Origin of the sequence: Massilia sp. LXY-6, from assembly GCF_051233485.1 — a bacterium.
Lineage (GTDB): Bacteria > Pseudomonadota > Gammaproteobacteria > Burkholderiales > Burkholderiaceae_D > Telluria.
This window is the reverse complement of the sequence record NZ_JBKFGF010000009.1, coordinates 55,804-169,975: the sequence shown is the minus strand read 5'-3', so window position 1 is coordinate 169,975 and position 114,172 is coordinate 55,804. Positions and strand designations below refer to the sequence as shown.

102 protein-coding genes, 2 tRNA genes and 3 pseudogenes (2 of these 107 running past the window's edge) are annotated in these 114,172 nt (G+C 63.3%); 50 read left to right on the top strand and 57 right to left on the bottom strand.

The genetic code is table 11. The features are described 5' to 3' along the window. The 4 genes in view from fliQ to ACI48D_RS05125 are tightly spaced (at most 12 nt apart) and all read left to right on the top strand, a layout consistent with a single transcriptional unit that may run on beyond the window. Positions 1-8, top strand: partial view of a flagellar biosynthesis protein FliQ gene (gene fliQ, locus ACI48D_RS05140; protein WP_435570135.1) — the 3' end only. The gene continues 262 nt to the left of window position 1, outside the view; 8 of the gene's 270 nt are visible here — the last part of the coding sequence; the start codon falls outside the window, past its left edge; the stop codon is at positions 6-8. A 12-nt stretch (positions 9-20) separates the two neighbouring features. Next, a complete protein-coding gene (gene fliR, locus ACI48D_RS05135) occupies positions 21-800 on the top strand; it encodes a flagellar biosynthetic protein FliR (protein ID WP_435570134.1) in 780 nt (259 codons plus the stop codon). After that, entirely contained in the window at positions 793-1,935 is a 1,143-nt protein-coding gene (locus tag ACI48D_RS05130) for an EscU/YscU/HrcU family type III secretion system export apparatus switch protein (RefSeq protein WP_435570133.1), read from the top strand. Before fliR ends, ACI48D_RS05130 begins: the two co-directional genes overlap by 8 nt. A gap of 2 nt (positions 1,936-1,937) precedes the next feature. Further along, positions 1,938-4,040, top strand: a complete 2,103-nt coding sequence (locus ACI48D_RS05125) for a flagellar biosynthesis protein FlhA (RefSeq protein ID WP_435570132.1) — start codon at positions 1,938-1,940, stop codon at positions 4,038-4,040. Between the two features lies 1 nt (position 4,041). Here ACI48D_RS05125 and ACI48D_RS05120 read toward each other — a convergent pair whose 3' ends face one another. Then, positions 4,042-4,860: a hypothetical protein gene (locus tag ACI48D_RS05120; protein ID WP_435570241.1), complete on the bottom strand. Its 819-nt coding sequence runs from the start codon at positions 4,858-4,860 to the stop codon at positions 4,042-4,044. Positions 4,861-4,977: 117 nt separating this feature from the next. Beyond that, positions 4,978-5,847, bottom strand: a complete 870-nt coding sequence (locus ACI48D_RS05115) for a flagellin (protein WP_435570131.1) — start codon at positions 5,845-5,847, stop codon at positions 4,978-4,980. A 309-nt stretch (positions 5,848-6,156) separates the two neighbouring features. Here ACI48D_RS05115 and ACI48D_RS05110 point away from each other — a divergent pair, with 309 nt between their 5' ends. Together ACI48D_RS05110 and ACI48D_RS05105 are read left to right on the top strand one after the other, a co-directional pair. Then, complete coding sequence (locus ACI48D_RS05110) at positions 6,157-8,370, top strand: tetratricopeptide repeat protein (protein WP_435570130.1); 2,214 nt, start codon at positions 6,157-6,159, stop codon at positions 8,368-8,370. A gap of 155 nt (positions 8,371-8,525) precedes the next feature. Next, complete coding sequence (locus tag ACI48D_RS05105) at positions 8,526-9,452, top strand: tetratricopeptide repeat protein (protein WP_435570128.1); 927 nt, start codon at positions 8,526-8,528, stop codon at positions 9,450-9,452. Positions 9,453-9,678: 226 nt separating this feature from the next. Here the strand turns inward: ACI48D_RS05105 and ACI48D_RS05100 are convergent, their stop codons facing one another. The 12 genes from ACI48D_RS05100 to ACI48D_RS05045 all read right to left on the bottom strand — a co-directional run bounded on the left by ACI48D_RS05100 (position 9,679) and on the right by ACI48D_RS05045 (position 19,718). Then, positions 9,679-10,821, bottom strand: a complete 1,143-nt coding sequence (locus tag ACI48D_RS05100; RefSeq protein ID WP_435570127.1) for a class I SAM-dependent methyltransferase — start codon at positions 10,819-10,821, stop codon at positions 9,679-9,681. 16 nt (positions 10,822-10,837) lie between these two features. Next, the gene (locus tag ACI48D_RS05095; protein ID WP_435570126.1) at positions 10,838-11,974 is read right to left on the bottom strand and encodes a glycosyltransferase; all 1,137 of its coding nucleotides are present in this window, start codon (positions 11,972-11,974) and stop codon (positions 10,838-10,840) included. 20 nt (positions 11,975-11,994) lie between these two features. Then, complete coding sequence (gene gmhB / locus ACI48D_RS05090; protein ID WP_435570125.1) at positions 11,995-12,576, bottom strand: D-glycero-beta-D-manno-heptose 1,7-bisphosphate 7-phosphatase; 582 nt, start codon at positions 12,574-12,576, stop codon at positions 11,995-11,997. Next, positions 12,569-13,507: an NAD-dependent epimerase/dehydratase family protein gene (locus ACI48D_RS05085; RefSeq protein ID WP_435570123.1), complete on the bottom strand. Its 939-nt coding sequence runs from the start codon at positions 13,505-13,507 to the stop codon at positions 12,569-12,571. The genes gmhB and ACI48D_RS05085 overlap by 8 nt, the downstream gene beginning before the upstream one ends. A gap of 22 nt (positions 13,508-13,529) precedes the next feature. Beyond that, on the bottom strand, positions 13,530-14,117 hold the full coding sequence (locus ACI48D_RS05080; protein WP_435570122.1) for a D-sedoheptulose-7-phosphate isomerase: 588 nt from the start codon (positions 14,115-14,117) through the stop codon (positions 13,530-13,532). Then, positions 14,114-14,854: a sugar phosphate nucleotidyltransferase gene (locus tag ACI48D_RS05075; RefSeq protein ID WP_435570121.1), complete on the bottom strand. Its 741-nt coding sequence runs from the start codon at positions 14,852-14,854 to the stop codon at positions 14,114-14,116. The genes ACI48D_RS05080 and ACI48D_RS05075 overlap by 4 nt, the downstream gene beginning before the upstream one ends. Before the next feature lie 3 nt (positions 14,855-14,857). After that, entirely contained in the window at positions 14,858-16,090 is a 1,233-nt protein-coding gene (locus ACI48D_RS05070; protein ID WP_435570120.1) for a DegT/DnrJ/EryC1/StrS family aminotransferase, read from the bottom strand. After that, complete coding sequence (locus ACI48D_RS05065; RefSeq protein ID WP_435570119.1) at positions 16,087-16,623, bottom strand: hypothetical protein; 537 nt, start codon at positions 16,621-16,623, stop codon at positions 16,087-16,089. The genes ACI48D_RS05070 and ACI48D_RS05065 overlap by 4 nt, the downstream gene beginning before the upstream one ends. 9 nt (positions 16,624-16,632) lie before the next feature. Next, a complete protein-coding gene (locus ACI48D_RS05060) occupies positions 16,633-17,235 on the bottom strand; it encodes a thiamine pyrophosphate-dependent enzyme (protein ID WP_435570118.1) in 603 nt (200 codons plus the stop codon). A gap of 34 nt (positions 17,236-17,269) precedes the next feature. Beyond that, on the bottom strand, positions 17,270-18,274 hold the full coding sequence (locus ACI48D_RS05055) for a GDP-L-fucose synthase family protein (RefSeq protein WP_435570117.1): 1,005 nt from the start codon (positions 18,272-18,274) through the stop codon (positions 17,270-17,272). Then, positions 18,274-19,272 carry a GHMP family kinase ATP-binding protein gene (locus ACI48D_RS05050; RefSeq protein ID WP_435570116.1) on the bottom strand — a complete coding sequence of 333 codons (999 nt, stop codon included), beginning with the start codon at positions 19,270-19,272 and terminating at the stop codon, positions 18,274-18,276. The genes ACI48D_RS05055 and ACI48D_RS05050 overlap by 1 nt, the downstream gene beginning before the upstream one ends. A 137-nt stretch (positions 19,273-19,409) precedes the next feature. Continuing rightward, positions 19,410-19,718, bottom strand: coding sequence for a hypothetical protein (locus ACI48D_RS05045; RefSeq protein ID WP_435570115.1), 309 nt, complete (start codon positions 19,716-19,718; stop codon positions 19,410-19,412). Between the two features lie 380 nt (positions 19,719-20,098). Between ACI48D_RS05045 and ACI48D_RS05040 the strand changes: the two are divergent. The 5 genes and pseudogenes from ACI48D_RS05040 to ACI48D_RS05020 form a co-directional block, all read left to right on the top strand. Further along, positions 20,099-20,271 (top strand): annotated as a pseudogene (locus tag ACI48D_RS05040) (transposase); the annotation flags it as partial. Between the two features lie 292 nt (positions 20,272-20,563). After that, positions 20,564-21,379 carry a glycosyltransferase family 25 protein gene (locus ACI48D_RS05035; protein ID WP_435570114.1) on the top strand — a complete coding sequence of 272 codons (816 nt, stop codon included), beginning with the start codon at positions 20,564-20,566 and terminating at the stop codon, positions 21,377-21,379. Positions 21,380-22,225: 846 nt separating this feature from the next. After that, positions 22,226-23,233, top strand: coding sequence for a tRNA dihydrouridine(20/20a) synthase DusA (gene dusA / locus ACI48D_RS05030; protein WP_435570113.1), 1,008 nt, complete (start codon positions 22,226-22,228; stop codon positions 23,231-23,233). Between the two features lie 344 nt (positions 23,234-23,577). Beyond that, positions 23,578-25,380 carry a methyl-accepting chemotaxis protein gene (locus ACI48D_RS05025; RefSeq protein WP_435570112.1) on the top strand — a complete coding sequence of 601 codons (1,803 nt, stop codon included), beginning with the start codon at positions 23,578-23,580 and terminating at the stop codon, positions 25,378-25,380. A 76-nt stretch (positions 25,381-25,456) separates the two neighbouring features. After that, positions 25,457-25,798, top strand: a complete 342-nt coding sequence (locus ACI48D_RS05020; RefSeq protein ID WP_435570111.1) for an energy transducer TonB — start codon at positions 25,457-25,459, stop codon at positions 25,796-25,798. 81 nt (positions 25,799-25,879) lie between these two features. On the opposite strand, the gene ACI48D_RS05015 is transcribed toward ACI48D_RS05020, so the two are convergent. Further along, positions 25,880-26,020 carry a hypothetical protein gene (locus ACI48D_RS05015; RefSeq protein ID WP_435570110.1) on the bottom strand — a complete coding sequence of 47 codons (141 nt, stop codon included), beginning with the start codon at positions 26,018-26,020 and terminating at the stop codon, positions 25,880-25,882. A 237-nt stretch (positions 26,021-26,257) separates the two neighbouring features. Between ACI48D_RS05015 and ACI48D_RS05010 the strand changes: the two genes are divergently transcribed. Together ACI48D_RS05010 and ACI48D_RS05005 are read left to right on the top strand one after the other, a co-directional pair. Beyond that, positions 26,258-26,632 carry a YXWGXW repeat-containing protein gene (locus ACI48D_RS05010; protein WP_435570109.1) on the top strand — a complete coding sequence of 125 codons (375 nt, stop codon included), beginning with the start codon at positions 26,258-26,260 and terminating at the stop codon, positions 26,630-26,632. Between the two features lie 125 nt (positions 26,633-26,757). Next, positions 26,758-27,180: a hypothetical protein gene (locus ACI48D_RS05005; RefSeq protein WP_435570108.1), complete on the top strand. Its 423-nt coding sequence runs from the start codon at positions 26,758-26,760 to the stop codon at positions 27,178-27,180. A 72-nt stretch (positions 27,181-27,252) separates the two neighbouring features. Here ACI48D_RS05005 and ACI48D_RS05000 read toward each other — a convergent pair whose 3' ends face one another. The 8 genes from ACI48D_RS05000 to ACI48D_RS04965 all read right to left on the bottom strand — a co-directional run bounded on the left by ACI48D_RS05000 (position 27,253) and on the right by ACI48D_RS04965 (position 35,476). Then, positions 27,253-28,662, bottom strand: coding sequence for a hypothetical protein (locus ACI48D_RS05000; RefSeq protein ID WP_435570107.1), 1,410 nt, complete (start codon positions 28,660-28,662; stop codon positions 27,253-27,255). A 622-nt stretch (positions 28,663-29,284) separates the two neighbouring features. Beyond that, positions 29,285-29,761, bottom strand: coding sequence for an MFS transporter (locus ACI48D_RS04995; protein WP_435570106.1), 477 nt, complete (start codon positions 29,759-29,761; stop codon positions 29,285-29,287). Then, a complete protein-coding gene (locus tag ACI48D_RS04990; RefSeq protein WP_435570105.1) occupies positions 29,682-30,539 on the bottom strand; it encodes an MFS transporter in 858 nt (285 codons plus the stop codon). The genes ACI48D_RS04995 and ACI48D_RS04990 overlap by 80 nt, the downstream gene beginning before the upstream one ends. A gap of 14 nt (positions 30,540-30,553) precedes the next feature. Next, a complete protein-coding gene (locus ACI48D_RS04985) occupies positions 30,554-31,585 on the bottom strand; it encodes a YncE family protein (RefSeq protein WP_435570104.1) in 1,032 nt (343 codons plus the stop codon). A gap of 22 nt (positions 31,586-31,607) precedes the next feature. Continuing rightward, complete coding sequence (locus tag ACI48D_RS04980; RefSeq protein WP_435570103.1) at positions 31,608-32,339, bottom strand: hypothetical protein; 732 nt, start codon at positions 32,337-32,339, stop codon at positions 31,608-31,610. 33 nt (positions 32,340-32,372) lie between these two features. Beyond that, the gene (locus ACI48D_RS04975; protein ID WP_435570102.1) at positions 32,373-33,299 is read right to left on the bottom strand and encodes a DUF1259 domain-containing protein; all 927 of its coding nucleotides are present in this window, start codon (positions 33,297-33,299) and stop codon (positions 32,373-32,375) included. A 9-nt stretch (positions 33,300-33,308) separates the two neighbouring features. After that, entirely contained in the window at positions 33,309-34,490 is a 1,182-nt protein-coding gene (locus tag ACI48D_RS04970; RefSeq protein WP_435570101.1) for a chromate transporter, read from the bottom strand. Further along, positions 34,487-35,476: a chromate resistance protein ChrB domain-containing protein gene (locus ACI48D_RS04965; protein ID WP_435570100.1), complete on the bottom strand. Its 990-nt coding sequence runs from the start codon at positions 35,474-35,476 to the stop codon at positions 34,487-34,489. Before ACI48D_RS04965 ends, ACI48D_RS04970 begins: the two co-directional genes overlap by 4 nt. Positions 35,477-35,978: 502 nt before the next feature. On the opposite strand from ACI48D_RS04965, the gene ACI48D_RS04960 reads away from it, so the two are divergent. From ACI48D_RS04960 to ACI48D_RS04950, 3 genes are all read left to right on the top strand, one after another. Beyond that, positions 35,979-36,179, top strand: a complete 201-nt coding sequence (locus ACI48D_RS04960) for a hypothetical protein (protein ID WP_435570099.1) — start codon at positions 35,979-35,981, stop codon at positions 36,177-36,179. Positions 36,180-36,242: 63 nt separating this feature from the next. After that, positions 36,243-36,641: a Rap1a/Tai family immunity protein gene (locus ACI48D_RS04955; RefSeq protein ID WP_435570098.1), complete on the top strand. Its 399-nt coding sequence runs from the start codon at positions 36,243-36,245 to the stop codon at positions 36,639-36,641. Next, entirely contained in the window at positions 36,634-37,128 is a 495-nt protein-coding gene (locus ACI48D_RS04950; RefSeq protein WP_435570097.1) for a T6SS effector amidase Tae4 family protein, read from the top strand. Before ACI48D_RS04955 ends, ACI48D_RS04950 begins: the two co-directional genes overlap by 8 nt. Positions 37,129-37,391: 263 nt before the next feature. Here ACI48D_RS04950 and ACI48D_RS04945 read toward each other — a convergent pair. The 4 genes from ACI48D_RS04945 to ACI48D_RS04930 all read right to left on the bottom strand — a co-directional run bounded on the left by ACI48D_RS04945 (position 37,392) and on the right by ACI48D_RS04930 (position 40,639). Then, positions 37,392-37,467, bottom strand: a tRNA-His gene (locus ACI48D_RS04945). A gap of 74 nt (positions 37,468-37,541) precedes the next feature. Continuing rightward, entirely contained in the window at positions 37,542-38,405 is an 864-nt protein-coding gene (murI, locus tag ACI48D_RS04940; protein ID WP_435570096.1) for a glutamate racemase, read from the bottom strand. A gap of 133 nt (positions 38,406-38,538) precedes the next feature. Further along, a complete protein-coding gene (locus ACI48D_RS04935; protein ID WP_435570095.1) occupies positions 38,539-40,071 on the bottom strand; it encodes a fumarate hydratase in 1,533 nt (510 codons plus the stop codon). A 16-nt stretch (positions 40,072-40,087) separates the two neighbouring features. After that, complete coding sequence (locus ACI48D_RS04930; protein WP_435570240.1) at positions 40,088-40,639, bottom strand: YqhA family protein; 552 nt, start codon at positions 40,637-40,639, stop codon at positions 40,088-40,090. 295 nt (positions 40,640-40,934) lie between these two features. Here ACI48D_RS04930 and acs point away from each other — a divergent pair, with 295 nt between their 5' ends. Continuing rightward, positions 40,935-42,938 carry an acetate--CoA ligase gene (gene acs, locus ACI48D_RS04925; protein WP_435570094.1) on the top strand — a complete coding sequence of 668 codons (2,004 nt, stop codon included), beginning with the start codon at positions 40,935-40,937 and terminating at the stop codon, positions 42,936-42,938. 120 nt (positions 42,939-43,058) lie between these two features. Here acs and ACI48D_RS04920 read toward each other — a convergent pair whose 3' ends face one another. The 3 genes from ACI48D_RS04920 to ACI48D_RS04910 all read right to left on the bottom strand — a co-directional run bounded on the left by ACI48D_RS04920 (position 43,059) and on the right by ACI48D_RS04910 (position 46,650). After that, positions 43,059-43,325 carry a KTSC domain-containing protein gene (locus ACI48D_RS04920; RefSeq protein WP_435570093.1) on the bottom strand — a complete coding sequence of 89 codons (267 nt, stop codon included), beginning with the start codon at positions 43,323-43,325 and terminating at the stop codon, positions 43,059-43,061. A gap of 41 nt (positions 43,326-43,366) precedes the next feature. After that, positions 43,367-46,099, bottom strand: coding sequence for a polysaccharide deacetylase family protein (locus tag ACI48D_RS04915; protein WP_435570092.1), 2,733 nt, complete (start codon positions 46,097-46,099; stop codon positions 43,367-43,369). A 185-nt stretch (positions 46,100-46,284) separates the two neighbouring features. Next, entirely contained in the window at positions 46,285-46,650 is a 366-nt protein-coding gene (locus tag ACI48D_RS04910; RefSeq protein WP_435570091.1) for a VOC family protein, read from the bottom strand. A gap of 84 nt (positions 46,651-46,734) precedes the next feature. Here ACI48D_RS04910 and ACI48D_RS04905 point away from each other — a divergent pair, with 84 nt between their 5' ends. From ACI48D_RS04905 to ACI48D_RS04895, 3 genes are all read left to right on the top strand, one after another. After that, positions 46,735-47,055 carry a helix-turn-helix domain-containing protein gene (locus ACI48D_RS04905; protein WP_435570090.1) on the top strand — a complete coding sequence of 107 codons (321 nt, stop codon included), beginning with the start codon at positions 46,735-46,737 and terminating at the stop codon, positions 47,053-47,055. A gap of 76 nt (positions 47,056-47,131) precedes the next feature. Continuing rightward, positions 47,132-47,222 (top strand) — tRNA-Ser (locus tag ACI48D_RS04900). 250 nt (positions 47,223-47,472) lie between these two features. Then, entirely contained in the window at positions 47,473-48,048 is a 576-nt protein-coding gene (locus ACI48D_RS04895; protein WP_435570089.1) for an arsenate reductase ArsC, read from the top strand. 83 nt (positions 48,049-48,131) lie between these two features. Here ACI48D_RS04895 and ACI48D_RS04890 read toward each other — a convergent pair whose 3' ends face one another. The 8 genes from ACI48D_RS04890 to ACI48D_RS04855 all read right to left on the bottom strand — a co-directional run bounded on the left by ACI48D_RS04890 (position 48,132) and on the right by ACI48D_RS04855 (position 53,663). Continuing rightward, positions 48,132-48,878, bottom strand: a complete 747-nt coding sequence (locus ACI48D_RS04890; protein WP_435570088.1) for a hypothetical protein — start codon at positions 48,876-48,878, stop codon at positions 48,132-48,134. Positions 48,879-49,008: 130 nt separating this feature from the next. Further along, positions 49,009-49,152, bottom strand: coding sequence for a hypothetical protein (locus ACI48D_RS04885; RefSeq protein ID WP_435570087.1), 144 nt, complete (start codon positions 49,150-49,152; stop codon positions 49,009-49,011). A gap of 585 nt (positions 49,153-49,737) precedes the next feature. Next, entirely contained in the window at positions 49,738-50,022 is a 285-nt protein-coding gene (locus ACI48D_RS04880; RefSeq protein ID WP_435570086.1) for a hypothetical protein, read from the bottom strand. A 394-nt stretch (positions 50,023-50,416) separates the two neighbouring features. After that, positions 50,417-51,175 (bottom strand): plasmid recombination protein, encoded by a 759-nt coding sequence (locus ACI48D_RS04875; protein WP_435570085.1) that lies wholly within the window; start codon positions 51,173-51,175, stop codon positions 50,417-50,419. A gap of 3 nt (positions 51,176-51,178) precedes the next feature. Beyond that, a complete protein-coding gene (locus tag ACI48D_RS04870) occupies positions 51,179-51,424 on the bottom strand; it encodes a helix-turn-helix domain-containing protein (protein ID WP_435570084.1) in 246 nt (81 codons plus the stop codon). Between the two features lies 1 nt (position 51,425). After that, positions 51,426-51,614 (bottom strand): helix-turn-helix transcriptional regulator, encoded by a 189-nt coding sequence (locus tag ACI48D_RS04865; protein WP_435570083.1) that lies wholly within the window; start codon positions 51,612-51,614, stop codon positions 51,426-51,428. A 104-nt stretch (positions 51,615-51,718) separates the two neighbouring features. Then, on the bottom strand, positions 51,719-52,417 hold the full coding sequence (locus tag ACI48D_RS04860; RefSeq protein WP_435570082.1) for a hypothetical protein: 699 nt from the start codon (positions 52,415-52,417) through the stop codon (positions 51,719-51,721). A gap of 40 nt (positions 52,418-52,457) precedes the next feature. Continuing rightward, the gene (locus tag ACI48D_RS04855; protein WP_435570081.1) at positions 52,458-53,663 is read right to left on the bottom strand and encodes a tyrosine-type recombinase/integrase; all 1,206 of its coding nucleotides are present in this window, start codon (positions 53,661-53,663) and stop codon (positions 52,458-52,460) included. 270 nt (positions 53,664-53,933) lie between these two features. Between ACI48D_RS04855 and ACI48D_RS04850 the strand changes: the two genes are divergently transcribed. Next, a complete protein-coding gene (locus ACI48D_RS04850; protein WP_435570080.1) occupies positions 53,934-55,211 on the top strand; it encodes a phage integrase in 1,278 nt (425 codons plus the stop codon). A 99-nt stretch (positions 55,212-55,310) separates the two neighbouring features. Here the strand turns inward: ACI48D_RS04850 and ACI48D_RS04845 are convergent, their stop codons facing one another. Beyond that, a complete protein-coding gene (locus tag ACI48D_RS04845; RefSeq protein ID WP_435570079.1) occupies positions 55,311-56,666 on the bottom strand; it encodes a hypothetical protein in 1,356 nt (451 codons plus the stop codon). A gap of 289 nt (positions 56,667-56,955) precedes the next feature. Here ACI48D_RS04845 and ACI48D_RS04840 point away from each other — a divergent pair, with 289 nt between their 5' ends. Beyond that, complete coding sequence (locus ACI48D_RS04840) at positions 56,956-57,513, top strand: hypothetical protein (RefSeq protein ID WP_435570078.1); 558 nt, start codon at positions 56,956-56,958, stop codon at positions 57,511-57,513. Between the two features lie 543 nt (positions 57,514-58,056). Here ACI48D_RS04840 and ACI48D_RS04835 read toward each other — a convergent pair. Beyond that, positions 58,057-58,393: pseudogene (locus ACI48D_RS04835) on the bottom strand (arsenical resistance protein ArsH); the annotation flags it as partial. A gap of 142 nt (positions 58,394-58,535) precedes the next feature. Between ACI48D_RS04835 and ACI48D_RS04830 the strand changes: the two are divergent. Then, positions 58,536-58,957 (top strand): annotated as a pseudogene (locus tag ACI48D_RS04830) (DoxX family protein). 3 nt (positions 58,958-58,960) lie between these two features. Here the strand turns inward: ACI48D_RS04830 and ACI48D_RS04825 are convergent. Next, positions 58,961-61,096 carry a TonB-dependent receptor gene (locus ACI48D_RS04825; RefSeq protein ID WP_435570077.1) on the bottom strand — a complete coding sequence of 712 codons (2,136 nt, stop codon included), beginning with the start codon at positions 61,094-61,096 and terminating at the stop codon, positions 58,961-58,963. 347 nt (positions 61,097-61,443) lie between these two features. Between ACI48D_RS04825 and ACI48D_RS04820 the strand changes: the two genes are divergently transcribed. The 9 genes from ACI48D_RS04820 (at position 61,444) to ACI48D_RS04780 (ending at position 71,776) form a co-directional block, all read left to right on the top strand. Then, on the top strand, positions 61,444-62,763 hold the full coding sequence (locus ACI48D_RS04820; RefSeq protein WP_435570076.1) for a hypothetical protein: 1,320 nt from the start codon (positions 61,444-61,446) through the stop codon (positions 62,761-62,763). A gap of 19 nt (positions 62,764-62,782) precedes the next feature. Beyond that, positions 62,783-63,319, top strand: coding sequence for an FMN-binding protein (locus ACI48D_RS04815; RefSeq protein WP_435570075.1), 537 nt, complete (start codon positions 62,783-62,785; stop codon positions 63,317-63,319). Next, positions 63,316-64,143 (top strand): FAD:protein FMN transferase, encoded by an 828-nt coding sequence (locus tag ACI48D_RS04810; RefSeq protein WP_435570074.1) that lies wholly within the window; start codon positions 63,316-63,318, stop codon positions 64,141-64,143. Before ACI48D_RS04815 ends, ACI48D_RS04810 begins: the two co-directional genes overlap by 4 nt. A 4-nt stretch (positions 64,144-64,147) precedes the next feature. Continuing rightward, positions 64,148-64,591, top strand: a complete 444-nt coding sequence (locus tag ACI48D_RS04805) for a DUF4405 domain-containing protein (RefSeq protein WP_435570073.1) — start codon at positions 64,148-64,150, stop codon at positions 64,589-64,591. A gap of 222 nt (positions 64,592-64,813) precedes the next feature. Continuing rightward, the gene (locus ACI48D_RS04800) at positions 64,814-65,221 is read left to right on the top strand and encodes a hypothetical protein (RefSeq protein WP_435570072.1); all 408 of its coding nucleotides are present in this window, start codon (positions 64,814-64,816) and stop codon (positions 65,219-65,221) included. Positions 65,222-65,314: 93 nt separating this feature from the next. Beyond that, on the top strand, positions 65,315-66,658 hold the full coding sequence (locus tag ACI48D_RS04795; RefSeq protein WP_435570239.1) for a TolC family protein: 1,344 nt from the start codon (positions 65,315-65,317) through the stop codon (positions 66,656-66,658). Further along, positions 66,655-68,214 carry an efflux RND transporter periplasmic adaptor subunit gene (locus tag ACI48D_RS04790; RefSeq protein WP_435570071.1) on the top strand — a complete coding sequence of 520 codons (1,560 nt, stop codon included), beginning with the start codon at positions 66,655-66,657 and terminating at the stop codon, positions 68,212-68,214. The genes ACI48D_RS04795 and ACI48D_RS04790 overlap by 4 nt, the downstream gene beginning before the upstream one ends. Continuing rightward, a complete protein-coding gene (locus ACI48D_RS04785; protein ID WP_435570070.1) occupies positions 68,211-71,387 on the top strand; it encodes an efflux RND transporter permease subunit in 3,177 nt (1,058 codons plus the stop codon). Before ACI48D_RS04790 ends, ACI48D_RS04785 begins: the two co-directional genes overlap by 4 nt. 50 nt (positions 71,388-71,437) lie before the next feature. After that, on the top strand, positions 71,438-71,776 hold the full coding sequence (locus tag ACI48D_RS04780) for a copper-binding protein (RefSeq protein WP_435570069.1): 339 nt from the start codon (positions 71,438-71,440) through the stop codon (positions 71,774-71,776). Here ACI48D_RS04780 and ACI48D_RS04775 read toward each other — a convergent pair. The 3 genes from ACI48D_RS04775 to ACI48D_RS04765 form a co-directional block, all read right to left on the bottom strand. Continuing rightward, positions 71,752-71,910, bottom strand: a complete 159-nt coding sequence (locus tag ACI48D_RS04775; RefSeq protein WP_435570068.1) for a hypothetical protein — start codon at positions 71,908-71,910, stop codon at positions 71,752-71,754. The genes ACI48D_RS04780 and ACI48D_RS04775 overlap by 25 nt on opposite strands. A gap of 239 nt (positions 71,911-72,149) precedes the next feature. Beyond that, positions 72,150-72,512, bottom strand: a complete 363-nt coding sequence (locus tag ACI48D_RS04770) for a YciI family protein (RefSeq protein ID WP_435570067.1) — start codon at positions 72,510-72,512, stop codon at positions 72,150-72,152. A gap of 320 nt (positions 72,513-72,832) precedes the next feature. Further along, entirely contained in the window at positions 72,833-73,267 is a 435-nt protein-coding gene (locus ACI48D_RS04765; RefSeq protein ID WP_435570066.1) for a response regulator, read from the bottom strand. Between the two features lie 154 nt (positions 73,268-73,421). Here ACI48D_RS04765 and ACI48D_RS04760 point away from each other — a divergent pair, with 154 nt between their 5' ends. From ACI48D_RS04760 to ACI48D_RS04740, 5 genes are all read left to right on the top strand, one after another. After that, on the top strand, positions 73,422-75,485 hold the full coding sequence (locus ACI48D_RS04760) for an ATP-binding protein (RefSeq protein WP_435570065.1): 2,064 nt from the start codon (positions 73,422-73,424) through the stop codon (positions 75,483-75,485). 195 nt (positions 75,486-75,680) lie between these two features. Then, positions 75,681-76,511, top strand: coding sequence for a PEP-CTERM sorting domain-containing protein (locus ACI48D_RS04755; RefSeq protein ID WP_435570064.1), 831 nt, complete (start codon positions 75,681-75,683; stop codon positions 76,509-76,511). Between the two features lie 305 nt (positions 76,512-76,816). Next, positions 76,817-78,721 (top strand): diguanylate cyclase domain-containing protein, encoded by a 1,905-nt coding sequence (locus tag ACI48D_RS04750; protein ID WP_435570063.1) that lies wholly within the window; start codon positions 76,817-76,819, stop codon positions 78,719-78,721. Positions 78,722-78,737: 16 nt separating this feature from the next. After that, a complete protein-coding gene (locus tag ACI48D_RS04745; protein WP_435570062.1) occupies positions 78,738-80,297 on the top strand; it encodes a sensor domain-containing diguanylate cyclase in 1,560 nt (519 codons plus the stop codon). A gap of 22 nt (positions 80,298-80,319) precedes the next feature. Beyond that, the gene (locus tag ACI48D_RS04740) at positions 80,320-80,763 is read left to right on the top strand and encodes a MarR family winged helix-turn-helix transcriptional regulator (RefSeq protein WP_435570061.1); all 444 of its coding nucleotides are present in this window, start codon (positions 80,320-80,322) and stop codon (positions 80,761-80,763) included. A 70-nt stretch (positions 80,764-80,833) separates the two neighbouring features. Here the strand turns inward: ACI48D_RS04740 and ACI48D_RS04735 are convergent, their stop codons facing one another. Continuing rightward, the gene (locus ACI48D_RS04735) at positions 80,834-83,308 is read right to left on the bottom strand and encodes a TonB-dependent receptor (protein ID WP_435570060.1); all 2,475 of its coding nucleotides are present in this window, start codon (positions 83,306-83,308) and stop codon (positions 80,834-80,836) included. Between the two features lie 287 nt (positions 83,309-83,595). On the opposite strand from ACI48D_RS04735, the gene ACI48D_RS04730 reads away from it, so the two are divergent. The 4 genes from ACI48D_RS04730 to ACI48D_RS04715 all read left to right on the top strand — a co-directional run bounded on the left by ACI48D_RS04730 (position 83,596) and on the right by ACI48D_RS04715 (position 88,934). Further along, positions 83,596-84,558 (top strand): LacI family DNA-binding transcriptional regulator, encoded by a 963-nt coding sequence (locus tag ACI48D_RS04730; protein ID WP_435570059.1) that lies wholly within the window; start codon positions 83,596-83,598, stop codon positions 84,556-84,558. A 59-nt stretch (positions 84,559-84,617) separates the two neighbouring features. Then, positions 84,618-86,957: a glycoside hydrolase family 65 protein gene (locus tag ACI48D_RS04725; RefSeq protein ID WP_435570058.1), complete on the top strand. Its 2,340-nt coding sequence runs from the start codon at positions 84,618-84,620 to the stop codon at positions 86,955-86,957. After that, entirely contained in the window at positions 86,954-87,604 is a 651-nt protein-coding gene (pgmB, locus tag ACI48D_RS04720; protein ID WP_435570057.1) for a beta-phosphoglucomutase, read from the top strand. The genes ACI48D_RS04725 and pgmB overlap by 4 nt, the downstream gene beginning before the upstream one ends. Before the next feature lie 64 nt (positions 87,605-87,668). Further along, on the top strand, positions 87,669-88,934 hold the full coding sequence (locus tag ACI48D_RS04715; RefSeq protein WP_435570056.1) for an MFS transporter: 1,266 nt from the start codon (positions 87,669-87,671) through the stop codon (positions 88,932-88,934). A gap of 38 nt (positions 88,935-88,972) precedes the next feature. Here the strand turns inward: ACI48D_RS04715 and ACI48D_RS04710 are convergent, their stop codons facing one another. From ACI48D_RS04710 to ACI48D_RS04700, 3 genes are all read right to left on the bottom strand, one after another. Further along, a complete protein-coding gene (locus ACI48D_RS04710) occupies positions 88,973-91,048 on the bottom strand; it encodes an EAL domain-containing protein (RefSeq protein WP_435570055.1) in 2,076 nt (691 codons plus the stop codon). A gap of 76 nt (positions 91,049-91,124) precedes the next feature. Then, positions 91,125-91,922 (bottom strand): hypothetical protein, encoded by a 798-nt coding sequence (locus ACI48D_RS04705; protein ID WP_435570054.1) that lies wholly within the window; start codon positions 91,920-91,922, stop codon positions 91,125-91,127. A gap of 74 nt (positions 91,923-91,996) precedes the next feature. Next, positions 91,997-94,081 (bottom strand): CARDB domain-containing protein, encoded by a 2,085-nt coding sequence (locus tag ACI48D_RS04700; protein WP_435570053.1) that lies wholly within the window; start codon positions 94,079-94,081, stop codon positions 91,997-91,999. 207 nt (positions 94,082-94,288) lie between these two features. Here ACI48D_RS04700 and ACI48D_RS04695 point away from each other — a divergent pair, with 207 nt between their 5' ends. The 4 genes from ACI48D_RS04695 to ACI48D_RS04680 all read left to right on the top strand — a co-directional run bounded on the left by ACI48D_RS04695 (position 94,289) and on the right by ACI48D_RS04680 (position 98,933). After that, positions 94,289-95,368 carry an aldose epimerase family protein gene (locus tag ACI48D_RS04695; protein ID WP_435570052.1) on the top strand — a complete coding sequence of 360 codons (1,080 nt, stop codon included), beginning with the start codon at positions 94,289-94,291 and terminating at the stop codon, positions 95,366-95,368. Positions 95,369-95,523: 155 nt separating this feature from the next. Next, entirely contained in the window at positions 95,524-97,185 is a 1,662-nt protein-coding gene (locus ACI48D_RS04690; RefSeq protein ID WP_435570051.1) for a methyl-accepting chemotaxis protein, read from the top strand. Between the two features lie 123 nt (positions 97,186-97,308). Next, positions 97,309-98,004: a fumarylacetoacetate hydrolase family protein gene (locus ACI48D_RS04685; protein ID WP_435570050.1), complete on the top strand. Its 696-nt coding sequence runs from the start codon at positions 97,309-97,311 to the stop codon at positions 98,002-98,004. Continuing rightward, complete coding sequence (locus ACI48D_RS04680) at positions 98,001-98,933, top strand: 2-hydroxyacid dehydrogenase (RefSeq protein ID WP_435570049.1); 933 nt, start codon at positions 98,001-98,003, stop codon at positions 98,931-98,933. The genes ACI48D_RS04685 and ACI48D_RS04680 overlap by 4 nt, the downstream gene beginning before the upstream one ends. Positions 98,934-98,965: 32 nt before the next feature. Here ACI48D_RS04680 and ACI48D_RS04675 read toward each other — a convergent pair whose 3' ends face one another. The 4 genes from ACI48D_RS04675 to ACI48D_RS04660 are packed head-to-tail and all read right to left on the bottom strand — an operon-like array spanning position 98,966 to position 103,630. Beyond that, complete coding sequence (locus ACI48D_RS04675; RefSeq protein ID WP_435570048.1) at positions 98,966-100,123, bottom strand: HlyD family efflux transporter periplasmic adaptor subunit; 1,158 nt, start codon at positions 100,121-100,123, stop codon at positions 98,966-98,968. Positions 100,124-100,139: 16 nt separating this feature from the next. After that, the gene (locus ACI48D_RS04670; protein ID WP_435570047.1) at positions 100,140-101,606 is read right to left on the bottom strand and encodes an efflux transporter outer membrane subunit; all 1,467 of its coding nucleotides are present in this window, start codon (positions 101,604-101,606) and stop codon (positions 100,140-100,142) included. 18 nt (positions 101,607-101,624) lie between these two features. After that, positions 101,625-103,127, bottom strand: a complete 1,503-nt coding sequence (locus ACI48D_RS04665; protein WP_435570238.1) for an MDR family MFS transporter — start codon at positions 103,125-103,127, stop codon at positions 101,625-101,627. A gap of 53 nt (positions 103,128-103,180) precedes the next feature. Then, on the bottom strand, positions 103,181-103,630 hold the full coding sequence (locus ACI48D_RS04660; RefSeq protein WP_435570046.1) for a MarR family winged helix-turn-helix transcriptional regulator: 450 nt from the start codon (positions 103,628-103,630) through the stop codon (positions 103,181-103,183). Between the two features lie 119 nt (positions 103,631-103,749). Between ACI48D_RS04660 and ACI48D_RS04655 the strand changes: the two genes are divergently transcribed. Next, complete coding sequence (locus tag ACI48D_RS04655; protein WP_435570045.1) at positions 103,750-103,884, top strand: hypothetical protein; 135 nt, start codon at positions 103,750-103,752, stop codon at positions 103,882-103,884. A gap of 97 nt (positions 103,885-103,981) precedes the next feature. On the opposite strand, the gene ACI48D_RS04650 is transcribed toward ACI48D_RS04655, so the two are convergent. Beyond that, positions 103,982-104,884 carry a LysR family transcriptional regulator gene (locus ACI48D_RS04650; protein ID WP_435570044.1) on the bottom strand — a complete coding sequence of 301 codons (903 nt, stop codon included), beginning with the start codon at positions 104,882-104,884 and terminating at the stop codon, positions 103,982-103,984. Positions 104,885-104,986: 102 nt separating this feature from the next. Between ACI48D_RS04650 and metE the strand changes: the two genes are divergently transcribed. Both metE and fdhD read left to right on the top strand, forming a co-directional pair. Beyond that, complete coding sequence (metE, locus tag ACI48D_RS04645; RefSeq protein WP_435570043.1) at positions 104,987-107,263, top strand: 5-methyltetrahydropteroyltriglutamate--homocysteine S-methyltransferase; 2,277 nt, start codon at positions 104,987-104,989, stop codon at positions 107,261-107,263. A 236-nt stretch (positions 107,264-107,499) separates the two neighbouring features. Then, positions 107,500-108,327: a formate dehydrogenase accessory sulfurtransferase FdhD gene (gene fdhD / locus ACI48D_RS04640; RefSeq protein WP_435570042.1), complete on the top strand. Its 828-nt coding sequence runs from the start codon at positions 107,500-107,502 to the stop codon at positions 108,325-108,327. A 78-nt stretch (positions 108,328-108,405) separates the two neighbouring features. On the opposite strand, the gene ACI48D_RS04635 is transcribed toward fdhD, so the two are convergent. Continuing rightward, positions 108,406-110,706 (bottom strand): FdhF/YdeP family oxidoreductase, encoded by a 2,301-nt coding sequence (locus ACI48D_RS04635; RefSeq protein WP_435570041.1) that lies wholly within the window; start codon positions 110,704-110,706, stop codon positions 108,406-108,408. Between the two features lie 188 nt (positions 110,707-110,894). On the opposite strand from ACI48D_RS04635, the gene ACI48D_RS04630 reads away from it, so the two are divergent. Then, positions 110,895-112,325, top strand: coding sequence for a PLP-dependent aminotransferase family protein (locus tag ACI48D_RS04630; RefSeq protein WP_435570040.1), 1,431 nt, complete (start codon positions 110,895-110,897; stop codon positions 112,323-112,325). A 4-nt stretch (positions 112,326-112,329) separates the two neighbouring features. Here the strand turns inward: ACI48D_RS04630 and ACI48D_RS04625 are convergent, their stop codons facing one another. Further along, positions 112,330-113,142, bottom strand: coding sequence for a formate/nitrite transporter family protein (locus ACI48D_RS04625; protein ID WP_435570039.1), 813 nt, complete (start codon positions 113,140-113,142; stop codon positions 112,330-112,332). 154 nt (positions 113,143-113,296) lie between these two features. Here ACI48D_RS04625 and ACI48D_RS04620 point away from each other — a divergent pair, with 154 nt between their 5' ends. Further along, positions 113,297-113,566: an ArsR family transcriptional regulator gene (locus ACI48D_RS04620; RefSeq protein ID WP_435570038.1), complete on the top strand. Its 270-nt coding sequence runs from the start codon at positions 113,297-113,299 to the stop codon at positions 113,564-113,566. Here ACI48D_RS04620 and ACI48D_RS04615 read toward each other — a convergent pair. Then, entirely contained in the window at positions 113,563-113,895 is a 333-nt protein-coding gene (locus ACI48D_RS04615; protein ID WP_435570037.1) for a PilZ domain-containing protein, read from the bottom strand. The genes ACI48D_RS04620 and ACI48D_RS04615 overlap by 4 nt on opposite strands. An 81-nt stretch (positions 113,896-113,976) precedes the next feature. After that, positions 113,977-114,172: the end of a GTP 3',8-cyclase MoaA gene (moaA, locus tag ACI48D_RS04610; protein ID WP_435570036.1), read on the bottom strand. It continues 869 nt past the right edge of the window; only the last 196 of its 1,065 coding nucleotides appear in the window; the start codon falls outside the window, past its right edge — the gene reads right to left on this strand; the stop codon is at positions 113,977-113,979.

Here is a 114,172-nt window from a genome sequence, read left to right as displayed (position 1 = left end):
TCGGATAAGCCTTCGCACCGATGCTCGACGTCGTCAACCTCCTGCTTCCCCTGATCGGCGCGCTGTGGTGGCCGTTCGCGCGCTGCATGGCGATGCTGTCGACCGCACCGGTGCTGGGCGAAGCCTACGTGCCGCTGCCGGCGCGCGCGCTGCTGTCGGTGGCGCTGGCCTTCATGATGTTGCCGCTGACGCAGGGGAGCGCGATGCCGGATCCGTTTTCGCTGGCCGGCGTGGTGGCGATGGTCGAGCAGGCCGTGATCGGCGGCGTGATCGGCCTGGCGCTGCAGCTGACCATGGCGGTGGTGTCCATGCTGGGTTTCCTGGCGTCGAGCCAGATCGGTTTTTCGATGGCGCAGATGAACGACCCGGTCAACGGCCAGCAGTCGGACGTGGTGTCCGGCCTGCTCGGGCTGGTGGCGATCCTGGTGTTCTTCGCCATCGACGGCCACCTGGTACTGGTCGGGGTGCTGGGGCAGAGCTTCCGGGCCTGGCCGGTGGGCTCCGGCTATGGTTCGCTGCTGCTGCAGACCGTGGCGCTGAACGTGGGCTGGGTGTTCGCGGCGGCGATCCTGCTGGCGCTGCCGATCGTGTTTTCGACGCTGGTGGTACAGATCGGCCTTGGCTTCCTGAACCGGGTGGCGCCGTCGCTGAACCTGTTCTCGCTGGGCTTTTCGCTGGTGACGCTGTTCGGCCTGATGATGCTGGCCCAGGTGGTGCGCTTCATCCCCGAGCATTATGTGCAGATGACTAACCAGGTGCTGGAAATGCTCCAGCAGCAGATGAGGGCAGCGCATGGCTGATACCGGCACCGGCGGCGACAAGACAGAAAAGGCCTCGGCGCAGAAGCTGAGGAAGGCGCGCGAGCAGGGCCAGGTGGTCCGTTCGAAGGACCTGGCCACCGCGGTCGGCATCCTGGCCAGCCTGAAGCTGTTCGTGTTCCTGCTGCCGGATTACCTCGAATCCTTCCGCGCGCTATTCCGCCTGGTGTTCGTGCCGGTCGGCGAAGCGGGGGCGATCGAGAACGCGTTGTCGATCGTGTTCATGAGCGCCGCCATGTTGCTGATCAAGATGCTGCTGCCGCTGTTCGGCGTGACCCTGGCGGTGGTGCTCTCCAGCCTGGTGCCCGGAGGCTGGAGTTTCTCGACCGCGGGCCTGGCGCCGAAGTTCAGCCGCTTCTCGCCGGTCTCGAACCTCGGTCAGCTCGGCTCCGCCAAGCACTGGAGCACCTTCGGCACCTCGGTCGCCAAGGCGGCCGTGCTGGCGATCGTGCTGTGGCACGTGGTGCGCTCCGGCGCGATGTCGTGGATCGACCTGCAGCGCATGCCGCTGCCGGACGCTATCCTGCGCGGCGCGTCGCAGATGTTCGACGGCCTGATGGCGCTGGTCTCGGTGTTCCTGATCTTCGCCCTGGTCGACGTGCCGCTGCAATTCTTCCTGTTCGCGCGCGGCCAGCGCATGAGCAAGCAGGAAGTGAAGGAAGAATACAAGAGCAACGAAGGCAAGCCCGAGGTGAAGCAGCGCATCCGCCAGATCCAGCAGCAGCTGGCGCGGCGCAACGTGAACAAGGCCGTGCCGACCGCCGACGTGGTGATCGTCAACCCCGAGCACTACGCGGTCGCGCTGAAGTACGACACCAAGCGCGCCGAGGCGCCGTTCGTGGTGGCCAAGGGCATCGACGAGATGGCCCTGTACATCAAGTCGGTCGCGGCCAGGCACAAGATCGAGACGGTCGAGCTGCCGCCGCTGGCGCGCGCGATCTACAACACCAGCCAGATCCAGCAGCAGATCCCGGCGCAGCTCTACCAGGCGGTGTCGCAGGTGTTGAACTACGTGCTGCAACTGAACGCATTCCGTGACGGCCGGCGCCAGGCGCCCCCACGGTTCCCGAACGAAGTCGTCGTTCCTAGTCATTTGAGTGAGGTATCCGCAACATGAACATGCGCACCACAAACACGATCAGCAGCTTGATCGCCGAGCTGCGCCGCCAGAAGTTCGCCACCCCGGCGTTCCTGCTGACGCTCCTGGCGATGATCATGCTGCCGCTGCCGCCGGTGCTGCTGGACGTGCTGTTCACGTTCAACATCGTGCTGGCGCTGATCGTGATCCTGGTATCCGTGTCGTCCCGGCGTCCGCTGGACTTCTCGGTGTTCCCGACCGCGATCCTCGGCACCACGCTGATGCGGCTGGCGTTAAATGTCGCTTCGACCCGCGTGGTGCTGTTGCGCGGCCACGAGGGCACGGCCGCGGCCGGCCACGTGATCGAGGCCTTCGGCAACGTCGTCATCGGCGGTAACTTCGTGGTCGGCATCGTGGTGTTCGTGATCCTCATGATCATCAACTTCGTGGTCGTCACCAAGGGCGCCGAGCGGATCTCGGAAGTGTCGGCGCGCTTCACGCTGGATGCGCTGCCCGGCAAGCAGATGGCGATCGACGCCGACCTGAACGCTGGCCTGATCAACCAGGAAAAGGCGCAGCAGCGTCGCAAGGATGTCGCCAACGAAGCGGACTTCTACGGCGCCATGGACGGCGCCTCGAAGTTCGTGCGCGGCGACGCCATCGCCTCGATCCTGATCCTCTTGATCAACCTGATCGGCGGCGTCGCCATCGGCGCGTGGATGCACGGCCTGTCGATGGGCGATGCGTTCCGCCAGTACGCACTGCTGACCATCGGCGACGGCCTGGTGGCGCAGATCCCGGCGCTGCTGCTGTCGGCCGCGGCGGCGATCCTGGTGACCCGCATCAGCGACTCCGGCGATTTCGAGGAACAGGTCAGCGGCCAGCTGCTGGCCCAGCCGCACGTGCTGTTCTCGGCCGCCGGCGTGATGGTCATTTTGGCGCTGGTGCCGGGCATGCCGTGGTTCTTCTTCGTGAGCTTCGCCAGCGTGCTGGGCTACGTGGGCTGGCGCCTGACGCGCGAGGTCAAGGCGCCTGCGGAGGAGAGCGTGGCGGCGATCGAGGCGGCGCTGCGCGACGACCGCGTGCCCGAACTCGACTGGCAGCAGCTGCCGGTGGTGCAGCCGATCTCGGTGGCGGTCGGTTACAAGCTGGTGCATCTGGTGGATAAATCGCAGGGCGAGGCGCTGACCAAGAGGATCAAGGGCGTGCGCCAGAGCCTGTCGGAGCAAATGGGCCTGCTGCTGCCAAGCATCGGCGTGCGCGACGACCTGACGCTGCGTCCGAACCAGTACGCGATCTCGGTGAACGGTACCGTGGTGGCCGAAGGCGAGGTGGTGCCCGAATGCCTGATGGCGATCCCGTCGCCGACCGTGTACGGCCAACTGGACGGCATCCCCGGTATCGAGCCGGCCTTTGGGATGGCCATCACCTGGATCGACCCGGAGCAGAAGGCGCACGCGCTGGGCCAGGGCTACCAGGTGGTCGAAGTGGCGAGCGTGATCGCGACCCACGCCTCGAAGATCGCCAAGGATTACCTGTCCGAGCTGTTCCGCCACGAGGACGTGCCGGCGATGATGGACCGGCTGACGGCACTGTCGCCGAAACTGGCCTCGGCGCTGGACAAGGCACTGACCCACACCCAGCTGCTGCGCGTGTTCCGGGTACTCCTTGCCGAGAACGTGTCGCTGAAGGACATCGTGGTGATCGCCACCACGCTGCTGGACAGCTCCGAATCGACCAAGGATCCGATCCTGCTGGCGGCCGAGGTGCGCTGTGCGCTGCGGCGCCAGATCGTGTCGGGCCTGTACGGGAAGAAGAAGGACATGCCGGCCTTTAACCTGTCCGGCGACCTCGAGAACATGCTGCTCGGCTCCCTGAACCAGGCGCGCCAGAACAATGGCGGCAAGGTCGCGCTGGACAACTACCCGATCGATCCGCAGCTGCTGTCCCAGCTGCAGCTGAACATGCCGGTGGCGCGCGAGCAGATGAAGCAGCAGCACACGCCGCCGCTCCTGCTGGTGCTGCCGCAGGTGCGCCCACTGCTGGCCCGCTACGCGCGCCTGTTCGCGCCGGGGCTGCACGTCCTCTCCTACAACGAGATTCCGGAGAACCGCGACGTCTCGATCATCGGTACGGTCGGTTGAATTACTGAACCGGCAGCACGAGCGCCAGCTCGGCCATCGCCCGGAACACCGGCAGGCTGAGCGCCGATGCCGCATCCGCCGAAGGCAGGCGGATGTGGGCGGGCCCCAGAGGCAGGCTGTCGCGGTACTTCCATCCCAGCACGCGCAGTCCCGCGCGTCCTACCGCGGCCTCGAGCTCCGGCTCCAGCGCGCGCAGGCGCGCGGCGGTGCGTGCGTCCGGCGCGCACAGTTCCAGCAGCACGCCGTCGGCCACCGGCTCGGCCTGCACCGTCACCACGGTACCATCCAGCAGCACCAGTTCGAGGCGCAGGGCGGCGCGTGCGCGGCGCTTTTTCTGCTGCTGTTGTGGGGCTTCCTGATCCTGCTGCACCACACGCAGGTGCTGGTCTTGCGCGCTGCCCGCATGCACGGTGAAGCGCCAGGCATCGAGGGGCGTGCCGGCCAGGTCGGCCTGGCGCAGGACGCGCGGGTCCTGGCCACCGAGCTGTCCGGCCTGCAGCATCGCGGTCGGTAACTGTCCCGGGCGCGCCTGCAGCTCGCGGCTCACGATCTGGGCGCCGTAGCTGCGCACCATGCTGCGCCAGGAACTGGCGAGCGTGCCGCCGTCGCGGTCCGGCCAGGACAGCTGGCGCGCCATCACGACCTGGTCGGGACGCATCGCGGCGCCGTCCGGCGTGCCGCCGGCTGCCGCCTGGGCGGCCTGTGCCTGCGCCGCTTGCGATCCGGGCAGCGGTAGCGGCAGGGAATCGATGTCGGCCAGCAGCGCGGCCGGGGCCACGGCGGCCACCGGACCGACCGGCAGCGAAGGCGCGGCGGGCACTGCGGGCAAGACTGGTGAAACGAGCGGGGGGAAGGACAGGGAGGCCATGAGAAAGGCAGAGTAACAAGTAAAAAGGCCAACCGCAAGGTTGGCCTTTGGAGTCTGGCTATTTGACGATTACTGCAGCAGCGACATGACCATCGACGACATGCTGTTGGTCTGCTTCAGCATGGCGGTGCCGGCTTGCATCAGCATCTGATTCGAGGTCATGTTCGCGCTTTCCTGTGCGAAGTCGACGTCCATGATGCGGCCGGTAGCGGCCTCGGTGTTGCTGCTGATGTTCGACAGGTTGTTGTAGACGTGGTCCAGGCGGTTGGCGGCTGCGCCCAGGCTCGAACGAACCGAGCTGATGCCATCGATCGCGGTCGTGATGGTGTCGATGATCGTGTTGGAGGCGCCAGACAGTTCGGTGCCGGCGGTGGCGGTGCCAGCGCCCAGGAAGTTGGCGCTGACCAGGGCCAGCTGGCTGCCCACCGAACCGGTGGTGCCCATCGAGGCGCTCAGGTCCATCGTCATCGTCTGGCCGGAGGCGGCGCCGATCTGGAAGGTCATGGCCGATGCGATCGTGCCGCCCTTGAGCAGGGCTTGTCCGCCGAACTTGGTGTTCGTCATGACGTTGCTGATTTCCTTGCTCAGGTTGTCGTATTCCGACTGCATCGCGGTCTTGTCCGCCGAGCTCGACGACGCGTCGAATGCCTGGGTTGCCAGGTCTTTCATGCGGACCAGCATGTTGTTCACTTCGTTCAGCGAGCCTTCGGCGGTCTGCAGCATCGAGGTGGAGTTCTGAGTGTTGCGCATGGCGACGGCCATACCGCTGGTCTGTGCTTTCAGGCGGGTGGCGATCTGCAGGCCGGCGGCGTCGTCCATTGCCGAGTTGATGCGGTAGCCGGTCGACAGGCGGGTCATCGAGGTCGACAGTTTGTTCTGGGTGGTGCTCAAAGCGCTTTGTGCGGCGAGGGCGGCGTTGTTGGTGTGAAGGCTCAGCATTTGAAGCTCCTGATAGAGGGTTGGTGTCTGGTTGGAGCAACGTTTTTCGCGCTCTCACAAGTACAGGACGACCATTTATCTGGGTTCATTAAGTGCCGTAGGGAAATTTTTTAAAATATTTTCGGTCCTAAAAGCAGGGGGGCTCCACCATTGTCGACAAGTCATCTGTGTCGGCAAATCACTACAAGTTACCTGCGGGGCTGCAGCCAACGACGCATGGTTTTGCCACTGGGCAAGTTTTCACCGTATACTTCGTCCGTCGCGCAGCCGCGCAGGCCGATGCTGGCCTGGAAACTTAAGAGGATATATATGACGATGGCACACGAGGGGGGCGACGCCGTCGCCCTCGAACAGATGTTCGCACGCGGCGTGACACTCCACCGGCAGAACCAGCTGTCCGATGCGATGGCCGTCTACGAGCAGGTGCTGCGTGCGATGCCCAGCCACGCCGGTGCGCTGCACCATGTGGGCATCATCTCCTTCCAGACCGGCAACCATAATATTGCCGCCGGTTTCATCCGTTCCGCGCTCGCGCTTGCTCCCTCGCTGGCACCGGCCCACCTCGACCTCGGAAACACCTACAAGGAGCTGGGCCGGTTCGCCGAGGCGCTCGACTGCTACGAGCAGGCAGGCCGTCTCGATCCGTCGCTGCCCGACCTGCACTACAACCGCGCCACGACCTTGCAGGCCATGAAGCGGCACGAGGAGGCATTGCGAAGCTACGATATCGCGCTCGCCGCGAATCCCGAGGACATCGAATGCCACAATAATCGCGGCGTGGTACTCAAGGAGCTGGGCCGCTTCGACGATGCACTCGCCAGCTACAACCGTGCAATCGCACTCGATCCGCGTTACGTCGATGCCCATAACAACAGCGGCAACGTCCACAAGGAGATGGGCCAGTTCGACGTTGCCCTGCAATGCTACGACCAGGCGCTCCAATTGAGTCACTCAGCTGAGGCACACTTCAACCGCGGCACCGCCTTGCAGGCTCTCGACCAGTCTGACTCCGCCATCGAAAGCTATACGCAGGCAATCAAACTGAACCCTGCGTTCGCCAAGGCCTACAACAATCGCGCGACGGCGCTTTACACGCTCGACCGGCCGGCAGAAGCGCTGCGCGACAGCGAGATCGCGGTCTCCCTCTCGCCCGGGTACGCTGAAGCTCACAAGACGCGTGGCATTGTGCTGTTCGGTATCAAGCGCGTGCACGAGGCGCTCGACAGCTTCAAGGAAGCCATCCGTCTCGACCCCCAGGATCCCGAAGCCCACGACAAGTGCGGCGTCGCCTACCGCGACTTGAAGCAGCCCCACGAAGCGATGGCCTGCCACGACAGGGCACTGGCGCTGGGCGGCGAGCGTCCGGGCACCTACCTGAACCGCGGAAACGTGCTGCGTGATTTGGGCGAGATGGACGCGGCGATCACGGCCTATGAACACGCGCTCGAGATTTCGCCCGGCTATGCCGACGCCTATGTCAATCTCGGCACCATCTACGATGCGCTCGGCCGCCGCGCTGATGCGCGCGCGAGTTACGACCGCGCGATCGCGCTCAAGCCGGAATTCGCCCTGGCGCACTGGAACCGCAGCCTGCTCGACCTGCAGGAAGGGAACTTCGCCGACGGCTGGCTCGGCTACGAGTGGCGCTGGAAGACCGCCTCGCAGGGCCTGGCCCGCGAACGGCGCGAGTTCACTGAGCCGCTGTGGCGCGGACACCAGGACTTGGACGGCAAGACCATCCTCCTGTACGGCGAGCAGGGCCTGGGCGACACCTTGCAGTTCTGCCGCTATGCGCAGCTGGTGGCCGCGCGCGGCGCCGAGGTCATCCTGGAAGTGCCGGGTACGCTGTGCGACCTGATGCGCAGCCAGCCGGGTGTGCATCAGGTGGTGGCGCGCGGCACCCGGCTGCCGCCGTTCGACTTCCAGTGTCCGCTGCTGAGTCTGCCGCTCGCGTTCGGGACCGGCCTCGATTCGATCCCGGCATTCCCTCGCTATCTCGCGGCAGACCCCGACAAATCGGCGCAGTGGGCGCGCCGGCTCGGTCAGAAGTCAAAGCTGCGCGTAGGTATCGTCTGGTCGGGAAACCCGGTCCACTTGAACGACCACAACCGTAGCATCGACTTCGCCAAGTTCGCCCCCTTGCTGGCCGCAGACGTCCAATTCGTCGTGCTGCAAAAGGAAATCCGCCCGATTGACCGGGTCGCACTCGAAGCTCATCCGGACGTCCTGCAGTTCAGCGGGGAAATCGGTGACTTCAGCGATACCGCCGCCCTGTGTGACGCGCTCGACCTGGTCGTCACCGTCGACACCAGCGCTGCCCACCTGGCCGCTGCGCTCGGCAAGCCGACATGGGTTCTTTTACCGCTGAACAGCGACTGGCGCTGGCTGCGCGAGCGCAGCGACAGCCCGTGGTATCCGTCGGTCCGCCTGTACCGCCAGCCGGCGTCCGGCGAATGGGAGCCGGTGCTAGAGGGCATCGCAGCGGACCTCGCGCAATTCATCGCCGGGGCAGCGGCGCCGTGACAGCGAAAAAAATGCTACCTGGCGGCGCGTAATGCTTTGCCTTGTAGAAATCTTGCCCCACACTCCAGGCCGTGGATGATGCGTAGCCGGATGGTCTCCATCCTACATACGCCCGATTCGGGCCCTGGGTTAATTTCAGATTCGGAAGGATTATCATGGTAAAAATTATCGGTGTTCTGGGCGGCTCCAGAGCAAACCCGAATGCGGCCCAGGTCGAGCGCTTGTTTGCCGACGGGCTCGCCTTTCACCGGCAGAACAGCCTCGAACGCGCCCTGAGCGCCTACGAGCAGGTGCTCAGCCTGATGCCCGGCCATGTTGGTGCGTTGCACCATGTCGGCGTCGTTGCCTTCCAGTCCGGCGACTATGCTGCAGCAGCAGGCTTCCTGCGTTCGGCCATCGACATCGATCCGGCGGTGCCGGCCATACATTGTGATTTGGGTAACGCCTACAAGGAACTCGGGCAACACGAGAACGCCTTGGAGGCCTATGCCGGCGCACTGGCCCTGGATGCGAACCACCTGGACGCCTGCTTCAACCGCGCCATCACCCTGCATGAGATGCTGCGCTACGACGAGGCGCTAGAGGCCTATGCCCAGACCATGTCCCGCCATGGCGAGGATGCGGCGGTGCGGAACAATATCGGGATGGTCCTGTATTGCCAGGGGCACCATGAACAGGCCTTGGCCAATCTGGACCGTGCGCTCGCCATCGACGACGGCTACCTGGACGCCCATGGCAACCGTTGCCAGGTGTTGGAGGCGCTCCAGCGCTTCGACGCGGCGCTGCAGGCATGCGGGCGGATGATCGACATCGCACCGCAAACAGGCGACGGCTACCTGAAGCGCGCCCTCCTGCAACTGAGTTCGGGGCAGCCGGAGCAGGCGCTGGCGGACGCAGACGCCGCCATCCGGGTCGCCCCGAGCCTTCCGGACGGCCACCGTATCCGCGGTATGGCGCTGCACGCGCTGCAGCGCTTCGCTGCCGCCGTTGACAGCTACGACGCCGCGCTCAGGCTGAACCCGGCCGACGCGGCCGCCTACGACCAGCGCGGACTGGCTCAGGCGCAGGGGCAGTTCAGGTAGCCTTGGCAAGCCACGAGCGGGGATCGAACTCGATGGGGGCATGGGCTCGCGCACCGGTAGCGTGCCAGTGTATTGCTGGCGCTCGATCCGGATTACGCGCCGACGCGCCGGCACCGGAAGCCCGTTGTACCTGTGCAACGGCGAGTACGAGCAGGGCTGGAAGGAATCCCCGGACGGAATAACCATCCAGCTTTATGCCGAGCACGGACGCCGCGAAACCTCTTTTCTACCGCTGTCCCGAGCGCGCTCGCGCCACCTGATCAACGTAAAAGTCGATGACGTTTTTGGTCAACTCGGCATCTCGAAGGGTCGCCTGATAGAACAACTCCTTGGCATCTTCGTTCAGGTGGCGGAAGGCTGCCAACCGGCCCAACTGGAAAAGAATGGCGGGGACGGGAGTGTTTTCAGTTTTGTTCCGCAGGGCCTCGGTCAGTACCTGGAATGCTTCGTCATACTGGCCGTTGTCGATGTGCTGTGTGCCAATCTCCAGCAGGCGAGGGGCAGCGATGATCTTTTGCGCCTCCGTATTGGCCAGTGCCATCGCCGTCTCCACTTCTGCCAAATGGTGGAGATACCTGGGGTGCGCGGCTTCACGCTGTTCGGGAGACGCGGCCAACCATTGTTTGCAAAAGGCGCCCAGGTCACGCACTTCAGATGAATTCAAAGAAAGTCCGGGGATGATTGCCAGCGATGTCTTGCGCAAATTGTCCTTATCGTTACTAACTGTCAATCCGCAGTAGGCTGGACGCAAGCCTTCGCTGCTGAGCAGGAGGTCCAGTTCGGCGAGATTCCATTCGCGAATGTGGGCCGGATTGGCAGGCGGGCCCATATCCTGAAAACCGCGTTCCAGGTCGCGTTCCGGTGTAGAGATCAATGCCACCTTGGCATGGATGAGATAAGAGTGGATCAGTTGCATCGGCTTGGCCGGATTGACCAAGTGTTCGATCACACCGGCGTTGACGACTACCGCGTTGCGCAGGATATCGGCCGGGATGTCCGGGTCCGTGCAGTTTTCCAGGTCGACTTCAATCCACTGTCCGAACGGATAGCGGGTACGGCAATATTCGAGCTTGCTCCCGGAGTCCAGTCCGATGATCTCGAATTCGGGGTGGAGCGCGGCAAGCTTGTCAGCCCTGCCGCAACCGATATCGATGATGTAGCGGCACTCGTACTGGTAAGCCAGGGTGGCCGCCAGCGAAAAGACTTCCGGATGCAAGATCGTGCCATCCTGTTGGATATCGGCGTCGTACTCGGGCTGGGTACGAGCCCGGTAGCCAGGTTTGATGAAGAAGTTTGCTGCAGTCACGAAAGTCCCTATACGAAAAATTTGAAAGGTAAACCGCGCCGACGTCGCCTTGTTGGATTGCAACAGTTCAAGCCGACTCCTAAACACTGAAATGGGGTTCGACCCCGTTCTCCAGCCAGCCCAGGATCTGCGCAACCCGAAACTCCGTAGTGTGAAAGGCACGGATCTTCTGGCTGGCATTGGTCACCAGGCGGGCCGCGAGCGACTTGTCGGTTTGAATGCGACGGATCTGGTGGGCCAGATGCTCGGGAGAGTCGGGGTCATATAACAGGATGTCCTGTTCGTCGGTAAACAGGGCATTGGTCCTTGGACGGCCAGGCACGCTGCAGGAGATGACGGGCTTTCCTGCCGCCATGCCCTCATAGATGCGGCTAGGAAATCCTTGAAAAAATGATGGCAGATTGACCACGGACGTCCCTTGCTGGAGGCTGCGGAGCCACAAGGCAAAAACGCTTTCTCTCAGGTTGTGCAGCACATTCAGGTAGCGACGCAATATGTGCTGCGAAGCAGGCAGGCCGCCTTCCAGGGCCTGGGCGGTCAATTGCTGCAGTTGATCGAACAATGCTGGATAAGCGGTTTGATATTCCAGTGAGGGCCCCGGTTGCACCAGTAAGCCCGCCAGGGCGGGCTCATTGAGCCAGCCTTGACGTTTTCCGTAGAGCGCGCCGTAGAACACGGCATAAGCGTTGGAGGCCGGCGCGGCACTTTGGATGCTGGCCTGCGGAACAGTCTGCGGCCACCACATGGCCTTGATCTTGCCATCCTGGTTGAGATCGCTGACATCGACTTCATCGACCATTAGTGCATGCGTCATGTACGCCAGCCGTCGAACCACTCTTTCCTTGCGCGTCTTGAGGTAGGGTTCCAGGTCGTAGACATAGGGTTCGTACTGTAACGATTCCATTACCATGCCCAAGCGTACCGGCGCCAGGCTTGCGACCCATGAGAGAAACTGTTCGTCGAAATTGGCATGAACCACTTCGATCCATACTTGATCGTACTTGCGCTCTCCCACCATTTCCTGCAGGCGGGAAAGCCAGTTCCCATTGGAATTGTTGTCCATGATGGACAGGCAGGGTACGCTGAACACGTCGGCGCCGCTCTGGCGCAATGCATGCTCGAGACCCACCTGCGTGGGAAAGGACAGGCTGCGGGCCATGCGCCAGTTCGGGAACTCGACGAAAATAAACAGGATACGTGGAGAGGGGGGATTCAAGCCATTCACCTTATTTTTTGCTAAGATTTTAAGATTGCTGATGCGCCAGCGTCGCGCAGGATCAGGGCTCCTGCTTCCGCAAAGTCGGCGACCAGGAGAACACCCGGCGGGCAGCTATCCTGTTCCGTCTGCCCATAGCCCGTACGGACCAGGATGCAACGGACGCCTGCTGCCAGGCCTGCCTCGATATCGCTGAGCTTGTCGCCCACCATCCATGAGTCTTCCAGCGCGACATTCCACTGCCGCTGCGCCTCGAGCAGCATTCCCGGCGCGGGCTTGCGGCAATCGCAGTCGCGCACTTCCCCGTATCGGGGATGGTGCGGACAGTAATAATAGGCATCGATGCCGCTGCCGGCGGCGCGCAGTTCTTTGTCCACGAGGGCATGTAAGCGCTCGATCGCGGCCTCGTCGTAATAGCCTCGTGCCGCGCCCGCCTGGTTGGTGACCACGATGGTCAGAAACCCGGCATCGCGGAGCTGCCTGAGCATCTCGACCGAACCGGGAATCCATTCCCAGTCTTCGTAGCGGTGCAGGTAATTCTTTTCGACGTTCAGGGTGCCGTCGCGGTCGATGAATACGCAGGGCCTGGCGCGTTCAGACATTGCCGTACTTGGTGTTCTTCAACATAGTGAAGCCCTTGACGAGTTCGACGATGCCGCGATCCAGCGAGAAAGCGGTCTTGAATCCGGTGGCCTCGATCTTAGCGTTGGAGACGATGTAGTTGCGCTGGTCGGGGTCCTTGCCGATCGCCGCCTCGGGGAAGATGAAATCCGGCACATGGCGCGCAATCGTCTGGCACAGTTCCATCTTCGAAACATTGGCCTCCGACAAGCCGACGTTATAGATTTGTCCCTTCATGCTGTCGAAGTTGGTGATGCCATGCTGGAAAGCGCGGGTGACATCGCGCACGTGCACGTAATTGCGCTTGAAATGGGGCTCGAACAGCACGACGAAGCGATCATGGACGGCGCGATAGGTAAAATCGTTGACCAGCAGGTCGATGCGCATGCGAGGCGACATGCCGAATACCGTCGCCAGGCGGAAGCTGATGGCGTTCGGATGCTGCATGATCGCCTGTTCGATCTCGACCTTTTCGATGGCGTATTGCGAGATGGGGCGCAACGGCGATTCTTCGGTGCAGAAATTGTTTTCGTCGCCAGAACCGTAGGCACTGTTGGTCGTGGGCATGAGCAGCATCTGGTTGGGGCTGAGATGCTTGAGCATCATCAGGATGGCATCGTGGTTCACGGTGGTCGCGCCGACCGGGTCCTTGTTGCACAACGGCGCGCCCACGTAGGCCGCCAGCGGGATGATGATGTCGGCCTTCTGTATCAGCGGTACGATTGTCCTCTCCAGGCGAATGTCGCCACGTACGATGCTGAAATTCTCGTGATAACAGACATGCGACAGGCTGGCCTGCCCGTACATCAGGTTGTCCAGCACGGTCACCCTGTGACCATCGGCCAGCAGGGCCGGCACGAGAATGGAACCGAGATAGCCTGCGCCGCCGGTAACGAGGATGTTGTAAGACATGATAGGTCGTCCTTGAGGAGAATTAGTCGCCGAAAATGGCCGCTTCCACGCACTCGCACAGTGTGTGGGCTAATACGATATGCAATTCCTGGATCGTGCTGGTCGCTTGCCCGGGCACGACGATGCCGTAGTCGGCCAGCGGCAGCGCCGGACCGCCATCGCGTCCAAGGAATACGATGCTGGGCACGCCCATGCGCTTGCATTGCTCCAGCGCGCGCAGGATGTTGGGGGATTGGCCGGACGTGGTGATGCCAAGGAAGATATCGCCCGCCACCGCCTTGCCGGCCAGCTGGCGGGAAAATACCTGTTCATACCCGTAATCGTTGCCGATGGCGGTGAGGATCGAACTGTCGGTGGTCAGCGCCTCGGCCGCCAACGGCGCCCTGTCACGCGCCAGCTTGCTGACGAATTCGGCCGCGAGATGCTGGGCATCGGCGGCTGACCCGCCATTGCCCGCGATATAGATGCGGCGTCCGTTGCGATAGGCGGCGACGGTTGCCGCGACCGCCGCCTCGAAGGTGGCGAGCGTGCCGTCTTGCTGCTTCAGTTCCTGCATGGCACGGATCGAGGCGTCCAGGTTGCGTTGCAGGCGATCGGCGATGGATGTCATGGCTTGTCCTTTGCGTTGAGGACGGCGCCGGCCCTGTGGTAGTCGGCAGGAATGCCGATATCGATGAAGCTGCCGTTGAATTCGACGCCGTACATTCTCTGGCCGGCATCGAAAGCGGCCGGGAAGATGTCGTTTTCCAACGAGGCGCTGGCGCCAGCGGCCAAGGCTTGGCCGCCGGCCAGCGTCAGTGCGCTGAAGGCGCGCGGATGGATACAGTACACCCCGCCGTTGGCCAGGCATTGGTCGCCGTCCTGGCTCGACTTCAGTTCTGTGATGCGACCGTCCGCCGCCACGCCCATGCCGAGATAGCGGCTGGTTTCGCCGGTGCGGAACAGTGAAAAGCACCAGTCGCTGTCATGGGCGCGGGCGAAAGTCTCCAGGCCGTCGCCGTCCACGGAAAAGTAGGTGTCGCCGTTGAGTAGCAGGAAACGCTGGTCGGCCGGCAGCTTTTGCAAGGCCAGCAGCACGGCGCCACCCGTGCCCAGCGGCGTTTGCTCGACGACGTAGTCCAGTCGCGCCCCGCGATAGCGCAGGCCCAGATGCGAGGTGATGAGCTCGTGCCGGTAGCCGACCGCCAGGATGAAATGTCTGATGCCCTGCGCAATCCAGAAATCGAGCAGGTACTCCAGAAAAGGGCGTCCATCGATCGGCGCCAGCGGCTTGGGCAGGTCCGGCACCGCGCTGCGCAGGCGGGTGCCCAGGCCTCCGGCCAGGATGACGGCGGACTGGATCGTCATCGTTCAGACCGCGTTCAGGATGGCGCAGATTTCATCGACTTCGGCATCGGAGAGATCCGGGAAGTTGCCGATATAGAATCCGTAGAAATGCACGTGTTCGGTATGCGGAAAATCCAAGTGATGGTCGGCCGGAACGATGGCCTTCAGATAGGGCTGGCGGATCTGGTTGCCACCACCGGCGCTGCCGCGGCGAAACTCGATGCCGGCGCTGCGCATGGTCTGCATCAGGCGATCGGTGACGGCGTCGTCCTCCTCGTTGAGGATCAGGTTGAACGCGTAGTTGCTGGAACCTTCGGTCTTGAAGTCGACACGGTAGCGCTGGCTGTCGATCTGGCCGAGGAAGCGCATCAGGTTGGCGGTACGGCGCTCGACGTTGGCGTCCAAGCGCTTCAACTGACTGCGGCCCATGATGGCGCCGATTTCGGTATTGCGCACGTTGTAGGCCGGATAGGCAAAGATGAAATCCGGGTTGAGCTGGGGATAGGTTTCCTGATACTCCTGCTTGAGCCCGTCGTCGGTCGATTCGCGCACCATGCCGTGCGAGCGCAGCATGCGCACCTGCTGGTATACCTCTGGGTCGTCGGTACAGACCATGCCGCCCTCGATGGTGCTCATGTGGTGCGCGTAATAGAACGAGAAATTGGACATCCACCCGAAGCTGCCCAGGCGTTTGCCATTGTGAGTGGCGCCATGCGATTCGCAGACATCTTCGATGAGCGGGATATTGCGGCGTTCCAGCTCGGCCAGGAGTTCGTCGGTCAAACCATCGAAGCCTTGCGCATGCGTCATGAAGACAGCGCGCGTGCGGTCGGTGAGTTTGCCGATGATTTGCTGTGGGTCCATCGACAGCGTGCGCGGATCGATGTCGGCAAACACCGGGGTAAAACCGTTTTGCAGTACCGAGGCCACGTCCGATACCCATGTCAGCGGCGGCACGATAACTTCTCCGCCTTCCGGATGGCGCAGCTTGAGCACGGCCATGCTCAACAGGTTCGCTGACGCTCCCGAGTTCACGAAGACGCTGTATTTCACGCCCAGCCATTCCGACCATTCTTTCTCGAAGGCGCGCACATTGGGGCCATTGGTCAGGATAGGGTCATCCTGGCGCAGGTGTTCGATCACTGCGTCCAGGTCTTCACGAAGGATATTATTCCTCATCAAGGGATATTTCATCGGGAGCTCGTTCCGGTCATTCAGTTTTGCAGGCGCATGCGGCAACGCTGCCGCCTGCTTCATTTTTCGTTGTAGTAATCGCCGTATTCGACAATGATCGTGCTGCGTCCGTCGTCCCGCAGCAGGGCGCGTTCGTAGGCCGGGAAGATGTCTTCCGGCTCATCCAGGCGGATCACTTCGATCGTGCTGCACATCAGGCGCAAGGCCTCGGTGAAGTCGCCGATATGCTGGTGCTGGGGATGCATGGGGCGCTGCGCACCGATGCCGGTGCGGACAATCGCCTTGACCTTGTAGCCGCCATTGGACATGACATCGACTTTGTCCAGATGGCTGATCAACTGGCTCATGCCGCACAGCAGGAAGTTCCAGCGCGGAAAGATACTGACCGGCACTGCGCCGGTCAGTGCCATGCCGGTCGTCATGCCCATCTGCATTTCTTCCGCAACGGGCAATTCGATCAGGCGTTCGCGCGGCACATCCTTGAGCGTATTGCTCATGGCGGTGCCGGGCACGGCCACGGCTTGTCCCATGAAAACAGTGCGAGGATCCTGAGCCAGGAAGTCCATCGAGCGTTTAAGTTCGTCAAAGTATTTCATGGTCTGCCCTTAGAACTGGACGCGCACACCAGCGCCGGCATGCGGATATTTGGTTTGGTAGCGGTAGTAGGTGATGTATTCGTCGTTCACCTCTTCGTAGGTCAAGCGCGCCTGGTTCCAAGTCTCGCGGGTATCGGTGCAGACCGATTTCTCGTTGTCTTCCACCACAAAGTGGATCGGCAGCGAGTGGTTGCGACTGTACTTGATCGATTCGTGCGCGATGCCGGTTTCCGAGGTCATTTCGCCCATGAAGCAGTAGACCTTGGCGTCTTCGCCGCTGCGTTTGATGGCCATCGCAGCGCCCACTGCAATCGGGAGCACGCCTCCGACAATGGCCGAAGAGTAGATGCGGTGTTCCGGGAAACACAGCGAAATCGAGCGGCCCGCCAGGATCTCGTCGCGCACCTGGGCCGGAGGCACGCCCTTGAGCAGGCACTGGTAATGCGAGCGCCACGAGCAGAATACCCAGTCCTGTGGCCGGATCTTCTTGAATACCTCGATGATATGTTCTTCGTTGCCATAGTACAGATGCACCGGCGCGCGGATCTTGCCGGCGTTGAACGTCGCGGCAATGTCCTCTTCGAAGGCAATCAGTTCGTCTTTCGTCATCATTTCACCAAATCAAAATGGCGCCGGGGCGCCGGTCCTATTGAAGGGCGGAATTATTACGGCCCGCGGCCTTTTGCTGCACGTACCAGGCATAGGTATCGCGCAGCCCATCTTTCAGAGAAACGCTGGCACGCCAGCCGAGCTGCTGCATCCGGCTGCTGTCGAGCAGCTTGCGCATGGCGCCATCGGGTTTGCTGCTGTCCCAGTCCAGGTCGCCCGCATAGCCCACCACGCGAGCGATGCTCTCGGCCAGCTCGCGGATGGAAATATCGCTGCCGGAGCCTACGTTCAAGGGCAATTGCAGGACCGGCAGTTCGTCACGCAGCATCAGCAGGCAGGCCGCCGCAATGTCGCTCGAATGGATGAACTCGCGGCGTGGATTGCCGCTGCCCCACAAGGTCACCGAGGACGCGCCTTCAGTCTTCGCCAGATGGAAACGCGCCAGCAAGGCCGACAGGACGTGTCCTGATTCCGGGTCGAAATTGTCGTTGGGGCCGTAGGCGCTATTCGGAATAAGAGGAATGAATCGCTGCTGACCATATTGCCTGTTATAGGCCAGGCACAGATGCACGCCCGCCAGCTTGGCGATCGCGTAGGGCAGGCTGGTCGGCTCGGGATGGCCGGACAGCAGCGCCTCCTCCGGCATCGGCTGTCCGGTCTGTTTCGGATACATGCAGGACGAGCCGAACATGACCAGGCGCTTGACGCCGGTGCGATGCGCGGCGCCCAGCACGTTCAGCGAAATGGTGAGGTTGGCATCGATAAAGTCGGCCGGAAAACTCTGGTTTTCCTGGATTCCGCCCACCTTTCCGGCTGCCAGCAGGACGTATTGCGGGCGTTGTTGGTCGAAGAAAGCGTCCACCTGCTGTTTATCGCGCAATTCCAGCTCGGCGCGCGTGCGCAGTATGAGGTTGCGATAGCCGGCCGCCCGCAGCGCACGCACGATGGCAGAACCGATCAGGCCGGCATGGCCGGCGACGAAAATCAGCGCATCCCGCGGCGGCATGTCGGCAGGCAAGGCGATCGGTGTGATAAGGCTCATCAAGACAATCCGTTGGGTTGGTACATGACCACACGGCTGCCGCCGTCTTCGAACTTGAACGGCACGTGAATCAGGTGTTTCAGGCGTTCGCGCACATTGTCCTGGAGTTCCGGCTTGACGAACAGCATCAGGAAACCGCCGCCGCCGGCGCCCATGATCTTGCCGCCGATGGCGCCGGCCTTGATCGCCTCCTGGTACAGGTAATCGATGTCACTGGTCGACACCTTGTCGGACAGCGAGCGCTTGCACAGCCAGCTTTCATGCAACAGCTTGCCAAGCTCCTCGATCGGCGCGTTGGCGCTCTGCAGGATGGCGATGGCTTCGTCCACCATCTCGCGCATGCGGTGCAATTGCGCCTGGCGTTCGCGCAGATTGGCGATCTGCGATTTCGCCACTTCCGATGCGATGCGCGAAAAGCCGGTAAAGCACAGCATCAGGTGGCTTTCGAACTCTGCCAGCCGTTCCTGGCGCAGGATCACGGGCGAGGCGCTGAAGCTGCCGTTGCGATGGAATTCAACGAGGTTGAAGCCGCCGTAGGCCGCCGACACCTGGTCCTGGGAGCCGACGTTCTCGCCGATCACGTTCTGTTCTACATGGATGGCATTGCTGGCCAGGTATTCCTTGGAAGCATGGCGTCCTTCGAGCGCGGCCAGCGCGTGCAACAGCCCGACCGTGAACGACGAGCTCGATCCGAGGCCCGAACGCGCGGGCAGGTCGCCATCATGATGGATTTCCAGCCCGCGCTCGCAGCCGGCCCAGCCCAGGATGGCGCGCACCGCCGGGTGCTTGATCTGATCGATGGTCTGGACGTTCTCGATCAGCGAATGAACGATGCGGTGCTTATGTTCGAAGAAGGGCGGCAGATGGCGGCAAGTAATGTAGCAATACTTGTTGATGCTGGTGGCCAATACGGCGCCACCATGCTCGGCATACCAGGCCGGATAGTCTGTGCCGCCGCCGAAGAACGACATGCGGAAAGGCGTACGGGTAATAATCATCTTACAGCTTGGTTGGCGTCGTTAGTCGTCCAAGATCTTGCGCTGCAGCCTGATCTTGGTCATTTCTCGGAGATGCTGGACCACATCCTTGCCGAACTTGCGTTCTACCAAGGCTAGGTAGTTTGGTTCGGCCGCGCTCAATGCCTCGGTGCGCAACGGCAGGCATTCGTAGCTATGCTGGAATAACCGATCCAACTCGACGGCAGTTCCCAGCTCTTTTCAAGCTTCGCTTCCAGCGCCAGGTCGGCCACGGCTTGCTGGCTCAGGCTGTGCGCCGGAGCGTCGATGATGCCGACCGACAGATCGTTGCGGCGGAGATAGGTGGCAAACAAACCCGCCAGGGTAGGCGGTTCGATGGCCGACAGTTCGTCGCCCAGCTTCTGGTAGACGGCGGAGCGACTGCCGGGGTTGACGAGCACTACATCGATATTTTGGGCTTCCGGCACGTTGACGATCTCCTGATGGCGCCTGCAATGCAATCAAACTGTTCAAGTGCATCGAACGGGCAAGGCTGGCAGGCGGTCTGGCTATACCAGGCAGATCCTGCAGGCATAGACAAACGGCAGTCTACCTGCAATCTTCGTTTTCCTGAAGAAAATAATTTCCCACAATAAACAAAACTGCTGTTGAGTCGACATTTTGGTACAAATATTGCCTACCTTCTAAGGAAGAGATGCCATCTATGATGGCCAGGCCATTCGCGGTTTTGGCGGCGTCGACCTGACGCATGAGTCGGCGCCGAACGCGAAGACCTTGCCCAAGTTCCGTCGCCTGCTCGGTAAGCACAAGCTGACATAGGATCTTCGATGAAATCAATGAGGGCCACGTCAAGGAGAGGCTGGAGAAGGCCAAGGCCAACGTTGCGCGAAGGTCGAGCATCCGTTTCATGTGCTGAAGAACCTGTTCAGGCATCGCAAGACGCGTTACCGGGGACTGGCGAAGAACACCGCACAACTGCATACCTTGTTCGCGTTCGCCAATCTGGTGCTGGCCGGCCGAACTTTTGGAGGCGCTCGCGCCCGAGCTCCGTACTGCCCGAAGCCGGTTTTGTCGCATCGAACCGAAAACACAAGCTATTGGTTCAGCGCCTCCCTAAGTGATTGAACGCCACGATGTGGAGGCGGTCATGATCGTTCTTGTAGAACAAGATTTCGATACCTATAATGGGCGGGCTAAGCAGAGCACATGTCGGGAGTGTTCCTATCGTGTCTGCAGGCGCAAGCAGCCAAGGCGGCGCATGCCCATACGACGGAGTCGCCCCGCACGCAGTGTTAACCAGAAGGAGCAGTAGATGAAGTGCGTATACATCAACATGGAAAATGCGCCCGACCGACGCGCCCGGTTCGAAGCGAACTGGACGGAATTCCGCGGCGACGACTGGCGGATCGAGCGTTTTCCCGCACTCGATGCACGCTATGTCGAGCAGCACCGCATCGGCGGCACGCTACGGCCAGGGGAAAAGGGCTGCTTCCTCAGCCATTGCGCGGTGATCGGCCTGAATCTCGATGCGACCGAGCACCTGTTCATCCTGGAAGACGATTCGCTCCTCGGGCCGCGCAGCGCTGACACGATCGGCAACTTCCTGCGCACGAGCGGTGATTATGACTGGGATATCATCTTTACCGAAGTCTGTATCCCGCAGCCGTCCGCCATGATCGATCTCTTACGATTGAGCCGCCAGCTGCGCGAAGCGGACGGAGTGTGCCTGCTCGACCTGGCCAACTACGTGTTTGCCGGCTCGACCGGGTACATCGTCAACCATCGCTCGCTAAAGAAGATCGGTGCCCTGCTCGGCGCCCACCAGGAACTGAACTTGCCCTACGACCTCGCGCTGCGCAAGCTCGTATACGAGAAAAAGCTCAAGGCCCTGGCGTTCTTTCCCTTCGTGACCGCGCTCTCCACCGAATCGGGCCCATCCCAGATCCGGGACGAAATCGCGGCCGACAGGATCTGGATCGCGTTTCGCCAACTCGTGGCGCTCGACCGGGACCTGGACAAGCTGCGTCCCATCATCGAGCAGATCGGCGAAGAATTCTGCGACGAGGAAGCAAGGCTGCTGGGCGTGCTTCTCGGCGCCCAGAGCTCGGGGTCCTTCGTATCGAAATAAACCACCTGCCCACACTGCAGCAAGGTGCCGGGATGCATGCGCGCACCGGCGCCCATGAGGAGTGACTTGATCACCTCCTTCGAAGTGTTTTCGACAAGCAGCCCGATCGCTGTCTTATGATTCAGGATCATCTGCGTTTCGATAGCGGGCTTGCCGCGTGCCGCGGTCCCGTGCCCGATGAGTTCGCGCGTTTCGAGGCGCGAATAGGTATTGCCTTCCAGGTAGCTCGAAGCCCACGACAGATCGATCAGCAAACGGTTCAGGATGGCGCGGCTGTAGGTGTCCGCCGGCGCCCGACGTCGGCGGTAAGCCCCATCTTGCGCAGTTGGCGGCGTAGTGACTCGGACAGGTACCAAGTCTCGTTGGGGCGGTAGGCATCCATAAATTCGCGTTGGTAGCCTACCGGCTTGCGTGCCTCCACGGGCTGGTCGACATACGCAAGGATGTCTTGGCTGTCTGCCGAGAGCGGGATGAAGCTCGGGAACATATCCGTACCCGCATTTTGCACGCCCGTTTCAGCATGGGCACCAGCGCCGAAATAGCGGCAAATTCTCCCTTCCCCACTGCGCTGACCTGGCCGCGCGAGATCATTTGTGCGATCACGCGCTGCGCCGTACGCCTGGCAATGTCGGGATGTTAAATGAGAAGTTCAGCCAGGGTCAGGCCGGCGTCAGACATTTGGATACTGTTCAGCAAGCACTCGGGGTGACGGAGTAGTGATGCAGGGATGGCTGTGCGGCGCTTGCGGGCCGGTGTGGATGCCGTAGCGACAAAACCACTATCGATGGCAGATGGTCGCCCAAGGCGCTTTCGCTGTAAACTAATGGGTTGCGTAAGACGCTGGGCATGAGGAACCAAGAAAATATGAAATACCGCAAACGAACTCTAAGTATTGCGCCGATGATGGATTGGACCGACCGCCACTGCCGCGTGTTCCACCGCCAGATCACCCGCCACACCTGGCTGTACACCGAAATGGTGACCACCGGGGCGCTGGTCTATGGCGACGTCGAGCGCCACCTGCGCTACGACGAGGTCGAGCACCCGGTCGCCCTGCAACTGGGCGGCAGCGAACCGGCCGACCTGGCCAAGAGCGCGAAGCTGGGCGAGCAGTGGGGCTATGACGAGATCAACCTGAACTGCGGCTGCCCGTCCGAGCGCGTGCAGAAGGGTGCGTTCGGCGCCTGCCTGATGAACGAGCCGCAACTGGTGGCCGATTGCGTGAAGGCGATGCGCGACGCCGTCTCGATCGACGTCACCGTCAAGCACCGCATCGGCATCGACTACAACGAAGAATACGGTTTCGTGCGCGATTTCGTCGGCACCATCGCCGACGCCGGCTGCCGCACCTTCATCGTCCATGCCCGCAACGCCGTGCTGAAGGGGCTGTCGCCCAAGGAAAACCGCGAGATCCCGCCGCTGCGCTATGCGGTGGCCTACCAGCTCAAGCGCGAGTTCCCGGAACTGGAAATCATCATCAACGGCGGCATCAAGACCAGCGACGAGATCGAAAGCCACCTGGCGCACGTCGACGGCGTCATGATCGGCCGCGAGGCTTACCACAATCCGTTTGTGATGGCCGACTGGGATGCCCGCTTTTATGGCGACGGGACCGCGCCGAAATCGCGCGAACAGGTGCTGAAAGCGATGATCCCGTACATCCGCGCCGAGCTCGAACGCTACGGCCCGCTGGGCCTGCGCCTGAACAGCATCACCCGCCACATGCTGGGCCTGATGGCCGGGCTGCCGGGCGCGCGCGGTTTCCGCCAGCTGCTGTCGGACTCCCGCCGCCTCGCCGAAGGCAATCCCGAGCTCCTGCTGGAAGCTGCAGGACGGCTGCGCAAGGCAGCCTGATTCATTTTCTTCCTCACAAGGCGGTGCCGTCCGGGCATCGCCGTTCCCTTTAAAAATCCGTCATGCCCTGTTGTATAGACAGGCTCCACCCCTCTTTTTTCTTGCCCAAAGGAAAGAACAGACCCATAATCGGGCTCTTCTCCTCGCATATCTCTTGATATTGTTGTAGTAGCGAAACATTATTGAGTCGGATCATGTTTACTGAATGCAACGGCAGTGTTTTGATTTATCCTGACGGAAATACGCGAAAGCTCACGGAGAAGTTGAACTTTGAGTAACAGAGCGACGCGCGGCGTAGAGGTTCCGGGCGGATTCAAAATCATTTGAGAGACAGGGAAGAGTCGATGAATTTATCTAATATGAAGGTCGGCGTACGTCTGGGGCTGGGCTTCGCACTGGTGCTCGTGCTGATGGTCATCCTGACCGTCGTCGGCGTGGTGCGCATGGCGCAGATCCAGAACCGCCTCGACCACGTCGTCAGCGTGAACAATGTCGTGACCCGCCTGGTCATCGACATGCGCAACAACGTGAGCGAGCGCGTCACTTCGCTGCGCACCCTGACCCTGATGACCGACCCGGCCGACATGGAACCGGAGCTGAACCGTTTCAAGGAACAGACCGCCAAGTACGACGCCTTCCAGCAGAAACTGGCGGAGAAGTTCTCGCTCGAAGCCTCGGCTGAAGAGAAAACCCTGCTGAACCAGATCAAGGACGCGGAAGGCGTGGCCATGCCGGCGATTGCCAAGGCATCGGCGCTCTACCTGGCCAACAACGCGATGGACGCCACCCGCGTGATGGTCAAGGAAATCCGTCCGGCCCAGAAGAAGTGGCTGGAAGCGCTGGACCAGCTGGGCGCCATGGAAGACAAGCAGAACGCCCAAACCCAGGCCGACGCGGAAGCCCAGTTCGTCAGCGCACGTAATTTCATGCTGGTCCTGCTGGGGCTGGCCGTCGCGATGGGCGTGGCCGCCGCCACCGTGATCACCCGCGGCCTGCTGAAGCAGCTGGGCGGTGAGCCAAGCTACACCTCGAAGATCGCCACCAGCATCGCCGAAGGTGACCTGTCGATCGCCATCGACACCAAGTCGTCGGACCGTGGCAGTCTGCTGAGCGAAATGAAACAGATGCGCAACAGCCTGGTCGATATCGTCAGCCTCGTCCGTCGCGGCACCCACACCATCACCACTGCATCGCGTGAAATCGCCGCCGGCAACGTCGACCTGTCCTCGCGTACCGAACTGCAGGCCAGCTCGCTGGAGAAGACCGCTTCGGCCATGGAAGAGCTGACCTCGACCGTGAAGCAGAACGCCGACAACGCCCGTGAAGCCAACCAGCTCGCCGCCACCGCGTCGAACGTGGCGCGCAAGGGCGGCGAAGTGGTGTCGCAGGTGGTCGGCACGATGGGCGAGATCAACAGCTCCGCCAGCAAGATCGCCGACATCATCGGCGTGATCGACGGTATCGCCTTCCAGACCAATATCCTGGCGCTGAACGCCGCCGTCGAAGCGGCCCGTGCCGGCGAGCAGGGCCGCGGCTTCGCGGTCGTGGCGTCGGAAGTGCGCAACCTGGCCCAGCGTTCGGCTGCGGCAGCGAAAGAGATCAAGACCCTGATCGGTGATTCCGTCGAGAAGATCGGCCGCGGTTCGAAGCTGGTCGGCCAGGCCGGCGTGACGATGGAAGAAGTCGTCGACAGCGTCAAGCGCGTGACCGACATCATGAGCGACATCGCCGCCGCCAGCGCCGAGCAGAGTGCCGGCATCGAGCAGGTCAACCTGTCGATCATCGAGATGGACGGCATGACCCAGCAGAACGCCGCCCTGGTCGAGGAGGCTGCCGCCGCCTTCCAGAGCCTGCAGGACCAGGCAGCCGAGCTGCAGCGCGTAGTCAGCATCTTCAAGCTGGCCGAAGGCGAGGAAGCCGCGGCCGAAGCGCCGGTCTCGACCGCCGTGGCGACCCGCGCCGTCGTTGCCCGCCCGGCCCGTCCGCCAGCGGCAGCTCCGCAAGCGGCACCTCCGCAGCTGAAGAAGCCTGCGGCCGCCCGCAAGGCCAAGGCTGCGGACGAGCAGGCGCCGGCATCGGACAGCGCGTCGTCGACCTCGAAGAAGGTCGCCGCAGCCGCCGCCAGTGACGACTGGGAAGAATTCTGAGCCAGGACGGCTCGTCGAACGGCCGGTGAGCGCACCGGCGATTTAAAAAAAACTTTGTTATTTAGGGGAAATAAAAATGTCCAATAAGAAATTCGCCGTCGGCCTGTTCGCTGCCCTGTTCGCCACCGGTTTCGCCGCCGCTGCCGAAACCCCGGCCAGCTTTGACCCGTCGAAGTGCAAGGTCGAATACCCGAAGGCCTCGCTGATGAACGAAGAGCAGGGCGTGACCTCGATGTCCTTCCAGATCAACGCGGACGGTTCGGTGGCGGATTCGAAACTGGAGAAGTCGAGCGGCTTCAAAGGCCTGGACAAGGCGGCCCTGAAAGGTCTGTCGGCATGCAAGTTCAAGCCGGGCACCAAGGACGGCGCTCCGGCCCAGACCTGGACCAAGGTCGACTACGCCTGGAAGCTGGACTGATCTCCTTCTTCCTGCCTGAATGACGAACAACCGGCCCGCGTGGCCGGTTTGTCGTTTTGCAGCTTCCGTTTGCAGCTTTATTTACGGCTGCGGACGCACCAGTCCACGCTTGAACACGTAGTCCAGCGGACCGCTGCCGGCGGACTGCAGCGAGGTCCCGGCGCTGACGGCCAGCACGGGCAAGAAAAGGATGCAGAGCAGGGACTTGATGCGCAGTTTCATGACAGGACTCCGGTCGGGAGCGGGCTGGGTGATTCGACGGTACGGCTTCGGCCCTAGCGGAACAAGCACAACCGGAAGAAGGGTTGATCGGCGACAGTCCTTAACGTGGCGCAACACGAATGCTTTCTGTTACACATCTGTGGCGTCTTGTTTCGGTTGTAAGCACTTGCATCAAAACCACTTCGCCGCGGTCCAGATCGCTATAGTGGAATCACACCAACCGAAAGGAGAAGCATCATGAAACGAATCCTCTGTGCCGCTGCCGCAGCCCTGATCAGCACCGCCGCCTTCGTGCCGGCGCAGGCCTTCGCGAAAGGTGACGTGCTGGTTGTCCGTACCGCGCCGCCGGCGCCGCGCCACGAAGTCGTGCCCCATGCACGCCGCGGCTACGAATGGGCGCCGGGCTACTGGAACTGGAACGGCCACCGCTACGTGTGGGTCAAGGGCCATTACGAGAAAGTTCGCAAGGGTTACACCTACCGCCGTCCGGAATGGCGCCAGGGCGACAACGGCTGGCAGCTGGAACGTGGCGGCTGGCGCCGCGGCGACCGCGACGGTGACGGCGTACCGAACCGCCTGGATGACCATCCGAACAATCCGAACCGTTCGTAATCCGTCTTGCTGACGCAAAAAGCCAGTCCGCGTGACTGGCTTTTTGTTTTTGCAGGTGAGGGCACGCAAATAGCCCGCCTGAGCGGTATGTAGCATGGATAGTCCGACCACATCCGGACACTGCCATGCCCTGCGTTCCAGGAAGAAGTTTTTTTGCCGCCGCGCTGCCGCCATTGCTACTGCTGGCCTGGAACATCGCCGGTGCCGCCGTCCTGGAATGCCCGGCCAATGCGCCGCCCGAGTGGAAGGCCGGACACGCGCGACTGGACCGCGTGCGGATGTCCGCCTACCTGCCTGGTAGCCGCTTCGGCAGCAAAGCCTTGCCGGAAGGAGCGCCCGACAAGGAGTGGCAGCTGGGAGGCACGCTGTTCCAGTCGTGGGACCTCAAGAAGGGGCCGCGTGCCATGAGCTACCAGGTCGACTGCATGTATATGGGAATTTCCCGGGTCGTGCGGTTCGACCCGCGTAGCGCAGCGCGTTGTATCGCCAAGCGGCCGGTGCGCAGGGATGCGCTGATGCTGGGGGCGCTGGAGTTTCGGTGCCGCTGAAACGGGCGGGTCAAATTCATGAAAAAAGGCCGCGAGCTTCGCGGCCTTCCTGTCAGGCGGCACTGTGCCGGTTTACTTTGTCACGCTTACGCTCGAGTAGCTGCAAGACTTGGCCGCGCCCACCAGCGGGTCGCCGCCAAACGCTTTGCTGGTACAAGCGACCGAACGGGTAAAGGTCTTGACGATAAAGCTGGTGCCGGCACCGTAGCGGACCTGGCGGGTGCCGCTGAAGGAGCATTTGCCGCCTTCGCTGGCGCAGGTGGTCCAAGTGACCGGCGTTGGCGCCGGGGTCGGTGCTGGAGCCGGTGACGGAGCAGTCGTCGTCGACAGCGCTTCGTACGCGCCGATGTCGAGGTTGCCGGACACGCTGCGGGCTTCACCCGAAGCGATGTGCTTGTATTGCGCAACCGGGGTCAGCGGCACGCCCGTAGCCGAATTGCCCGGCGCCGAACCGGCGTCGATCACCAGCGCGTTCGCGGTCGGATGCAGGTCGTAGGCAGCGCGATTGACAAAGCCTGGTGCCGCCGCCCGGTAGTTGGTCTTGTCGATGGCATTGGCCTGGTTGCTCATCGTGCCGATGCCACCGAAGATATTGTTCTGCAGCAGGACCGGAGTTGTCACACCGGAGCCGACCATCACGAAGGTGCCGCCCGAGCTGTAGTCGTTCAGGAAGGTATTGTTGACGACGTACAGGTCCTGACCTGGGTTGCTGGCGCCTTCCTCGCCGTAGGCAAGCAGGTTCGGATTCTGGTTGAACGCAGGCTGCTCGATCACGTTGCCGATCACGTAGGAAGTACCGGCGTTCGGCAGGTCGATCTCGTAGCTCGGCTGACCGGCAGCGGTGCTGCCGGTCTCGCCGGAAGCCAGGCTCGAGAAGCGGTTATAGACGATCGTGTTGGTGATCGCACGCGACTTTAGGTTATGGCCGACATTGGCGTCATGCGAGAAGTTGTAGCGGAAGCTCAGGCTCTTGACGTTGCCGATGTACAGGTTATGCGACTGACCGTCGCCATAGCCGTTGTGGCCGAACTCACTGTACTCGATCACGATATCGCTGGCAGTGTTGGGATTGCTGAGGATGCCGTTCTCGTTATCGTGAATAAAAGCATTCCGCAGCGTGAAGTGAGTGCCTTCGAGGCGAAGGGCGGCGCCGTTGCGGTCAGCCACCTTCGCACCAAACATCTCGACGTTGTCGACGGTCACGTTGTTGCCGTCGACAACCCACGTCCCCTTGCCCATGGCGTTGGCGCCATTGGCATTGATCTTCGGACGGCCGTTCACGCCGCGAATGATCAGATTGTTGCGGTAAATGCCGCACACGTCGCCGCTATACGTATTGTTCCCCTGGATCTCGATGATGTCGCCATCGTTGGCTGCAGCGAAAGCAGCGCAGGGTGCAGCATAGGCCATGCCGGGCCCGACCGACAGCGTCGCTGCCGAGGCAGTGCCGGCAGCCATGAGGGAAACCAGCAGGGCAGGCATCAACTTGCTGGCCTTGATATTGCAATGTTGTTGCATGTCTTTCCTTTTATCGAATTTCTTGTTCGCAGGTATTCCTGTTGGAAATTCGAAGCTTAAGGGCTTTGCGACATGCAATTTGTAACTATTTGTAACTACAAATATGGATTTGCCAACAGTAAAAATTAGTCAACAAATCATCAACTTACAATAAATTCATTGAAGAAATGCATGGTTTTTCATCAACTTGGACAACTCATACACATTCTCTTCGAATGGAGATGTCCTCCGGAAGATCCGGCGGAAGCGTTTTCGGCGTATTAATTCAATGCAACATAAAAATCGGTGACAGGAGATCTCAATATCGAACAATCAAGAGAAAAATTTCCGGCAAAATTCCTTGAGATCGAAATTGTTGTATGAGTGCATCGGAATGTTGACCAGAACGGCCACCGAAAAACAAAAAGCCCGGTCTTGCGAACCAAGCTTTTTATCGAATTCCGTGGGGTGGCTGATGGGACTGGAACCCACGACAATAGAAATCACAATCCTGACTTTGTCTACGCCGCCCGCGGCTTGCCGCGCCTTTCCGCCATGATGATTGACGATGCGTTTCTATGGCCGGCATGGCTTGGAGCGGATTCGTTCACGCAATCTGCGCCAGTTCGCCTGGACGCTCTTCCGGCGGCCGAATATTCCTAAACTTGAGGTAAAGCATTATGTCGTAGATGATTTTCGACAGTCCCGCGGCGAGCAGGGGCCAACCGAAGCTCGAAAGGCTCAGCAGGTAACCACTGATCACCGGGCTGATGGCTGCTGCAAGGCTGCGTGGCACGGACGTGATGCTGGCCGCTGCCGGCCGTTCCGCTGGCGGCACGATGGCCATCACGTAGGAACTGCGGGTTGGCACGTCCATTTGCGACAAGGCGGCCCTGGCGCACAGGAGACTGACCGCCCAGCCAAGCGTGGGCATGAACGGAATGGCGATCAGCAGAAGGCTCGACGGCATGTGGGTAAACACCATCGTGTTCAGCAGCCCGAATCTATCCGACATCTTCACCGCCACCAGGTACGAAAGCGCGGATAGGACACCCGTCCAGAAGAAAATCGTTCCCGCGGCCAAGGTGGAAAGCTGGTTTTTGGAACAGCCATAGCGCAAGCAGTGACTGCACGACGAATCCGCCCCCAAACGCATCCAGGCTGAACAGTGCAGCGAGCGTCAAGACCAGCCGTTTTGACTCCTTGAGTGGAGCCTCGGTCGGCGGCCCGCTTACCACTCGCTGCGTCGGCAGGCCGCGGTAGATCAAGGCCGAAACGCCGCCGGCCACAGCGTACAGCGCGAACATCGCCTGCAGCGCGGTTTTCAACTGGATTTGTGCGGCGGCGGCGAGCAAGTCGGGCAGCGCCGCCAGCAAGGTCCCCACCGAGGCCACCAGCGTGCCGACCAGGCTGTATCGTGCAAACACCGCAGTACGGCCGCGCTCGTCGGCAAGTTGCGCAAGCACCGCGTGCTCAAGGGGCAGGAATACGCTGACATCGCCACCGGACGGATTGAGCGTGCCGACGAAGGCGACCGCGAGCAAGGGCCAGAAATCGGAAAGAAGTGCGAAACCGAGCCCGGTCCCGGCCATCAACGCCGCCGCCAGTAGCAAAAGTGCTCTGTAATCGTAATGATACGCGCGCAGCCCCACCCCTACCGTCAACACGCCTGAACCGAGCAGTGTGCCTGTTACGATCACGCCCACCTGCAGTGGCGACATGCCAAGCAGGCCCAGATAAATCGGCAGCAGCAGACTGACAAACCCGTCGGCAAGGGCGCGCAGTCCGCGCACCCATAACAGGCGGGAGCGGATTGACGATGACAGGTCGCGCGCGGGCCCGGCAGGCGGTGGCTTGCTCATGCCCGGCCACATGGTCACGCTCCCTGAGTGACGGGACGCATCACCCGCAGCACGGGCCGCCCGCCGGCCTGGCGCAGCGGAAAATATACCTCGTGCGAGACTGGATCGACCGCAACCGTATGCGCGTTCGGTCCCACCCGCACTTCGCCCATCTTGTCAACCGCGCCCGCCCGGACACGAAACAGGTGGACAGGTCCCGACTCGGTGGCCACGTACAGGATGCCAAGTTCGGCATCGTAGGCCAGCACATCGGGTTCACCCGCTACATCGAATCGAGCCGTCACGCGCCGGTTGCGCAAGTCGAGCACTATCAGCTTGTCGTTGCCCTCGCATGCGACAAAAGCCAGCCGCAGTGTTGGCTCGATCAGCAGGCCATGATTCCCTTCGGCGTTTGGCAGGCGCGTTCGAGAAACGACTCGGTCCGTCGCGGGGTCCACTTCGACCAGTTCACTTGTTCCCTCGACGTTGATGAAAACATGGCCGCTGATCTGGTCGTACTGCGAGTTGCCGACCGTACCACCCAACTCAATCGTCGCGATACGCTTGTCGGTGCGGACGTCGATCACGCTTTCCGTGTTGCCCTCTTTGTCCGAGACATAGACCTTGCCCGCCGACCCCGCGTATGTGAGACCGTCCGGATAACGGCCCACGGGCACGCGCGCGAGGAGTGAAAGGTCCGCTTCATCGATGACGAGCAGCTCTTCATTCCCAGTTGCCGTCGCATAGATGCGCCCCAGCTCAGGCACAGCAAGCACACCGTGCACCTGCCTGGCCTTGACCTGTCCTAGCACCGACTTGGTGTGGCTGTCGACCACCACGACGGTACTGTCACCGAGATGAGCCAATACCAGCTTCGCATGGTCCGGATCGATCGCCATGTAGTCCCACCGGGTCGTGTGTCCCGGCAGGGGATAATCGCCAACCTGCTGTAGCAAGGGGCGCTGAGTTGGGAGTGCCGCCGTACCGGGCTGCGGCGCATGGGTCAGCATGAGTACCGCGCCGATCGTCGGCACCAGCCGCCGCGCGAAAGAGTAAACATTGGCCATCACGCCCTCCGCTTTCTCAAGGTTAGGGCGGGCTCCACGTCAGGCCTGCCCGAAGCTCGGCAACACGAGCGACACCGTCGCGCCCAGTACGCAATCCGACGTCGAACGTCAGGTTATCGGCCATCGATGTGATAACGCCCACAAGCAGCGAATGCATCCTGACGCCCCCTGACGTGGCGCCGACCAGCCCCTCGAACACCGGTTCCAGTCTGCCATAACGTGGCCCCTCGACGATTAGCCCGAATAATCGTTCCCACTGACGCTCCCTGCTTCTGGCGAGGGTGGCGTTCACATGAATCGTCGCTTTCGACAGGCGCTGCGATACGATTCCGGCGCACACCATGCCGGCTCGCTCTCCAGCCTGCGTTGGCACCAAGAGCCCGCATTCGCTTGCGATGCTCAGTCCCTTTTCGCCCTGCAAAATACCTTCTCGATATACGTGCTTCAGCGATATAGCCGCATCTTCGAGTGCGGAGCCCGACGCGCCTGAAATGCCGCCAACGCGGGTGCGCAAGCGTCCTTCGAGCACCAGTTCACTGCCTGACGACAGGCCCGCGTTCATGACCAGTGCGGGGACAGACAAATATTTTGTTTCCCCATCGCGCAGCAGTCCCAGGTAGCCGAGCTCGAACTCCAGCTTTCCTTTGTCGGTGACTGCCGCATCGGTCCCGTCGAAAGGGCGCAGGGCCTTCGCCTGAGGCATGCAGCCGACCATCAAGGCTGACACCAGCAGAAAATGCTTCATCGAGCCCATGAATGCGCGGCCGCGCCGTCGATGGCCTGGACCTTACTGCTGCCTGGCCGGTTCGTTATCGGGCCTGGTCGCGGTGAGCCTGATCGCCGCCCGTACCGTTTTTGCCAGCTCCTGGGCTTTTCCCTGACCCCAGTAATGCAGGAACATGAGTCTTGGTTCCTCGCCCGTCATGTGCTGGTGGATCGCGACGATATTGATCCTGGCGCTCCTGAGCGACTTGAGCACGGCCTGCAGTTCGCTCTCGAGCACGGCGAAATCGCCATCGACGACAGCCTGCTGGTCGTTGCCGGCGAAACCCGCCCAGGTATTCACGCCCATCGCGTCTCCCATCGTCAACCCATGCATTTTCACGGACCGCCCGAAGCTCACCTTGTACATGCCGTTGTTGGCTTCACCCTTCTTTCCGAAAATCGCATCCAGCGGTGCGGCGGTGATGCGGCTCTCGGCCGGGACGCGCGCGAGCGGATAGGCCGTGGCCGGCGTGCTGTGGGCGGTCCGGACCCGTTCCGGCGCGTCGAACACTTTCTTGACCGCGGCCGCCATCGCGCCGGCATCTCCCATCCCGCCGACATGCATGAAATACAGGCGAGGTTGTTCGAAAAAGAAGTGGTTGTGAAGCGCAGTCACCTCGAGTCCGTTCTCCAGGGCGGCGTCGATTGCCGGCCCGACCTCGTCCTCGTACAGGACGTTGTCGCCCATGACCATCACTTCCCCCGGTTGGCCGGTCGGGGTAAAGCCTGCGTAAGAGGTGGTCCCGAGGAAAGGCGGCAGCTTCCAGCCGTCGACGGCCGCCATGCCCTGCCGCGGCTTGGTGAGCTTGTAGACGTTCTCCTTGGCGTTGTAGCTGGGTTTCATGCCCGTCGCCTGTGCAATGGGAGCGGGATCGAATGTGGCGGCTTGCGCAAGCACGGCAGGCGCCACGAGAATCAATGCGGCGCCAAGGATGCTAGTCTTGAACATGGGTCCTCCTTACGAATGCATGAGTGGGTAAAGGATCAGGCCAGCCGCTGCCGCGGCGGCGATGACGACCGGTTCCTGCAGCTTCTTGAAACGCCACAGCACGGCGATCGTGACCACTGCCAGCATAAGGGACGGCAGATCGGTGATCGAGCGCTTTGCCAGCACGACAACCGAGCCGGTAATCGCACCGACCGCTGCGGCGGTAATGCCGTCGACGAAGGCGACCACACCGGGCAACTTGCCGTAGCGCTTGAAATACGGCGCTGGAATGATGGTGAACAGATAGCAGGGAATGAAAGTCGCGAGTGCCGCGACTGTCGCGCCTGGCAAGCCGGCGATCAGGTAACCGATGAAGCCGACAGTGATCACTACCGGCCCCGGTGTGATCATCGCGACCGCCACCGCATCGACGAACTGCTTTTCGGTGAGCCAGTGGTGTTCCGTCACCACGCCGCCGTACAGGAAAGGAACGATCGCCAGGCCTGAACCGAATACGAACGCGCCGGCCTTGGCGAAGAAGACCGCGATCTGCGTCAGCTGGGACGTGTCCGCCGTGCCGAACAGGCTTGCCGCCAATGGCAGCTCCGCCACCGATACCGCGCGGAGCGTGCCCCTGCGGGCCCACTGCGGCGGCGCGCGCAGCAGCCAGACCAGCACGCCTCCAGCGATGAGTAACCACGCCACTTCGGATTCGGTAACGATCGTGACCGCCGCCAGGGTCAGGTAGACGGCCCACAGCAGCTTGTCCCTGCCGAGCGTCTTCTCGGTCAGCTTCTTCGAACTCATCGCGATGATGCCCGTGACCGCGGCGCCGACGCCGTAGAACACCGCCTGCATCCATGAGATGCCGCCAAAACGCACATAGGCCCAGCCGAGCGCCACGACCATCAGGAAGGAGGGCAGCACGAAGGCGAGGCCCGCCAGCGTCGCGCCGAGGATGCGGTAGTGCACGTAGCCCATGTAGATGCCGAGTTGGGCGGCCAGCGGTCCGGGCGCAAGCTGGGCCAAGGCCAGTCCTTCCTTGTAATCGGCTTCGGAAATCCAGCCGCGCTCGTCGACCAGGTCGCGCCGCATGTAGCCGACCAAGGCGACCGGTCCGCCGAAGCCCAGGGTGCCCAGGCGCAGCATGTACCGCACCATTTGCCACAAGGTGTAGCGGGGTTCGATGCTGTCGCCTGCGCTTGTGTTCATGCTGCTTTTTCTCCTGCAGAGAGCGGAGATGCCGGGGTGGATGAAAAATGGGCGTACAGCGCATCGAGGATCGATCCTGCCTGTTCGAGAAGTTCGTTGTCGTCGCGCGCACGCTGCCGCAGGCCAGCCAGCATGGCTTCAAAACCGGCGGCTTCGGCAACAAAGCCGTTACCGATATCCAGGACATGCACCAGCGCGCCGAGGCGTGCTAGCCCCTTGTCTCTGTCCAGGTTAAAACTGGCCAGCAGCACTTCGAATGTCACTTTGTCGCCGACATGGGTGAAAGCTGCGCCGTCGAAATCGAATCCCAGCGCGTCCGGCGGACAGTCGGCCGGGGAGTCCAGCCATACGAAATGTGCGTCGTGGTCGATGTGACGGCGGATGAGCCAAGCACTCGCGACCCGGTCCACCCAGAGCCGCCGCCGCGTTGCCCATAGGCGTCCCTGGTAATCCCGGATGTCGAGCCGCGCGATCGCCGCGGCGATGGCACACGGCTCGTCGGCAGTCAGTACCGCGTCGGCCAGCGCAGCGAATTCCTTCCAGGCTTGCTCGGCGCGCGCGCTGGCTTCGTTCGGAAAGTAATCGATCGACCGCAAGGCATCGTATTCGCGCCGCAGTTTGCGCAGCAACCTGGCAGCTTCCTGTGGGGTCGAGGTGCCGACGGACTTGCCGGTCTCGGCCAGCAAACCGGTCAGCTCGGTATAGCTCTGGCTGCGGTCGAACAAGGCCCGATAGCGCGTTTCCTCCTCAGCGTTTGACGATTGGACGTCCAGCAGCCATGCGTTTCCTCCTTCGCGCATCGTGTCGTCACCCAGTGTCGTCAGCTGCCGGTGCAGCGCCTCGTCCGCCGGGAGCAGGTAGGCGCCGTCGCGTAGCAAGCCGCAGCCGAGCGACTTCAGGCTCCGCCAGATACGCATGCGGGTCGTTGCGCTATTGGTGGGCAAGGAGACGATCAGAAGCAGCCACTTTTTCGATGTCATAGTCATTCGACAATGATAGCAGTGTGTAACAACATCTACATATTTTGTAGATATAAGCGTATATATCTTTCTCTTAAAGCAAAAAATATACTTGCACTGCCGTTTTCATTCGTTCACGTTTCCGACTCCTCTACCATCCTTACCGTGGCAGGGCTGGCGCTTGGGAAGGCGAAGCCTTGCTCGCCGCGAAACAGAATCCCGATAAGTTCGACGTCAGGGAAGTGTTCGGCGACTGACAGCAGATACAGAAAAAAGATTTGGCCGATGGCGCACGGTTCGACCAGATCTATCTAAAATAAGAAAGGGCAGGCCACCTGCCGAGGAGCGTTTCGTGGATTCTCTCGACGCCATCACCGCAGTGTTCGTCGTAGTACTGGTCATTGCCGCGCTGCGCAATCCGCTACGCCCATACGGAGCGGATAAGGACAAGCCCGATCAATGATCATGCCGGTAAGAGAACGCCCGCCAGCACGGTAAACAGGCCGACGACACGCGGCACCATGGCGAGATGACCACGACCGACCGCCCTAATACAACGCTTGCCATCGATCCTGATTACGCACTGGGCATCGAGATCGAACTCGGCACCCGGGCTGGGACTGCCTTCCCGGAGCAGCGCGGCGCCGGCTTCGCGCTCACGTGCCGCGTGCTGGCTGAGCCCGACCGGCGGCGTGCCCGCACCGTTGATCTGCCGCCGGGCACCAGTTGACAGCCGATAGGTTGCTGTAAACCCAACACTGGCAATGTGTCCTCATCCACAACAGGAGGACATATGCGAAGAAGCCTGGCCTTATTTCTGGTGTTGCCGTTGGTATCGGTCGCGCCAGTGCGCGCGGACGACGACCACCGACCGCTGCAGCCGATTCCTGCCGAGGCGCCTTGGATGACAGGTGCGCAGCTGCTGCAGAAGCTCAGCAAGCCTGCTGAGGCGATGGCGGCAGAAGACTATATCCGAGGGGTCTACGATGCGACCGAGCACAAGGACTGGTGCCACGCTGGCCCGAACGGAAAGGCTCTGGCCAAGCCGCGTCCCGTCGACCTCCAGGCGAAAGTGCGGGCCGCCTTGGGTGCGCTCGCGCCAGCGCAGCTTAAGCGGAACGCTGCCGAACTTGTGACCGAGGCCTGGCAGGACCAATGGCCGTGCCCGCCGGATGGGTGCTGCCATGGGTAAGCCGATCTATGCGGTCTTGGCTGCCCACTATCCCAAGAAGCCCAGGACTCCCAGCGACGGCGGGATGGACGCCGCAGCGCTATACCGAAGCATCGGTCACTCGGAATACGTCGAGAACATGTACATGCAGAACACCTGCGCTGTGCGAGTCAGCTTGGCCTTGCTCGGTGCCGGCATTCAACCGTTCCCGGGACATATGACGGTGAAAGCGGGTAAGTTCAAAGGGAAGCGGATCGAGCAAAGCCAGCAGCGACTATCCGATTTCCTGCAGAAGAGGCTAGGTCCGCCGGAGGTCTACCCCAGCGGCTACGAGGCCAGCCGCAAGATCGGCTCACGGCGTAGAATTGTGTCATTTTTCCGCCTGAACGGATCTTGGGATCCCCAGGGGTACATCGACCTGGTTGAGCCAGCGACGGCCGGCGGGCTGAAGTGCATGGGTACCTGTTATTTTTCAGCGCAGGAAGTGTGGTTCTGGCCGCTGCAGTAGCGGCCAGGAGGAATTGCGGCATTAGACCGTTCTTCTGCAGGACACACATAGCGACACAACGTCGCAAGTGGAGAATTTCGTTCCGTTGGAGCTAGAGCGGCGTACGTACGTAGACACCGCAACCGCCGCTTATCACCTTGGGCGTAAAACGCAGACAATGCGGGTATGGGCGTCGACGGAGAACGGCCCAGTACGTCCGATCCGGGTCAGATTCCAAAAAACAAAAAGCCCAGTCCGAAGACTGGGCTAAGTGCTTGAATTCTTGGGGTGGCTGATGGGACTCGAACCCACGACAACAGGAATCACAATCCTGGACTCTACCAACTGAGCTACAGCCACCACTGTCTTGCTTGCTATCTCGTTGTTGCCGAGACAGAACGAGATTATAGCGGCACCTTCCCTATCTGGCAAATCTAAATGTGCCCAGCAGTGCGCGGCAGCTCGAAGCTGGTCTCAGCTACCTTCGGATCGATGCCGATCAGGCTGTTGAACGCCGCCGACAGGGCGGTGGCGCTGGCGCTCGTATAGGCTTCCAAACGCGCCGGCGTCTTTGTCTCGACAGGACGCAGCAGGCCGCCGGCGTCCAGCAGGCGGCCCAGCTGGCGCGCGACCGCTTCGCCGGTATCGATCAGCGCCACGTCATGGAAGCCTTCGTCGGCGATCACCCGTTCGATCGAGGCCTGCACCAGCGGGTAGTGGGTGCAGCCCAGCACCAGGGTGTCGGCGCCCTGCGCCAGCAGCGGGGCGATGTAGCGCCTCAGCATGGTGAAGGTCTGCTGCGAATCGAGTTCGCCGAATTCGATCTGGTCGGCCAGGCCCTGGCAGGGCTGCAGCAGGAAGTGCGCGCCGGTGGTTTCCGCGACCTGGTCGCGCAGCTGCAGGAACTTGGCGCCGGCCAGGGTGCGCTCGGTGGCCAGCACGCCGACCTTGCCATTCCTGCTCGCCACCGCGGCCGGCTTCAGGCCGGGTTCGACGCCGACGATGGGCATCTCCGGAAAACGCGCGCGCAGCAGCTTCACCGCCGCCACGGTCGCCGTGTTGCAGGCCACGACCAGCGCCTTTGCTCCTTTCGCGACGAGGAAGCGGGCGATGGCGAGCGAACGTTCGGTCACCACTTCCTCGGGCTTGTCGCCGTAGGGGGCGAAGCCGGTGTCGGCCACGTAGATCAGGTGTTCGTGCGGAAGCTGGGCGCGGACGTGGCGCAGGACGGAGAGTCCACCGACGCCGGAGTCGAAGATGCCGACCGGGGCGTCGTGGAGCGGGAAGGGCAGATTCATGCAGCCATGGTAGCGCGTCAGCCGGAAGCTCTGCAAGGCCGATAAAAAAGCCGCCGCGGCTGGGCCGGGGCGGCTTCGTGCTGGTGGTATGCGCGCGTGGGCACGTGGTGCCCACCCTACGCTCTATACGCTATCAGGCGACGTTGACCGGAATACCCTTCAGCGACTCGATCTTCGCCGACCATTCCTTCGGACCGGTCTGGTGCACCGAGGTGCCGGTGGAGTCCACGGCGACGGTCACCGGCATGTCCTTCACTTCGAACTCGTAGATCGCTTCCATGCCCAGGTCTTCAAAGCCGACCACCTTGGCCGACTTGATTGCCTTGGAGACCAGGTAGGCCGAACCGCCAACCGCCATCAGGTAGGCCGACTTGTGGTTCTTGATCGCTTCGATGGCGGCCGGGCCGCGCTCGGCCTTGCCGATCATCGCGATCAGGCCGGTCTGCTCGAGCATCATGTCGGTGAACTTGTCCATGCGGGTCGCGGTCGTCGGGCCTGCCGGGCCGACCACTTCGTCGCGCACCGGATCAACCGGGCCGACGTAGTAGATCACGCGGTTGGTGAAGTCCACCGGCAGCTGCTCGCCCTTGGCCAGCATGTCCTGGATGCGCTTGTGGGCGGCGTCGCGGCCGGTCAGCATCTTGCCGTTCAGGAGCAGGGTCTGGCCCGGCTGCCATGCTGCCACTTCTTCCTTGGTCAGGGTGTCGAGGTTGACGCTCTTCGACTTCTGGGTGTCCGGGGTCCAGTTCACGTCCGGCCAGGTCGACAGCGCCGGCGGTTCGATGTAGGCCGGGCCGGAGCCGTCCAGCACGAAGTGGGCGTGGCGGGTGGCGGCGCAGTTCGGGATCATCGCCACCGGCTTCGAGGCCGCGTGGGTCGGGTACATGTTGATCTTCACGTCCAGCACGGTGGTCAGGCCGCCCAGGCCCTGGGCGCCGATGCCCAGCGCGTTGATCTTGTCGCACAGTTCGATGCGCAGCTCTTCCACCTTGTTCGAGGGGCCGCGCTGCTTCAGTTCGTACATGTCGATGTCTTCCATCAGCGACTCTTTCGCCATCAGCATCGCCTTCTCGGCCGAGCCGCCGATACCGATGCCCAGCATGCCCGGCGGGCACCAGCCGGCGCCCATCAGCGGCACGGTCTTCAGCACCCAGTCGACCAGCGAGTCGGACGGGTTCAGCATCACGAACTTGGTCTTGTTCTCCGAGCCGCCGCCCTTCGCTGCAACCTTGACGTCGACGGTGTCGCCCTCGACCAGTTCCATGTGGACCACGGCCGGGGTGTTGTCCTTGGTGTTCTTGCGCTCGAAGTGCGGGTCGGCGACGATCGAGGCGCGCAGCTTGTTGTCGGCGAAGTTGTACGCGCGGCGCACGCCTTCGTTGACGGCGTCGGTGACGGAACCGCTGAAACCTTCGAAGCGCACGCCCATGCCGATTTTCAGGAACACGTTGACGATGCCGGTGTCCTGGCAGATCGGGCGCTTGCCCTCGGCGCACATGCGCGAGTTGGTCAGGATCTGGGCGATCGCGTCCTTGGCGGCCGGGCTCTGCTCGGCCTCGTACGCGCGCGCCAGGTGCTGGATGTAGTCGGCAGGGTGGTAGTAGCTGATGTACTGGAGTGCGGCGGCGACCGATTCGATCAGGTCGTCCTGTTTGATGACAGTCATTTCGTTCTCGTTCAGGTTAGTGTTTGGTGTTGCTTGCGGTGTTGGTCATGATGTGGTCGGTGTAGGCGATCGCCATTGCCGACAACAGGAACACGACGTGGATGCTGGTTTGCGAAATCAGTACCTTCGGGTCGTAGGCGTTTGCGTTGATGAAGGTCTTCAGCAGGTGGATCGAGGAGATGCCGATGATCGCCATCGCCAGCTTGGTCTTCAGTACCGACGCATTCACGTGCGACAGCCATTCAGGCTGGTCCGGATGGTCCTCGAGGTACATGCGCGAGACGAAGGTCTCGTAGCCGCCGACGATCACCATGATCAGGAGGTTCGAGATCATGACCACGTCGATCAGGCCCAGCACGACCAGCATGATCGTCGTTTCGTTCAGCTTCTCGGGCAGCGGCGCGCCCGGCACGGCGACGGCCTGGAAGATGTGCTGCAGAGCGTCCGCGTTGCCCATCGCGGCCAGCACCAGGTCCTTCAGCTCGACCCAGAAGTGGAATACGTAGACGCACTGCGCCAGGATCAGGCCAAGGTAGAGCGGCAGCTGCAGCCAGCGGCTGGCAAACATGAAGTTGGCGAGGGCGCTGCGCTTGCGTGCCGCGGAAGAAGATTGCGGCGCGTAGGATTGCAAATCGGGCATCTGCGTTGAAGGCCAGTGTACGGCCGTGGTCAAGACAGCTCAACATTCTACACCCGGAACGGATAGCTGGCTTGCCCTTCGATGTTCCGGAAAGGTTGGTAGAATAATCTCGGGATGCCGGAAGGCGCGCCGCCGTGCTGCTACGGCAGAGGCTGGTCTGTAAGGGCTCAGTAAGCGAGCACGCATATGGTATGTGGCAAAGAAAACTACTATGGAGACTAGTATGGCTGAGAACGAGACCAATCAGGACCTGGAGCAGGGTGCATTGCACGAGCATCGCGTGTTCAACCCGCCTGCCGAATTCGTCGCCAAGGCAAGCATCTCCGGTATGGACGCATACCGCAAGCTGTGCGACGAAGCTGCGAGCGACTACGAGGGCTTCTGGGCTAGATTAGCCCGCGAGAACATCGACTGGCAGAAGCCGTTCACCCAGACCCTGGACGAATCGAACGCGCCGTTCTACAAGTGGTTTGCAGATGGACAACTGAACGCATCGTACAACTGCCTCGACCGCAACCTCACGAACGGCAACGCGGACAAGACCGCGATCATCTTCGAGGCCGACGACGGCCAGGTCACCCGCGCCACCTACCGCGAACTGCATGAGCGCGTCTGCAAATTCGCCAACGGCCTGAAGTCGCGCGGCATCAAGAAGGGCGACCGCGTCGTCATCTACATGTCGATGTCGATCGAAGGCGTGGCCGCGATGCAGGCCTGCGCCCGCATCGGCGCCACCCACTCGGTCGTGTTCGGCGGCTTCTCGGCGAAGTCCTTGCAGGAACGCGTCATCGACGCCGGCGCGGTGGCCATCATCACCGCCGACGAGCAGATGCGCGGCGGCAAAGCGTTGCCGCTGAAGGCCATCGTCGACGAAGCGATGGCGATGGGCGGCTGCGACACCATCCGTGACGTGATCGTCTACAAGCGTACCGGCGGCAACATCAACTTCCAGGAAGGCCGCGACCTGTGGCTGCACGACCTGGTGGACAATCAGCCGGCCGAGTGCGAGCCGGAGTGGGTCGACGCCGAACACCCGCTGTTCATCCTCTATACCTCCGGCTCGACCGGCACGCCGAAGGGCGTCCAGCACAGCACTGGCGGCTTCCTGCTGTGGGCCGCGCTGACGATGAAGTGGACCTTCGACATCAAGCCGGACGACGTCTACTGGTGCACGGCCGACATCGGCTGGGTCACCGGCCACACCTACATCTGCTACGGCCCGACCGCGGTCGGCGCCACGCAGATCGTCTTCGAAGGCGTGCCGACCTACCCGAACGCCGGCCGTTTCTGGGAAACCATCGCCAAGCACAAGGTCTCGATCTTCTACACGGCGCCGACCGCGATCCGTTCGCTGATCAAGATGTCGAACGCCGACGAGAAGCTGCATCCGAAGAGCTTCGATCTGTCCAGCCTGCGACTGCTGGGCACGGTGGGCGAGCCGATCAATCCGGAAGCCTGGATGTGGTACTACAGGAACGTCGGCAACGAGCGCTGCCCGATCGTCGACACCTTCTGGCAGACCGAGACCGGCGGCCACATGATCACCCCGCTGCCGGGCGCGACCCCGATGGTGCCGGGTTCCTGCACCTTGCCGTTGCCGGGCATCATGGCCGCCATCGTCGACGAAGCCGGCGCCGACGTGCCGAACGGGCAGGGCGGCATCCTGGTCGTGAAGCGTCCGTGGCCGTCGATGATCCGCACCATCTGGAACAACCCGGACCGCTTCCGCAGCGCCTACTATCCGGACGAACTGGGCGGCAAGTATTACCTGGCCGGCGACGGCGCGATCCGCAACAAGGACACCGGCTACTTCACCATCACCGGCCGCATCGACGACGTCCTGAACGTCTCGGGCCACCGCATGGGCACGATGGAAATCGAATCGGCCCTGGTGGCGCACGACATGGTGGCGGAAGCCGCCGTGGTCGGCAAACCGGACGAAACCACCGGCGAAGCCGTGTGCGCCTTCGTGGTGCTGAAGCAGGCGCGCCCGACCGGCGACGAAGCCAAGGCACTGGCGGCCGAGCTGCGCAACTGGGTCGGCAAGGAGATCGGTCCGATCGCCAAGCCGAAGGAAATCCGCTTCGGCGACAACCTGCCGAAGACGCGAAGCGGCAAGATCATGCGCCGCCTGCTGCGCGTGCTGGCCAAGGGTGAGGCCATCACCCAGGACGTGTCGACGCTGGAGAATCCGGCGATCCTGGAGCAACTGAAGGAATCGGCGTAAAACGTCGGCGTGGGCACGGGGTGCCCACCCTACCGAGTCATGTAGGGTGGGCTCCCCGAGCCCACGCACACCCATTAACAGCAGAGTTGACGCCGCATCGTGCAAACGCTGCGGCGTTTTTTATTCCTCGCCGGGCTGCTTGAACAGCGCATCGAGCTCGGCCCGCTTGCTGGCGACCGCCGCGCGCCCGCGCTTGCCCGCGAACTCTTCCTCGATATTGTCGCGATAAAAACTCCAGGCCGCGCTCGAGGTCGAGAAGCGCCGCCAGGTCTCGCTGCCGACGCCGGAGTAGTCGATGGCGCTGCCGTCGTCGAATTCGACCCGCAGGATGCGTTCCCTGGGGTCGTAGCCGATGGCGCGGAGTTTGCCGGCGTTGATCTTTTTCATGTCCATAATCGTTACCCTTAAACATCGTTCCCGCGACGGTATCAAAGCTTCTCCAGCTGCTGCCTAGCATACCCGGCGCCACTCCCGCCCGGCGCCAGCTCCAGGTAGGTCTTGTAGGCGGTCCTGGCCTTGTCCGCCTGGCCGGCCCGCGCATACGCATCGCCCAGGTTCATGTAGGCGATCGCCCGCGACGGATCCATCCTGATCGCATTCTCGAACCAGCGCGCCGCCTCGGCGAACTTGTCCTGCTTGTAGAACACGAAGCCGAGGTTGTTGGCCGCCAGCGCAAAATTCGGCCGCAGTTTCAAGGCCTCTGTGAACTGGGTCTCGGCCTGGACGTACTGCTTCTCCTTGTAGAGCTGGAGGCCGTGGTCGTTGGCGCGCTGGGCCTGCTGGCGGCGCGATACCGGCACCGCGGCAGGTGCCTTGATGGTTGCCGTGCCGCCCTGCAGGTCCTTCACCACCACGGTCAGGGGAGCGCCCGTCGCATGCGACCGGCTTTTCGCGTCCAGCTTCGTGTTCAGCGCGATCGCATCGTTCGACAGCTGGGCCGTGTTCGTATTCAGGAACTCGGTCTCTTCCGGCAGTTCGAACACGAAGTCGCCGCCCTCCGAGCCCGGCAGGCTGCCGAAGGCCGGGGTCTGCTTCGACACGCTGGATACCGCCGGCGCCACATAGGCGGCCAGCTCGGTTGCCGTGATCAGGCCGTCGCCGTTCAGGTCGGCCTTGCCGCCCAGGCCCTGCAGCAGGGTCCAGGTGAAGATGGAGTGGCCGTTCGGGCCGCCGTCCGAGACCAGCTGGTCGCCGCCGCCGGCGGTCAGCATCTGGCGGCCCAGACGGCGCCCGTTCTCGCGCAGGAAGGCCGCGTTGGCGCCGCCGCGCGTCAGCCCCAGGCCGCTGTAGCAGGCGTCCATCACGAACAGCTCGTGCTTGGCCGGCAGGCTCTCGGCGATGTTCTGGATTTCCGTCATCGGGATCCCGTCGAGGGCCAGGTTGTCCGGGTCGGCGTCGGAGGGAACGATGTAGCCGAGGTCGCGGCCCGAGCTGAGCTTGCGCGTTGCGCCATGCCCGGCAAAGAACACGAAGACGCGGTCGTTCGGCTGCAGGCCGCCCGCATTCTTGCCGCGCTCCAGCAAATCGTGGAACGCGCCCAGGATGCCGGCGCGCGTCGCCTGTTCGTTCTTCAGCGTGATCACGCGTTCGGGCGAAAAGCCGAACTTTTGCACCAGAAGCTGTCCCACGCCCTCGGCGTCGCGCACGGCGTATTGCAGGCGCGGCCACTTCTTGTACTCATCGATACCGACGAGGATCGCCCACGAGTTGGCATACCCGGTGGCAGCCGCGCGCGCCACGGGAACGGGAGTGGCCGAGCCGCCGACCGGAGCGTCGGCCGCCTTGAAGGTGCTGCCATCCCAACCGGCGAACTGGTAACCCTCGGCCGCCAGCTTTTCCAGCACCAGCGGCAGCGCCTTCACGGTACGCTCGTGGATGTCGTGGAACAGGATGATGCCGCGGCCTTCCTTGTCGACCGAACGCAGCACCCGCTCCGCGATCGAGGACGGCACCGGGTCGGCCCAGTCGAGCGAATCGATATTCCACATCACCGACTTCAGGTGCGCATCGGCCAGCATGTGCATGCCTTCCTTGTTGCGCGCGCCGTAGGGGAAGCGGAACAGGGCCGAGCGTTGCGGGTCGACGGCGCGGAGCAGGGCATCGGTGCCGAGGATCTCGGCCTTCAGGCCATCGCCGCTCTGCTTCGACAACTGCGCGTGCGTCAGGCTGTGATTCGCCAGCACGTAGCCGGCCGCCTTCAGCTTGCGGCTGACCTCCGCGCCGGCGCCGAGGTGGGCTGCGCCGTTCGCATCGAGCGAGCCGAGGTTGCGGCCGACGCTGAAGAACACGGCCGGCGCATCGTACTGCTTGAGGATGGCGGCAATCTCCTCGCTGTAGCGGCGGTGCGGGCCGTCGTCGAAGGTCAGCACCACGGTCTTCTTCGGCAGCGCCTTGCCGAAGATCTCGTCTTCTTCTTTCTGCGGCTGCCGGGACTGGGGCGGCGAGATCGGCTCGGCCGGTTCCGGTTTCGACGACTCACTCGCCGGATAAGGCATGACCACGCCGTAATCCTTGAGGATGCGGTCGCGCTGGTACATCGTCTTCAGGTAGGCGACGTAGCTGTCCCACTTCTCCCGCTTGAGGGCGATCGAGCGCGACTCGAAGCGTCCGAACACCGCATGGATCTCCTTCTCGTAGTTGCGCTCGATCTCGGCCAGCGCGTCGAGGTCTTCGGAGACGCGCTTGTGCAGCTTGATCGCCGGCAGCGACGAATCCTTCGCCACCTGGCCGAGCAGCGACTGCATCAGTTCGCGGAAGGCCAGGCGGTCGGCGTCGTACAGGCCCTCGTTCGACTCGACGTAATCGAGCAGGCTGCCGACCGCCTCGAAGCGGCGCGGATCGCCCGACGCCAGCAGCTTGACGAGCGCGTCGTCGATCTTGCCGATGCGCTCCTGGTTCTCGTGGAACAGCTGCTGGCCGACTTCATGGGTCTGCGCCCGGGCGGCCGGCGACAGTCCGTCTTCATCGAACGTCAGCACGATCACCTTGCGGTAGGCGTCCAGCATGTAGCGCATGTCGGCCGAGATGGCGCTGACGTCGATCGCCGGCCCGGCCTCCCGGGACGCGGGCGCGCCCGGCTTGCGCGAGACGACGAAGCTGCCGGTGGCGGCACCGGCGGCCGCGACGGCGAAGATGACGACATAGAGGACTTTGCGTTTCACGGCGGTGGTGAAAAGTTTTAATCTAGCAACAGTATCACCACTCCGCTGGTCTGGAACACGGAAAAGCGCAAGCACCGGCGGACGCGACGAAAAAAGCCGCCTCGCGGGCGGCCTGTGTCACTTAACAACGTCATCCCCGCGCAGGCAACAAGGTCATCCCCGCGCAGGCGGGGATCCAAGGCTCTTTACGACGAGGACAGCACGAAGGTATTGCCGTCCGGATCGCGGAACTTGGCGAACGAGCCCCACGGCTGCACGGTCGGCGGCTCGCTGAACTCGACCCCGCGCGCGCTGAGCTGGCGGTAGGTAGCTTCCACATTGTCGCAGGCAAAGGATCCGTTGAAGAAGGTGCCGATGCGGTCTTCCTGGCCATCCGGCGTGAACAGCACGACGCGGGTGCTCGAGTGCGCCACGCGCAGCTCGATCCAGCGCTTGCCCGGGCCCATCGGCTGGTCGGTGGAAATCTCGAAGCCGAGCTTGTCGGTGTAGAAGGCGAGGGCGCGGTCCTGGTCGGAAACGGGGATGCTGACGAACTTCAGTTGGGTGATCATGGATGGACATCCTGTTGTACTTGTAATGGGTGTGATTATCGTGGCACCATCGGCATCCGTGTGCTTTTAAACACTATAGTATCCATGACTACCCGCCAGTCCTCGCTCGACACCTATGTCTTCGACGTCCTCATGCCCGATCTGGTCGGCCACGACCGCCGCCCGGCCGCCTTCGTGGTGTACCTGTTCCTGCTGCACAGCGCCCAGGCCCTGGGCCGCGACCAGGTGCCGGCCAGCCTGCAGACGATCGCGGTGAAGACGGGGCTGTCGAAGTCGGCGGTGCAGGTGGCGCTGCGGCACCTGAAGCGGCGCGGGCTGATCGGCGTGGAAGAGACAGGCTCGCAGGTGAATCCGGTGCGCCATGTGCTGAGGCCGTGGAGGCGGCGGCTGGAGGTCGCCGCGTGACGCTTGAACGCTTGCTCTTGTACTGCTGGGAATCCTTGTTATAATAGGCGGCTTCGTAGCAATACGAGCACCATCAGGAGAGATGGATGAGTGGTTTAAGTCGCACGCCTGGAAAGCGTGTATAGGTTCATAGCCTATCGGGGGTTCGAATCCCCCTCTCTCCGCCAAGACACTAGTATTCATGCGGGTTTCAGGGCACTTCCTGGTTTCTACCCACACTTCTACCCATGTTTCAGAGCTTATAGCCGAGTAGGCTTAAGCTCGCGCGCATCGCTGCTCTCAAGCAAGAAAAATTCTTGGAAAGTTGTAAGATTTTTCCTACAGCAATGCTGGATTCATACTTATACGTGCAAAAAAGCAAAGGTTTTAAAATTACCTTAAGCGGGATTGCGCCCGCACTTTTCTTGCCGAGTTTGTATGTTTCCTCACTCCGCCCCGCGCGAAGTACTTTTCATTTGTTCCAGCAACGCTGATCGCAGCATCATGGCTGAGGCTATTCTGCGCGCCTCGGGGGCAGGCTATATAAACGCCCATAGCGCCGGCCTGCGCCCGACGGGTACCGTAAACTCTTTGGCATTGCGCGAACTGGGGCGGCGCGGATACCCAACGGACGGATTGTCCAGTAAACCACTTAGCATCTTCCTCAGCGGCCAAGGTCAATCAATTGATCACGTCATTTTTCTTTGCCGAAAAGCAGCTTCGGCGCAGACGTGGGAATGGTCGGCCACGCAAAAAGTAGCGATATGGGATATACCTGAGCCAAGTGTTGCCCAAGGCAGCGATCAGGACATCCAAGCGGCCTTCGCTTATACCTGCGACGCCGTAGAACGCGCGATACGCGGTTTTTGTGAGGAATGCTTGCTCGATCAAGGTATCGGTACTCAAGCGGCGCTTTCGGCCTCTATGAAGGCGGGGCAAGAGGACACGGTGCGGCTGGGGACAAGCCCATCAATCAACGAAACGAAGGCCTTAACTGCGGGGGCAAGTGCCTAGGCAGCGCGGTTGCGCCACATGCGCCCGTCATCCTGCTGAGCGACTCAGAATCGAGGCTGACGAGGTCAACAATTCCAAAGGAATCAGTGCGGTTTGTTTTCCTTCGATATTCGGTCCAGCTCCCGTTGATGCCATTCTGCAACCGGAATTTCTTCACGGTTGAGCAATATTTGATAGCTGAAATCTTTCATTAAGATCGAAGATAAAATGCAGAGATCATAAGGTAGGCTAATGAAGCTGTTGATCAACCGCATCGATTCCTCAAACGTTTTTCGTTTGCGTTCTTTCCCGTAAATGACTTTGCCTTCTATTTCGATCATTGGCTTGTAATGGGTATAGAAGTTTCTCTGTGCAACTAGCTCTTTCAACGTTTGATAGATTTGCCCGCTTTTATCAAAGTTGTAACTTGGTAGGAATGACTTTGGTGCAAGTAGCCATTTATCCTCGAATTTGGCGCGCTCCCATACTTCATACAGTTCAGAAATATTTTCGTCGTGAAAGCGCAGAATCAGGATCTGGTTTATGAGTGCCTCGCAAAGGGCATGGCTCATAAATAGGACTGATACAAACAGCTTCGACATCCTGTTGCTGAACTTCTCAGAAAATTGGTTCTGGTATGCAATCTGAATGCCCTGTCGCGCCATCTCCTCCATAGATTCGACTGGCTGGTGAGGATTCCGGGCAATCAGGTCTGATCGCGCTGCTTGATACTCGTCCTCGTAGTCCTCAATAGGCTTCGGTGAAAACGTAGCCATATCATTCCTGAGTTCAACATACTCATGCCACAGGGAGCGGAGCACGTCTGATATGTATCGATGTTCTGCGGTCATGCTGTATCCATTTGGCATGGCGGGCCTATTGAGCAAAGTTTATGTGCGAACGTTTATTCAGGGGTACTTGAGTGTACAAGTTGCGTTGAAACAATGGCAAGGGACTTCCGGTCTCAAATCGTCCTTGAACTCAGGCCGAGCAGGGCTGCCCACCGTCCAGTACCAGCACATAACCCTGTAAAGCCTTCAGGTCGCCCGTCATCGCACAGTGGTACATCGCCAGCGTCAGGGCGCTCAGGCGCTCTAATTCCAGCGTCAGCAACTCGTCGGTCACTTGGGCGATGACAGCGTGGCCCAGCCCGCTCCGCGGCGCGAAGAAGGCGCTGAGCGGCTTCGGTAGCCGAGCTTGATGGCGATTTCGGAATAGGTGTGCCCGGCTTTGCGCATCTTGTGTGTATCGCGACGGAATCGACTGCCGCGGGCAGCTCAATGAGCTGGTCCGCCTCGGTTCATCGTCCGTTACACGGTCGCTGAATGGGCGTTGCTCAGGTGGCGAAATCGGCGGACGATTAGTCGCCGCACCACACGGAAAAGGCATCCGTCCACCGGGTCCGTTCGATGCCGGTGCGTTAACGGTGAATTGCCGGAGGACGTGCGTGACATCACGCCAGCGACACGCTCTGATTCACTGATTTACTGATTCACTGATTCACTGATTCAAAACCCTTCGCCCCCGGCTGCGCCGGTAGGGTCGCACTGAGTACCTGACCGACCGCTACAGTGAGCGCAGCGAGCGGACGCGAAAGGCGATCAACCGACAAATCGAAAAGCTGTAGAGCGTCGTTAGCCTGGCTATTTTTACCGATAGCGGGGCGGCTGCCAAAGGCCATGCCGCGTCGCATTATGGCCAGCCCCGTTGCTATTTGGCGCGATTGTTACTGGCATCCAGGCCGAGCAGCGCCGCGCGCTGGTCCAATATCAGCAGATAGGCTTTAATCGCCCCGAGGTCGCCCGCCATGGCACGGTGGTATATCGCCAGCGTCAGGGCGTTCAGACGCTCTAATTCCAGCGTCAGCAGCTCGCTGTTCGCGTCGGCGATGACAACGTGGGCCAGGCCCCTTCGCAGCGCGAAAAAGGCGCCTGAGCGGCTGCGATAGCCGAGATGGACGGCTATTTCGGAGTAGGTGTGCCCGGCTTTGCGCATCTGAAGTGCCGCGAGCTGCTTACTGGCAGCACACAGCCGCCGTTGGGACGTTTTGCTTTCCCCGCGCCTCACGTTAGACCCCTGTGCCGACACCGTTATCGCGGCGTGCCGGCTTCGTGAAAAGACCGTCGGCTTCCCCCGACGGGGTTGAGAGCTGGCCTTGATCGAGGGCCACGAAGGTCGGCGCGGCGCTGCGGCCTGTGGCGTGATAGGAAGCGGGCAGCATATGGGTGGGAATGGTCATCGAAGAAGTAGCGGCAAGGTAGGCGAACTGGTTGTGGGCGTGGTGGCGAGTGGAGAGCGGCATAGCGGCACAGTTTGTGAAACAGACCTGGCGAAACTGTGAACCCTACAGAGCATGGGGTTCTCGTCCGCCAGGTCATGGACGGACGGCCTAGACCCGTTTCGGCATCGGCTTCGTCATCGTCTTCACGAATGCGCTCGGCGCTTTGTACGGCACGGGCACTGGCAAGCCGAGCACCGCCAGCAAAGGCGCCGGGTTTTGCAGATGCGGTTCCAACAGTACGCTCAGGACCTCGTCTTTCAGCGCGTGGCCTTGCAAGGTGGCGAAGGCGCGTTCAAGCGCCAAGCAGTTCGCAAAGCGGTAGGTATCGAGCATGGTGGCCTTCGTCACCAGGCCATAGCGTTTTCCGACCTTGTCGTGGAAGTCGGCCAGCATGCCGCGCAGTTTGGCCTTGTTCCCGTACAGCTCGGAGCCGATCATGCGACCCTTCACCAAGGGCAGGACGAGGATGTGGCAGTGCGGTGCCGCCTCGTCGCGGTGGGTCACCGCGCTGAGGATCGGGGCGTTGAAGTGGCTCTCGGTCCACTTCACCGCGTCCATGAAAACCGCATCTTGCAGCTTGGCTTCCATTTTGGGCGGCAAGCTGACCAGGACTTCCAAGCCGAGGACGGCATCCTTCCTCAGGCTACCGATACCGGCCTCGCGCATCAGGCGCTGCGCGAGCCGGGCGACCTCCACCGCTTCGCATGGGCCGGCAATCACCTGGTTGAGGTGGCTGCGGCGGCTGTCGATCTTGGTAGCGGGGGAACGCCATTCGGCAGCGATCTCGCGCAAGTTGTGGCGCGCGGCCACCTCGATGATGTTTTTTTCTTTCAGCCGTTTGAGCGACACGAATTGGTGGTGGCTCATGGCCTAGACCCTCCCGACGTAGGTATAACGGCGCACGCGGACGAGTTTGCCGAAACGGGTGGGGACACGCTCCCAGCTTGCCAGGAACAGGTAGCCCTGGGCGCGCAAACCCGCGATGGTGGAGGGGAGCACATGGTCGCCGAGCACCTCGGCCTCGAAGCGGTTCAGGCTTTTCCCGGCCCGCATCACGCGCAGGATCGTCTCGACCTTGTTGATCGACACTTCTGCCATATCGCGCATTTTGTCCATGTTACTTACCCCCGTTAACGAGGGTAGCGATGTCCTCGGCGCGCCACGCGGTCACGCGGGTCGAGAGCTTGACGCCGGCCGGGTAGCGACCGGCCTTGACGCCAGCCCACCAGGTCGATTTCGAGACGGGGAAGAGTTTCAGGACCGCGGGCAGGCGCAGGTAGCCGGAGGTCGGGAAAGAGTCGCTCATGATTTCCTTTCAGTCGGATGTTGATGGACATCTTGGTGTCCGGTAGGGACTGAAAGGATTCTGAAAGACGAGTGTCAAGCAACGACGTTAGTTGGCAATGTTGTTCATTTTTCGCCGTTGATGACGTTATAAATGGCCGTACGGCTGACCCCATATTCGTACGCTAAACTTTTGATTAAGCCATAAGTTGAACCGCTTTTTTGGGCATCCCGATAGCATAGGATGATCCTTTTTTGTGCTGCGGCTTTCAGCAGCCCGTTTTTTTTCCTGTTCTTCGCGTTCGTCTCCGATTGTTTAACAGCCTGGTTGAGGGCGTCGAAAATCGGCACGTCGCCATATTCCTGGGCGAAGATACAAGCTCGCAGCAGTTTCACGGCCTGCTGCTCCGACTCGGTCGGGTCATACTTTTCTACCAAGCCGCAAAAACCTACTGCTTCGTCATCGTGGTACAAACCGGCCGCGTCAGCGTCCAAGCGCCAGGCCGGTGACATGCCGCGCTTCCGATATTCGGCCAAAATGCGGTCGGAGGCCATCGGGATACGAGCGGCCACATTCGAAAGTTCTGACGCGGCGCTGGTCCGCAACTGCGCGACGAGGGTGAGACGGGCGCGGGTGGACGTTGCTTTGCTCATGCGCACAGCGATGTGAGGATCAGCGAAAAAAGGTTGCGCCATCCTGACTGCCTGCTCGACGCCTAATCGCCGGCGCCGTACCGGCGCATGTGTCGGATTGTTTTTAACCTCTTTGGCTGCTGCCTGATCATCCTGGGCAGCTTCAGGTCCTGCTTGATCTTGTTTTTCCACGCCACCGTCTCGCTTTCAGTTTGAATTGTGTAATGACCGCTTAAGCCGGTTCACGCACACGGATAGGCACGACTTCGCCCATCGTCTCGCCCTTCTTGGCGCAATGAGTAGCCCATGCTTCCATTAGCGCGCGCCGCTTTTCAAAAAGGTCGCTCCTGAAATAGGCTGCTTCCGTCGAGTCCTTGACGGTGTGAGCCAAGGCTGCCTCGCATACTTCGCGCGGGTAGGACGTGCGCTCGGCCGACCAGTCTCGGAAGGTCGAACGGAATCCGTGCGCGGTGAACGTATAACCGAACCGGCGCAGCAGCATGGTGAAAGCCATGTTGCTTAACATGCGACCTTTTTGGTTGGCGAATACCAGCTCGGAGCCAGCGTCACGTCTGCGGGCCAGGATTTCCAAGCAGCGCGGGGCCAGGGGAATACGGTGTTCGCGCGACGCCTTCATCCTTTCAGCAGGGATCACCCAGCGTTTTTGGGCGAAGTCGATTTCGGACCAGCGCGCCCCAAGGACTTCGCCCGTACGGGCCGCTGTCAAGATGAGGAACTCGAAGGCGTCCCGGACCGCTTCTTCGGCCCCCGACATGCGAACGGCCTCGATGACTTCATTGACCATCAGGTAGGGGCATGCCTCGAAATGCTTGGGCTTCTTGGCCTCGCTCGCACTGGGCAGCGCGCGGCTGATCTGATCCCACATATGCGGGTCATGGTTTTGGCGATAATCGCGTGCGGCAGCCCAATCCAGTACCGCCCTGATGCGCTGGCGCACGCGGGTAGCAGTCTCTGGCTTCGTGGTCCAGATTGGCTCCAGCGCCCGCAGCACGTCGGCTTTGGACACGGACGTGACATCCTTTTTCCCGAACACCGGGTAGGCGTATGTCGCGAGAGTGTTAATCCATTGATCGCCGTGTTTAACATTCTTCCAGGACGACCGCTTCAGCACATGAAGCTCGGCCGCGCATTCCTCAAAAGAGCGACGCTGGGCGGCGGCCAACATGATTTTGGCGTGCTCGGCATTACGGTGGTCAATGGGGTCGATTTTTTGGGTCAGCAGCTTGCGGTAGCCCTGGGCCATTTCGCGGGCCTGTGCGAGGCTATAAAGCGAAGCGGAGCCAAGACCCATTTCCCTGACACGTTTATTCAAGGTATAGCGCAGCACCCAGGATTTTGCACCTGAGGCCGACACCTGCAAATACAGGCCGTCGCCATCGCCGTAATAGCCCGGTTTCTTCTTCCCGCTGATGGCCAAGGCCGTGAGTTTGTTCCGTTCTCTACCCACACTTCTACCCATGTTTGGAAACTGGATTTCAGTGTACTCTGATGAATCTTATTGGACAATGAGATTTTGGTTTTCCTTTAAATACAATGGTTTAGGAGGACTTTATTGGCCGAGGATGGACGGAATGGACAACGGTTATAAAGACCCTCTCTCCGCCAAAGTCAAAAAAACCTTTAAAATCAAGAACTTATAGATTTTAAGGCGTCGAGGTTGGTAGCATTTTTGGTAGCAAAATCAAAAATGCTTAACCTTCCGATCTACCTCCGTGGTAGTTCATACTACATACACACACGCGTTGCCGGTAGGCAATTCAAGCGTTCTCTTCAGACAAATGATAAAATCACAGCAATTTTTCGTGCTGTAAAAATCATGGAGTTGATTTTGTCAAAGACAGTCAAGCCTGAGGATTTCGACCTCAGTGCCACAAAAAACTATGAAATTGACCTGTCTAGGGGTGTTTTTCGTGCTGACGGTCCTGAGGACCATCAGATGATGATGGATGCTTTAAACAGCATTCAAAGCATCAAGCAAAGTGTTTTTCATGCAGACACGGACAAAGCATCGATTTTACCAAAACGAAAAATAGGTTTAACTATGCCTGAAGTTTTGGATAAATTTTTCTTGGTAAAATCCCACCTGTCGCAAGCAACTCATCACTCATACACAAAAGCAGTGAATGAATTTTCATCGTTTTTGAAAAACCCAAGTATTTTAAATATCAGTGTATTTGATGTTACGAAATATCAGGAATATTTAGCACAAAAGAAAAATACAACTCGAACTATTGACAATAAGATTTCGGTTCTTCGAACAGTATTCAATTTTGCGATTAAACAAGGATATATGAACTCGGAAAACCCAGCAAAGGAAAGAGCTTTGCAGTCAGGTAAGAGTAAAACTCAGTCGGGTTATGGTATCTTCGAAGCATCGGAGATCAAGCAAATTTATCACTCAGATTTCTTTACGAAGTCTCGCACTGAAGATCCTGATTACTATTGGGTCTTAATCTTGGCGTTGTTGACTGGTTGTCGAATTTCCGAAATAACCTCACTCAAAAAAGAACAATTTAAAATCACTGAGAGTGGAGTTAATTACATCAAAATTGTTGATAGTAAAACCCAAGCTGGTGAGCGTTGTATTCCTATTTCTTCCAATCTGCTTAATGCAGGGTTGGCTGAATTTATCAAAGATAAAGACGATAAAATATTCAAATATAATCTGCGGTTGGGTAAAGGTTCAGGAAATGCGGTTGGCAAGAAATTCAAGCGTCATTTGGAAGAAGTAAAAATCAAAGGCGATAAACTTGTATTTCATTCTCTCCGTAAATTCGTAAATGATTTTCTGTTAGAAAATGAAGTTCCATATGAGGTTCGATGCCAATTTATGGGACATGAGGTTGATGACATTAATATCAAGATTTATACAAGAAAAATTACCGTTGATAATATTTTCGCACTGCTACAACGGTCTTTATTCAAGCTCGAAATGCTGACGGGATTAATTCAGACAAAATTCTAAATATATATTTTTCGATTAAAAGGACCTCCATGTGAGGTCTTTTTTTTTGGTCTTTAATTTGCTTGCAAATTAATGACCCGGCTGCCGCAGGCGAATTGATTATTTCGGCTTGATTTCTTTGCTTGATCCATTATCAATATTGGGCAATAGTTTTAATTTGGCAGTTTCCAATTCTTCGGAAAGCTTTTTGTTTTTCTCTTCTTTTGCCTCAAGCTTTTCTTTCATACTTTCATAAGCATCGGTTTTTTCCACCTGCAATTTTTGTAGTTCAAGCGTTAGCTTGTGGTTTTCTTTTTCTAACCTTGCTCGCTCTGCTTTTGATTCTTTTTCCTGTGCCTCAAATGCTTTTTTGGCTTCCTGTTTTGCAAAATATAATGCAATGTGATAAATGGCCTTATCTTTAATTTGATTAAAAAGATTCTTGTATTTAGCTTTATAAGCCTTTGCTCTTTGCACAAGGCTATTTGCTTCTGCCTTTTTTTCGTTGGCTTCTGCCAATATGGTATTTGCCTGCATTTCATTATTAAATGCAGTTTTTTGGTTGGCTGACTTTGTTAGCCACTCGTCCCGCGTGTCTCTTGTTCTTCGTGGCCCATATTTTAGGTATTTTACCTTCTTCATATGAGCCTGATATTTATCTTGATAACTCGACATCGCCTTCTTGTAGACCTGATTTTCTCTAAGCTTCAGTGACTTCAATTGTTCTTTGTCGGTGCTTTTGTATTCCTGCTTATGTTTTTTCTTGAATTCATCAGTGGCTCGAAAACCATCATGTAGCTTTTTTGCTGAGCCTTTATCGTTTACTGCGTAAAAATGTAAATGTGGGTGGCCTTCGTCAAAATCCAATTTCACAACTTTCAGATTTTCGGCATATTCATTTTTAATAAATTCCAGAGTTTCATGCATCCATACCTGGAAACGATCAGATTGTATGCAATCCTCCATTGTTTGATCTTCTTCCCTCTTGAAGCTCGCCACGCCTGCAAGCAGTAGGCTTGCATCGGCTCTGAGCTTCCTGCCTAACTCATCTTTGTTTTCTTCTCTGACTTTTTCGCAGTAACTTTCAATATCAGATAATCGAAATTGTCTGCCAAGTGTTTCTTCATTTTGATAAAGATAAATAATCTCGTCCTGCGGATCTTTAATGTGGGAGCAAAAATCAGGCTCCCTCATACCTTCGGCAATAATCGAACTGATGGTGCCTTTGGTTTTTTTCTGTTCGACGTTAACCAAATTACCATCTGTTCCTTTAACTTTTTTCACTCGTGTTTTTTTACTTTCAACGAGTGAATAAGTATCCACATGAATAAACTGTGCTGTCATTTCTTTGCCTTTGTTTTTGTTCTTGTTTTTGGCTTTTGCCTTTGGCTCCACGCAGTGGCCGCATTTACCGCAGGTAAATATAGTCGGTACTATATTTATTAAAACAAAAATAAAAACGAAGTCAACAAACAAAAAAACCACCTTGAGGTGGCTCGATAATTTTAGGGCTAGTCAAATTCTACTAGCTTCAACTAGAATACAGTAACCTAGTCAATTTCTACTAGGTTCTAGTAGATATCAACTAGGTCGATCTTTGGAAAGCCCCATGTTTACTGAGTTCTTTTTCTCTCTCTTATTATATTAAACGGCTTCGCACTTTGAGTTAAATTCCAGGCTACTAAAAAGCTAGTAAAAAACTTGACTTTCTAGTTAGATTTACTATATTTGAGTAAATTTTACTAGGTGGATTAAAATGGATGTTATGGATATTGAAGAAACTATTGCGACTTTTACGGATGAAGAAGCTTCTGAAAGTGATGTTTTAGAATTCAATAAAATTCTAAATATCAACAAAGGATATGTAAAAAGTCGTGACTATATAATTTTGCATAAAATTTATACGCCAGAGCAAAAAATTAAATTCATGAACTTTCTTGAGGTAGTTTATCAAAAGAAGGGGGTGGAAGTTAAGACCTCGAAATATGATAGCAAACCATATGTTCAAACTTTCTTCAACGATTTTTTGGAGTTTTTAAACGCCAATAATCTAACTCAGAATGAGTTAAAGATGTGTTTGGCTATTTATTCCATCCTAAGTGAAAGCAACACTTACGGAAATATTTTACTGAGTTTTAATAATAAGGATCTATCAGCTAAAACGAAGATTGATGTTTCGAACATTTCAAAAGTGATTAAATCATTAGAGGCAAAAAAGGTCTTGGTTAGAAGAGATCAAACTTTATATTTGAATTATAATTATTTTTTTCGTGGTGATAAAATTAAATACGATTCTTATAAAAAGATTTATGACAATGTTTGACCTAAGTAATTTCAATTGCTGTTTATTCCGACTTCGTATTTCCCACCTTAGGAAGCCTATGCGGCTTCAGCCTACCCGCCAAGGGACCTAAGCTCCGCATTAAATTAATCGTATAAACTGTTTATATCGTTTTTTACGGTCTAGTGTGTGGTAACATCTTTGGTAGCAAAATTCATCGAGTTTTCTTCTTTAATCAGCTACCAACCAATTGATTTTAAGGCGGATTTTAAGAGAGGGAAGGTCTACAGACCTCTCTCCGCCAAGACAAGAGTAGAAAAAGAGGCGTCGAGGTCATTACCCCCAAACGACCCATCAAAAGAAATGAGATTGCTTGAGACAAGCGCTTTCTCAACAGCCCGCCTCGCGCGGGCTTTGTTTTTTAGGGTAGCTGTTCAGGTCGACGCAAAGCCAGGCTAACCGAGTTTGGAATCGATACGTACTGAAGGAGGCCATCCACTGTCTTCAATGCGAACAAGTGCCCAGCGCCATTTGCCTCGGTCTTGATCGCCTTGGCCGCCACGGCGTGGCCAAGTGTAAGTGGCCCTACAGCTTTTCGATCTGCCGGTCGATCGCTTTGCGCGCGCGTTCGTTGCGCTCGCTGTAGCGGTCGGTCAGGTAGTTGGCGCGGCCACGCAGCAGCAGCGTGAACTTGAACAGCTCCTTCATCACCTCGACCACGCGATCGTAATAGGCCGAGGGGCGCATGGGCCGGCCTCGTCGCACTCCTTGTAGGTCATCGGCACCGGCGACTTTTTTGCGATCGGGAACATGCCCATTCACCGCCCAGTAGATACAAGGTGTTGACCACATTGAAGGACTGTGAGCCGCCGCAGACTTGCATCACCGCCAGCGTGCGGCCTTGGCTGGGTCGGCTCGCGCCAACTTGCATGAGTTGGCATATGGTTATGGTGAAAGCGGCGCCGCTGAGCAGGGCTTTGGCGTAGCATTGACATACTGGCGCCGTGCGCCCGACCCGGCAATGATCGGAGATTCCAAGCGTAGTTCACTGCCAAGGAAATACCATGGAAACAGTGAAAGTCATCGACAATCTCTTGGACGACCAAGGCAAGCTGGTCTTGCGTGTCCTGCGCTCTGTCCTGATCCTGTTCCATGGCGTGTCGAAGCTGATCGGCGGTGTCGGCATGATCAGCGGCATGCTTGCGAAGGCCGGCCTGCCTGCCTGGCCTACCTGGTCTACATCGGCGAAGTGCTGGCGCCGCTGCTGATCCTGGTCGGCCTGTTCACCCGCGCCGCAGCCTTGGTGATTGTCGTCAACATGATCGTGGCCCTGCTGCTGGTGCACACGAAGCAGTTCTTCACGTTGAACGACACCGGCGGCTGGGCGCTCGAACTGCAGGGGCTGTACCTCGGCAGCGCGTTCGTGATCGCCTTGCTCGGCGCCGGCCGCTACAGCCTTGGCGGCGCCGGGAGGCGTTTCAACTGAACATCAGAAGTTGTAGCGTGCCGTCAGCATGGCGGACCGCGGCGCGCCCGGCAGGTTCAGGTTGGGCGAGCTGCCGTGGCCCGACACGATGTAGCGACGGTCGAGCAAGTTGGTCACGTTCAGCTGCAGCTCCAGTCCCGCGACCTGGTAGCCGACCATCGCGTCGAGCGTCATGTAGCCGGGCAGGGCGACGGTATTGCCCGGGTTGGCGAAACGCTGGGCCACCGCATTCAGGCCGGCCCCGGCGCGCCATTGCGACCCGAACGACCTGGTGACCCACAGGTTGGCGCTGTGACGCGGCGTGATCGTGGCGCGCTTGCCCTGGATGGGGACTCGCTTGATGACGTTGTCGCTGTTGTCCAGCGCCGGCGACGCCGTGATGCGCGCATCCAGGAACGCATAGCCGCCCCAGACCTGCCAGTCGCGCGTGACCTGGCCGGCCAACGTCAGCTCCAGGCCATCGGTGCGTTGCACGCCGATGGGCAGCAAGCGGTTCGTGACCGGATCGCTGGACTTGATGTTCGTGCGTTCGAGCCGGAACACGGATGCGGTCGCGGACAGCGCGCCGTTCAGGAAATCGAACTTGCCGCCCAGCTCGCGGTTGGTGGTCTGCTCCGGTGCGATGTCGGCATTGTTCGCGGCCAGCGCAAAGTTCTCGGCCGAGGGCTGGAACGATTTGCTGAAGGCGGCATAGTAGGACTGCGTGGTGCTTGGCTGGTAGACCAGGCCGGCGCGCGGACTCCAGGCGCGGTCGATACGCGCCAGGTTCGACTGGCCGACGCGGCGTTCGCGGGTCTCCTGCTCGAAACGGTCATAGCGCACGCCGACAAGGGCCTTCCACGTCGCGGAAAGCGATACCAGGTCCTGTGCATAGGCGCTGGCGGTATTCATGATGCCCAGATTGTCCGTCGACGGCGCCGCCGCGACCTTGAACGGGAGCACCGGCAGCACCGGCTGGAACAGCGAGACCGTCGCAATGCCGCTCTGCGAGCGGTTAACCTGGTCCTTGTGCTGCTTGCCGAATTCGACCCCGTACAGGAACTGGTGCGACATCCCGCCCAGCCAGGCCTTCTGCGTCAATTCGGTCTGGTTGAACCAGCCGTTTTCCGCGCGGCGCAGATTGGTGCGGTTGAGGGATGCGGTCAGCGCCGCCTCGTTGACGGCGCCCACCAGGGTGTTGTTGCGGTCGAGGGTGTAGTCGTAGTGGCGGAAGGCGTTGCGCAGGCTGACGCGGTCGTCGAAGTGGTGCTCCAGGGTGAAGCCATAGGCCGTCACCTCCGAGTGGGAATAATCGTTGTCGCGCGGTTTGGCCGCACCGTAGTAGGTGGAGGCCGGGACGTCGACCGGGCGGCCGTGATACGACGGGATGCCGAAGTCGGTCACGCGGCGGTCCGACAGATGTTCCGCCTGCAGCAGGAACGTGGTGGCCGGCGCCAGCTTGAACGACAGCGAGGGGGCGAGAGCATCGCGTTCGAGGAATTGCCCGCTGCGGTAGCTGTCCGCGCGTTCGACGGCGCCGGTGACGCGGAACGCCATATTGCTCGCGGCCGGAGCACGCGCCAGGTCAATTTCGGCACGACGTTGGCTCCTGCTGCCGAGCTGGGCCGTGATCTCGCTCTTGTCGATGCCGGGCTTCTTGGTGATCCGGTTGATCAGACCCCCGGACGAGCCGCGTCCGTAGAGCACCGATGCCGGGCCTTTGAGCACTTCGATGCGTTCGATGTTCGACAGGTCGCGGAAATACAGGGCGTCGTCACGCATGCCGTCGACGAACTGGTCCGATATCGCGGAAAAGCCGCGCAGGGTTACCTGGTCGCGCTGACCATCGCCGTGCGACAGGCCGACACCCGGCACGGACTTCATTGCGGCTTCCATCGACAGCACGCCCTGGTCGCGCAGCAGCTCCTGCGGCACGACGTTCACCGTTTGGGGAACGTCGCGCAGTGGCGCATCGAGTTTGGTGGCGCTGCTGGCGGAGGAGGGGTTGTACGCCGTCGAGACGGCGCGCGCTGCGGTGACCTGCACCACCTGCATGAACGATTCACGGGGCGGCTCGGTGCTCTGGGCAAGTGCCACACCAGGAAGTTGTTGCCCTGCGACTGCCGTGAGCAATGCCAATATTGTTTTGTTGGAAGTCATTTTTTCTCTCTTGTGGATGAATCGATCCTCGCATTTTCTAAATGCGAATTATTATCATTCGTATTATTGCATGTAGTAAATCGAATCCACAAGTGATCCCAACAGGAGAGCGATTGACGCAGCGCCAAGCCGTCGACTATTTATTACCATCCTGTAATCTTCCAGCGACACCAATGTATTGTCAGCCTCCTCAATCGTAAATTAGAATGATTCTCATTCAAGGGTCAGCAGACTTCGGTGCGTCGGTACCCAATGAATGTAGGCGGCCGTAAAGAGTCCAGCGACCCGCCGGCGGTATTCCCGCGTCCAATTTTGACTACAACCTTGAAACCATCCCAAGGAGATACATGAAACCGAGCGTCATCAACGCAGCGTTGGCGGCTGCAATCGTCATGGCCCCGATTGCGGGCCATGCCCAGGAAACCGACCTGGCGAAGCGTGTCGAGCAGCTCGCTGCCGAACTCGACCAGCTGAAGGCCGAACTCGCGGCCCAGCGTGCGCAAGCGGCCGCGGCGCCACGTTCCGCCGCGCCTGCCCCTTCGACCGCGCCAGCGCAAGCGATGACCAACGCGCCGGTGTCGGCGGCCTGGGCCACCCCGGCAGCCGCGCTTCGCGCCGACACGGTCTTTTCCGGCTACGGCGAAGTGAACTACAACCATCCAGTGCGCAACGCCAGTGCCTCGCAGGCCGATGTGCGCCGCGCCGTGATCGGCATCCAGCACCGCTTCGACGACAAGACCAAGGTCGTCGCCGAATTCGAGTGGGAACATGCGGTCGCTTCGGCCGGGGACCGTGGCGAAACGGAGATCGAACAGCTGTATGTCGAACGCGAATTAGGCGGCGGCATGCGCGGTAAGGCGGGCCTGTTCCTGATGCCGGTCGGCCTGCTGAACCAGACCCACGAACCGACCGCCTATTACGGCGTCGAGCGCAACTTCGTCGAGACCGCGATCATCCCGACGACCTGGCGCGAAGCCGGACTCGGGCTGTCGGGTGAGTTCGGCGATGGCTTTGCCTGGGACGCCGGCCTGACCACCGGCTTCGACCTGGGCAAGTGGGATCCGGCGTCCGAAGAAGGCCGCGAGTCACCGCTGGGCTCGATTCACCAGGAGGGGCAACTGGCCAAGTCGCGCGACCTGTCCCTGCACGGCGCACTGAACTGGCGCGGCTATCCGGGCCTGCTGGTCGGCGGCTCGGTCTTCACCGGCAAGGCCGGCCATGCCACGCCCGGATTTGCCGCCAATGACGCACGCCTGACCCTGCTCGACCTGCACACCCGATTCACGCCGGGCGCCTGGGACCTGTCGGCGCTGTGGGCCTACGGCCGCATCACCAACACCGGCGCGCTCAACGCGACCTTCGCCGGCAACCCGACGCCGGTTCCGAACAGCTTCGCGGGCTGGTACCTGCAGGCGGCCTATAAGCTCTGGCAGAACGCCGACTATGCGCTGAGCCCGTTCGCGCGCGTCGAGAGCTTCAATACGGCGCGCAGCTACGCATCGCAGCCGGGCGGCCTGGACGTGCCGGCGACGCCCTACGAGCACGTTGCTACGGTCGGCGCCAACCTGATGGTTGGCCAGGGCGTCGTGCTCAAGGCCGATTACCAAAAATTCCGCCAGGATAAGACTCGCGACCGGGTCAACCTGGGCGTCGGCTTCGCCTATTGATCGGATATCCGGAGGTGCCATGCGCTATGTTCCCCTGACCGTACTCACCGCTTGCGCCGTTGCCACGCCGGCGTTTGCAACGCAATATCTCAGCCCGGAGCAGACGCAGAAGCTGATGTTCCCCGAGGCCGACGCATTCCGTTCCCAGCAGGTATCGCTGGACGCGGCGCAGATGCGCCAGGTCGAGCAGTTGGCGGGACTGCCGGCACGCTCGGTCCAGTGGCGCGTCGTCGGTGCCTACAAGGGCGACGCACTGCTGGGCTACATGGTGCTCGACGACGTGGTCGGCAAATTCGAACTGATCTCGTATGCCGTCGGCGTCAACCCCGACGCCAGCGTGCGCCAGGTCGAGATCCTGTCCTATCGCGAAAGCCATGGCAGCGAGATCAGGCTGCCCGCATGGCGCCGGCAATTCGTCGGCAAGAGCGCCAGGAGCGGCGAGCTGCGGATCGGCGCCGGCATCAATAACATCAGCGGCGCCACTTTGTCCTGCACCCATATCACTGACGGGGTGCGCCGCATCGCCGCCGTGGCCCAGGTGGCGCTGGGCAGATGATCCGCCGCGCGCAGCCCTGGCTCGGCACGCTCGTCGACATCACGGTCGAGGGCGCGCCGGCTCACGATGTGGTGACGGATGCGTTCGCCGAGGTCGCGCGCCTTCACCGGCTGATGAGCTTTCATGACGAAGCCAGCGATATAGCGCGCATCAACCGTGCGGCGCCAGGTGAGCTGGTACAGGTGGATGCCGATACGTGGAAGGTCCTGTGCCTGGCGCGCCAGGTCACGGACCTGTCCGGCGGTACGTTCGACATCGCCTGTGCGCCCTACCTGGTCGACAGGAGAATATTGCCGGCGCCCTGGTCATCGAAGGAAGGGGAATATCCAACAGCGCGGCTGTCGGCCGAGGTGTTTGCCCTCGAGGGAGCGGATCGCGTCCGCAAGCTCGCGTCCGGCTGGATCGACGTGGGCGGGATCGCCAAGGGGTATACGGTCGATGCCGCCGTAGCGAGCCTGGAGTCGGCCGGTGTATCGGGCGGCTGCGTGAACGCGGGAGGCGATCTTCGTGTGTTCGGTTCGATGCATGCTCCGGTCGCGGTGCGTTCGCCCGCGGCTCCCGGCCGGGCGGCGCGTCATATAATCCTGCGCGGGGAGGCGCTGGCGACGTCAGGCAGTTACTTCTCGCAGCGCAGCCACCAGGCGCGTCCAGTCAGCGCCTTGCTCGATGCGCGCGACGGCAGGCCGCTGGTGTCGACCTCGAGCGCGTCCGTGCGGGCCGCCAGTTGCGCGGTAGCGGACGCGCTGACGAAGGTCGTCCTGGCGACGGGCGATTGCGCTCATCCCGCGCTCGCCGCTTTTGGCGCAAGCGCTTTTCTGAGTTGACCTTATGACCGGCATGACCAGCGTAACATCCGCACGACCCATTTCCTTCAAGCTCGAACGTTGGCAACGCCGCAGCATCTACGCATGCGGATTCGCCTTGCTGCTTTCCGGTGCGGCGTGGCTGGTGCTGCATTATTTCCTGCGCCCGGTGAGCCAGTTCGGCGAGTCGATCCATCCGCTCGAACCCTGGACCATGAAATTCCATGGCGCCGCTGCGATGGTCGCCCTGTTCCTGATCGGCAGCGTCCTGCACCTTCATATTCGCCGGGCAATCAGGGCCGGGAGAAACCTGGTCACGGGCTGGGCAATGATCGCGATGCTGTCGTTCCTGATCGTGACTGGTTACGGACTGTATTACGTGGCCGGCGAAAGCGACCGTTCTCTATGGTCCTTATTGCATTGGGTCCTTGGTTGCACTGCTGCCTTGATGTTCGTGGCCCAATCCTGATAGGACGCCGCAGCGTTCGCGCCTGACAGCCGGCGGCCGCAATGATCGGCCGCTTGGCAATTGCCCTCGCTACGGTGGTCGCTCCACTATGCCGCCCTGCTGCGGTGGTGAACCTCGATGGTCGTATGCACGATTTCTTCGTGCACGGCGAGCCAGTCACAAGATCAGCTATACGGGACAGCGTTGACAACAGGTTCTGATTGACGTACTTTGCGACCAGCCATGAAACTGACCCGCTTCTCCCGTTGGTGCGCCGCCGTGATCGCGCTGATCAGCTTGCTGTCCATGCAGCTTGCTGTCGCCGCGTACGTGTGTCCACAGCTGGCGGTTGAAACGACTAACTCTCGGGGCCAGGTCATGGTAATGGCTCAAGACCACGAGATGTCGTGTTGCGAGAAACCGGACCCGGAACAATCGGCCTTGTGTCATGCCCATGGGCAGGTCGGCAAACAATCGCTCGACAAGCCTGAGCCGCCGCCGGTCAAGCCCTTCATCGCGGTCGGATTGGTCATCTCCTTGCCTTTCGCCGACATGGTGGCCGCTGACGCCGGCGCACCAGTCCATCTCGCATCATTGGCGCGAACAACTGCGCCGCCCCTAGCCATCCGCAACTGCTGCCTCCGTATCTGACACTCCAGATTGCCTTGTTCGCCGTCGTGACGCCTCTCGCGCACGAGGTTCGGTTCAATGCTTTCTGGAGGTATCGTGTTCCCATTTCTTCATGTGCCCGACGCCGGGCACACTCAATCCTGTCCGCGTGGTGGGCGAGAGCGCCGTCGGCTCGTAGCTGCCGTTACCCTGATCCTGGCCGTCTGGTCACAGGGCGCACTCGCTGTTGACGCGCCGTTGTCCCTGGCCGAGGCCCAAGGTCTTGCTCTCGCACGTTCGCGCCAGCTGGTCGCCCAGGATGCCGGGGCCGCTGCCTCGCAAGATCTCGCCGTAGCAGCCCGGCAGTTACCTGACCCTGTCCTGCGTGTCGGCGTGGACAATCTGCCGGTGACCGGCACGGATCGCTACAGCCTCTCCAGCGATTTCATGACCATGCGTCGGGTCGGCCTGATGCAGGAACTGACGCGCTCCGACAAGCGCCGCCTACGCGCGGAACGCTTCGAGCGGGAGGCGGACAAGGCGCTGGCCGAAAAAGACAGGCTAAGCGCCGAGATCGAGCGCGACACCGCCCTCGCGTGGCTCGACCGTTATTACGCCGAAGCGATGATGGCCGTGCTCACCGAGCAGCGCGCCCAAGCGAAGCTTGCGATCGAGGCGGCCGAAGGTACATACCGTGGAGGGCGCGGCTCACAGGCCGACGTGCTGGCCGCGCGCGTGGCGCTGGGGGTGATCGACGACCGCGCGAGCGAACTCGATCGAAAGTTGCAGAACGCGACCGTGCGCCTCGAACGCTGGGTCGGTGCGGCAGCGCGGCAGCCGCTGTTCGGCCGGCCGGACATTGACAAGCTTCGGTTCGACCTCGCCACGCTCGACACCTCCAGTCTCGGCGCCCATCTCGTCCACCATCCAGAGATCGCCGTGCTGGGGAAGCAGGAGCAGATCGCGCAGGCCGAAGCCGACCTCGCCAAGGCTAACGAAAAGCCCGACTGGACGGTCGAGGTGAACTACCTGCACCGGGGACCTGCGTTCTCCGACATGGTCTCCGTCGGCGTGTCGGTGCCGCTGCAATGGGACCGACGGAACCGGCAGGACCGCGAGCTTGCGGCGAAGCTGGCCGCGGTGGAGCAGGCGAAGGACGAGCGCGAGGAGATGCTGCGCCAGCACCTGGGCGAAACACGTGCCATGATCAACGAGTGGCAGAACGACCGGGAGCGCCGCCAGCGCTACGAGCGCGAGCTGATCCCGCTTGCCGTGCAGCGCGGCTCCGCGGCGCTGGCCGCCTACCGGGGTGGCAAGGCCGGCATCGGCGATGTGCTGTCCGCGCGCCGCGATGAGATCGACCTGCGCCTGCAGGCGCTGCAGCTGGAGGCTTCAGCCGCGCAGCGTTGGGCCTACCTCAACTTCCTCTACCCATCGACCAAATCGATGCCCACGACGGTGTCCACGGAGCGCAAATGAACAGCACGAGCATGATTATTGCGCTCCTTGTCGCCGGTATCGTGGGAGCGGGCGGCTACAGCTTGTATCAAGCCGGGTTACACAAGGGTCAGGCCATGGCCATGCCAGGTCCAGCCGGTGCCACCGCGCCGGGCGATGTGAGCGGGACATCCACGAAAATCGATCCCGCCACTGGCCGCAAGGTGCTGTACTGGCACGACCCCATGGTTCCAGGCCAGCGCTTCGACAAACAGGGCAAGTCACCGTTCATGGACATGGAGTTGGTTCCCGTCTACGCCGACGATGCCGGCAACAGCGGCGGCATCAGCATCAGCCAGGGCATGCGCCAGAACTTGGGCATCCGTACGACCGAGGTGCGGAAAGGGAAGCTGGGCGCGACGGTCGAAGCGGTCGGGAATGTCGCCTACAACGAACGCGATATCGTGCTCGTCCAGGCCCGTGGTAATGGCTTTGTCGAGAAACTGTATGTGCGCGCCCCGCTCGACCCCGTGAAGAAGGGCCAGCGACTGGCGGAACTATACGTGCCGGACTGGGTCGCCGCACAGGAGGAATACCTGTCGGTGAAGCGCATGAAGCAGGAGCTGGGCGCAGCCGGCCTGCTCGACGCGGCGCGCCAGCGCATGCGCTTGGCGGGAATGAGCGAAGACCAGATCCGCCTCGTCGAAACCAGCGGCAGGACCCATCCGCGGCTGACCGTGACGGCGCCGATCGACGGCTTCGTCACCGAACTCGGCGCACGCGAGGGCATGACCGTGGCGAACGGTGCGCAGCTGTTCCGCATTAACGGGCTGCACACTGTATGGGTCAACGCGGAGCTGGCGGAGAACGTTGCGGCGCAAGTACGGCCGGGCACCGCAGTGCAGGCCAGCACACCGGCCCTGCCTGGCACGGTCTTCACGGGGAAGGTCGGCGCACTCCTGCCTGAGATCAACGCCGAGACGCGGACGATCAAGGCTCGCATCGAATTGGCGAATCCGTCCGGCGCCCTGGTGCCGGGCATGTTTGCCACCGTCAGCCTGCGGCCGGCGAGTAGCAGTGAGGTGCTGCTGGTGCCCAGCGAAGCCGTGATCCAGACCGGGAAGCGCAGCCTCGTCATCGTCGAGCAGGGCGATGGACAGTTCAAGCCGGTCGAGGTCGAACCCGGTGCGGAAGGGAACGGGCAAACCGAAATCCGCAGGGGCCTGGAGGCCGGCCAGAAAGTCGTGGCGTCCGGGCAGTTCCTGCTCGACTCAGAAGCCAGCCTGAAGGGCCTGGAAGCCCGTATGTCAGGCGCGGCGCAAGCTGCTGCCTCTGGACCTGCCCCAAGCACTGCAGCCGTCCAGACGCACCATGGCGTCGGCAAGGTCGAGGCCATCACCAAGGGCGAGGTCACCATCTCGCATGGGCCGATTCCGTCGCTTCGGTGGCCGCCGATGACGATGGGTTTCAAGCCTCCGCCGGCAGGGCTGCCGGACACCGTCCGGGTTGGCTCCAGTGTGTCCTTCGACATCCGGCCAACCGAGGACGGTAGCTACGAGATCGTGCGCATCGTCCCGGATGCGGGAGCGGCGAAATGATCGCGCGCCTGATCCGCTGGTCGATCATGAACCGCTTCCTGGTTCTGCTGGCGACGGCGATGTTGACCGGCTGGGGCGTCTGGGCGCTGGCGCGGACACCCGTTGACGCCTTGCCGGACCTGTCCGACGTGCAGGTCATCATCCGTACCAGCTATCCCGGCCAGGCGCCCCAGATCGTCGAGAACCAGGTCACCTATCCATTGACCACGACCATGCTCTCGGTGCCCGGCGCCAGAACGGTGCGCGCTTACTCGTTCTTCGGCGACTCCTTCGTCTACGTGCTGTTCGAGGACGGCACCGACCCCTACTGGGCACGCTCACGCGTGCTCGAATACATGAATCAGGTGGCCTCGCGCCTGCCGGCCCAGGCCAAGACCTCGCTCGGGCCGGATGCGACCGGCGTCGGCTGGGTGTACGAATATGCGCTGGTCGATCGTAGCGGACGGCACGACCTGTCGCAGCTGCGCGCCCTGCAGGACTGGTTCCTGAAGTATGAGCTGAAGACGGTGCCGAACGTCTCCGAAGTGGCCAGCATCGGCGGCATGGTCAAGCAATACCAGATCGTGCTCGACCCCGACAAGCTGCGCGCATACGGCATTCCGCACGCCAGGGTCGTCGAGGCCGTGCAGAAGGCCAACCAGGAAGCCGGCGGGTCGGTGCTAGAGATGGGGGAAGCCGAGTACATGGTGCGCGCGTCCGGCTACCTGCAATCGCTGGACGATTTTCGCAAGATCCCGCTGAAGACGGCCACGGGTGGCGTGCCGGTAATGTTGGGCGACGTCGCCCGCATCCAGCTCGGACCGGAAATGCGCCGCGGGATCGCGGAGCTTAACGGGCAAGGCGAGGTGGCGGGCGGTGTGATCGTCATGCGGTCCGGTAAGAATGCGCTGCAGACGATCGACGCCGTGAAGGCCAAGCTCGCGCAGTTGAAGGCAAGCCTGCCGGCCGGCGTCGAGATCGTGCCCACCTACGACCGCTCGGCACTGATCAAGAGTGCCGTCGCCAACCTGGAGCACAAGCTGATCGAGGAGTTCATTGTCGTCGCAGTGGTCTGTGCGCTGTTCCTGTTCCATGCCCGGTCGGCACTGGTGGCGATCGTGTCGCTGCCGCTGGGCGTGCTGGCGGCGTACATCGTCATGTATTACCAGGGCGTGAACGCGAACATCATGTCGCTCGGTGGCATAGCGATAGCGATCGGGGCGATGGTCGATGCGGCGGTAGTCATGATCGAGAACGCGCACAAGCACATCGAGGCGTGGAACCATGCCCACCCGGACCGGGAGCTGGCCAGCGGCGAGCGCTGGCGGGTGGTGGGCGATGCGGCTGCCGAGGTCGGCCCGGCGCTGTTCCTGTCGCTCCTGATCATCGTGCTGTCGTTCGTTCCCGTGTTCACGCTCGAAGCCCAGGAAGGGCGCCTGTTCGCGCCGCTGGCCTTCACCAAGTCCTACGCGATGGCGGCCGCCGCGGTGCTGGCCGTGACGCTGGTGCCGGTGTTGATGGGCTACCTGATCCGCGGCCGGATCCCGGCCGAGCAGAGCAACCCGCTCAACCGCTGGCTGATCGCGGCCTACCGCCCCTTGCTCGAACGAGCGTTGCGCCGCCCGAAGGCGACCCTGCTGGTGGCCGTGCTGATCGCCATCGTGACGATCTGGCCTTTGTCGCGCCTGGGCGGAGAGTTCATGCCGCCGATGAACGAAGGGGACCTGCTCTACATGCCTTCGGCGCTGCCTGGTCTGTCCGCCGGCAAGGCCGCCCAGTTGCTGCAGCAGACCGACGCGCTGATCAAGACCGTGCCGGAAGTGCAGACCGTGTTCGGTAAAGCGGGGCGCGCGGAGTCGGCCACCGATCCGGCTCCCCTGGAAATGTTCGAGACCACGATCCAGTTCAAGCCCCGCGAACAGTGGCGGCCCGGCATGACGCCCGAAAAGCTGGAGGCGGAGCTGGACCGCGTGGTAAAGGTGCCGGGATTGTCGAACGTCTGGGTGCAGCCGATCCGCAACCGGATCGACATGCTGGCGACCGGCATCAAGAGTCCGGTCGGCGTCAAGGTGGCGGGCGCCAGTCTCGACGAAATCGACCGCATCACCACGGCCATCGAGCATGCCGTGAAGCGCGTGCCGGGGGTGTCTTCCGCGCTGGCCGAACGGCTCACTGGCGGGCGTTATGTCGATGTCCAGATCGACCGGGCAGCGGCGGCGCGCTACGGCATGAATATCGCGGACGTGCAAAGCGTGGTGTCGGCGGCGATCGGCGGCGACAACATCGGCGAGACGGTCGAGGGCCTGCAGCGCTTCCCGATCAACCTGCGCTATCCGCGCGAGGTCCGCGACTCGCTCGAACAATTGAGGCAGCTGCCCGTGCTGACCGAGCGCGGCGCCAACATTCGCCTCGGCGACGTGGCGGCGATCCGCATCGCCGGTGGTCCGCCGATGCTCAAGTCCGAGAATGCCCGCCTGTCCGGCTGGGTCTACATCGACATCCGCGGGCGCGACCTCGGTTCGGCCGTGCACGACATGCAACAGGTGGTGGCCAGGGAAGTGAAGCTGCCGCCGGGTTACTCGATATCGTGGTCGGGCCAGTTCGAGTACCTCGAGCGCGCAGCCGCCAAGCTGAAGATCGTCGTGCCCGCCACGTTGATGATCATCTTCGTCCTGTTGTACCTGACCTTCCGCCGCGTCGATGAAGCGGCGCTGATCATGGCGACCCTGCCGTTCGCCATCGCCGGCGGCATCTGGCTGCTGTGGGCGCTCGGCTACCACCTGTCGGTCGCCAGCGGTGTCGGCTTCATCGCGCTGGCGGGCCTGTCCGCCGAGTTCGGGGTGATCATGCTGCTGTACCTGAAGACGGCGTGGGAGTCGCGCCTGAACGCGGGCCGCACCAGCCAGGCCGACCTGCTGGACGCGATTCGGGAAGGGGCCGTCATGCGGGTCCGCCCGAAGGCCATGACGGTGGCGGTGATCATTGCCGGCTTGGCCCCAGTCATGTTCGGGGCTGGCACGGGGGCCGAGGTGATGCAGCACATCGCTGCGCCCATGGTCGGCGGCATGATCACCGCACCACTGCTATCGATGTTCGTGGTGCCGGCGGCCTACCTGCTCCTGCACACACGGAGAATAGACGCCGGCCCGCGCGCCGCTGAAGCCAAGCGGGAAGAAGCGCGGCACATTAGCTGACCGCCCGAACCACAACTATTTCAACCACAATCACTACACGGAAAACCATCATGAAAACTTTGAGCATTGCGATCATCACCCTCGCGCTGACCGCCCCGACTGCCGCCTTCGCACAGGCGACCCAGATGGATGGTATGGCGATGGGACAGTCTGGCAAGGAAACGAAGGCGGCGGTGCACCAGGCTACCGGCGTCGTCAAAAACGTCGACGCGGGGAATGGCAAGGTGACGCTGGAACATGGGCCGGTCAAGACCCTGAACTGGCCGGCGATGACGATGACCTTCGGCGTCAAGGACAAGGGCTTGCTGGACAAACTGCGCGCTGGCCAGCGCGTTCAAGTCGAGTTCCAGGAGCAAGGCGGCAGCTACGTCATCACCTCGGTGAAATAAGGAGCCTGCCGGGCTACCTGTTCAAGGTTATCCTGGCGCCGTACTTCAAGCGCTGAGTCAAGCTGCCGGGCGGTGTTCAATACGATGGTGGAGATGGTGGTTAGCGAAATTTCGGCGGCAAAGGCGCCGTCCATGTGTAGCTCAGCCAAGACAAGATCGTTCGCCGCCAAAGGCACACGTTAGTCAAAAAGCTTGTCTCAAGAGAGATCAAGTCGTGTTAGTCACGGCCAATCGTGGCGGAGAGAAGCAAGCCGCCTGCGCGGCTTGCGTGGGGATTCGAATCGCCACTTCTGCCACCGCTCGCGGTGGCGCGCCGGAGGCGCAGCGCGCAGCGCGCAGCGTCAGCCGGTATCAAGTTAGCTATACGCCCAAGTCAGCTGGAAGTCCGCCCCGGCATCGCATAAAAAGCCCGCACCTCCACCCCCGCCCGGCAAGCCAGCGCCGCCTTCCGTCCCCACTCCAGCGCCTCATCCAGACTGGCGCATTCGAGCACCCAAAACCCGCCCACATGCTCCTTGGCCTCCAGATAAGGCCCATCGGTGAACTGTACGGCACCACCGGCCGGCCGGCGCACCGAGCGCGCCTCCGCAACCGGCCGCAGTCCGCCAACGAACACCCTGACCCCGGCCTCGATCATTTCGCGGTTGAGTGCACTGATCTCGGCGCGTACCGCTTCGCCTTCGCTGGCCGGGTCGAAATCATCGGGGTGGTGAATAGCAACCAGATACTGAGTCATGACATCTCCTTGTAAGGTAATAGGCCGATAGGCAGGCGATCCGCACCGCCTCATTCTATCGACGAGCGAGCATCCCGGTTTTCGACGCATCGACTCGACAAACCCCTGTCGCGGTGCCCAAACGGACCGGCTACAAGAAAGCGTGACGCTCGGGTGGGGCATCATGGGCATCGGCGCCTGCTGTTCATTCCGGCCGCGCAGCACACGCCGGCCACCGGGATGACGCGGATATGACGTTGATGCAGACCGCCATTGATCACGGTGGCGGCCTTCGACCGCAACGCCAGGCCAGGACCGGTGGCGAGTGTCGACCGCCGCGGCTAGCGCGGCCGCAGGCGCCGCTGGCTCTGCCGGCGCCGCTCCCGTTGCGGTGTCGCGTGCATCGCATGGGACGGCATGGCGCCGTTGCCGTCGATGCCGAATTCGATCACGCGGCGCAGCGAACGCAGCGTGACCGGCTTGGCCAGCACCGTGCTGTGGCCGGCGTGGTAGTGGGGGACGTGGCCCCGCTCGTCGAGCAGCAGGATCACGGGCGCCTGCGGTGCCAGCCGGGCGATCTCGCCAATGAAGGAGCGGCGGTCGTCCGCGTTGAAGGTGGTGTAGCTCAGGACCAGATCGAAGCGCACCGTCTGGGCGGTATTCAGGGCCGCACGCGGGCTGTCCGTGGTGGCCACGATATAGCCGAGCGACTTCAGCAGGGCAGAAATCTCTCCGCAAGCCACAGGGTCATGTTCTACGAGCAGTGCGCATCTCATTGGCTATCCTCCTCTCAGGTGGATGACGACGGCTCGCGCTAGTTCAACCGGAAAGTTGTAACATTTTTTCTCATCCATGCAAGCGCGGCGCATCGTCAGGACAATCCGCTGTGCTACAGTCTTTGTTTTCCGAAAACATCGGTGCAGTCCTGACATGATCCCAGATCAGATCGACGAAAAATGGACTGAAGAAGAACGCCTGGCCGCGCTGGAACGCTATGCGATCCTCGACACGCCGCCCGACAGGGCCATCGACGACCTGGTGCGGCTGGCGGCGGAACTGCTGGAGGCGCCGATCGCGGCGGTCAACCTCATCGATTCGGGACGCCAGTGGTTCAAGTCCGAGCTCGGGCTGGGCGTGCGCGAGATGCCGCTCGACGATTCGATCTGCAAGCACGCGCTGCTGGGCGAGGGCACGATGGTCGTGCCCGACGCCAGCCAGGACCCGCGTTTTGCCCGCAATCCGCTGGTGACCGCCGGGTCCGGCCTGCGCTTCTATGCCGGCGCGCTCTTGAGCACCCCCGAGGGGCTGCCGCTGGGCACCCTGTGCGTGCTCGACCGGACCGCGCGCCCGCAGGGCTTGAGCGCCATCCAGCGCTTCGCCCTGCAGACCCTGGCCGAGCAGGTGATGGCCCAGTTCGAGCTACAGCGCCAGGCGGGGATCGAGCGCCGCCTGCGCTCCAGCGAATCGGCCCGGCTGCGCGGTGAGCAGCGCTACCGCACCGTGCTCGATTCGATCGACGTCGGCTTCTGCATCATCGAGATGATCCAGGACGATCGGGGCGAGCCGTGGAACTACCGCATCCTCGAGGTGAACCCGGCCTTCGTCAAGCACACCGGTCTGGAGGGGGCGGTCGGCCGCACCATCCGCGAGCTGGTGCCGGTCCATGACATACGCTGGTCGCGCATCTACGGCCGCGTGGCCAGCACCGGGCTACCGGTGCGCGTGCAGCAGCACTCGGCCAACCTGGACCGCTGGCTGGACGTGTACGCGGCACCCCTCGGCGATCCGGACAGCCAGCAGGTGGCGGTGTTCCTGCGCGACGTCACCGAGGAGCGCGAACGCCGCGAGGCACTGCAGCGGCTGGCCGACGACCTGGCAACCGCCAACCGCCGCCAGTCCGAATTCCTGGCCACGCTGGCGCACGAGCTGCGCAATCCGCTGGCGCCGATGCGCGCCGGCCTCGACCTGCTGCGCATCGGCGCCGACAAGCCCGGCCTGCTGGCCAAGGTCAGGCCGATGATGGAACGCCAGGTCAACCATCTGGTGCATCTGGTCGACGACCTGCTCGACCTGGCCCGCATCAGCAGTGGCAAGGTCGAGCTGAAGATGGCCGATGTATCGCTGAAGGACGTGCTGCAGCGCGCGGTCGAGATGGCCCTGCCGGGCATCGATGCGCGGCGCCACGCCTTCCGCATGGACATCGCCGACGAGGGCATGCTGGTGCATGTCGACGCTGCCCGGCTGGCCCAGGTGGTCGGCAACCTGCTGTCGAACGCGGCCAAGTACACGATGGAGGGCGGGAGCATCGTCCTCGAAGCGCGCCGTGAGCAAGGACCTGGGGCGCGCGCGTACGTCGCGGTGCGCGACAGCGGCATCGGGATCCCGGCCGAGGCCCTGCCGAACATCTTCGACATGTTCACCCAGGTCGGGCGCCATCCGGAGCAGGAATCGGGCGGCCTGGGCATCGGCCTGCATCTGGTGAAGCAGATGACCGAGCTGCACGGCGGCAGCGTGCGCGCCGAGAGCCCCGGCCTGGGCAAGGGCAGCGTCTTCACGATCGAACTGCCGCTGGCGCAGGCTGTCGCGGGCGTGGACGGCCAGGGTGCCGGCACGCCGGCCAGCGCCGGCCAGCGTCCGCTGCGCATCCTGCTGGCGGACGACAATGCCGATGCGGTCGAGATGCTGCGCGCGCTGCTCGAAATCGAGGGACACCGGGTCGACGTCGCCGGCGACGGCCTGGCGGCGCTGGAGGCGGCCGCGGCTTTCCTGCCCGATGTCGCCTTCCTCGACATCGGCATGCCGGGCCTGAACGGCTACGAAGTCGCGCGGCGGCTGCGCGCCACGCCCGCGCTGGCGCACGCCAGGCTGGTCGCGGTGACCGGCTGGGGCACGCAGGAAGACCGCGCGCGCTCGGAAGCGGCCGGCTTCGACGCCCACCTGACCAAGCCGGTCGACCTCGACGTGCTGAAAGCCATCATCGCTTCGTGCGGCTGAGCGTTCGGCGCTCGACCTGCGCGCCAAGGGCTCGCGCAGCTGGGACCGGGAAGGCCTGCGCGGGCGCGTGCTGGTGCCGGAGGACGGGGAAGTCCTGGCGTTCGGCGCGCTGTAGCGCACTTGAGACAGCCTCGAGCCTGACGACGCGGCCGGTGCTAAGCTTTATCGGATACGGACAGATGGATGGAGGTGGTCATGAACCGTTCCCTTCCCGCGCTCGCGCTGCTGTTGCCGCTGATCACGCTCGTGCCCTCTGCGCAGGCCCAGGTCAGTATCGTGACCGGCGCATCCAACCTGCGCTACACGCTGTCCGACCTGAAGCCGGGCGACGGGGTGGCGCCCGAGCTCAGGTTCGGCGGCAGCACGGCCAGCCAGTTCCTGCAGGCTTCCCTGCATGCCTACCATGGGCTGTGGGAGAGAGTCGACGACTACCGCGTCAACCTGGTGGACGACAGCGCCAACGCCACCTTGCTCGAGAACCGTTGGGGCGACGGCGCCAGTGTGCAGGCCCGCTTCGATCTGGGCGCCGGCCTGCGCGACTGGCAGGGCAGCGCGGCAAGCTTCGCACCGCGCACCGGCATCCAGAGCTTCGAGACCTTCGGCAGCAGCCGCTCGCCCGTCCAGGCCTTCGAGCTTTCCCCCCATGCCAGCATGACGGTCTACATCGATATCGACATGGTGATGTCCTCGGGCCGTGACTCCGTGTCCAGCCAGTACGGCTACGGCAGCGCTACGCTCTACGGCGTGCTGGGCGCCATGCCGGCGCTGCGCGAGACCTTCGCGGAAGGCGTGGGCCAGGATATGCCGGGGCTGGAGCGGACACTGTCGAGGACCCTGAGCCTGAGCTTCTCGAACGATGACGATGCCTGGATGGGCGGCAGCTTCGGCTGGCGCGTCGACAGCGTGACCAACGTCTGGGTCGCGTACCCGATCCCGGAACCGGGCGCCTGGGCAATGTACCTGGCCGGGGCGGCGCTGCTGGCCGGGGCAGGCCGGCGCCGTCAGTGTTTCGTCGCTTCCGCGTAGCTGTTGTGCGGATCCCACTGTTCGGCTTATCCGGGCGGGCCGTTACGCCGCGATCGACCGGACCGCATCGCCTTTGTCCTGGACGGGGCCTTCGCTCTTGTAAATAAGAAAAATATTGAAATCTCTCAAATATTTTCGTTATACAATTCATCATTCGTGTTGATTCCGTATTAATGGTTTCCCCACGGAAATGAATGCGAAGTTGCTGCACAGCCAGTATGGAATGCACTAGAATCGCGAGTCCCCGACCGCCGGCCTCGACCCTGCCGGTTCTTTTCTCGGCCGCGCCGCGGCAAGGTTTATTCATGCTCAGTCAACAAGAACTCGCAGAAGAGGGGCGCGTCAAGGCCTTGCGCGCCCTGGCAGTACTCGACACGCCCCAGGAAGACCGCTTCGACCGCTTCACCCGCATCGCCGCAGCAGCTTTCGGCGCACCGATGGCGCTGGTCTCGCTGGTCGACGCGCACCGCCAATGGTTCAAGTCGCGTATCGGCCTCGACATGTGCGAAACCCCGCGCTCGCTGGCCTTCTGCAGCCATGCGGTGGCCTTGGACGAGCTGCTGGTGGTGCCCGACACGCATCTCGACGAACGCTTCGCCGACCACCCGCTGGTGGTGGGCGCGCCCTTCGTGCGCTTCTATGCGGGCCAGCCGGTGTACAGCGTCGACGGCCAGCCGCTCGGCACCCTGTGCGTTCTCGACCGGCAGCCGCGCCAGTTCGGCGATGCCGACAAGCGCATGCTGCGCGACCTCGCGCAGATGGTGCAGGACGAATTGAACCGCGGCGTGCTGGTAGCGGCGCGCGACGCCGCCCAGATGGCGCTGCGCGAGCTGAACGTGGAGCTTGAGCGCCGGGTCGAGGACCGCACCCGCGAACTGCACGCCAAGAACCGGCTGCTGGAACAGGAGGCGCAGCAGCGCCAGCAGGCCCAGCAGGCCCTGGTGCAGAAGCAGGAACTGCTCGACGCCGTGCTCGAATCGGTCGACGTCGGCGTGGTCGCCTGCGGCGCCGACGGCGCGCTGACCCTGTTCAACCGCGCCGCGCGCGACCTGCACGGCAGCGACGTCGCGCACCTCAAGGCGCCTGAATGGGCTCACCACTACGGCCTGTTCGAGGAAGACGGCATGACCCCGCTCGACGAAGCCCGCATTCCGCTGGCGCGCGCCCTGCGCGGCGAGAACGTCAAGGATGCGCCGATGGTGGTGGTACGGGAGCGGGGCGCGCATCGCGTGCTGGCCAGCGGCCGCGCACTGAAGGGCCCGAACGGCGAGGCGCTGGGCGCGGTGGTGGCGCTGAAGGACGTCACCGAGCTGGCCGAATCGCGCGCCCGCATCGTCGAGAGCGAGGAGCGCCTGCGCACCATCGCCGACAACGTGCCGGCCCTGATCGCCTACATCGATAGCGGAATGCGCTACGCCTTCGCCAACCAGCGCTACCAGGAGTGGTTCGGGGTCAAGAGCGCCGACATGCTCGGCAAGACCGTGCCCGAGGCAATGGGCGAAGCCTTCTTCGCGCCGCGCCGCGCGGCCCTGGAGCGCTGCCTGGACGGGCATGCCTCGGCGCTGGAAATCGAGGAAGAGCGCCGCGGACGCCGCCGCGTGATCAGCACCACCTACCTGCCGCACCTGCGCGGCGGCGCGGTGCAGGGAATCTACGTGCTGTCGACCGACGCGACATCCGCGCGCGAATACGAGCGCCAGCTGCACGCGCTGGCGCATTCGGACCACCTGACCGGCCTGCCGAACCGCCGCAGCTACGAGGAGCGCCTGGTGCAGGCGATCGCGCGAGCGCGCCGCAGCGCGATGGCGATGGCCCTGGTCTACCTCGACGTCGACCACTTCAAGCAGGTCAACGACAGCCTCGGCCACGCCAGCGGCGACGCCGTGCTGCGCGAATTCGCCAGGCGCCTCTCGGGCAGCGTGCGCGCCACCGACACCGTGGCGCGCCTGGCGGGCGACGAGTTCGTGATCATCCTCGAACAGGTCGGCTCGGCGCGCGAGTGCGGCCGCATCGCCGACAAGCTGCTGGACGTGCTGCGCGCCGAGTTCCTGGTCGACGGCCAGCCGCGCCGGATCACGGTCAGCATCGGCATTGCCTGGTCCGCCCATCCGGAACAGGCCACGCTGGCGCACGCGGCCGACGAGGCCCTGTACCAGTCCAAGCGGGAAGGGCGCGACACCGCCACGGTGCTGACGGCTGGCGGCCACTGAGGCACATGTAAAGCCGATGTCGCCGAGTTCCGCGCCCCGCCTGAAACACCTGGACAAGATCCGCCGGCCGCTGGTCGGACGCTCGATCGCGCTGCTGGCGGCCTGCTGCGCGCTGCTGGCCGGGATCCACGGCTGGAGCCTATGGACGGCGCGCCAGGACCAACTGGCCGAGACCGCGGCCAGCACCGCGAACATGGCGCGCGCGCTGGCGGTCCAGGCCGAGACCTCGTTCAAGGTGGCCGATGCGATCCTGGCCGAGACCGTCGAACGCGTCGAGCAAGACGGCACGGCGGGCGCGGCGGGCGAACGCCTGCATGCGCGCTTCGTGCACATCGCCGCCCACTCCGCCGAAGTGCACGGCCTGTTCGTGTACGACGCCGACGGCGGCTGGCTCGTGACCGCGCTGCCGAACCCGGTGCGGGCGAACAACGTCGACCGCGAATACTTCCGCTACCACCAGGCCCATCCCGGCCGCGGCACCCACGTCGGCAAGCCGGTGCGCAGCCGCTCCACCGGCGTAATGGTGATTCCGGTGTCGCGCCGCATCGACCGCCCCGACGGCAGCTTCGGCGGGGTCGCGCTGGTGACCCTCGACCTCGGCTTCTTCGGCCGCTTCTACGACAGCTTCGACATCGGGCGCGACGGCAGCATCGCCCTGGCCCTCGACGACGGCACCTTGCTATACCGGCGCCCGTTCAGGGAAGGCCTGATCGGCACCGACATCAGCAAAGGGCCGGTGTTCCAGATGATGAGGAGCAGGGGGGCCGGCACTGCGATGCTGAAGTCGCGGATCGACGGCATCGAGCGCCTGTTCAGCTACCAACGCCTGGAAGGCTATCCGCTGATGGTCGGCAGCGCCCAGTCGAAGGACGAGATCCTCGGCAACTGGTGGGGGGCGGCGATCAAGATGAGCTGCGTGGTGGCGTTCGCGATCGCCATGCTGGCCTGGGGCGGGGCCCGCATGATCCGCCAGATCCGCATCCGCGAAAGGCTCGAGGACGAACTGCGCCAGGCCGGCGCCGCGCTGGAGCGCCACAACCAGACGCTCAAGGCGCTGGCCGAGAGCGACGGCCTGACCGGGCTGGCCAACCGCCGCCTGTTCGATGAAACCCTGGCGCGCGAGCTGGCGCGAGCACGCCGCAGCGGCGTGCCGTTCGCGCTGATCCTGGCCGACGTCGATTTCTTCAAGAAGTACAACGACCGCTACGGCCACGTGGCCGGCGACGATTGCCTGTGCCGGGTCGCGGCGGCGATCGCGGCCGGGACGCGCCGTCCCGGCGACCTGGCGGCGCGCTACGGCGGCGAGGAATTCGCCGTGATACTGCCCGGGACCGACCTGGCCGGTGCGACCACGGTGGCCGACGCCATCCGCGCGGCGGTGGCCGGGCTGGCCCTCGACCATGCCGACAGCCCGACCGGCAAGGTGAGCCTGAGCCTAGGCGTGGCGGCCGGCCTCGCCGCCGCCGAAGCGGACGGCGCCTGGGTCGAAGCCGCGGACCGCCTGCTGTACCAGGCCAAGGCGGACGGGCGCAACCGCGTGGCGGCCGGGCATGCCACATCGCTTGCAATTGCATAGCGCGCGATCTACCATCGCTTCCATGGAATCGACAACGACCCCCTTGCTGGACGACCAGCTGTGCTTCGCGCTGTACTCGACCGGGCTGGCGATGAACAAGGTGTACCGCAAGCTGCTGCGCAAGCTGGGCCTGACCTATCCGCAATACCTGGTCATGCTGGTGCTGTGGGAGCGCGACGGGGTGACCGTGTCGGACATCGGGGCGCGGCTGTTCCTCGATTCGGCCACGCTGACGCCGCTGCTCAAGCGACTCGAAGCGGCTGGCCTGCTGGCGCGCGCGCGCTCGAACGCGGATGAACGCCAGGTCGTGCTCAGCCTGACGGATGCCGGCCGCGCGCTGGCGCAGCAAGCTGCCGCGATCCAGGAGCAGATGCTGCGCGCGGCGGCGTGCGCGCCGGGCGAGCTGGCTGCGCTCAAGCGCCAGCTCGAGGGCCTGCGCGCGAAGCTGGCCGCGGGCGCCGGCTGACAAAAAAAAGCGGGCCCGAAGGCCCGCAAGAGGGGTTACAACAGCGAGAGACAACAGTGCGAGCCTGGCCTCAGAAGCGGTAGTTGATCGACGCTTCCCAGGTGCGGCCGAAGATCGGGCGCGCATTGATCGGACCGCTGCTGGCGCCGACCAGGCGCGAATTGCCCTCGGTCAGGCCAAGCTCATTGGTGAGGTTGGTGCCGCTCAGGCGCAGTTCCAGCCTGTCGGACAGTTCGGCCAGGATCCCGAGGTCGAGCGTGTCATAGGCCGGCAGGTACTGGGTGTTCTGCTGGTCGGCCCAGCGGCTGCCGACGTGCGAGTAGGTGCCGTACAGCTTGAGCGCCATGTCGCCCACCGGGATCCGGTAGCTCGGCGAGAAGCGGTACTGGAACTTCGGCTGGCGCTGCACGGCGTTGCCGTTGATCGCCGGGTTGTCCTTGTAGGTCGAATCCTGCCAGTCGCCGGTCAGCTGCAGCTGCAGGCCGGTGATCGGGCGCACCGCCAGTTCGAATTCCACGCCCTTGCCCTTCGAGCCGCTGACCGAGTACAGCACGTCGGTGGTCGTGATCTGCTGGAACGAGATGCCGGTGAAGTCGGTGAAGAAGGCGTTCACGTAGGCGCTGTACAGCGGGGTCGCGGTCTTGAAGCCGACTTCGTACTGGGTCACCTTCGGGTTCGGCACGCGGTTACGGTCGTTGACCACGTCCTGGCTGCCGGCGTTGCGCAGGTCGTCGAAGTAGATGAAGGTATGGCCCTGGTTGGCGCGCACGAACACGCTGGAATCGCGGGTCAGCTTATACAGGCCGCCGACCGTGAACGAGTTCGCCGAATCCGAGCGCGACAGGCCGGTGTAGCTGCCGTTCGGCTGCGAGGTGCCGTTGTTGTAGACGGTCAGCGGGTTGTTGTCGGTATCGGCCGACGTCAGATTCGAGATCGAGCCCGAGATGCGCTGGCGTTCGTGGCGCATGCCGGCATCGACCTTGATGCGGTCGTTGATGCGCCATTCGTCGGCGATGAAGCCGGCGGTGTTGTCGCCGTTGTAGGACGCGATCGGCGCGTAGAACACGTTGCCGTCGGTGCCGTTGTTCGACACCACCACGCCGTTGTTCAGCTTCACGTTGATCAGGCGGGCGTTCGGGGTCGCCGTCATCAGGTGGCTGTTGCCGAGATACCAGACGTCGTGCGAGGAATAGTTGGCGACATACGCGCCGACGGTCAGCGTGTTGTTGTAGCCGATGTCGCGGCTGACGCGGAATTCGTCGGTGAAGGAGCGCAGCTTCTTCTCGACCGCCCACAGGCCCGCCTGCACCACTTGCTGGCCGGGTGCGACCGCGGCGCCGCCGGTCGTGTACGTGATGGCGCCGCCGGTGGCGCGCACGCCGCCGGCCGCCGCGACGGTTGCCGCATTCCCGTTGTTGGCGGTGATCGCCTGCGCCAGGTAATCGGCGGCGGTGAGCGGGTTGTTACCGGTGAACATGGCGATGGTATTCAGGTCGCCGCTGAAGTAGTTCAGCTTGTTCGACACGTCCCAGCCGTTCAGTTTCTGCTGGAAGTCCGCGCCGATCAGGTTCGAGTTCAGGCCGCGCCCGTTGCCCAGGTCGTAGTTCAGGGTCTTGCCGGGACCGGCTTCGACCGTGAAGTTGCGCATCTCGTTGCTCATCAGGGTCCCGGTAAGCGGATCGAAACCGGGGAAGGACGAGATCGTGTGGCCGTTGTTCGACGAGATCAGCGGCACGCCGGTGTAGAAGGCGTTCTTGTCGGAGGTCGAACGCGCGTACAAGGTCAGCTCGCCCTGGTCCAGCTTGCGGGTCAGCGAGGCCGACAGCTGGCCGCCGTCGTCCGCCGGGAAGCCGGCGTCGCGTACGCCATTGGTGCTGCGGTAGAAGCCGCCGATCATGCCGTACCAGCCGTCCGCGATCTTGCCGCTGTAGACGCCGTCCACGCGGCGCAGGTTGCCGGTGCCGGTGGTGAAGCGCAGGTTGCCTTCCGGCGTGTCGCCGCCCTTCTTCATGATGAAGTTCATGGTCGCGCCAGGCTGGCCGACCGAATAGATGGTGCTCGGGCCGCCGCGCAGCACTTCGACGCGCTCGATGGTGTCATCCAGGCGGAACGCCGACGAACCCTCGAAGAAGGACAGCACCGGCACCGGATAGATCGGGTTGCCGTTCATCTGCACCGACACGAAGGGCGAGTCGCTGCCCGAAGGGAAGCCGCGCACCTCGATGTTGGCGCCCGACTGGCCGCCGGTGGCTTCGGCATACACGCCCGGCACGATCTTCAGCACGTCCGCGGTGCTGCTCGGCGCCGCGGCCCTCAGCTGTTCCTCGGTGGCGGTGGTGATCGAAAAACTGGTGTCGATCTTGCGCGTGCCGGAGGCCGATGCGGTGCCGGTCACGACGATCTGCTGCATCTCTTTCTGCGCGTTGTCCTGCGCGGGGAGGGGCGAGGATTCCTGGGCCATGGCCTGGGACTGTGCCACCAGGGCGAGCACGGCAAGGGCGACCGCCGACAATTGCGGGGCCGGGAACGGAACGTGGGTTTTCATGTGTAGGCTCTCTTTTTTGCGATGGGAATCCGGCTACTGGCGGGGCGTCTCCTCCCCGGCACGCCTGTCGAATTAATGCTTCGACAAGGAAAGTCGAGCCATTGAAACAAAGAATGTTATCGATGTCAACGTAATTGTTATCGATGTCATTATTTGTCGACAAAGCAAAGAAATCTGTCATAATGCGACCCGGCTCAGGCATTCTTGGAACACCTTTCATCTCAATGGCGCAAGCGAAAAAAACGGCGGCCGCAAAGCCGCGTCAGGCAGGCGACTCCACGGTCACGATGGAGGACGTCGCCCGCGTGGCCGGCGTGTCGACCATCACGGTCTCGCGCGCGCTGCGCGACAGTCCGCTGGTGACCGAGCAGACGCGCGAAAAAATCCGCAGGATCGCCGCCGAGCAGGGCTATCGCTTCAACATCAGCGCGCGCAACCTGCGCATGCGCCGTTCGTACTCGGTGGCGGTGGTGGTCGAGATGACCCCGGTGAAGGGACGGCCGATGTCCGATCCCTATCCGCTCGAACTGTTGGGCGGCATCACCCAGGAGCTGACCACCGCCGGCTACAGCGTGGTGCTGACCTCGCGCCAGTTGCTCGACACCGCGCCGGTGCAGGGCGCCGACGGCCTGATCCTGCTTGGCCAGGGTTCGCACGGCGAAGCGGTGCGCGCGCTGCAGCAGACCAGCATGCCGCTGGTGGTGTGGGGCGCGCCGGAGGCCGGCTCCAGCAATGTGGTCGTCGGCAGCGACAACCGCAAGGGCGGGGCCAGCGTGGCCGAACGCTTCCTGGAGCAGGGCCGGCGCAAGCTGATCTTCGTGGGCGACGTCGATCACGCCGAGGTGCAGGAACGCTGCGCCGGCTTCGTCGACGGGCTGGCAGGCCGCGCCACCGTGCACATCCTGCGCCCCAAGGCCTTCACCTTCGAGGCCGGCTTCGACTGCGTGAATGCGCTGCTGAAGAAGAAGGCCGGCCATAGCTGCGACGGCCTGTTTGCCGCCAGCGATTTGCTGGCGATGGGCGCGATCCGCGCCCTGACCGAGGCCGGGCTGCGCGTGCCCGACGATATTTCGGTCGTCGGCTACGACGACACGCCGGGTGCGGCCAGCTTCGTGCCGCCGCTGACCAGCGTGCACCAATACCTGCGCGACGGCGGCGTGCTGCTGGCCAGGAAGATGCTGGCGATGATCGAAGGCCGGCCCGCGCAATCCGAGATGCTGCCCACGACCCTGATCGTGCGGCAGACCTGAGCTGAACCGAGCTGACCTGAGCCGACCCGAACCCAACCGACAAGCGAACCAGCATGCCTATGAATGATATCGATAACATCGCACCCGCGCCGGGCATTGCCGCCGAGCCTTGGTGCATCCGCGAACGCGCCGTCGATGCCGGGGCCCGTTTCCTGCGCGAGACCCTGTTCACGCTCGGCAATGGCTACATCGGGATGCGCGGCACGCCCGAGGAAGGCAACGCGGCGCCCAAGGCGCAGACGCTGGAAGGCACTTACCTGAACGGCTTCTACGAGTCCGAACCGATCGTCTATCCTGAAAATGCCTACGGCCTCGCGCGCACCAACGAATTCATGCTGAATGTGCCGAACGCCAAGCGCGTCGGCCTCAGCGTCGATGGGGAGGTGTTCGGCCTGGAGCGGGGCAGGGTGCTGGACTACGAGCGCATGCTGGACTTCCGCACCGGCCTGCTCACCCGCACGGTCGACTGGGAATCCGAAGGCGGCAAGCGGGTGCGCATCGCCAGCCGGCGCCTGGTCTGCTTCCAGCGCAAGCACGTCGCCGCGATCGAGGTCGCCGTCACGCCGCTGAATTTCTCGGGACGCCTGCGCCTGGCCGCCGACATCGACAGCGAGGTCAGCAACCTGCAGGCCGGCGACGATCCGCGCGTCGGCTCGGCGATCACCGGCCCCAGCCTTGCGACGCTGGAAAGCCAGCGCACGGCGCAGGGCATGCTGGTGCTGCAGCGCACCCGCCACAGCGGCTTCCTGCTGGCGACGGCCACCGAGGCGTGCCTGCTCGGCGCCGCGGCGAAGGTCGAGGCGATCGAGGGCGGGCACGCCTTCGACATCGACGGCACGCAAGGCGAGACCGTGGTCCTGCACAAGTACATCGCCTACGCGACTTCGCGCGACATGGCGGAAGAACAGGTCGCCCCGCATGCGCGTGCCGAGCTGGAACGCGCCGCGCAGGCCGGCTTCGAGGCCCTCGCTGCCGAACAGGCGGCCTACCTGGCCGACTTCTGGGCCCATGCCGACGTCGCGATCGACGGCGACGACGCCCTGCAGCAGGGCGTGCGCTTCAACCAGTTCCACCTGCTGCAGTCGGTGGGCCGCGACGGCCGCACCAACATCGCCGCCAAGGGCGTCACCGGCGAAGGCTACGAAGGCCACTACTTCTGGGACACCGAGATCTACGTGTTCCCCTTCCTGCTGTTCTCGAAGCCGGAAATTGCGCGCGCCCTGCTGCAGTACCGCTACACGATTCTGGACAAGGCACGCGAGCGGGCCCGCCAGATGGGGCATGAGCATGGCGCGCTCTACCCGTGGCGCACCATCGCCGGCGAGGAGTGCTCGGCCTACTTCCCGGCCGGCACCGCCCAGTACCACATCAACGCCGACATCGCCTACTCGATCCGCCTGTATCTGCTGGCGACCGGCGACTTCGACTTCATGGCCTCGTGCGGCGCCGAGATCGTGCTGGAGACGGCGCGCATCTGGCTAGGGATCGGCAACTACGACCGCCAGCAGCGCTTCTGCATCAATGCGGTGACCGGGCCGGACGAGTACACGGCCATCGTCAACAACAACTACTACACGAACGCGATGGCGCGCATGCACATGAGCTTCGCGGCCGACGTCGCCGAACGCCTGCGTGCCGAGCGTCCGGACGACTATGCGCGCGTGGCCGCCGCCATCGGCCTGGAGGATGGCGAGATCGCGGCCTGGCGCGCCGCATCGGCCGCGATGCGCCTTCCCTACGACGAGGAACTCGGCATCCACGAGCAGGACGACAGCTTCCTGTCGAAGCAGCCCTGGGATTTCGCGAATACGCCGAACGAGAATTATCCGCTGCTGCTGCATTACCACCCGCTGGTGATCTACCGCCACCAGGTCTGCAAGCAGGCCGACGTGGTGCTGGCCCTGCTGCTGCTGTCGAACGAATTCTCGCTGGAGGACAAGCGCCGCGACTTCGATTTCTACGAGCGCGTGACGACCCATGACTCCTCGCTGTCGTCCTGCATCTTCAGCATCGTGGCAAGCGAAGTGGGTTACCACGACAAGGCCTATGCCTATTTCATGGAAACCGCGCGCCTCGACCTCGACAACACCCACGGCAATACCGAGTACGGCGTGCACACGGCGGCGATGGCCGGCACCTGGCTGGGCGTGGCCTACGGCTTCGCCGGCATGCGCATCGACGCCGCGGGGCTGCGCTTTGCGCCGGTGCTGCCCGAAAAATGGCGCGGCTACCGCTTCAAGGCGCAGGTGCACGGCGCCCTGCTCGAAGTCGACGTCGCCAGCGGCGGCATCGTGGTTTACCGCCTGCTGCAGGGTTCGGAGCTGAGCCTGTCGCACCGCGGCCGCCGGCTCACGCTCACCGCGCAGCTACCCGAGATTCGCATGGAGGACAAGGAATGAACAACAGCAGATTCAAGGCCGTCATCTTCGACCTGGACGGCGTCATCACCGACACCGCGCGCTTCCACTACCTGGCCTGGAAGCGCCTGGCCGACCAAGTGGGCGCGCCGTTCGACGAGGCCTTCAACGAACACCTGAAGGGCGTCGACCGGATGGGATCGCTGGAGCTGATCCTGGCGCGCGCGCCGCGTAGCTTCGCGACGGCGGAAAAGCTGCTGCTGGCCGATGCGAAGAACCGCCACTACCAGGAACTGGTGGCGACCATGACGCCGGACGACCTGCTGCCGGGCGCGCTGCGCGCGCTGGAGGAGGTCCGCGCGGCCGGCCTGAAGATCGGCCTGGCCTCGGTCAGCAAGAACGCCTTCACGGTGCTCGACCGCCTCGGCATCCGCGGGCGCTTCGACGACGTGGTTGATGCCGCCACCATCGCCAACAGCAAGCCGCATCCGGAGATCTTCCTGACCGCGGCGAGCCACCTCGGCGTCGCGCCCGGCGACTGCCTGGGCGTGGAGGACGCCGCCGCCGGCGTCGCCTCGATCAAGGACGCGGGGATGAGGGCGGTGGGCGTGGGCGACCCGCAGGTGCTGGCGCGCGCCGATTACATCATCCCGGCGATGGACCGATTCAGGCTGGCCGACTACAGCTGATTTGTCACGAATATAAAAATAACTTGGGCCCCCGCCTGCGCGGGGGCGACGAATTGGAGACACCGTGAACAACCGACGCATCCTGCTGGCGCTCTTTCTGATCTACTTCGTGTTCGCGATCCTGCTCAACAGCGTCGGGACGGTGATCCTGCAAGTGATCAACAGCTACGGCATCGACAAGACCTCGGCCAGCGTGCTGGAGGGTTTCAAGGACTTGCCGATCGCGGCGGTGTCGTTCCTGGTCGCCTCGAGCCTGCCGCGCTTCGGCTACAAGAACGCGATGCTGGTGGCGCTCGCCATCGTCGGCTGCGCCACCCTGGCGATGCCGATGCTGCCGGGCTTCGCCACCGCCAAGCTGCTGTTCCTGTGCGTGGGCGTGGCGTTCGCATTGGTAAAAGTGTCGGTGTACTCGTCGATCGGGCTGGTCGCCCAGGACCGCAAGCAGCACGCCGGCATCACCAACATGCTGGAAGGCTTCTTCATGGTCGGGGTGCTGAGCGCCTACTGGATCTTCGGCTTCTTCATCGATTCGAACGATCCGAAGTCGCTCGGCTGGCTGAACGTGTACTGGCTGCTGTCCGGGCTGTGCGCGGCGACCTTCCTGCTGGTGCTGTCGACCCGCTTCGACGAGCGCAGCGCCGCGCCGCCGCACGGCCGCGGCGCGGCCGCCGATTTCGTCGACATGCTGCGCCTGTTCATGCGCCCGCTGGTGTGCGTGTTCGTGCTCACGGCCTTCTTGTACGTGCTGGTCGAGCAGAGCGTCGGCACCTGGCTGCCGACCTTCAACAACGAAATCCTCAAGCTGCCGGCGGCGATGAGCGTGCAGGTGACCAGCATCTACGCCGCCTGCCTGGCGCTCGGGCGGCTGTCGGCCGGCGTCGTCATGCGCCGCCTGAACTGGTATCCGGTGCTGGCGGGCTGCATCGTGGCGATGGGCGCGGTGGTGCTGCTGGCGCTGCCGCTGGCGCGCGGCATCGCCCACGACCCTAACGTCGGCTGGGCGACGGCGCCGGCGGCGGCCTTCCTGTTTCCCCTGGTGGGCCTGTTCATGGCGCCGATCTACCCGGGCATCAATTCCGTGATGCTGTCGTCGCTGCCGCGCCACCAGCATGCGCCGATGACGGGCCTGCTGGTGATCTTCTCGGCGCTGGGCGGCACCACCGGTTCGCTGATCACGGGCTACGTCTTCGGGCGCTTCAACGGTCACTTCGCGTTTTATCTCACCCTGGTGCCGATCGCCCTGATGCTGGCCAGCCTCTGGTTCTTCAAGCGCCAGGTGGAGCGCCATGGCGAGGCGGCCCTGCCGGAAGGCGAGGCGGCGCGCAGCTGAGCGGCGTCCTTGTCCGGCTGGCGGCAGGCCGGATCGGCCTACTGCGGCGTGCCGCGCTGGGCCAGCAGCAGGGCCTGGAACTCGCGCGCCGGCATCGGCTTGCCGATCAGGTAGCCCTGCAGCACGTCGCATCCGGTGGGGCGGATCGCGGCAGCCTGGGCCTCGGTCTCGATTCCTTCGCAGATCACCGTCAGCTTGAGCAACTTGGCGAAGGCGATCACGCCGTTGACGATGTCCAGGCAGCGGCGGTCCTGCTCGATCTCCTGCACGAAGGAGCGGTCGATCTTGATCGCCGTGATCGGAAACCGGCGCAGGTAGGACAGGTTCGAGTAGCCGGTGCCGAAATCGTCGAGGGCGATGCCGAAGCCCTCCTGCTGCAGCGAACGCAGCACCGAGGCAGCCTTGTCGATGTCCTGGGCCAGCATGCTTTCCGTGACTTCCAGCTTGATGCGCTCCGGGTGCAGGCCGTAGTGCGCCACCAGGTTCTTCAGCAGCAGCGGCAGGTTCTCGTCGCTCAGCTGGCGCGCCGAGACGTTCACCGCCACCTGCAGCCGGTAGCCGAGCAGCTCCCATTCGCGCGCCTGGCGGCAGGCTTCCTCGCAGACCCAGGCGCCGACCGCCGTGATCGCCGGCGAATCCTCGAGCATCGGCAGGAAGGCGTACGGGCCCAGCACGCCCAGGTCCGGGTGGTCCCAGCGCAGCAGGGCCTCGGCCCCGACCACGGCGCCGTTGGCGGCGCTGACCTGCGGCTGGTAGTAGAGCACGAACTGGCGCCGCTCGAGCGCCGAAAAGACTTCCTGGCGCAGTTGCAGGCGCTCCTTGCTCAGGCGCGCCGATTCGGGCGAGAACACGCTGAAGGTATGGCGGCCGTTGTCCTTGGCCGCATACATGGCGGCGTCGGCATTGTTGAGCAGCTCGTCCGCCGTCAGCGTGCCTGGCTTGCCGAGCGCGATCCCGATGCTGGCGCCGACCGCGACCTTCAGGTGGTCGACCGCGATCGGTTCGGCCATGCGCCGCAGGACCGCGGCCGCCAGCGCCTTCGCCGAGCCGGTATCGGCATGCGTGAGCACGAACACGAACTCGTCGCCGCTGATGCGCGCGACGGTGGTATCGGGGGCCGCAAAGGTGGCCAGGCGCCTGCCGATCTCCTGCAGGACCAGGTCGCCGGCCTGGTGGCCATGGGCGTCGTTGACTTCCTTGAAGTGGTCGAGGTCGATGAACAGCACGCCGACCATGTCGTCGCGCGCCAGCGCGTCGTCGAGCGCGCGCAGGCAGCTCAAGCGGTTGTGCAGGCCGGTCAGGCTGTCGTGGGTCGCCAGGTGGACCAGGCGCTCCTCGGCTTCCTTGCGTTCGGTGATGTCGGCGAAAAACACCGTGAGGCCGCTCTTCGACGGATACGCACGCACCTCGATCCAGATACCCAGCGGTGCGTAGAAGTTCTCGCAGCTGGCGAGGGTCTGGCTTGCGAGCGCGCGCCGGTAGGTGAGGTCGAACGGGCTGCCGACCCCTTCCGGGAATTCGTCCCACATGTTCTTGCCGAGCAGCTCGGCGGGCCGGCGTCCCAGCCAGGCCGCACCGCGTGCGTTCATGTAGGTGAATCGCCAGTCGCAATCGACCGAGAAGCAACCATCCGAAATGTTTTCGAGCACGGTGGAGAGGCGCGCGCGTGCGGCCGCCGCGGCGCGCTGGGCATGGATGGTCTCGCTGACGTCTTCCAGGAAGGCGGCGAAATTCGTGACGGCACCGGCGCCGTCGCGCACCGGGAACAGGTGCATGCGGCTCCAGAACGGGGTGCCGTCCTTGCGGTAGTTGCGCAGCGTGCCGCTGAAGCTGCCGCCGGCGCCGATGGCTTCGCGCATCGCCGCGAGTTCCGGCTGCTTACGGTCGCCGTTCTGCAGGAAGCGGCAGTTGCGGCCGACCACCTCGGCCAGCGGGTAGCCGGTCATCGCTTCGAAGGCCGGATTCGCCCAGGCGATCGGGTGATCGTCCCGCAGCGCATCGGTGATGACGATGGCCGTGCTGCTGCCCTTGATCAGACTCATGAAGAAGGCGGCGGGTTGGTCCTCGAGCTTGATCAGGGTGAGCAACTGGTAGTTCGACGGGTGCGTTGACATGGTCGCCTGTTTGGATACTGGACGGCTTCGGTGTAAACGCCGCGTTCGATACGCGGACACGTAAGCGGGCCCGGCATTAGGACAAGGATACCATGCCCAGAGCCGCCATCTTCGCGCGCAGGGCGAGGCGGTCGGCATCGATCCGGGCGCCGTTGGTCCGGCTCGACAAGGCGCTTTTATCCTTGCGGCCGAGGAAGTAGGCGATCCGCTCCGCGTTCGCTCCGGACGGGTGGGGAATCCCGTGCAGGATGCGTCCTTCGTCGAGGATGCCGCGGCGCGCCAGCCAGGACAGCGCCTGACCGACCTTGGGGCCGAGCGGCACGAACACGGCATCGGGCAGCTGCGCCGCCTCGGCCGCGAAATAGTCCAGCAACTGGGCCTGCAGCAGCGGCGTGGTCAGCATGTTCGGATTCGCGCCATTGTAATTGGCGCCGTCGACGAAGATCGGGTGGCGCAGCGCCGCCGTCACGTGCATCAGGCGGGCGTCCGCGCCGAACAGGGTGGCGCAGCTGGCGACGCCGAGCCAGCGCTGCAGGCCGACGTGGTCGAGCAGGGCCACCAGGTTGGGGCGGATCGCGCCGCTGAAGGCGCCGGTGTATTTGGCGGCGCGCAGCAGCTCGTGCTCGGGCGCGCCCAGCGCGAGCTGGCGCCGCGCTTCCCGCACCGCGTTCTTCCATTGCGCGAAGCCCGGCGTGATGCCGACCACGACCACGCGCGCCTGCCGGTTGAGGTAATCGAAGGGAATGTAGTGCGCGCTCAGCGGACCGGCGCCGGCAAGCAGGAAGGAAGAGGGAATGCCGTCCGGGGCGCCGATGGCATCCGGGTCGGTGCCGAGGATGATGTCGCGGAAGCGGTCGAAGGTGGCTGGGAGCATGCGGCATTGTGCCATGCACCGGCATGACCGGGCGGGCACTGTTGCCCGGGTCATGCCGGCCTTGGCTTACAGCCTTACTTGAAGTACACGCTGGCCTGCGTCTTGTTGTTCGACTCGTCCGATTCGGCGATGCTGTTGTCCGGATCGGCGATGGCGGTCAGCACATGCGTGCCGCGCGTGCGCGTGGTCGGCCAGACGATGCTGACGTCGGCGCTGGCGCCCGGCTCCAGGCTCACCGGCGCGGTGCTGCCGACGACCGAGGTGTCTTCCATGAACCTCACGACGACGCCGGCGGCGGCACTGGTGCCCTTGTTGGCGACGGTGGCGATCAGGGTGGCCTTCGAATTCACCTGTGCCGAGCGGACCGAGGTCACCACCAGGTCGGGCTGGTCGAAGCGGGCGAACAGGCGCTTGCCGTCGGCCTGGCGCGCGATCGATGCCAGCTGGCTGTGGTAGCCGTTGGCCGGATCGTCGGCCGGCGACGGGTTGGTGGCGCAGGCCAGGGTGCAGCCGTCCGCATAGCCGACCAGCAGGCGGCCCTGGGCATCGACGGTCGCGTCCATGAAGTCAAGCAGATTACGGCAGGGATTCGAGCCGCCGCCCAGCCAGACACAGCCCGCCTGGACCGGGTCGGTCGGGGTCGCGTCGGTCGTGATCCAGCTCTTGCCGCCGTCGTAGCTGTGGGCGATGTACAAGTGCCACTGGCCGGTGAAGGCGGCGTCCTGGTAGTTGCCGGCGGTCGGCGTGCCGAGGTAGGCGAAGGCGGCGCGGTCGGCATCGCCCGCGACCACGGCCGGGAACACCGTGTTCTGGATGCCGAACGGGGCGCTGATGTCCTGGTCGTCGGTCCAGCTCAGGCCGCGGTCGCGCGTCACCGCCACGCGCGGGTGGCCGTCGCCGTTCTGGTAGCCGAAATACACGGTGCCGTCGGCGCCGATGCCGACCGAGGGATCGCTGTCGCCGGCGGTGCTGCCCGGGACCTTGCGGATGGTCCAGGTCATGCCGTTGTCGGTCGATACCGCGAAGCCTTGCTGGCCGCCGCAGTTCTTGTTCGGCAGGTAGACGGTGCCGTCCGGGCCGACCTTCACGTGGCCGTGCAGACCGCCGCAATCGGCGAGGGTGTACACCGGCATCGACGGGCCGTAGCTCAGGCCGCCGTTGTCGCTGCGCGCGCAAGTGGCGGCGGCGAGCGACTGCGAGCAGTAATACACCGCGTGCGGATAGCTGCCCAGCAGCGGCGCCAGCGCCGCCACGTACGGGCCGCCGCCGATCGACTGGTGGTCGACGCCCTGGCCGACGCCGCCGCCCTGGGTCGGCGTCCAGCTGTCGCCGTCGTTGTCGGTATAGCAGGACAGGCTGTTCACGACGGGATTCGCGAGCAGCTGGGATTCGATGCTGTGGCCGAGCTTCGAATCGGTCCACAGGATCGGATCGAGCCCGGTGACCGCGGTACAGTTGGGAAGGCCGGCCGACCTGGCCTGCCAGGTCGCGCTTGCCGGCTTGACTGTATCGTCGAAGGCCACCTGCAGGGTCTGGGTATTCGACTGGAACAGCACTTTGCCGGTCTTCCAGTTGGCGCCGATCGAAGGTTCGCCGGCAGTGGTGCCGAGCTTGCTGCCGGCCGGCGGCTGGTAGCTGACATAGCTGGGCGGGGTGCCGGTGCCGGGCGTGGCCACCGCCGGTTTCGCGACCAGTTCGACGCTGGCGGAGATGCTTTCGCCGAGCGGGGCGTAGGGCACGACGCGCACCGTGTAGGTGCCCGGCACCGCCGGCAGCAAGGCGACCTCGGGGTCGCTCTGCGAGGCGGCGGAGCCGACCACGTTGCCGCCCTCGTCGAGGATGTAGAGATCGAAGTCGGCGGTGGCGTTCGACCACTTCACGCGCACCGCCAGGTTATGGTCTGCCGCATAGGCGGCGGGGACGTCGACCGTCAGCGTGAAGTCGTCGCAGGGCAGCGCCGTATTGCAGGTGACGGCGCCGGCCAGGCCGCTGACGTTGGGCACCAGGAAAGGCCCGGCCGTGTAATTCAGCGCCGTATTCCGGTCGCTCACCGCGCCGCTGGCCGGCGTGGCGGCGCCGGCCAGTCCGGCGTGCATGCCGGCGTACAGCACCGCCATGGTCAGCGGCAAGGCAGACCATGTTGTTCTTGTCGATCTCATCACTTTTCTCCTTGGTCGCGCAGGTAGGCGGCAGAACCGTTCCGCTCGGTTATCCATCCCGCGTTCTTGAACAAAACGTAGCAGAGCTCGTCAATACTGAATGTGCGATAACCAACATAAAGAAGCGCGGCAGACGCGCGCGAGCCCGGTTTTTCGCCCGTGCTAGGATCGGGGCATCCACGTTCCATTCTCCGAGGACGACATCACGTGCAAGCGCAAACCGGTATCACGCAGGCGCCGTTCGGGACCTTGCCCGACGGCGCGCCAGTCACCCAGTTCACCCTCGCCAACCGCAACGGCATGCGGGTGCGGATCCTGGATTTCGGCGGCATCATCACCGAGATCCACGTGCCCGACCGCGATGGCCGCCTGGCCGACGTTGCCCTCGGCTTCGACAGGCTCGAACCCTATCTCGGCGAGAGCCCGTATTTCGGCGCCCTGATCGGCCGCTACGGCAACCGCATCGCCAAGGGCCGATTTGTGCTTGACGGTCACAAATACGAGCTGGCCACGAACAACGGCAACAACCACCTGCACGGCGGCACGCGCGGCTTCGACAAGGTGTTGTGGCAGGCCGCCGCCGAGGGAGGCGAGCTGCGGCTACGCTACCGCAGCGTGGACGGCGAGGAGGGCTATCCGGGCAATCTCGATGCCCAAGTCGTCTACAGCCTGAGCGACGAGAACGAGATCGTGGTGCGGTTTTCCGCAACCACCGACAAGCCGACTCCCGTCAACCTGACCCAGCACAGCTATTTCAACCTGGCCGGCATCGAAGGCTGCGGCGACATCCTCGGCCACGAGCTGTTCGTCGACGCCGCCGGCTTCGTGCCGATCGACGCCGAATCGATCCCGCTGGGCGGGGTGCGCCCGGTGGACGGCACTCCCTTCGATTTCCGCCGGCCGCGCCCGATCGGCAGCCGCATCGGCGAGCCGGACCAGCAGCTCGCCAACGGCCAGGGCTACGATCATTGCTTCGTGCTCGACAAGGCGGCCGGCAGCCGCGCGCCGATTGGCAAGCCCAGGGCCGCGGTGCGCGTGCGCGACCCGGGCTCGGGGCGGGTGCTGGAGCTGTTCACCCAGGAGCCGGGCGTGCAGTTCTACAGCGGGAACTTTCTCGACGGCAGCTTGGCGGGCAAGGGCTGCGCCTACCCGCACCGGGGCGGCTTCTGCATCGAGCCCGAGCATTTTCCGGACTCGCCCAACCAGCCCGGCTTTCCAAACACGATCCTGCGGCCGGGCGAGACCTATGCGACCGAGTCGCGCTTCCGGTTTTCGGTAGAAGCCTGAGACTGGCATGTGGTGTTGCGCAGAATACTCATCATGTAAAGAAATTTCCTAACATTAATTTTTCTCCATCGACTTCGCACCATTCTGGAGCGTAACCTTAGTTGCCGTGGGTAAATATATGAATTGCCAGCGCACAATGACGGTTTGGAGAAAGAATGAATATCAATGATTGGAAGATCGGCACGCGGCTCGGAATGGGCTTCGGTGTCATCTGTATCGCGCTCGTCTTCACGGTGGGTCAGGGCTTGGCAATGCTTGGCAAGGTCAACGAGGGAACCAATACCATCGTGACCAAGCGGGTGCCGCGGCTCGACCTGATGACGCGCATGCTGAACGAAGTGAACGATACCGCGATCGCCCTGCGCAACATCATGTTGAGCGATGACGCCGCCGACCGCGCCACGCAGCGCGAGAAGATCATGGCCTCGCGCAAGGAGGCGGAGACGATTCTCGCCACCCTCGACAAGACTCTGGAAAACCAGCATGGGCGCGACCTCCTGCGCCAGCAGCAAGAGCTCTACGTCAAATACGTCAAGGCCCAGGACCAGCTGTTGCAGATGATCGGCAACAATGACCTCGACGGCGCAAAGACTTACCTGACCAGGGAAGTGCGCGGCATCCTGACGGCGTTCAAGGGCGCGATCAGCGAACAGATCCAGATGCAGAAGGACCTCGCCGGCCAGGATGCCAGCGCCGCGGCCAAGACCTACGCCGATACCCGCATCCTGATGCTGGCGGTGGGCCTGTTGACCCTGGCCGGTGCGGGCGCGCTGGCGTGGTGGATCTCGGCCTCGATCACGCGCCCGGTGCGCCGCGCCCTGGACGTCGCCAACGCCGTCGCCGCCGGCGACCTGAGCACCCGCGTGGAGGTGACGAGCCGCGACGAAATGGGCCAGCTGCTGCAGGCCTTGAAGACGATGAACGAGAACCTGGTCAAGACCGTGACCACGGTGCGCACCGGCACCGAGGCGATCGGCACCGCGTCCAGCGAAGTCGCGGCCGGCAACCAGGACCTCTCCAGCCGCACCGAGCAGCAGGCCAGCTCGCTGGAAGAGACGGCGTCCTCGATGGAAGAACTGACCTCGACCGTGAAGCAGAACGCCGACAACGCGCGCCAGGCGAACACCCTGGCCGAGGCGGCGTCCGGGGTCGCCGCGCGCGGCGGCCAGGTGATCCATGACGTGGTGACGACCATGCAGCAGATCCACGAGGCGTCCGGCAAGATCGCCGACATCATCTCGGTCATCGACGGCATCGCCTTCCAGACCAATATCCTGGCGCTGAACGCCGCGGTGGAGGCGGCGCGCGCCGGCGAGCAGGGCCGCGGTTTCGCGGTGGTGGCCGGCGAGGTGCGTTCGCTGGCCCAGCGTTCGGCCGCGGCCGCGAAAGAGATCAAGGTCCTGATCGACGACTCCAGCGGCAAGGTCGGCACCGGCAGCCGCCTGGTGCAGGAAGCGGGCAGCACCATGGGCGACATCGTCGACAGCGTGCGCCGCGTGACGGACATCCTCGGCGAGATCAGCTCCGCCAGCCAGGAGCAGAGCGCCGGGATCGAGCAGATCAACGAAGCCATCACCCAGATGGACACCGTGACCCAGCAGAACGCCGCGCTGGTCGAACAGGCCGCGGCGGCCTCGCAGTCCATGCAGGACCAGGCCGCGCGCCTGTCGGCGGCGGTGGCGGTGTTCAAGCTCGATCATGCGTCCGCATCGGCCACCGTTGCCGCGCCGCCGCGCGCGCCCGCCCGCACGGCACTGCCGGCACGTCCCGCGCGCCCCGCGGCGACGGCTGCGGTGAGCGACTGGGAAGAGTTTTAAGCGTTGGCTCGTCGTCCCCGCTGTGCGGAGACGACGGTCCTATCCACGCCATCGCCGATTATGTTAGGCTCTCCGACGCGCCGCCAGCAGGCGCGCCCGGTAACCGTCTTTACAAGGATCAGCATGACTGGCTTCGTCATTACTCCGCCCACCACCGCCTCCCTCGCCATCAGCGGCTCCGACCAGGTCTTCCCGCTGCGCCGCGTGTTCTGCGTCGGCCGTAACTACGCCGCCCACGCGCGCGAAATGGGCGCCGACCCGGACCGCGAACCGCCGTTCTTCTTCTCGAAACCGGCCGACGCGGTGGTGCCGGCCAGCGGCACGCTGCCGTATCCGCCGGCCACGCGCGAACTGCACCACGAGGTCGAGCTGGTGGTGGCCCTGAAGGAGGGCGGCGCCGACATCGCCCCCGAGCGCGCGCTCGACCTGGTGTGGGGCTATGCGGTCGGCCTGGACCTGACCCGGCGCGACCTGCAGGCCATCGCCAAGAAGGACGGCCGGCCGTGGGACATGGCCAAGGGCTTCGATGCCTCCGCGCCCTGCAGCCCACTGCAGCCGCTGTCGTGCACCGGTCACCCGCAACAAGGCCGCATCTGGCTGGAGGTGAACGGCGAACTCAAACAGGAAGGCAACCTGGACGAGATGATCTGGCCGGTGGCCGACGTGATCAGCTACCTGTCGCGCTTCGTGACGCTGGCCCCGGGTGACCTGATCTTCACCGGCACCCCGTCCGGGGTCGGTGCCTTGAACCCCGGCGACCGCGTGCGCGGTGGCGTGGAAGGCGTGACCACCTTCGAACTCGTCGTCGCCGGCGAATGACGGCGAAGGTAAGCGGGCTGCTGCAGATCGGCAGCTTCGCGCCCGAAATCCAGTCGCAGCTCGATGCCGAATTCGATTGCCTGCGGGCCGGCGACCTCGCGCGTGAACCGGGCCGCGCCCATGGGATCCGCGCGCTGGTCACGCGCAGCAACCTGGAGGTGCCGGCCAGCCTGGTCGAACGCCTGCCGGACCTGGAGATCATCGCCACCTGCGGCGTCGGCTACGACCTGATCCCGCTCGGCCTGGCCGCGCAGCGCGGCATCGTGGTGTCGAACACCCCGGACGTGCTGAACGCCGCGGTCGCCGAGCTGTGCATCGGCGCGCTGCTGTCCCTGCTGCGCAAGCTGCCCCAGGCCGACCGCTACGTGCGCGAAGGGCGTTGGCCCGATGCCAACTTCCCCCTGAGTACCAGCCTGGCCGGCAAGCACGTCGGCATCGTCGGCCTGGGCCGGATCGGCAAGGACATCGCGCGCCGCCTGGAGCTGTTCGGGGTGGCCCTGGCCTACCATGGCCGCACCGACCAGAACCTCCACTGGCGCTTCGAAGCCGACCTGGCGGCGCTGGCGCGCGATGTCGACATCCTGATCGTGGCGGCGCCGGGCGGACCCGAGACCGCGCGCATGATCGACGCGCGCGTACTGGACGCGCTCGGGCCGAGGGGCTACCTGGTGAACGTGGCGCGCGGCTCGCTGGTCGATCAGGAGGCGCTGCTGGCGGCGCTGGCGCAGGGCCGCATCGCCGGCGCGGCGCTCGACGTGTTCGACGCCGAGCCGGACATCGATGCGCGCTTCTTCGGACTGGAGAACGTGCTCCTGACGCCGCACCTCGGCAGCGCCACGCATGAGACGCGGGCGGCGATGGCGCAGCTGATGCTGGATAACCTGCGGGCTTGGTTCAGGAGCGGCAGGGCGCTGACGCCGGTCACGTAGGGTCGGCACGGGGTGCCCACCCTACGGCCAACTCAATTGGCCATGTTCTTGGCCACGATTGCATCCGTCGCCGCCTGCGCCTGCTGCAGCGGCTGGTTCAGCACATCGGTCGCATAGGTCGGCGCCGGCGTCGCCACGGTGCCCAGCGCGCCGCCGCCCTGCTTGCTGATGTCGATGTCGACGGTGGCCGACAGGCCCACGCGCAGCGGGTGCTGGGCCAGTTCCTTCGGATCGAGCGTGATCCGCACCGGCACCCGCTGCACCACCTTGATCCAGTTGCCGGTCGCGTTCTGCGCCGGCAGCAGCGAGAAGGCGCTGCCGGTGCCGGCGGCCAGGCCGACCACCTTGCCGTGGTAGGCCACCTTGCTGCCGTAGATGTCGGCCTCGATCGTGGCCGGCTGGCCGACGCGGATGTCGCGCAGTTCCGATTCCTTGAAGTTGGCGTCGATCCACAGCTGGTCGAGCGGCACGATGGAGAGCAGCGGCGCGCCCGGGGCGATGCGGCTGCCGACCTGCACGCTGCGCTTGGCAACGTAACCGCTCACCGGCGCCACGATGGCGTTGCGGCGTGCCGCCAGCCAGGCCGACAGGTAATCGGCCTTGGCCGCCAGCACGGCCGGGTGCTCGCTCGGCGCCACGCCGGCCACGGCCACGCGGGCCGCCGCCACCTGCTTCAGCGCCACGTCCAGCGCGGCCTTCGCGTCCTCGACGGCGCGGCGCGCATGCGCCACATCTTCGCCGGAAACCACGTTGCCGGCCGCCAGCGGCAGGCGCCGCGCCAGGTCGTCCTGGGCCGCCTTGAGGGTCACACGGCGCTGCTCGACCACGGCGTTCAGCTGCTCGACGTTGGAATAGCGTTCGCGCTGCTGGCGCACGGCCGTGCCCAGGCGCGCCTCGGCCTGGGCCAGGTTCACCTCGGCGTCGGACGGGTCCAGGCGCACGATTTCTTCGCCGGCTTTCACTAACTGGGTTTCGTCGGCGCGGATCTCGACCACGCTGCCGGTCACCTGCGAGGAGACGTTGACCAGGTTGCCGCCCACGTAGGCGTTGTCGGTTTCGACGCGCTTCGAGGCGACCAGCGTGTAATAGGCGCCGTAGGCCAGGCCGGCGGCGAGGAAGGCGACGGTGATGCCCGCCAGGACGACGCGGCGCTTGCCTTTGTTAGGGATTGGGTTGTTCTCGGTACTCATGGGACGGTGTCGTTGATTATTTGATGTTATTGGAAGCGGATGCGGACGCGTTGTCCGGCGTGGCGCGGTAACCGCCGCCGAGCGCCTTGACCAGCGCCACCTGGGTCTGCAGGCGGGCGTCGAGCAGCTGCAGGTCGGTATCCTGCTGGCGCAGCAGCGTCATCCTCGCCTGCAGCAGGCCGGCGCGTTCCAGCAGGCCACGCTTCATGCGTGCCTCGGCGCTGTCGACCAGCTTGCGGCTGGAGTCCAGCGCAAGCTGGTGCGCCCGCGATTCCTGCTCGAGGCCCTGCAGGGTAGCGCCTTCCTGGGCCACGTCGCGTACGGCGGCCAGCACGGCCTCGTTGTACTCGCTGACCAGTTCATCGCGATTGCTGCGCGCCACGCCCAGCTGGGCCTTCAGGCGGCCGCTGTCGAACAGCGGCAGGTCGAGGGTGGCGCCGATCAGCGGCGTGCGGCTGGGCCAGCGCAGCAGCTTGCCGAGCGAGACCGCGTCGAGGCCGAGTGCGCCCACCAGGTTGATGTCGGGACGGAAGGCGGCTTCGCTGGCGGCCACGCGGCCGAGCTGGGCCTCGACCCGCCAGCGCGCGGCCTGCAGGTCCGGACGGCGCGCCAGCAGTTCCATGCCGAGTTCGCGCGGCAGGGCGTTGACGCCGGGCGCCGGCTTGACACGAGCCAGCTTGGCGAGGGCCTGGGTGTCGCCGCCGATCAGGGCGCGCAGCACTTCGCGCTCGCGACCGGCCTGGGTGTTCAGGCGCTTCGCCTGCTCTTCCATCACGCCGAGGTCGAGTTCCGCGCTGGCCAGCTGCTCGCTGCTGGCCAGGCCATGGGCGATGCGGGCCTTGCGGCCGTCCACCAGCTCGCGCTGCACGGCCGCCAAAGCGTTCACGTTGTCCTGGCGCGCCCACAGCATCTGCAGGCGGAAGTAGCTCTGGGCGACGCTGGCGGCAATCGCCTGCGCGGACTGGGCGGCCTCGGCCCGGCGTACATTGGTTTCGCCCAGCGCGGCGGCGACCAGCGAGCGGTGCTTGCCCCACCAGTCGACGTCGTAGGACGCGCGCAGCTGCACGTTGGCGTCGTTGTACCAGGCGCCGCCGAGCGGCGGCGGGAAGAAGCCGTTGGCTGAATAACGCTGGCGGTTCATGCCAGTCGCCAGGCCGACCTGGGCACCTTCGTCGGCGCGTTCGGCCGCGAGCGCGGCCTGGGCACCGGCGATGCGCGCCTGCACCACGGCCAGGCTCGGGTTGTCATGCAGCGCGCCCTGGATCAGGGCGTCGAGCTGCGGGTCGCCGTAGGTCAGCCACCATTGTTCGGCCGGCCAGGCGTCCGCGGGCAGATCGATGCCGGGCGCGTGCTGGGCGCGCGCAGCGAGGCCGATCGCGGCCGCAGGCCCGGTATCGGCCGGCACCGCGATGCAGCCGGCCAGCAGCGCCAGCACGGCGCCGGCGATCGCGGCATTCTTGAGGATGAGGGAGGTGTGTCGCACTTGTTCTAGCTTTCCAAATTAATCGAGGTGCGCGTGATCGACCGGGGCCGGGGCGCTGGATGCCTTCGGCGGACGGATCAGGAGCAGCAGCGGGATCACGGCCATGGTGAGCAGCATCATCAGCCAGTAGTCGTCGACGTAGGCGATCATCGAGGCCTGGCGCGTGACTTCGTTGTTGATCATGGCGGCGCCAAGCTGGGAGCCCATGTTGTAGACGCTGGCCGGATCGTTCAGCGCCGGGTTGGTGTTGGTGATGTGGGTCGTCAGCGAGGCGTGGGCGATCTGGGTGTTCCGCACCAGCAGCGCCTGCACCAGCGCGATGCCGATCGAGGAGCCGATGTTTCGAATCAGGCTGTACAGCGCCGTGCCTTCGGCGCGCATCTGCGGCGACAGCGTGGCGAAGGTGGCGGCCGACAGCGGCACGAACACCAGGCCCAGGCCCACGCCCTGGATCACGCCCGGCCACACGATGTCGGACTGCGACAGCCCCAGCGTGTACCGGGTCATCTGCCACAGCGAGAACGCGGTGATGGCAAAGCCGCTGCCCAGCAGCAGGCGGAAGTCGACCTTGCCGGTCAGTTTGCCCACCACCAGCATGGCCGCCATCGTGCCCAGCCCCGACGGCGCCGTCACCAGTCCGGCCAGCGCCGCCGGATAGCCCATCAGGCCCTGCAGCATGGTCGGCATCAGCGCGCGGGTCGCGAACAGCACCATGCCGACGATGAAGATCAGCAGCAGGCCGGTGACGTAGTTCGAGTTCTTCAGCAGGCGGAAGTCGACGAAGGACTGGCCGGCCGGGCGCGTCAGCGTGTGGCCGATGAAGTAGGCGAACGACAGCGCCGTCAGGACCAGCTCGACCCAGGTCTCGATCGACTGGAACCAGTCGTTCTGCTCGCCGCGGTCGAGCAGCATCTGCAGCGCGCCGATCGCGATCGACAGCGTGAGGAAGCCGAACATGTCGAAGCGCACGCGGCGCGCGGCGACGGTCGGGTGGATGTAGCGCCAGATGCCGTAGAAGGCCACCGCGCCGATCGGCAGGTTGATGAAGAACACCCAGCGCCAGCTGTAGCTGTCGGTCAGCCAGCCGCCCAGGGTCGGGCCGAGGATCGGGCCAATCATCACGCCCATGCCCCATACCGCCATCGCCGAGCCGTGCTTCTCTTTCGGATTGATGTCGAGCAGGACCGACTGCGACAGCGGCACCAGGGCCGCGCCGAACACGCCCTGCAGCATGCGCGAGACGACGATCTCGGTCAGGTTCATGGAGATGCCGCACAGGGCCGAGGCGACCGTGAAGCCGGCCACCGACACCAGGAACACCTTCTTCAGGCCGAAGCGGTCGACCAGCCAGCCGTTCAGCGGCGTGGCGATGGCGGCGGCCACGATGAAGGAGGTCAGCACCCAGGTGATCTGGTCCTGCGAGGCCGACAGCGCGCCCTGCATGTGCGGCAGGGCGACGTTGGCGATGGTGCCGTCCAGCGCCTGGATGATGGTCGCCAGCATGATCGAGATCGTGATCATGGTGCGGTTGATCGGCGGATCCGCCGGCGCCGGCGCGCCGGTAGTGGCTGCGCTCACAGCTGCTCCTCGATGCGGGTGCGCAGCAGTTCCAGCAGCTCGGTGGCGGCGGCCAGCTTGTCGGCAGCGATATCGCCGAGCAGGGCGCTGCGCACGGCAGTCGCCTGCTCGCGCACCTGTTGGTACAGGGTCGTGCCGGCCTCGGTCAGGTGGACCAGCTTGACGCGGCGGTCGGTGGGCGAGGCCGAGCGCGTGACCAGGCCCTCGCGTTCGAGGCGGTCGAGCATCGATACCATCGACGGGCCTTCGACGCCGACCAGGTCGGCCAGGGCGCGCTGCGACATCGGCTCGGCCGACTTGGCGATCGTGGCGATGGTCATCCAGCCGGCCTGGCCGATGCCCAGGTGCTTGAGTTGCTTGTCGATCAGGAGGCGCCAGCCGCGCGCCGTGTTGTGCACGGCGGCGGAAAAGCGCTCCCCGACCGGGGATTCAGGTAGGTCACTCATCGTTAGCAATCGAATCGATAGTAATCTATCGAGTTTAGTTTGTGCAAGCCAATCTGTAAAGAGCGATTCCTTGTGAGCCGTGGTGTCAGAGTCGTCTTAACGATGAGAAGGAGAACCTCATGCAGCAAGCCGCATTGCTGACTGTCCACAGAATGGGCGCCACCCCGCGCGACTATGCCGAGAAGCTGTTCGAGGCGGTGGCGGCGCGGCCCTGGTCGACGACCGCCCGATCAATGCGGGGCGGGGCGCGGTGAGCTGGATCCTGAAGAGCTGGAACCCGCTGTCCCACACGGCCTGCTGGGCCGGTGCCCAGGTGCTCGAGGTGCTGGCGCAACGGCTGCGGCGCCAGATCTAGCGATCCGACGTGCCGGTTCCTGTCGCGCGCGCCTTGGCGACGAAGGCACGAAGGTAATCGATGTCGCCGTCGGCCTCGCGCACGCCCAGGAACAGCTGCTTGGCGACGCCGCGCTCGCCCAGCCGCACCGACGTGAGCGCCATCTTGGGGACGTATTCATCCACCAGCCAGCGTGGCAAGGCGGTAACGCCGCGCCCGGCGGCTACCATCTGCAGCAGGATGTCGGTGGTTTCGATGACCTTGTGCTTGCGCGGCATGCACGCGGCCGGCAGCAGGAACTGGTTGTAGATGTCCAGGCGCTCGACCGCGACCGGATAGGTGATCAGGACTTCCTCCGCCAGCTCGTGCGGCATGACGTGGCCGCGTCCGGCCAGGCGGTGGCCGCTTGCTACCACCAGCACCTGCTCGTAGTCGAACACCGGCTCGAAGCGCAACCCCGGCTTGTGCAGGGGATCGGGCGTGACCAGTATGTCGATCTCGTAGCCGAACAGGGCGCCGATGCCGCCGAACTGGAATTTCTGCTTGACGTCGACGTCGACGTCCGGCCAGTCGGCCAGGTAAGGCGCGACCACCTTCAGCAGCCACTGGTAGCAGGGGTGGCATTCCATCCCGATGCGCAGGGTGCCGCGCTGGCCCTGCGCGTACTGGCGCATCAGTTGCTCCGCATGCTCGAGCTGCGGCAGCACCCGGTTGGCCAGGCCGAGCAGGTATTCACCGGCCTGGGTAAGACGCAAGCTGCGTCCTTCGCGGTGCCAGACATCGGTGCCGAGCTGCTGCTCGAGCTTCTTGACCGTGTGGCTGAGTGCCGATTGCGTCAGGCACAGCACGTTTGCCGCCGCCGTCAGGGAACCCTGGCGGCTGACCTCGCGGATGACGGCCAGGTGAATGCGTTCGAGCATACTGAATCATGATTAAATTTAATGTATCAATGAAATATTACCATTTTTATTCATGAGTCACGCTGGCTATGATGCATGTCATTCTCACTAGGATTCATCGACATGGCCACCACACACAATCTCGGATATCCCCGCATCGGCGCCCGGCGCGAACTGAAATTTGCCCTCGAGCGGTACTGGCAGGGATCGTCCTCGCAAGCGCAGCTGGACCAGCTCGGCGCCCGGCTGCGCCAGCGGCATTGGCAGGACCAGGCCGGGCTGGACCTGGCGCCGGTCGGCGACTTTTCGTTGTACGACCAGGTACTCGACATGAGCTTTACGCTGGGGAACGTTCCGGCGCGTGCGCACCGCCAGGCGGGGAGCCGGCTCGACACCTATTTCCGGGTCGCGCGCGGGCGCGCGGCGCACGACACGGCCTGCGCCTGCGCGCATGCCGGCGAGATGACCAAGTGGTTCGACACCAACTACCACTACATCGTGCCCGAGTTTTCCGCCACCACCGAATTCACGCTTGACGCATCGCAGCTGCTGGCGCAACTGCGTGAAGCGCGTGCCCTTGGCGTGCCGGCCAAGCCGGTCATCGTCGGACCGGTCAGCTACCTGTGGCTGGGCAAGGCCAAGGACCAGTCCGACCGGCTGGCCCTGCTGCCGCGCCTGCTGCCGGTCTACGCCGCCCTGCTGGAGCAGCTGGCGCAGGAAGGTGCCGAGTGGGTCCAGGTCGACGAGCCGGTGCTGGTCACGGAACTCGACGGCGCCTGGCGCCAGGCTTTCGCCAGCGCGTATGAGAGTTTGCGCGAATCGCCGGCCAAGTTGCTGCTGGCGACGTATTTCGGCACGCTGCAGGACAACCTGGAGCTGGTGTGCGGCTTGCCGGTACAGGGCTTGCACATCGATGCCGTGCGCGGCCGCGCCGAAGTCGACGAGGTGGTGCGGCGCTGGCCGCGCGAGCGCGTGTTGTCGCTGGGCGTGATCGATGGCCGCAACGTCTGGAAGACCGACCTGCACGCGACGCTCGAATGGCTGGAGCCGATCCATGGGCTGCTGCGCGAGCGCTTGTGGATTGCGCCGTCCTGCTCGTTGTTGCACGTTCCGGTCGACCTCGATGGCGAGCAGGGACTGGACCGCGAGATCCGCTCCTGGCTCGCCTTCGCGCGCCAGAAGCTCGATGAACTCAAGTTGCTGGGCGTTGCGCTGAACCAGGGACGGGTGGCGGTGCAGGAAGCGCTGGTCGCAAACCATGCGGCGGTCAGCCGCCGGCATCGCTCGGCGCGGGTGCACGATCCGGAGATCAAGGCGGCGCTGCTTGGCATCTCCGCTGCGATGGGCCGGCGCGCCAGTGCCTACGAGACGCGCGCCGCCCGCCAGGCAGCGCTGCTTCGCCTGCCGGCTTACCCGACCACGACGATCGGTTCGTTCCCGCAGACGGCCGAGATCCGCGAGGCCCGCAAGCGCTTTCGCCAGGGCGCACTGGACGAAGCGGCCTACCAGGCGCTCATGCGCGCCGAAATCGCGCGCTGCGTGGGCGAGCAGGAAGCGATCGGCCTGGACGTGTTCGTCCATGGCGAGGCGGAACGCAATGACATGGTCGAATACTTCGGCGAGCAGCTCGACGGCTTCGCGTTCACCGAAGCCGGTTGGGTGCAATCCTACGGCTCGCGCTGCGTGAAGCCGCCAATCCTGTTCGGCGACGTCAAGCGGCCGCGCGCCATGACGGTCGAGTGGACCCGCTATGCGCAATCGCTGACCGACAAGCCGATGAAGGGCATGCTGACCGGTCCGGTCACCATCCTCAACTGGTCGTTCGTGCGCGACGACCAGCCGCGCTTTGAAACCTGCCGCCAGCTGGCGCTGGCGATCCGCGCCGAGGTGCTGGACCTCGAACGCAGCGGCGTGCGCGTGATCCAGATCGACGAAGCCGCGCTGCGCGAAGGGCTGCCGCTGCGCCGCGCGCAATGGCAGGCCTGCCTGGAGTGGGCGGTCGAGTGTTTTCGCATCGCCGCCAACGGCGTGCGCGACGACACCCAGATCCACACCCACATGTGCTACTCGGAGTTCAACGACATCATCGCCGCGATCGCCTCGATGGATGCAGACGTGATCACCATCGAGACCTCGCGCTCGGACATGGAGCTCCTGAACGCCTTCGACCACTTCAACTATCCGAACGCGATCGGTCCAGGGGTATACGACATCCATTCGCCGAACGTCCCCAGCCGCGAACACATCGAGCAGATGATGCGCAAGGCGGCGCGGCGCGTGCCGGCGCAGCGCCTGTGGGTCAATCCCGACTGCGGCCTGAAGACCCGCGGATGGGACGAGGTGCGCCCGGCGCTGCGCAACATGGTCGCCGCCGCCCGCAGCCTGCGCGCAGCCGCCTGAGCGCCGCGCCGGCCTTGTTCGCCGCCGTCCTGGTTCTTGCGCCGCGCGTCCTCCGTGCATGCGGGCGCGCTCGCATGACATCCTCCTTGACATGACTGGCGCCGATTCTACGTGGCAGCCGCCGGGCCCGCCGTTCGATTCTTCTTGAACACAGGCGCCGCCGGCGAACTGTGTTTCCGTGGCGTGACGGCTTCTGTGTGCGCCGCGTTGGGGAAGGGCCAACTATCATCGCGGGCATGACGAACACGAATGCAGAACAACCGGCCTTGCTCCCGCCGGCGGAACCGGCCGGATTCCAGGCGCGCCCGATCACACGCCACCGCGGCGCCAGCCACGCTGCGGGACATGACAGCGTGGCGGAGGAAATGCCGCTGGCGCTGGTGGTCAACGGTATTTCGCACGTGGTCATGATGGTCACCCCGCGGGATCTCGAGGCGTTCGCGGTGGGCTTCGCGCTGACCGAGGGCCTGGTCGACAGCCGCGCGCAGATCTACGATGCCGAGTTGCGCATGCACGCGCGCGCGGCCGAGGTCGAGCTGAGCATCGCGCAGGAGCCGTTCCAGCGACTGAAGGGGCGGCGCCGTGCGCTGGCCGGGCGCACCGGTTGCGGCGTGTGCGGCATCGAAAGCCTGGCGCTGCTCGACCTGGCGCCGGAGAAGATGGCGCCGGCGGCGCTGCCGGCGGACCCGGGCGCGGCCATCGCGCGCGCCGCCGCGGAACTGCCGCGGCACCAGATCCTGATGCGCGAGACGGGCGGCGTGCACGCCGCGGCCTGGTGCGCGCTTGACGGCGCGGTCCAGGCCGTGTTCGAGGATGTCGGGCGCCATAACGCCCTCGACAAGCTGATCGGCCACCTCGCACTCGGTGGGGCCGACCTGCGCAGCGGCTTCGTGTTCATGTCCAGCCGCGCCAGCTACGAGCTGGCGCGCAAGACCGCGCGCATGGGCATCCCGATGCTGGCCACGATCTCGGCGCCCAGTTCGCTGGCGATCGACATCGCCGCGCAGGCGGGGCTGAAGCTGGCCAGTTTCTGCCGCCAGGACGGGTTCGTCGAATATACCTGATCCGGCACGGACGAAAAAAATCCGGCGCGAGGCCGGATTTTTTTCGCTCCTCGGCGGCGCGCGCTGCGCCACCGGGGCTTATTGGACGGCGGACGGCGACAGCAGCACCGGGACCGATTTCGAAGTCGGCGTGCCGGCGCCGACGGCCACGCTGTCGAGCGGCACCAGCGGGTTGGTCTCGGGGTAGTAGGCGCCGAGGCAGCCGCGCGGGATATCGTATTCGACCAGCATGAAGCGCTCGGCGCGGCGCTCCACGCCGTCGTCCCACACGCTGGTGATGTCGACCCATTGGCCGTTCTCCAGGCCCAGCATCTCCAGGTCCAGCCGGTTGGCGAACAGCACCCGGCGCATGCCGAACACGCCGCGGTAGCGGTCGTCCATGCCGTAGATCGTGGTGTTGTACTGGTCGTGCGAACGGGTCGTCATCAGGACCAGCAGCCGCTCGCCATGGCGCGCACGCGCGCGGTGGATCGGTGTGTCCTTGTCGATCGCGTGCACCACGAACTGCGCTTTTTTGCTGGCGGTGACCCACTCGCGTTCGCGCGACGCGACTTTCAGGTGGAAGCCGCCCGGTACCGCCACCCGCGCGTTGTAGTCGTGGAAGCCGTCGATCGAGCGCTCGATCGCGTCGCGGATGCGGGCATAATCGGCGACATGCCAGTGCCAGTCGACCCGTCCGCTGCCCAGCGTGGCGTCGGCGATGCCGGCCACGATCGCCGGTTCCGACAGCAGCTTCGGCGAGGCCGGCTTGTTCATGCCGTACGAGATGTGCACCATGCTCATCGAATCCTCGACGGTGACGCCTTGCGCGACGCCCTGCTGCAGGTCGATCTCGGTGCGTCCGAGGGTCGGCAGGATCAGCGCCTCCTTGCCGTGCACCAGGTGGCTGCGATTCAGCTTGGTGGTCACGTGCACCGTCAGCGCGCACGAGCGCAGCGCCTGGAAGGTCAGCGGCGTGTCGGGGGTGGCGATCGCGAAGTTCCCGCCCAGCCCGATGAATACCTTGACCCGGCCGTCCAGCATGGCCTTAATGGTCTCGACGACGTCATAGCCGTGGTGGCGCGGCGGCTCGAAGCCGAATGCCTTGCCGAGGCGGTCGAGGAAGGCCTGGGACGGCTTTTCCTCGATGCCGACGGTGCGGTCGCCCTGCACGTTGGAGTGGCCGCGCACCGGGCACAGGCCGGCGCCAAGACGGCCGATGTTCCCGCGCATCATCATGAGGTTCGACAGCAGCTGGACTGCTCCCAGCGAATTCTTGTGCTGGGTCAGGCCCATGCCCCAGGTCGCGATCACGCGCTCGCCCTTGACGTAGACCTGGGCCAGCCGTTCGAGCTGCTCGCGCGACACGCCCGATTCGGCCAGGATGTCGTCCCAGCTCTCGGCGCGCAGGTCGGCCGCGAAGGCATCGAAGCCGGTGGTGTGCCGGGCGATGAACTCGACGTCGACCACGCGCGCCAGGCCGGCTTCGCGCGCGGCGTCGTCCAGTTCGACCACGCGCTTGGCGACGCCCTTGATCAGGGCCAGGTCGCCGGCCAGCTTCGGCTGCACGAACAGGGTGCTGATGGTGGTGCTGGAGTTGGTCAGCATCTCGAGCGGCGCCTGCGGGTCGGTGAAGCGTTCCAGGCCGCGCTCCTTGAGCGGGTTGATCGAGACGATGGTGGCGCCGCGCTTGGCGCAGGCGCGCAGTTCGCCCAGCATGCGCGGATGGTTGGTGGCCGGGTTCTGGCCGAAGATCAGCAGCGTGTCGGCGTGCTCGAAGTCTTCCAGGGTGACGGTGCCTTTGCCGATGCCGACCGTGCCCGGCAGGCCGCGGCTGGTCGGCTCGTGGCACATGTTCGAGCAGTCCGGGAAGTTGTTGGTGCCGTACATGCGCACGAACAGCTGGAACAGGAAGGCCGCCTCGTTGCTGGCGCGGCCGGAGGTGTAGAACGCGGCCTGGTCCGGGTCGGGCAGGGCCTGCAGGTGCCGTCCGATCAGCGCGAACGCGTCCGGCCAGGCGATCGGCCGGTACTTGTCGCTGGCATTGTCGTAGACCATCGGCTCGGTCAGGCGGCCATGGCCTTCCAGTTCATAGTCCGACTGCTGCATCAGCTCGGCCACGGTGTGGCGCGCGAAGAAATCGGGCCCGGCGCGCTTGCCGGTCGCTTCCGCGGCGACCGCCTTCACGCCGTTTTCGCAGAATTCGAAGGTGGACGCATGCGCGCGGTCCGGCCAGGCGCAGCCCGGGCAGTCGAAGCCGTCCGGCTGGTTTTGCTTGAACAGCGTCTTGTAGTTGCTGCCGCTGACCTTTTCCCTGAACAGGTTGATCGCCACCTGCTTGACCGCACCCCAGCCGGCGGCGGCATGGGTGTACGGGGCGACGAAACCTTCTTTTTCCATTTTTCCCACGTTAACTCCTGTATCTGGCGATACGGCCGGCGCGATGTGGTGCCGGTCCATATCGAGCCGCTAGGGTACGCCCGGCGGCACGGCGGAAGCGTGCACAAAATCGTTTTGATAATGGGAGTACAGTGCGGTACGGCAATGGGCCTCCGGCAGCGTCGCGGCCCTTGGGCTATACTGCGGACGTGTCGACACTGTATGAAACGCTCGCCGCCGAAATCGAAAGCCAGATCGCCAGCGGCGTCCTGCTCGAAGGCGAAAAAATCCCCTCGGTCCGCCAGACCAGCCAGCACCACAACCTGAGCATCACCACGGTGCTGCGTGCCTACGTGCTGCTGGAAAGCCGCGGCATCATCGAGAGCCGGCCGCAATCCGGCTATTTCGTGCGCCAGCGCCCCGAGCAGCGGCTGCCGTCGCCGTCGCACGCGCCGGCGCCGCTGATGCTGTCGTCCGAGGTCGACGTCAGCCGGCTGGTGCTCAAGACCCTGCGTTCGATCCGCACCGACGGCGCCGTTCCGCTCGGTTCGCCCTACGCGGACCCGTCGCGCTATCCCTGGAAGCGCCTGAGCCAGTACGCCAGCGCGATCGCGCGCCGGCACCAGGAGTGGAGCGTGATGAACGACTTGCCGCCGGGGCACCCGCAGCTGATCCGGCAGATCGCGCGCCGCCATCTCGAGAATGGCCTGGCGGTGGATCCGGGCGAGATCATCGTCACGGTCGGCGCGACCGAGGCGCTCAACCTGTGCCTGCAGGCGGTGGCACGGCCGGGCGACACCATCGCGGTCGAGTCGCCGACCTATTACGCGATGCTGCACGCCATCGAACGCCTCGGCATGCGCGCGGTCGAGGTGGCGACCGACCCGAAGGAAGGCATCGACATCGAGGCGCTGGCCGCGCTCATCGCCGGGCAGAAGATCGCGGCGTGCATGGTGATGCCGAACTTCCAGAATCCGCTCGGCTTCCAGATGAGCGACGAGCGCAAGCGTGCGCTGGTCGACCTGCTGGCCGCGCACGAGATCCCGGTCATCGAGAACGACGTCTACCACGAGCTGTATTACGGCGACAGCCATCCGACTTCGCTCAAGTCCTTCGACAACAAGGGGCTGGTGCTTTACTGCGCCTCGTTCTCGAAGAACCTGACGGCGGCCTACCGGATCGGCTGGTGCCTGCCGGGACGCTATACGGCGGAGGTGGAAAAGCTGAAGTTCCTGAACACGCTGGCGACCTCGTCGCTGCCGCAGATGGCGATCGCCGAATACCTGCAGAACGACGGCTACGACGCCCACCTGCGCAAGATCCGCAAGGCGTTCGCGCAGCAGGCGCGCATCATGGCCGCCGCGGTGCTGCGCTTTTTCCCGGAAGGCACGCGGGTGAGCGAGCCGAAGGGAGGCTATGTGCTGTGGGTCGAATTGCCCGGACGGGTCGACGCGATGGCGCTGTATGCGCGTGCGCTCGAGGAGGGCATCACGATCGGCCCCGGCAACATGTTCTCGGCGCGCGGCAGCTTCAAGCATTTCATCCGGCTGAACTACAGCTACCCGTGGAGCGCCACGATCGAAGCCGCGGTGAAGCGCCTCGGCCGCCTGGTCGGCGAGCTGGCGCAGGCGGCTTCCTGAGCGCCTAGCGCTCGCGCAGCCGGGCGGAAGCGGCTGCGCCGGCGTCGCGCGGCGCCAGCGCGCCCTGCGACTGGACCCAGTAGCCGGCACCCACCATCAGCATGCCGCCGATCGTGTTGCCAAGCGTGACCCAGGCCAGGTTGGCGAGCACGCCGCCCAGGGGGACGTCGGCGGTGCCGCTGAGCAGGGCCAGGGCGAAGGTGAACATGTTCGCGATCGAATGCTCGAAGCCGCAGGCGGCGAACATCATCACCGGCCAGAACACCAGGCCGAGCTTTGCGCTGTCGCTGCTGGTGCGCGCGCACATCCAGACCGTCAGGCAGACCAGCCAGTTGCACAGGATCGCCTTGAACAGCAGCGCGGTCGCCGGGGCGTTGGCCTTGGCGGCCGCGGTCTTGGCGAACAGCGCCGCGCCGTCGCTCAGCAGGACGCCGCCGCCGGCCAGCTTGAGGATCACGGCCAGCACCACGGCGCCCACCAGGTTGCCGAACCAGCAGCGCGCCAGCGCTGCCAGTACCTCGCCGGCGCCGGCCTTGCCGCGCAGCCAGGCCAGCGCCATCTGCATCGTGAATCCGGTGAACAGATGGCCGCCGGCGAAGGTGATCAAGGTCAGGCCGAGCGCGAACACGGCGCCCATCACCAGGCGCGCCCAGGCGGGATCGGCGTGGGCCCCGACAGTAAACATGAGGATCGCGCCGAAGCCGACGTAGGCGCCGGCCATCGCGCTACCGATCAGGAAGGAAAACGGCCGGGCGCGCGCCAGTTCCGCTTTCTGGACGCCGGAACTGGCAAGCTGGTCAATCGTCGTGTCAAACATGGCAAGGCTTTCGGATACCGCAGAAGGCCGCTAGTGTAGGCGCAGCCGTAGCGGATTCAGCGGTACAGAATTGCGCGCAAGAAAAGGATACAGTCGCGCCGGACTGTGTTTGTTCCGGCCGGCGGCTTATGCTGCGGCGATGGACGCGAAAAACATGGCAAACGATGAGATGAGCGAGGGCGAGGCCGCATTGGCCGGCCTGCTGGAACAATTGTGGCGGATGGCGCAGGAGACGCCGGCCAGGCCTTGTTCGCTGGCCCGGGTCAGCAAGCGCACGGGGTGCCCGATGAGCGCCCTGATGCGGCAATTGAGCTTGTTGTCGGAGGCCGGCCTGGTCCTGGTCGAGGCGCGCGAGGAGGGCGGCGGCAGGGTGGCGCTGACGGTGGCCGGACGCGATCTGTGCGCTGGCTGGTTCGGCCCTTAAGAAACAGGTTTGCTCAGGAAGCCGGCGATCGCATCCCTTGTTTCTGCGCCGATTTCCTCGAAGCTGGCCCCGACCTTGAACCCGACCGGCACGCCGGATGTCGAGTTGTGCACGATGTGGATGAGCGCGCGGTGGAGGCGTGGGCTGCCAGGCATCCTGAAGTGAAGCTCGCGTAGGCCGCCGTCGATGAGCACCGCAGGCGACGCAAAACTGATTCCGGACAGGGAAATATCGATCAGGATGACTGGTACCCAGGAGCTCATGCTCGCGTCTGCCAGGTAGGCTTGCTCGTGCATGAGCTTGCGGCCATGGGCTCGCTGTTCTTTCAATGTAATTCCTTGGAGGCGATGAGGAGGCTCTGGAGCAGGCGCGAGTATACACGTTTATTGCCAAGAGGCAATTTGTTAAATTCAGCCGCCGACCAGCGACATCCGCACCACCGGGTAGCGAGCGGCTCCCTCGGCCCGCAGCGCGCCGCGCCGTTCCGAGTAGCGCTCGGCGCGCGACTCCCAGCCGGCGCGGACTGCCTGCTCCAGCGCGCGGGTCTGGCCGGCGCGCAGCCATGGACGCAGGTCGAGCGAGCGCGTCGCGAACAGGCACAGGAAC

Bases quoted from the DNA above. Each gene is read 5' to 3' on its own strand.
- ACI48D_RS04875 (WP_435570085.1), bottom strand. From the start codon at position 51,175: ATGAGCCACCACCAATTCGTGTCGCTCAAACGGCTGAAAGAAAAAAAC.
- ACI48D_RS04955 (WP_435570098.1), top strand. From the start codon at position 36,243: ATGCGAAGAAGCCTGGCCTTATTTCTGGTGTTGCCGTTGGTATCGGTC.
- ACI48D_RS05115 (WP_435570131.1), bottom strand. From the start codon at position 5,847: ATGCTGAGCCTTCACACCAACAACGCCGCCCTCGCCGCACAAAGCGCT.
- ACI48D_RS05005 (WP_435570108.1), top strand. From the start codon at position 26,758: ATGCCCTGCGTTCCAGGAAGAAGTTTTTTTGCCGCCGCGCTGCCGCCA.
- murI (WP_435570096.1), bottom strand. From the start codon at position 38,405: ATGAATCTGCCCTTCCCGCTCCACGACGCCCCGGTCGGCATCTTCGAC.
- ACI48D_RS05075 (WP_435570121.1), bottom strand. From the start codon at position 14,854: ATGACGATCCAGTCCGCCGTCATCCTGGCCGGAGGCCTGGGCACCCGC.
- ACI48D_RS04905 (WP_435570090.1), top strand. From the start codon at position 46,735: ATGACTACCCGCCAGTCCTCGCTCGACACCTATGTCTTCGACGTCCTC.
- ACI48D_RS04990 (WP_435570105.1), bottom strand. From the start codon at position 30,539: ATGAGCAAGCCACCGCCTGCCGGGCCCGCGCGCGACCTGTCATCGTCA.
- ACI48D_RS04890 (WP_435570088.1), bottom strand. From the start codon at position 48,878: ATGACCGCAGAACATCGATACATATCAGACGTGCTCCGCTCCCTGTGG.
- gmhB (WP_435570125.1), bottom strand. From the start codon at position 12,576: ATGTCTGAACGCGCCAGGCCCTGCGTATTCATCGACCGCGACGGCACC.
- ACI48D_RS05110 (WP_435570130.1), top strand. From the start codon at position 6,157: ATGACGATGGCACACGAGGGGGGCGACGCCGTCGCCCTCGAACAGATG.
- ACI48D_RS04750 (WP_435570063.1), top strand. From the start codon at position 76,817: ATGCTCAGTCAACAAGAACTCGCAGAAGAGGGGCGCGTCAAGGCCTTG.
- ACI48D_RS04625 (WP_435570039.1), bottom strand. From the start codon at position 113,142: ATGTTTGACACGACGATTGACCAGCTTGCCAGTTCCGGCGTCCAGAAA.
- ACI48D_RS05070 (WP_435570120.1), bottom strand. From the start codon at position 16,090: ATGAAGCAGGCGGCAGCGTTGCCGCATGCGCCTGCAAAACTGAATGAC.
- ACI48D_RS04785 (WP_435570070.1), top strand. From the start codon at position 68,211: ATGATCGCGCGCCTGATCCGCTGGTCGATCATGAACCGCTTCCTGGTT.
- ACI48D_RS04865 (WP_435570083.1), bottom strand. From the start codon at position 51,614: ATGAGCGACTCTTTCCCGACCTCCGGCTACCTGCGCCTGCCCGCGGTC.
- ACI48D_RS05010 (WP_435570109.1), top strand. From the start codon at position 26,258: ATGAAACGAATCCTCTGTGCCGCTGCCGCAGCCCTGATCAGCACCGCC.
- ACI48D_RS04820 (WP_435570076.1), top strand. From the start codon at position 61,444: ATGAAACCGAGCGTCATCAACGCAGCGTTGGCGGCTGCAATCGTCATG.
- ACI48D_RS05080 (WP_435570122.1), bottom strand. From the start codon at position 14,117: ATGACATCCATCGCCGATCGCCTGCAACGCAACCTGGACGCCTCGATC.
- ACI48D_RS05085 (WP_435570123.1), bottom strand. From the start codon at position 13,507: ATGTCTTACAACATCCTCGTTACCGGCGGCGCAGGCTATCTCGGTTCC.
- pgmB (WP_435570057.1), top strand. From the start codon at position 86,954: ATGAACAACAGCAGATTCAAGGCCGTCATCTTCGACCTGGACGGCGTC.
- ACI48D_RS05055 (WP_435570117.1), bottom strand. From the start codon at position 18,274: ATGAGCCTTATCACACCGATCGCCTTGCCTGCCGACATGCCGCCGCGG.
- ACI48D_RS04755 (WP_435570064.1), top strand. From the start codon at position 75,681: ATGAACCGTTCCCTTCCCGCGCTCGCGCTGCTGTTGCCGCTGATCACG.
- ACI48D_RS04960 (WP_435570099.1), top strand. From the start codon at position 35,979: ATGACCACGACCGACCGCCCTAATACAACGCTTGCCATCGATCCTGAT.
- ACI48D_RS04710 (WP_435570055.1), bottom strand. From the start codon at position 91,048: ATGTCAACGCACCCGTCGAACTACCAGTTGCTCACCCTGATCAAGCTC.
- ACI48D_RS04700 (WP_435570053.1), bottom strand. From the start codon at position 94,081: ATGAGATCGACAAGAACAACATGGTCTGCCTTGCCGCTGACCATGGCG.
- fliR (WP_435570134.1), top strand. From the start codon at position 21: ATGCTCGACGTCGTCAACCTCCTGCTTCCCCTGATCGGCGCGCTGTGG.
- ACI48D_RS04665 (WP_435570238.1), bottom strand. From the start codon at position 103,127: ATGATCACGATCTCGATCATGCTGGCGACCATCATCCAGGCGCTGGAC.
- ACI48D_RS05025 (WP_435570112.1), top strand. From the start codon at position 23,578: ATGAATTTATCTAATATGAAGGTCGGCGTACGTCTGGGGCTGGGCTTC.
- ACI48D_RS04895 (WP_435570089.1), top strand. From the start codon at position 47,473: ATGTTTCCTCACTCCGCCCCGCGCGAAGTACTTTTCATTTGTTCCAGC.
- ACI48D_RS04840 (WP_435570078.1), top strand. From the start codon at position 56,956: ATGGATATTGAAGAAACTATTGCGACTTTTACGGATGAAGAAGCTTCT.
- ACI48D_RS04685 (WP_435570050.1), top strand. From the start codon at position 97,309: ATGACTGGCTTCGTCATTACTCCGCCCACCACCGCCTCCCTCGCCATC.
- dusA (WP_435570113.1), top strand. From the start codon at position 22,226: ATGAGGAACCAAGAAAATATGAAATACCGCAAACGAACTCTAAGTATT.
- ACI48D_RS04725 (WP_435570058.1), top strand. From the start codon at position 84,618: ATGAATGATATCGATAACATCGCACCCGCGCCGGGCATTGCCGCCGAG.
- ACI48D_RS04660 (WP_435570046.1), bottom strand. From the start codon at position 103,630: ATGAGTGACCTACCTGAATCCCCGGTCGGGGAGCGCTTTTCCGCCGCC.
- ACI48D_RS04735 (WP_435570060.1), bottom strand. From the start codon at position 83,308: ATGAAAACCCACGTTCCGTTCCCGGCCCCGCAATTGTCGGCGGTCGCC.
- ACI48D_RS04690 (WP_435570051.1), top strand. From the start codon at position 95,524: ATGAATATCAATGATTGGAAGATCGGCACGCGGCTCGGAATGGGCTTC.
- fdhD (WP_435570042.1), top strand. From the start codon at position 107,500: ATGACGAACACGAATGCAGAACAACCGGCCTTGCTCCCGCCGGCGGAA.
- ACI48D_RS04765 (WP_435570066.1), bottom strand. From the start codon at position 73,267: ATGAGATGCGCACTGCTCGTAGAACATGACCCTGTGGCTTGCGGAGAG.
- ACI48D_RS04930 (WP_435570240.1), bottom strand. From the start codon at position 40,639: ATGTTTGCCAGCCGCTGGCTGCAGCTGCCGCTCTACCTTGGCCTGATC.
- ACI48D_RS04975 (WP_435570102.1), bottom strand. From the start codon at position 33,299: ATGTTCAAGACTAGCATCCTTGGCGCCGCATTGATTCTCGTGGCGCCT.
- ACI48D_RS04620 (WP_435570038.1), top strand. From the start codon at position 113,297: ATGGCAAACGATGAGATGAGCGAGGGCGAGGCCGCATTGGCCGGCCTG.
- ACI48D_RS04780 (WP_435570069.1), top strand. From the start codon at position 71,438: ATGAAAACTTTGAGCATTGCGATCATCACCCTCGCGCTGACCGCCCCG.
- ACI48D_RS04965 (WP_435570100.1), bottom strand. From the start codon at position 35,476: ATGACTATGACATCGAAAAAGTGGCTGCTTCTGATCGTCTCCTTGCCC.
- ACI48D_RS04815 (WP_435570075.1), top strand. From the start codon at position 62,783: ATGCGCTATGTTCCCCTGACCGTACTCACCGCTTGCGCCGTTGCCACG.
- metE (WP_435570043.1), top strand. From the start codon at position 104,987: ATGGCCACCACACACAATCTCGGATATCCCCGCATCGGCGCCCGGCGC.
- ACI48D_RS04985 (WP_435570104.1), bottom strand. From the start codon at position 31,585: ATGGCCAATGTTTACTCTTTCGCGCGGCGGCTGGTGCCGACGATCGGC.
- ACI48D_RS04760 (WP_435570065.1), top strand. From the start codon at position 73,422: ATGATCCCAGATCAGATCGACGAAAAATGGACTGAAGAAGAACGCCTG.
- ACI48D_RS04650 (WP_435570044.1), bottom strand. From the start codon at position 104,884: ATGCTCGAACGCATTCACCTGGCCGTCATCCGCGAGGTCAGCCGCCAG.
- ACI48D_RS05130 (WP_435570133.1), top strand. From the start codon at position 793: ATGGCTGATACCGGCACCGGCGGCGACAAGACAGAAAAGGCCTCGGCG.
- ACI48D_RS05105 (WP_435570128.1), top strand. From the start codon at position 8,526: ATGGTAAAAATTATCGGTGTTCTGGGCGGCTCCAGAGCAAACCCGAAT.
- ACI48D_RS04825 (WP_435570077.1), bottom strand. From the start codon at position 61,096: ATGACTTCCAACAAAACAATATTGGCATTGCTCACGGCAGTCGCAGGG.
- ACI48D_RS04740 (WP_435570061.1), top strand. From the start codon at position 80,320: ATGGAATCGACAACGACCCCCTTGCTGGACGACCAGCTGTGCTTCGCG.
- ACI48D_RS05125 (WP_435570132.1), top strand. From the start codon at position 1,938: ATGCGCACCACAAACACGATCAGCAGCTTGATCGCCGAGCTGCGCCGC.
- ACI48D_RS04655 (WP_435570045.1), top strand. From the start codon at position 103,750: ATGCAGCAAGCCGCATTGCTGACTGTCCACAGAATGGGCGCCACCCCG.
- ACI48D_RS04775 (WP_435570068.1), bottom strand. From the start codon at position 71,910: ATGGACGGCGCCTTTGCCGCCGAAATTTCGCTAACCACCATCTCCACC.
- ACI48D_RS04745 (WP_435570062.1), top strand. From the start codon at position 78,738: ATGTCGCCGAGTTCCGCGCCCCGCCTGAAACACCTGGACAAGATCCGC.
- ACI48D_RS04705 (WP_435570054.1), bottom strand. From the start codon at position 91,922: ATGCTCCCAGCCACCTTCGACCGCTTCCGCGACATCATCCTCGGCACC.
- ACI48D_RS05050 (WP_435570116.1), bottom strand. From the start codon at position 19,272: ATGATTATTACCCGTACGCCTTTCCGCATGTCGTTCTTCGGCGGCGGC.
- ACI48D_RS04680 (WP_435570049.1), top strand. From the start codon at position 98,001: ATGACGGCGAAGGTAAGCGGGCTGCTGCAGATCGGCAGCTTCGCGCCC.
- ACI48D_RS04810 (WP_435570074.1), top strand. From the start codon at position 63,316: ATGATCCGCCGCGCGCAGCCCTGGCTCGGCACGCTCGTCGACATCACG.
- acs (WP_435570094.1), top strand. From the start codon at position 40,935: ATGGCTGAGAACGAGACCAATCAGGACCTGGAGCAGGGTGCATTGCAC.
- ACI48D_RS04675 (WP_435570048.1), bottom strand. From the start codon at position 100,123: ATGAGTACCGAGAACAACCCAATCCCTAACAAAGGCAAGCGCCGCGTC.
- ACI48D_RS04800 (WP_435570072.1), top strand. From the start codon at position 64,814: ATGAAACTGACCCGCTTCTCCCGTTGGTGCGCCGCCGTGATCGCGCTG.
- ACI48D_RS05065 (WP_435570119.1), bottom strand. From the start codon at position 16,623: ATGAAATACTTTGACGAACTTAAACGCTCGATGGACTTCCTGGCTCAG.
- ACI48D_RS05000 (WP_435570107.1), bottom strand. From the start codon at position 28,662: ATGCCTGCCCTGCTGGTTTCCCTCATGGCTGCCGGCACTGCCTCGGCA.
- ACI48D_RS04870 (WP_435570084.1), bottom strand. From the start codon at position 51,424: ATGGACAAAATGCGCGATATGGCAGAAGTGTCGATCAACAAGGTCGAG.
- ACI48D_RS05035 (WP_435570114.1), top strand. From the start codon at position 20,564: ATGAAGTGCGTATACATCAACATGGAAAATGCGCCCGACCGACGCGCC.
- ACI48D_RS04730 (WP_435570059.1), top strand. From the start codon at position 83,596: ATGGAGGACGTCGCCCGCGTGGCCGGCGTGTCGACCATCACGGTCTCG.
- ACI48D_RS04850 (WP_435570080.1), top strand. From the start codon at position 53,934: ATGCTTAACCTTCCGATCTACCTCCGTGGTAGTTCATACTACATACAC.
- ACI48D_RS05015 (WP_435570110.1), bottom strand. From the start codon at position 26,020: ATGAAACTGCGCATCAAGTCCCTGCTCTGCATCCTTTTCTTGCCCGTG.
- ACI48D_RS04770 (WP_435570067.1), bottom strand. From the start codon at position 72,512: ATGACTCAGTATCTGGTTGCTATTCACCACCCCGATGATTTCGACCCG.
- ACI48D_RS04790 (WP_435570071.1), top strand. From the start codon at position 66,655: ATGAACAGCACGAGCATGATTATTGCGCTCCTTGTCGCCGGTATCGTG.
- ACI48D_RS04910 (WP_435570091.1), bottom strand. From the start codon at position 46,650: ATGATCACCCAACTGAAGTTCGTCAGCATCCCCGTTTCCGACCAGGAC.
- ACI48D_RS04935 (WP_435570095.1), bottom strand. From the start codon at position 40,071: ATGACTGTCATCAAACAGGACGACCTGATCGAATCGGTCGCCGCCGCA.
- ACI48D_RS04980 (WP_435570103.1), bottom strand. From the start codon at position 32,339: ATGGGCTCGATGAAGCATTTTCTGCTGGTGTCAGCCTTGATGGTCGGC.
- ACI48D_RS04805 (WP_435570073.1), top strand. From the start codon at position 64,148: ATGACCGGCATGACCAGCGTAACATCCGCACGACCCATTTCCTTCAAG.
- ACI48D_RS04880 (WP_435570086.1), bottom strand. From the start codon at position 50,022: ATGCGCAAAGCCGGGCACACCTACTCCGAAATAGCCGTCCATCTCGGC.
- ACI48D_RS05020 (WP_435570111.1), top strand. From the start codon at position 25,457: ATGTCCAATAAGAAATTCGCCGTCGGCCTGTTCGCTGCCCTGTTCGCC.
- ACI48D_RS04635 (WP_435570041.1), bottom strand. From the start codon at position 110,706: ATGGAAAAAGAAGGTTTCGTCGCCCCGTACACCCATGCCGCCGCCGGC.
- ACI48D_RS04950 (WP_435570097.1), top strand. From the start codon at position 36,634: ATGGGTAAGCCGATCTATGCGGTCTTGGCTGCCCACTATCCCAAGAAG.
- ACI48D_RS04970 (WP_435570101.1), bottom strand. From the start codon at position 34,490: ATGAACACAAGCGCAGGCGACAGCATCGAACCCCGCTACACCTTGTGG.
- ACI48D_RS05060 (WP_435570118.1), bottom strand. From the start codon at position 17,235: ATGATGACGAAAGACGAACTGATTGCCTTCGAAGAGGACATTGCCGCG.
- ACI48D_RS04920 (WP_435570093.1), bottom strand. From the start codon at position 43,325: ATGAAAAAGATCAACGCCGGCAAACTCCGCGCCATCGGCTACGACCCC.